Raw genomic sequence first — 111,509 nt, forward strand, 5'->3', positions numbered from 1 at the left:
TGAGGATGTTCATCGCCAGGCGCCCGACCATCGCCGAGTGACGCGCCATCAGCGCGTGGAAGGCGCGGTGGTCGCCGGCGCGGAGGCGCTCGCAGAGGACCTCGTCGCTCTCCGCCCCCGTCACAATTCCTACGGGAACGCAGCAAGCGTCAGCTTTCGTTGCAAGTTTGACCGCCTTGAATCCATGTCGGTCACAATTCATTTCACGTCTGTTTGCTTCAGACTCGCCGCCGCCCTGTAATGATGTGTTGTCATTGTCGATTTCACACATCATGATCACCCTCGATATTTGACCTTCGAGGGAAATCAGTGCAGGAATTGTGCCAACTATACTTGTCGCGCCGGTCGACGCCCGGGCGAGCACTGCCCCGGCGGCGCGACTAGAGGGCTGCGCGCATTTTCCGGCAGAACCGGGCCAGCAGCTCGGCGATTCGCTCGAATTCCGCAGCCACGTCGTTGCGCCGGCCAGCCCGGCGCACACGCTCGTAGAGATGGCCGTAGAAACCGGCGAGCATCGCGCTCCCGGCCCCGTCCCCCGCCCCCCCGTCTCCCGCCCCAAGGATATCGGTCTGCAGGGCGAGCAGCACCTGCATGCAGCGGGTCTGGCGTCGGCACATCTGGTCCAGCCGTCCCTCCGCGTAGGCACGTCTTGCCGCCAGCAGTTCGCCGCACAACGTCTCGTGCAGCGTCAGGCTGGCCTCGCGCGGCGACAGGGTGGCGCGGGCGATGGCGGCGTAGGCGCGAAGCCCCTGCGCCACGGCCGGGGCAAGGGCGTCAGTTGCTCTTTGCATTCAGCACCGCCTGGATTTCCTGCTGCACGATCTGGGCGGCGGAGATCTCCGTCTCCATCTTCGCGTACTTGTTGATGAGCTGGGTCTGATAGGCGTCGGCGTCGCTGCGGATGCTCGAGGACCGCGCCGACAGGGTGCTGTCGGTGGCCGTCAGGCCGGAGATCTGTGTCTGGATCAGTCCGCCCGAGGTGTCGCCGAACTGCCGGGCGAGGTTCACCAGGCTGTCGGCCAGGCCCTGGTTCAGGGTCACGCTGATCGACGTATCGGCGCTGGCGTTGATCGCCAGGGTCAGGCCGGCGTAGGGCGTGCCCGCCGCCCCGATCAGCTCGTTGCCCGACACCGTGAACAGGCCCGACTGGCCGTTCACCGTGGCGCCGGTGACGCCGTTGGCATCGGCGGTGATGTCCAGGGTGAAGCTGAGCGAACCCGTCCCCGAATTGCCGATCAGGCGCAGCGCGCTGTTGCTGGTGGTGTAGCTGGACTGGAAGAAGCCCTGCACCGCGGCGGCGTTCGACGAGAGGGCGTCGGCGAGGGCCGCGGGGTCGCTGAGCTGCAGGTCGTTTGAACCGTCGAAGGTGACGCCCAGCTGGCTGAGATGGCCGATCGTTGCGCCAGATGCGCCGCTGCCCCCGGTGAGCAGGCCGCCGAGCGCGGTGTTCAGCGCGCGCAGGGTGCTGTCGGCGAACAGATAGGCGGTGGAGGCCACCGCGCCGTCCGATCCCACGCTCTCCTGGGCGGCCATGTAGTCATGCAGGTTGTTGTAGGCGCTGATGAAGGCCTGCACCGCGCTGGTCACCGCCGAGGTGTCCTGGCCGATGGTCATGGTCAGGGTGTCCGAGCCGGTGGTGACGCCCGACAGGTTCAGGGTCACGCCGGGCAGGACGTTGGCCACCGTGTTGCTGGCGCTGGAGATGCTGGTTCCATCCAGGGTGAACACCGCGTCCTGGGCCGGCTGCAGCACGGTGGCGAACGCGCCGTCCGCGCCGGTCAGGCCGAGCCCGCCCAGCACGTCGCCGCCGGACGCCGCGGCGGCGGATATCGCCTGGCCGGTGTCGGCGCCCGAAAGCACCAGGCGGTAGCTGCCGCTGGACACCTGCACCAGCGTCGCGTCGACCCCGGTGGTCGCCGACTGGGCGTTGATGGCGCCGGCGACGTCCGACAGGCTCATGCCCGCTGTGACCTGGATGGTCGCGGCGGTCCCGTCGGCGGCGGACAGGGTGAAGCTTCCCGCCAGGTTCAGGGCGCTGTCCTGGGCCATGGCCGCGCCGGCGACCTTCATGCTCTTGGCCAGCTGAGAGACGGTGATGTCGTAGCTGCCGGCCGCGGCCGCGCCGGTGGTGTCGACGCTGGGGATGTTGCCGGCGGTCACCGCGCCGTCCGAGGCGGTGACGCTGGCGGTGGTTCCCGCCCAGGCGCTGGTGGTCCCGCTGGACAGGTTGGCGGCCGAGGCCAGGGCGTCGACCGAGGACGACAGGGCGTTCAGCAGGGTCTGGACGTCGGCATAGGCCGAGATCCGGTTCTTGTTGGCGGTGACCTGGGCGTCGATGCTGTCGGCGACCTTGGTCTTGGTGGCCACGGCGGCCGACACCAGGGAGGCGGTGTCCAGGCCCGAGGCAGACGAGGCGATATAGGTCGTCGACCCTGAGGTGACGACGGCGCCGCTGCTGGTGGTCGCCGATGTGCTGGTCATCGCCCTCGCCCCTCTTGCGCGCCCGCGGGACGCCCCATGTTCGGGAACGCCCCGCTTCGCGCGGACCTGCCGCTATTGCAGGACCTTGAGCAGTTCCCCCTGCATCGCGTTCGCCTCGGTCAGGGCGCTGACCGCGGCGCTCGTGAGCGTCTGCTCGTTGGTGTAGGTCGTCTGCTCGGCGGACAGGTCCACGTCGCTGATCGCCGAGCTGGCGGACTGCAGGTTGGTGATCGACGTCGAGATCGTGTCGCCGGTGTACTGCAGCTGCTCCAGCTGGGCGCCCACGGACGCCCGGTCGGTGGAGATCGACTGGATGTCGGTGGTCAGCGTGCTCATGGCCGTGGTGGCGCCGGTCCCCGTGGTCACATCCAGGCCCTTCAGCGCCGTGATCATCGAGGTCAGGTCGCTCAGCTTCACCGAGATGGTGTCGCTGGAACTCGTCCCGGTCAGGAAGGTGGCCCCCAGGGTCGAGGTGAAGGCGCTGGTGGTTCCGTCGGCGTTGGTGGTCGACAGCAGGGCCTGACCGTTGAAGGTGGTCTGGGTGGCGATGTTGGAGATTTCCGTCGCCAGGGCCGAGAACTCCGTCTGGATGTCCGACAGGCTGCTGGCGTCCGACGAACCCGACTGCGCCTGGGCGGCCAGGGCCTTCATCCGGGTCAGCACGTCGGAGATGTTCGACAGCGCGCCGTCGGCGGTGTTGAGCACCGACTCGCCGTTGGTGGTGTTGGTGGCGGCCTGCTGCAGCACGGCCAGGTCGGACTTCATGTTGGTGCTGATCGCCAGGCCTGCGGCGTCGTTGGCCGCCGAGGTGAGGTTCGAGCCGCTGGAGATCTTGGCCAGGGCGGCGCTCTCCGCGGCCGAGTTCTGGTTGAGGTAAGCCAGCGCGGTGTTCGCCGCGATGTTGGTGCTGATGGTAGGCATCGGGCCCCCTTCGTCGTTCAGGTTCCGGCGCCGGTGATCCGCCGCCGGGAAGCGCCCGCCTGGTTCTCCAGCGACACGCCATCTGGCCCTTGGACGTTGGGACCCCGCGACTTGGGGCGCGAAAACGTCGCCTGAGGCGCGAAATTATTTCCGCCCCATTTGCCGCCCCCCGCCCGTCGAACCGCGAAACGGCCCTCGCGCCGTCTCCTGATCAACGGGGATAGACATGACTTCCGCTGTCACTTCGACCGGCGCCTCGGCCACCGGCGCCTCTTCCGTCAGCTCGACGTCGGCGAGCTCGGCCAGCGCCACGGAAAACCAGTTCCTCAGCATCCTGACCACGGAGCTGACCAACCAGGATCCGACCAACGCGATGGATCCGACGACCTTCGCCAGCCAGCTGGTGAGCTACGCGGGCCTGGAACAGCAGATCACCACCAACAGCAAGCTCGACGGCATCACCACCCTGCTGACGTCGTTGCTCGCCAGCCAGGACAGCGGCTCCAGCGCCGCCGCCTCCGGCGCGACGTCGAGCTGAGGCGGCCGCACCCATGAGCCTCAACTCCGCCCTCAACTCCGCCGTCTCCGGCCTGCGCGCGCAGAGCAGCGCCCTGTCGGCGATCTCCAGCAACATCGCGAACGCCTCGACCACCGGCTACAAGGTCGAGGGGGTCACCTTCGACTCCCTGGTGTCCGCCAGCGCGGCGACCAGCACCAGTCTGTCGTCGTCGGACGCCAGCACCGGCGACGGGGTGTCGACCTCGACCTATCGGGACATGACCAGCCACGGCGAGGTCACCTCGACCACCGACTCGACCAACATGGCCATCGACGGCACCGGCTTCTTCGTGGTGTCGGGCTCGACCACCGACGTGGCGCCGGCGACCGACCTCTATACCCGCGACGGCAGCTTCGACACCGACGGCAACGGCTATCTGGTGAACTCCAGCGGCGACTTTCTGCTGGGCTACGCCACCGACGCCAGCGGCGCGCCGACCAACGCCAGCGCGGGGACCCTGTCGGGTCTGCAGCCGGTGCAGATCCCAACCACCACCACGGTGGCGGCGACCACCACGGCCTCGATGGCGGCCAATCTGCCGGCGGGCCTGGCGGTGGGGTCCAGCGTCACCTCGTCGATGGAGGTGGTGGACTCCCTGGGCGTCACCCAGACCATCGGCCAGACCTGGACCAAGACGGCGGCCAACACCTGGACGCTGACCCTGGCCAATCCCTATTCCACCGACCCGTCGACCTCGACCGGCACGATCAGCCCCAGCTCGATCACCGTCAATTTCGACGGCAACGGGGTGCTGACCTCCACCAACCCGGACCCGGTGAGCCTGACCCTGAGCGGCATGACCTCCGGGGCGGCCGACAGCACCTTCTCGCTGAACCTCGGCACGGCGGGCAAGACCGACGGCCTGACGCAGTACGCCTCCAGCGACTCCACCAACGAGATCTCGATCACCAGCAACACCCATGACGGGTCGACGGCCGGCTCGCTGTCTTCGGTGTCGGTGGGCGACGACGGCCTGATCACCGCCAAGTACTCGAACAACACCAGCATCATCGTCGCCAAGGTGCCGGTGGCCACCTTCGTCAACCAGCAGGGCCTGTCGCAGCTGTCCGGCTCGACCTTCATGGCCAGCAACAACTCCGGCAGCGCCGTGCTGTCGTCGGCCGGCGCCGACGGGGCCGGCTCGATCGTCGGCAGCGCCCTGGAGGCCTCGGCCACCGACACGGCCACCGAGTTCAACAAGATGATCGTCGCCCAGCAGGCCTATTCGGCCGCCGCCCAGGTGGTGACCTCAGTGGAAAAGATGTTCCAGACCCTCATCCAGACGATGGGCTAGGCCATGGCGAGCCTGGACGCCTATCTGCGTCGCGCCGCCGCCTCGCAGCGCGCCGACTTCACCCTGCCGGTGATCGACACCGCCGAGGAGGCCATCGCCGTGGTGCGCGAGGTGGCCGAGCGGCTGCGCACGCTGGAGCCCGACCAGCAGCTGTGCCTCGCCAGCGACCTGAAGCGCCTCTCGCAAGCCATGGCCCAGCGGGTCCAGCGCCTGCGTCGGGACCAGGGGACCTTGCGCCAGCGCATCCTGCAGGCCCGCACCGCCCGCAGCCGCCACGACGCCTACGCCGCAGCGGGCCGCCCGCCCGGCAAGCCGCCCGTCTGACGTCATGTCGCTGAACTCGATCCTGCTGACGGCCGGCGTCGCGCTGCAGAACACGCAGTACCAGATCGCCACGGCCACAGAGAACGTCGCCAACGCCTCGCAGACCGGGGCGACACAGAAGACCTGGGAAAACACCTCCCCGGCCAGCGATTGGGTGGCCCTCAGCCAGGGCCAGGTGGTCCGCGCGGCCGACGCCTACCTCAGCCGGACCGTCAACAGCTCGGCCGCCGCCAGCGGCGCCTCGAGCGCCATCGCCAGCGCGCTGCAGAACTACGACAGCGCCCTGGGCAGCGTGGCCAACGGCGACGACGTCTCCAGCCTGCTGACAAGCTTCCAGACGGCCCTGAGCACCCTGGCCTCCTCGCCCTCCAGCGCCGCCGACAAGGCCTCGGTGGTCACCGCCGCCGCCAACCTGGCTTCCGGGATCGGCGGCCTGTCCTCGTCCATCCAGACCCTGCGCACCCAGGCCAGCAGCGACATCGGCACGACGGTGACGGCGATCAACAGCGATCTGAAGACGCTGCAGGGCCTCAACGCCCAGATCGCCGCCGCGGGCGCCACCGGCGCGGACACCTCCAGCCTGCTCGACCAGCGCGACAGCGCGCTTTCCGACCTGTCCTCGAAGATGGGCGTGCAGTCCTACGTCAACGGCGCCGGGCAGCTGGTGGTCTACGACCAGGGCGGCGACCAGCTGCTGGGCGACCAGGCGGCCACCCTCAGCTATGCCGACAACGGCCAGCTCGGCGCCGGGACGAGCTATCCCGGCGCGATCGGCGGCATCATGGTGGGAGGCAAGGATATCACCGGGACGGTGACCACCGGGGCCCTCGGCGGCCTGATCCAACTCCGCGACAGCCTCCTGCCGGCCCAGCAGGACCAGCTGGATCAGATGGCCTCCAGCCTCATCGCCACCGCCAACACCGCCGCCAACGCCGGCACGGCCTTTCCGGCGCCGTCCAGCCTCGCCAGCAACGCGACGGTCTCGGGCTCGGACGCCTTTTCCGCCACGGGCGTGGTGCGGATCGCGGTCACGTCGTCCAGCGGCGCCGTCATCTCGTCCACCGACCTCGACCTGTCCGCCTACAGCAGCGTCTCGGACCTTCTGACGGGCCTGAACGGCATCAGCGGCGTCAGCGCCTCGATCGACGGGTCGGGCAAGCTGACCCTCCAGGCGACCGGCGCCGGCGCAGGGATCGCCCTCGGCGGCATGACCAGCAGCGTCGGGGCGTCGGGCCAGTCGTTCTCCGACTATTTCGGCTTCAACGACCTCTTCACCGGCGACAGCGCCGCCACCATCGCCGTGTCGCCGACGCTCGCCGCCGATCCTTCGGACCTGCCCACCGGAACACTGAGCAGCGCCTCGGTGCTGGCGGCCGGGGCCAGCGGCGTCACCGCCAGCGACGCCAGCGCCATCACCGGCCTGTCCGGCGCCCTGACCACCGCCAGATCCGTCGCCGCCGACGGGACGGCCAAGGCGACGACGTCGACCCTGACGGACCTGGCCACGAACTTCGTCGCCAACGCCGCCTCGGTGATCTCCGCGGCCTCCAGCCGGTCCGACAGCGACGCATCCGTCCTGTCGGCGGCGCAGAACGCGCTTTCCAACGCCACCGGGATCAACGTCGACCAGCAGACCGCCCTGCTGACCCAGTACCAGAACCAGTACGAGGCCACCGCCCAGCTGATGGCCTCGGCCAAGGCGATGTACGCCACCCTGATCTCGATGATGCAGGCCTGAACGCCATGATCGGACGCGTCGCCAGCTTCTCGGAAGTCACCTACCTGATGAGCCTGAACCAGCGGACCCAGGCGAAGATGTCCGACGCCCAGGTCCAGGAGGCTTCGGGCTACAAGGCCCAGACCTGGGGTGGGCTGGGCGGCGGGGACGCGGCCCAGGTGCTGCGGATCGACAACCAGATCGCCCGGCTGAACGCCGACAGCGACTCGGCCACCACCGCCCTCTCCAGCCTGCAGGAGACCTATTCGGTGATGGGCAGCGTCACCAGCCTGGGCTCGACCATCCTCTCGAACCTCTCCAGCTTCATGAGCGCCACGGGGACCGACAGCACCACCCTGTCCGGCGACGCCCAGTCGTGGATGAACCAGCTGACCACCCTGCTGAACACCCAGTACGCCGGCGGCTATCTGTTCTCGGGCACGGCCAGCGACACGGCGCCGGTTAACGTCGGCACCGCCAGCTATGCGCCGACGGCCGACCCGACGTCGGCGGACACCGGCTACTATCAGGGCGCCGCCGGCGGCTCGACCTTCTACGGGGCCGACGGCTTCAGCGTGAAGACCTCGGTGCAGGCCAGCGACCCGGGGTTCGAGAAGATGCTGCGCGGGCTGTCGATGCTGATCGCCGACCCCGGCTCGTCCAGCAACATCAGCGCCGCCTACGACCTGATCCAGCAGGGCTCGGCCGCCGTCGGCGAGAGCCAGGCCACGGTTTCGTCCAACACCACGGCGCTGACCAACTACCAGCAGGACTCGACCAGCAAGATCACCACCCTGACCACCCTGCAGACCAGCCTGCAGGGCGCCGACCTGTCCGCCGCCACGGTGCTGCTGACCAACTATCAGACGCAGCTGGAGGCGAGCTATTCCACCATCAGCAAGCTGATGGGCGACAGCCTGTCGAAATATCTCACCTGAGCGCCCCATCCGGCCGGCCTGCGCCGTCAAAACGGTCAACAGCCCGCAGTTCCGCGTCCGGAGGCCGCCCATGTCCGACATCCCCTCGCCCCGCCTCGCCCCCGCCGCCGACACCGGCGCCCCCGCCTCGGGGCCGGCCGCGCGGCCGCAGGAGCTCGGACACATCCTCGACACCGCGGCGATCGCCGAGGCCGCCAGCCGCGCGGCCTATGTGGTGCTGGCCGACACCAAGGGCCGCCTGCGCCGCACCGAGGCGGCCCTGGCCCTGGTGATGACCGCCTTCATGGCCCTCGACGACGAGCGCTGCGACTTCGTCCGCTTCCGCCTGGCGCAGGAACTGCGCCGCATGGCCGCCATTCCCGCCGCCGCGGCGGAGATCGCCGGCTGCGAGCACGACGACGTCGACCCGAGCCTGCTGACGGCCCTGGCCTCGCACGTGTTCGGCGAGGCGTCCGGCGACGCCTGGGCGCCCATCCCGCCTTCGGCGAGCGCCATGCAATAGGCGGCGGCCGGCCACCGCGCCGTCAGGCCACGGCCGGACCGGGCTTGGGCTCCAGGCTCCAGCGGCGGATCTGGTCCAGTTCGGCGGCGGTCAGCACACCGGCCCTGTGCAGGGCCAGGAACTCCTCGGAGACCCCGACCCCGAACACCAGGGCGTCGTCGCTGTTCACCGTCACCCGCACCCCGGCGTCGTACAGCACGCGGATCGGATGATGCTCCATGCGGCCCACCACGCCCAGCATCACGTTCGACGTCGGGCAGACGTTCAGCGGGATCTGATGGTCGGCCAGGAACCGCATCACCGCCGGCGAGGCGGCGGCGGCCACCCCATGCTGGACCTCGTCCAGCTCCAGAACCTCCACGGCGCGCCAGACGTCGTCGGCGCTGCCCCATTCGCCCACGTGCGCCTTCAGCCGCAGGCCCTGCTCGCGGCAGGCGCGGTAGAGCGGCTGGAACACCTCGATCGGCTGGGCGTCCTCCTGGCCCGACAGGTCCAGCGCCCGCCAGCCGCCGGCCTCCAGGAACGGCGTCAGCCAGGCCCACAGCCAGGCCGGCTTGCAGTGGCGCGAAAAGCCCAGCTGGGGCGTCCATTCGATGTCCGGACAGATCTCGTCCCGGGCCGCGGCGATGCGGTCGAACAGCGCCGGCGCGTCGCCGGCGCCCTGGGTGATGTACCAGACGTCGTTGCCGAACTCGACGCGGCTGAGGCCGTCGCGGCACGCCCGCACGAACGCGCCCCGCCAGCCCAGTTCCTGGCCGGCCTCGCCCTTGAACAGGTCGGCGACGTTGGCCGCGGTCCAGGCGTCCATCTGCGCCAGCGCGGTCAGGGGCTGGCGCAGCGGGACGATGTCGCGGCCGGTCTGTTCGGCCAGCCAGGCGCGATCGCCGCCGAACGGGCCATGCGTGTGCGCCTCCCCTTTCGGGACCTGCCGCACGCCGGCCAGATCGCCGGCCTCCAGCGCGGCGACGAAGGCTTCGGACTGCGCGCGGTCGTCAGGGGTCACCGCGCCGTCTTATCCCAGGCCCAGGATGTCCTCCACCCGGATCGGCAGGCGGCGGATGCGCCGGCCGGTGGCCTGGAAGATGGCCTCGGCGATGGCGGCGGCCGTGCCGACATGGCCCAGCATGCCGATGCCCTTCACCCCCTCCGGCACGTGGGGGTCGTGCTCGGGGACCATGACGATGTCGAAGGCCGGCATGTCGGCGTTCACCGGGATCGCGTAGTCGGTGAAGCTGTCGCCGACGATCCGCCCGGTCCGCGCATCGCTGACGGTCTCCTCCTGCAACGCCATGCCCAGGCCGCCGATCAGGCCGCTGATGTACTGGTTGCGCGCCAGCGTCGGGTTGAGGATGCGGCCGGCGGCGTAGGCGGCGGTCAGCCGGCGCACCCGCGCCTCGCCGAGCCACGGATCGACGGCCACCTCGGCGAACACCGCGCCGAAGCCCATGGCCGTGGGACCGGGCTCGGCCGGCATCCCGGGCGCCTCGCCCATCGCCTCCAGCCCCTCCGGCGCCAAGTGGCGAACCAGCTCGCGCCACGGCGCGGCCACATTGGTCCCGCGCCGGCGCACCGCGCCGTCGACGAACTCCAGGTCCTCGGGCGCGAGGTCCTCGCCGAACGGCGAGGCCGGATCGGCGGCCAGGCCCTCGGCGAGCCGCGCGCGCAGGGCGGCGATGGCGCCGGCCATGGCGGGGGCGAAGCTCTGGGTCACCTGGGACCCGGCCGAGCGCGGTCCTTCCGGCAGTTCGGTGTCGCCAAGCTCGACGGCCACCTGCTCCACGGCCAGCCCCAGACCTTCGGCCGCCGCGCGGGCCAAGGCGGTATAGGTGCCCGAGCCCATGTCCTGGGTGCCGCACTGGACCAGCGCGGTTCCGTCCGCCTCGACCCGCAGGCGAAGCGAACAGGGCTGGCGCCGCGCGGGGTACGAGGCCACCGCCATGCCCCAGCCGACGCGCAGATCCCCCTCCGACCAGCCGCGGACCGCCCGCTGGCTCCAGCCGAAGCGCTCGGCGCCCTGGCGCAGGCAGTCGGCCAGGCCGTTGCTCGACCAGGGCAGGCCGCTCTCCTGGTCGTGCGGCGCGATGTTGCGCAGCCGCAGCGCCACCGGGTCGATGTCCAGCTGATCGGCCAGTTCGTTCAGCGCGGTTTCCAGGGCGAAACTGCCGGGCGCCTCGCCAGGCCCGCGCATCGGCACCGGCTGCGGTTCGTTGGTGCGCACCAGCCGGTGGCCGGTGACCACGTTGGCGCAAGCGTAGGTCAGCCGCGAGACCGCCGCCACGGGGTCGGCGTAGCCGGGGGCGTGGGTGGAGGTCTGGGCCAGCACCTGGTGATCGATGCCCAGCAGCCGGCCGTCGGCGTCCGCGCCCACCGCCAGGTCTTGAATGCTCGTCGAGCGGCGGCCGGCCAGGGTGAACAGCTGCCCGCGGCTCAGCTCCAGCCGCACGGGCCGCCCAGTGCGCCGGGCCGCCAGGATCGCCAGCATCATCCACGGCCACCACAGCTGGCCCTTGCAGCCGAAGCCGCCCCCCAGGAAGGTCGAGACCACCCGCACCGCCTCGGGCTCCAGCCCCAGGGCGTGGGCGATCACCGACCGCGTGCCGAACACCGCCTGTGTGCAGGTGTGCACCTCCAGCTGCACGCCCGTCCGCGCCCCCGTCCAGGCGCAGACCACCGCGTGCGGCTCCATCGGGTGATGGTTGTTGACCGCGGTGACGTAGCGGGCGCGCGACACCGCCGCGGCGCCCGCCAGGGCGGCGGCCGGATCGCCGCGCAGGCTGGCCGCCTTGGCCCGGCCCCCGGCCATGTCGGGGGCGTAGGCGTCGGCAAGGCCGGCCTCCAGGCTGGGGACCGGCGCCGCCTCGCGCCAGCGCACCCGCACGGCGGCGGCCCCGTCGCGCGCCTGAACCGCCGTCTCCGCGACCACCAGGGCGACCGGCTGGTCGGCGAAGTGGATCTGCGGCTGCAGGATCAGGTTCAGCACCCCGGCGCGGCGCAGCATGGCGACCGCCTCCGACTGGCCGACCACGTCCAGCACGCCCGGCAGGGCCAGGGCGGCGTCGGTCTCCACCGCCAGCACCTCGCCGCAGGTGATCGGAACCTGCACCAGGGCGGCGTGCAGCAGGCCGGGCATCGGCGTCTCGGCGGCGAACACCGCCGTGCCGCTGACCTTCAGCGGCCCCTCGATACGGCCCTTGAAGCCGGGATCCTCGATCGTCTGGCTCATCGCGCGCCCTCCCCGTTCCGCGTCACGCCGTCGTGGGTCGGGCTGTCCCCCGCCAGGCCGGCGCCTGTCACCAGCTCGGTGAGCGTCCGTTCGATCAGACGCTGCGCCAGTTCGATCTTGAAGCCGTTGTCGCGCAGCGCCCTGGCCGGCGCCAACTCGGCCGCCGCCGCCTGGCGGAACAGCTCCGCGCTCGCCGGCCGGCCGGTCAGCACGGCCTCGGCCGCGTGCGCCCGCCACGGCCGGGCCGCGACGCCGCCCAGCGCCAGCCGCGCCTCCGCGATCACCCCATCCCGCAGCCACAGCCCCGCCGCCAGCGACACCAGGGCGAAGGCGAAGGACGCGCGGTCGCGCAGCTTGCGATAGGTCGAGCCCCCCGCCAGCCCGCTCGGCGGCAGGGTGACCGCGACGATCAACTCGCCAGGCCGCAGCACGGTCTCGACCTGCGGCGTGTCACCCGGCAGCCGGTGCAGGTCGAGCAGCGCGATCTCGCGCGCGCCGTCCGGACCCTGCACCTGCACCCCGGCGTCCAGCGCGGCGAGCGCCACGGCCATGTCCGAGGGGTGGGTGGCGACGCAGGCGGACGAGGCGCCCAGCACCGCGTGGTTGCGGTTCAGGCCCTCCAGCGCATCGCAGCCCGCACCCGGCGCGCGCTTGTTGCAGCGCGAGGCCACGTCGTAGAAATAGCCGCAGCGGGTGCGCTGCAGCAGGTTGCCGCCCACGGTGGCCATGTTGCGCACCTGGCCCGAGGCGCCCGACAGGATCGCCTGCGCCAGCATCGGATAGGTCTCGCGCACCCGCCGGTCGGCGGCCACCGCGGCATTGGTCTCTCCCGCGCCGATCCGCAGGCCGCCGTCGGCCGTCGGCGCGATGCCGCGGGACAGGCCGGTGACGTCCACCAGCCGGCCCGGATGCTCGATGTTCTCGCGCATCAGGTCGACCAGGTTGGTGCCGCCGCCCAGATAGCGCGCGCCCGGCTGCGCGCCCATCCCCACGGCGCCCGCCACGTCGTCGGCGCGCTGGAAGTCGAAGGGGCTCATCGGGCGGCCTCGCCATAGGTCTCCAGGATGGCCTCGACGACGCCGGCGTAGGCCCCGCAGCGGCAGAGGTTGCCGCTCATCCGTTCGCGCGCCTCGGCCGGCGTGAGGTCGATCGTCTGCGCGGCCAGGTCGGCGGTGACGAAGCTGGGCGCGCCGCGCGCGATCTCCGCGGCCATGCCCACCGCCGAGCAGATCTGGCCGGGCGTGCAGTAGCCGCACTGGAAGCCGTCGTGCGCCAGGAAGGCCTGCTGCAGCGGGTGCAGCGCGCCGGGCGCGCCCAGGCCCTCGATGGTGGTGATCTCACGGCCCTGATACTGCGCCGCGAGCGCCAGGCAGCTGACGATGCGCTCGCCGTCGGCCAGCACCGTGCAGGCGCCGCAGGCGCCCTGGTTGCAGCCCTTCTTGGTCCCCGTGAGGCCCAGATGCTCGCGCAGCAGGTCGAGCAGCGAGGTGCGCAGGTCGACCTCGGTCTCGACCGCGCGGTCGTTGATGATGAAGCGCATGGGCGTCCTCCTGTTCGGTCCACAGCCTGGAACGCTTCCGGCCGTCTCGACCGCGCGATGCGGGCCGCCGGGTCGCCGGCGCGGGGGGGGCCAGGGCTGTGGGCCAGGGCTGTTGGGATGGTGATTCGAGGCACCCTATCGCCGGTTTCGCATCCTATTCAGGCCTGGTATTATCCTGGGATTGAGAGGCCCAGGCTGGGGATGCGCCAATGCCGGAAATTGCGGGAGCCGAGCGCAAGCGGCGTGAACTGGGAGACTTCCTGCGCGCCCGGCGGGGGCGGCTGACGCCCGAGAGCGTCGGCCTGTCGCGCCAGCGGCGACGGCGCACGCCGGGCCTGCGCCGTGAGGAAGTGGCCGAACTCGCCGGCATCGGCGTCGACTGGTACATCCGCCTGGAACAGGGCCGGCCCGTGACCCCCTCGGTTAGCACGGTGGACGCCCTGGCCCGGGCGCTGCGGCTTTCCGAGGCGGAGCACCAGCATCTGCGGGCCCTGGCCGGCGGCGGCGGGCGGCGCGCCTTCCAGCCGGAGACGGCGCCCCCCGCCCTGCTGCGGCTGCTGCACAGCCTGCCGCAACCGGCCTACGTCACCGGCCGGCGCCGCGACCTGGTGGCCTGGAACGCCGCCGCCGCCGACCTGCTGGGGTTCGACACCCTGGCCGAGGACGAGCGCAACGTGCTGGTGTCGATGCTGACCAAGCCGGTCAGCCGGCGCCTGTTCGGCGACGGCTGGGCCGAAGAAGCCCAGCGCATGGTCGCCACCTTCCGCGCCACCCACGATCTGTGGGCCGACGATCCGGCCTTCGTCGCCCTGCTGCGTCGCCTGCGCGAGGGCTGTCCGGAGTTCGACGGCTGGTGGGAGCGGCACGACATCCGGCGCGCCACCTCGGGGGTCAAGGTGCTGCACCACGCCAGCCACGGCGTGAGCGCCTTCGAGCATTCCAGCTTCCAGGTCACCGACGACCCGGGGCTGAAGCTGGTGATCTACACCCCGCTCGCCCCGGACACCCCGGCCTGAACTGAGGGGTGGCCACCGCCGCCACGCCGCGCGCCAAACGTACAAACCGGACCTTGAGGCGATTTCGATAGGTAGCTACCTATCTTCAATGCCTGACCGCCCCGCCCCAGCCGCCGAAGACGGCCGCGTCCTTGCCCTGCGTCGCTATACGGCAGGGCTGCTGAAGCTGGCGCGGACCTACCGGCGGGCGGTCAACCGCCGGCTGGAGGAGCATGGCATCTCCGATGCCCGCGCCCTGCCGGTGCTGCAGGTGGCGCGCGCCGGGGGCGGCATGCGCCAGGGGGCCCTGGCCGAGGAACTGGGCATCGAGGGCCCGTCGCTGGTGCGCCTTCTGGATCAGATCTGCGCCGCCGGCCTGATCGAGCGGCGCGAGGATCCCAGCGACCGCCGCGCCAAGACCCTGCACCCGACGCCGGCCGGCCTGGTGCTGGCCGCCACGCTGGAAGAGCTGCTGAACGGCCTGCGCGCCCAGTTGATGGCGGGCGTGAGCGACGACGATCTGGCGGCCGCCCTGCGGGTGTTCGACGCCCTGGACATGGCCGTCGAGGCCCGGCTGGCGGACGGCGGCTGAGCCCATGTCCCGCCTGACCCTGCCCCGCCCGCCCCGGTTCGCGCCGGGGGCCCTGCTGTTTTCCCTGAACACCTTCACGGCCGCCATGCTGGCCCTGGGGATCGGCTTCGCCCTCGGCATGCCGCGGCCGTACTGGGCGATGACCACCGCCTATATCGTCAGCCAGCCGCTGTCGGGGGCGGTGCGCTCCAAGGCGCTGTACCGGGTGCTGGGGACGATCCTGGGCGCGGCGGCCGCCGTGGCGCTCGTGCCCAACCTGGCCAACGCGCCGGTGCTGCTGAGCCTCGCCTTGGCGCTGTGGGTCGGCGGCTGCCTGACCATCTCGCTGCTGGACCGGACCCCGCGCAGCTACCTGCTGATGCTGGCCGGCTACACCGCAGCGATCATCGGCTTTCCCAGCGTCGGCCAGCCGGGCGCCATCTTCGACGTGGCGATCTCGCGGGTCACCGAAATCGGCCTCGGCATCCTCTGCGCCACCGTCGTGCACAGCCTGGTGTTCCCCAGGCCGGTGGGCGAGGCCCTGCGCCTTCGACTGGCCGACTGGCTGGCCCAGGCCGATCGCTGGGCGCTGGACATCCTGGACGCCCGTGATCCGGCCACGGTCGCCGGCGACCGCTGGCGTCTGGCCGGGGCGGCGGCGGAGATCCAGCTGCTGGCCACCCACCTGCCGTTCGACACCTCCCGCCTGCGCGAGACCACCGCCGCCGTGCGCGCGCTGCAGGACCAGATGCTGCTGCTGATCCCGCTGCTGTCGGGGACCTACGACCGCCTGACCGCCCTGGCCCACACCACCGACCCACAGGTCCGCGCGGCGATCGACGCCGTCGCCGCCTGGATCCGCGCCGGCGCCCCGCCGCAGGCCGCCGCCGCCCTGTCCGAGCGGCTGCAGGCGCTGGCCGAGGCGCGCGCCGCCTGCGACTGGGACCGGCTGCTGACCGAGAGCCTGCTGGCGCGCCTGGCCGACGTGGTCGCCGCCCTGGCCGCCGCGCACGCGCTGCTGGCGCACCTGGACCAGCCGGACGCCGCCCTGGCGCCGCAGGCCGAGGCCGCCATCGCCCAGGCCCGGCGCCGGCCGTCGCCCGCCGACCTGCCGCTGGCCACCCTCTCCGGCGCGGCCGCCACCCTGGCGATTCTGGTCTCCTGCGCCGCCTGGATCCTGGGCGGCTGGGGCGACGGCGCGGCCGCCGCGGTGATGACGGCGGTGTTCTGCTGCTTCTTCGCCGCCCTCGACGACCCGATCCCCGGGATCGTCAACTTCGGCCTGTTCTCGCTGCTCTCGCTGCCGCTGGCGGCGCTCTACATGTTCGCCATCCTGCCGGCGATCGACGGCTATCCGATGCTGGTGCTGGCCCTGGCCCCGGCGCTGATCCCGATCGGCCTGTTCGCCGCCGATCCGCGCCACGCCGGCGGGGCGATGGCCACCATTATGGGGTTCTGCAACGCCCTGGCGCTGCAGGACGACTTCACCGCCGACTTCGCCGGCTTCCTGAACGGCAACCTCGGCCAGTTCGTCGGCCTGTTCGTGGCCATCTTCGTCACCGCGGCCCTGCGCTCGATGGGAACCGAGGCCGCCGCGCAGCGTCTGCTGAGCCGCACCTGGAAGTCGATCGCCCGCCTGGCCCGCGACCGCGGCGCGCCGGAGCCGGCCGACTTCGCCTCGCGCCTGGTCACCAGCCTGGGCCTGCTGGCCCCGCGGCTGGCCGCCTTCGGGGCCGAGGCCGGCGACGCCACCGCCGTCGAGGCGCTGCGCGACCTGCGGGTCGGCATGAACCTCGCCGCCGCCCAGCAGCTGCGTCAGCGACTGAACGGGGCCCCGCGTGCGGCGATGGACACGGTGCTGGCCGGCGTCGCCGACCACTTCGCCGCCCGCTCGGCCGGCCGCGAGCCGCACGACGACGGGCGCCTGCTGGCCGACCTCGACCAGGCGCTGGACCTCGCCGCCCGCCACCGCGCGGTCGCCGGACCGGGCGGGGTCACCGGCCTGGTCGGCCTGCGCCGCAACCTGTTCCCCACCGCGCCGGCGTTCGCGCCGCGGCTTGAAACCAGCGAGGCCCCGTCATGATCGGTGAATTCGACGTCGGCGGCGTGCTGCTGTCCTCGGTGTTCGTCACCGGGGTGATCGCCCTGGCCTGCGCCTTCGTGCTGCGCCGGCTGCTGACCTGGGCGGGCGCCTATCGCCTCGTCTGGCATCCGGCCCTGTTCGACCTGGCCCTGTTCGTCATCCTCTGGGCCGCTATCGCCGCCCTGCCGTTTCCCGCGCCTCTCGCCCGCTGAACCCAAGAAAAAACAACGCCATGTCCCGCCTGCGTCCCCTCCTGACAACCCTTGCCCGCATGGGCCTGACCCTGGCCGTCGTCGCCGTCGCCGGCGTCGCCGCCTGGCGGCTGTGGACCCACTACCAGGTCGATCCCTGGACCCGGGACGGGCGGGTGCGCGCCGACGTGGTGCAGGTGGCGCCCGACGTCGCCGGCCTGGTCACCGACGTGGCCGTGACCAACGACCAGCCGGTCAGGCGCGGCCAGCTGCTGTTCGTCATCGACCGCGACCGCTACGCCCTGGCCCTGCGCCAGGCGGACGCCGCCGTCGCCGCCCAGCGCGCCGCCCTGGACGAGGCCCGGCGCGAGGCCGCCCGCAACGCCCAGCTGGGCGACCTGGTCGCCGCCGAACAGGCCGAGCAGGCCCGCGCCAAGGTCGAGCAGGACGCCGCCGCCCTGGGCCAAGCCCTGGCCGCCCGCGACGTCGCCGCCCTGAACCTGAAGCGCACCGCCGTGCTGGCCCCGGTCGACGGCACCCTGTCGGACAGCGCCCTGCGGGTGGGCGACTACGTCAGCCCCGGCAAGCCGGTGCTGGGCCTGATCGACGCCAGCTCGTACCGCATCGAGGGCTATTTCGAGGAGACCAAGCTCGGCGGGGTCAAGGTCGGCGATGCGGTCACCGTGCGGCTGATGGGCGATGGCCGCGCCCTGGCCGGGCACGTGGTCTCGATCGCCGCCGGCATCGAGGACCGCGACCGCGCCGCCGGGTCCAGCATGCTGCCCAACGTCAACCCCACCTTCAGCTGGGTGCGTCTGGCCCAGCGCGTGCCGGTCCGGGTCGTCCTGGACCATCCCCCCGCCGACCTGCGCCTGATCGCCGGCCGCACCGCCTCCGTCTCGGTGCGCGCCCCCCAGGCCAGGCCCGTCAGCCTCAAGGTCGCCCAGCAATGAGCCCGTCCCGTCTCGTCTCCGCCCTCGCCGCCGCGGCGTTGGTCGCCCTGCTGGCCGGCTGCGCCACCGTCGGCCCGGACTATGCCGCGCCCAAGGCCGCGAAGGCCAATCTGCCGACTGCCACAGGGCCGTTCGTCGGCGCCGCCGAAGCCCCGGTCGCCCAGGCGCCGCTGCCCGACGACTGGTGGACCCTGTACGACGACCCGGCGCTGAACGACCTGGTGCGCCAGGCGTTGGTCGCCAACACCGACCTGCGGGTCGCCGCCGCCAACCTGGCCCGCGCCCGGGCGGTGCAGACCGAGGCCGACGACGAGGGCAGCCCGAAGTTCGCCGCCCACGGCGCGGCCGAGCGCACCGTGGTGTCCGGCGAATCCTACCTGCTGACCGAGCCGGTTCCGGCGATGACCGTCGGCGACGTGGGGCTGAACGTGGCCTACGAGATCGATCTGGTGGGCCGCCTGCGCCGCCTGTCGGAAGCCGCCCGGGCCGACACCGAGGCCAGCCGGGCCGCCCTCGACCTGGCGCGGGTCAGCGTCGCCGCCGACGTCACCCGCGCCTATATCGACGCCTGCAGCGCCGGACACGAACTGGCGGTGGCCGACCAGAGCGTCGCCCTGCAGCAGAAGAGCCTGGAGGTGACCCGCCGTCTGGTCGCCGCCGGCCGGGGCAACGCCATCGACCTGACCCGGGCGCAGGCCCTGCTGGAGACCTCGCGCGCCGCCGCGCCGACCTTCGAGGCCCGCCGCCGCGCCGCCGTCTATCGGCTGGCCGTGCTCACCGGCCGCCCGCCGGCCGAGTATTCGCGCACCCTCGACGCCTGCGAGGCGGCGCCGAAGCTCGCCCAGGACATCCCGGTGGGCGACGGCGCGGCGCTGATCGCCCGGCGGCCGGACGTGCGCCAGGCCGAGCGCGGCCTCGCCGGCGCCACAGCGCGGATCGGCATCGCCACCGCCGCCCTCTACCCGACCGTGACCCTGGGCGCAGGGCTGGGCTCGTCGGGCCTGCTGTCGGATCTCGGCCAGCCGGCGGCCAACCACTGGAACTTCGGCTCGCTGATCAGCTGGAGCCTGCCGGACGCGGGGACCCACGCCCGCATCCGCGCGGCGGACGCCAACGCCGACGCCGCCCTGGCCCGCTTCGACGGCGCGGTGCTGGGCGCCCTGCGCGAGACCGAGACCAGCCTGACGATGTACGGCCACGACCTTCAGCGCAACGCCGCCCTGCGCGCCGCCCGCGACCAGGCCCGGCTGGCCGACCAGCAGGCCGACACCCTGTACCGCGCCGGCCGCGCCCCCTACCTGACCGGCCTCGACGCGCGGCGCACCCTGACCCAGGCCGAGGCGGCGCTGGCCGCCTCCGACAGCCAGGTCGCCGACGACCAGGTGGCCCTGTTCCTCGCCCTCGGCGGCGGCTGGAAGGACGCCCCGCCGGTGCAGACGGTCAAGGCGACGGAGGCGAAGGCGAAGGGGCGCTGAGGGGCTTCCGCCAGGTAGCAACTCACCCCGCCACGCGGCCTGGCGTTGTTTCTCTTCCCCCTCTGGGGGAAGTACCGCCGAAGGCGGGGATGGGGGCTGCCACGCGCCGGCGGATCGGCAAAGTTGGGCGCTCCGCTGGAACCCCCTACCCCCGCTTCGCGGGTACTTCCCCCAGAGGGGGAAGAGAATTCTAGCCGCCGTAGACGAACACCTCGTCGTCCAGGTCGATCTTCGGGAACTCGTCCTTGTCGCCCCAGAAGTCCTGGGTGTGGCGCCACTCGCGGGTCGGACCGGCCTTTGGCAGCTTGTGCATCTCGCGCATCAGATAGCCCGGGTTGAAGTTGTCCGGCTCAACCCAGCCGCCCAGGGGCATGTCCCGCTCCGAGGCGCGCAGGGCGACGTCGACCCGCCTGGCCTGCTTGGCGTCCATGTGGTTCAGCAGCCGGCAGACGAAGTTCGCCACCAGTTCGGTGCGCAGGGTCCAGCTGGCGCGGAAATAGCCGAACACCCAGACCATGTTGGGCACGCCGGTGAACATCATGCCGCGGTAGGTGACCGTCTCGGCGAAGTCCAGCGGCGCACCGTCGATCTCGAAGGCGATGTCGCCGAGGACGTTCAGGTTGAAGCCCGTCGCGGTGGCGATGATGTCGGCCTCGATCTCCTGGCCCGATTTCGTGCGGATGCCGGTCTCGGTGAAGGTCTCGATCTCGTCGGTGACCACGTCGGCCTTGCCGCTCTTGATCGCCTCGAACAGGTCGCCGTTGGGCATGAAGGCGATGCGCTGCTGCCAGGGGCGGTAGCTGGGGGTGAAGTGCTTCTCCACCAGCTCCTCGGGCAGATGCTGGCGCACGCCGGCCAGCAGCTCGTTGCGCATCTCCTCCGGCTGCTCGAACGAGCGCTTGGTGATCACCCCGCCCAGCGACAGCAGCTGGCGGCGGACGATCTCGTGGATCCAGTCCTCGTTGATCTCCAGCTGGCGCAGGGTGTCGGCCAGGGGGTTGGCGTTGCGACCGGCCACGAAATAGGTCGGCGTCCGCTGCAGCATGGTGACGTGCGCCACGTCGGCGGCGATCGACGGCACCAGGGTGGCGGCGGTCGCCCCCGAGCCGATCACGATCACCCGCTTGTCCTTGTAGTCCAGATCCTGGGGCCAGGTCTGCGGATGGACGATCTGGCCCTTGAAGTCGGCCATGCCCGGCCACTCGGGCGTGTAGCCCTCGGATTGGCGGAAGTAGCCCTGGGCCATCCACAGGAAGCCGCAGGTGAAGCGCACCGTCTCGCCGGTGGCCAGCTTGGTGGCCTCCACGCGCCAGAGGTTGTCCTCGCTGGACCAGGCCGCCCGGGTGATGGTGTGGCCATAGCGGATATGGCGCGCCAGATCGTGCTCGGCGATCACCTCGCCCATGTATTTCAGGATCTCGTCGCCGGCGGCGATCGGCGCGCCGGTCCAGGCCTTGAAGCTGTAGCCGAAGGTGAACAGGTCGCTGTCCGAGCGCACGCCCGGATAGCGGTGCGTGTGCCAGGAGCCGCCGAAGCTGTCCTTCGTCTCCAATACCACGAAGGTCTTGTCCGGCGTCTGCATCTGCATGTGCGCGGCCGCCCCGACCCCGGAGATCCCCGCACCCACCACCAGCACGTCGAAGTGCTCGGCCGGCGGCGCGGCCGCGGCATGAGGTTGCGCGCCCGCGCGGCTGGCGACGGACGGTTCCAGATCAGCGATATCGGTCATGATTTCCCCTTGTCGCCTCGCGCTCTTGGCGGCGCTTCCCCGGCGTAACTGATCGTCGATCACACGTTTTGGGTTTTGCGGCAAGAGGGGGTGATAGGGGGTGACCACCCCACCCTCTTCACCGTCATCCTCGGGCGTCAGTCCCGAGGATCCATGAACACGGGGGGCGCATTCGCGAGCGGCAGCGGAGCGTCGCAAGGGCGGCAACCGACCCGTCGTGGCGCGCCCTTCGAAGCGCGCCAATCCTTCTCACGCGCGCGTGGACCCTCGGGACTGACGCCCGAGGGTGACGGAAGGGGGTGGGTAAATTGGGCGGCCGCCTAAACCCGCCGCGGGATCTCGACCATCATCTGCTCGTAGCCCTTCACGAAGGTCGAGAGGGTGCGGCGGGGTTCTTCGACGACGCGGATCTCGGGGAAGCGCTTGAGGATCTCTTCCCAGACGATCTTCAGCTGCAGTTCGGCGACGCGATTGCCGACGCAGCGGTGGATGCCGAAGCCGAACGACAGGTGCTGGCGCACGCGCGGGCGGTCGATGACGTAGGCGTTCGGATTCTCGATCACGCTGTCGTCGCGGTTGCCTGACACGTACCACATGGCGACGATGTCGCCCTTGCGGATGGTCTTGCCGTTCAGCTCGTAGTCGGCCAGCGCCGTGCGCTTCATGTGCGCCAGCGGCGTCTGCCAGCGGATGGTCTCGGACACCATCGACGGGATCAGCTCCGGATTGGCCTTCAGCTTGGCGTACTGGTCGGGGAACTTGTTCAGCGCATAGACGCTGCCGGTGATGGTGTTGCGGGTGGTGTCGTTGCCGCCGATGGTCAGCAGGATCACGTTGCCCAGGTATTCGAACTGGCTCATCGAACGCGTGGATTCGCCGTGCGCCAGCATCGAGATCATGTCGCCGGTGGGCTCGGAATTGACCCGCTGGTTCCACATGTTGATGAAGTAGCCGGCGTACTCGAACATCTCGGCGCGCTTCTGTTCCCAGGTGTCGACGATGCCGTGGCCAGGCTGGGCCATGACGATGTCGGACCAGCGGGTCAGCTTGCGGCGGTCCTCCTGCGGCATGCCGAACAGGGTGGCGAGCGTCATCGCCGTCAGTTCCATCGACACCTTGTCGACCCAGTCGAACGCCTCGCCGATCGGCAGGCTGTCGAGGATGACGCCGGCGCGCTCCCGGATCATCGGCTCCAGGATCGCCAGGTTGTGCGGCGACACCGCCGGGCTGACGGTCTTGCGCTGCACGTCGTGCTTGGGCGGGTCCATGGCGATGAACATCGGCGGGCCGGCCTGGCCGGGACCACCGCCGAACGGGGTTTCCATCTTCTCGCCGTTGCGCTCGGCCAACAACCGGTCAATCGCCGCCTGGCTGGGCGGCAGGGTGATGCCGCCCTCCGACGAGAACACCTGGTGGTTGGTGTCGACGGCGACGATGTCCTGGTAGCGGGTGATGTCCCAGTGCGCGGCGATGTCGCTGTCGGGCGCGAAGTGCACCGGGTCCTCGGCGCGCAGGCGCTCGAAGTACGGCCACATAGCGTCGTCGCGGAACAGCTTGGGATCGGCCGGGTTCAACGTCTCCAGCGGCTGCGAATAGGCGGCCTCACGGGCTGCTTCCGCCGCGGAATGAAGGGTGCTCGCCGAATCGCTCATGAAGGGTCCCTGCCGTCTGGGTGGCGCGAAGCTGTCATCCATTGATGTTCGAACCCTGTTCGACAACAGGTTACCGGCGATCAGGTTCGCCCTGCGGCTCCGGGTCGCTGTCAGGCGTCCCGCGGCGACCCGGCCAGCAGGAACTCGGTGGACAGCAGCACCGCAAAGCCGGCGACGATCTTCTGGCCCAGCGCCCGCATCGCCTCGGTGTCCGAAGCGCCCTGGCTGAGCAGCATGGAGGCGATGCCGCGGCCGAAGGCGGAATAGGCCAGCGCCGCCTCCTCGATGCGGTCGGCCGGAACCCGTTCGTCGTGGCGCAGGGCCTCCTGCAGCCGCCGCAGGATCTGCTCCTCGGCCTCGCGCACTGCCTCGTTGCCGGCCAGGATCCGCTCGGAATACATCAGGGCGTAGAGCTGCAGGTTGCCGGTCATGAACCGCAGGTAGCCCGCCGAGGCGCCATCGATCTGCCGCACGAACTCGCCGTCGGCGACCACCCGGGCCATGGCGGCGCTGAGCTCCTGGAAGCCCTCCACGGCCAGCGCGCCCAGCAGGGCGTCCTTGCCGGTGAAGTGGTGGTAGAGCGAAGCGGCCCCGGCGCCGATCTCGGCGGCGATGGCGCGCAGGTGCAACGCCTCCTCGCCGCCGCTTTCCAGCAGCCGGCGCGCCGCGTCGAGCGCGCGCCGGCGCAGCGATTGCGCCACCGCCGGCCCCTGCCGCTCGAAGCCCGTCGTCATCGCCTTCCGCTCCGCCGTCCCCAGCGCTCCCTAGCAGCGGTGCGCCCGGCGCGCCACGCCTGCAAGGGGGGGCGGAGGCGCTCAGCGTCGCGGCGTGGTCCGGCGGCCGAAGCCGGCCATGCTCTGGAACACGCCGTCACGGAAGATCAGCGCATGCATCAGCGCCGCCGAGACGTGAGCCAGCAGGGTGGCGAACAGCAGCAGGGCCAGGACCGTGTGCGTCGCGCGCAAGGTTGCGTACAGGGCGACGTCGTGCGGCGCGATCGGCGGCAGGCGCAGCGGACCGAAAAGGACGATCGGATAGGCCGCCGCCGACAGCATGGCCCAGCCGACCAGCGGCAGGGCGATCATCAGGGCGTACAGCAGCCAGTGCGACAGCTGGGCCGGCAGCTTCAGCAGCGCCGGCATGGCGGCGGGCAGCGGCGGCGGCCGGCGACGGAAGCGGTTGGCCAGGCGCAGCAGCGCCAGGATCAGGATCAGGGCCCCCAGCGGCCGGTGGATGGCGACCAGGCGGTGATAGTCGGCCAGGGAGGCGACCATGGCGATGCCGATGAACAGCATGGCCAGGATCAGCACGGCCATGGTCCAGTGCAGCACGCGCGACGACAGGGCGAAGGGCTTGGCCATGGGTCAGCGCGCCTCCTGGGCCGGCCGGGCGGACAGCTGCACGGCGCTGGGCGATTTCGGCTCGCCCGCCCGCCGGGTGAACGACACCGAATAGGCCGCCGAGCGCGCCGAGAGCAGCGGATCGGCGGAGGGGGCGATGCCCTGGGGCAGCACCAGCGGATCGTAGTTGATGTCGCGGCAGTTGCCGGCCGTCTCGGGCTCGACCGAGGTCACGGTCAGCAGGCCCGCGTCGACCTTGGGCCGGTCGGGAGGCCAGGTCTGGCTGGCGTCGCTGGTCGGATCGCCGGGTTCGCCAAGCGTCAGCTCCAGGCGCCACTGCGCCGGTCCCCGGCGCAGGCGCGCGGCCAGGGCCTCGAACAGGTAGTTGTCGCCCGCCGGCGCCGTGACCGGCTCCGGCGCGAAGGGGTCCACGGGAACCATCGACCAGCGCACCGGCGTGCGCCGCCCGCCCGGGCCCACCAGGAAGAAGGCGTTGAGGGCGTTGTAGCGGGCGTCGGCGAAGCCGGACGAGAACGTCTGGGCCTTGATCATGCCGATGGCCTTGATCGCCTCGGGATGCGCGGTGACGAAGGCCTTCAAGGCGGCGGGGTCGGGCTGGCCGGTGGCCGGCAGCGGCCGGGTGGCCACCAGCTGGTCGCGAAAGCCCTGCGGGTCCTTCACCGGGAAGACCGGGATGTCGACCATGCCCGTGCGCCAGTGCTCGCCGTCGGCCAGGGCGAAGTCCAGCGCCAGGCTGCGCACCGCGCCGGGGCTGTCCGGAACCCGGGGCATGCCGCCGGCCAGGGCGAAGCGGCCGGTCACCGGCGTGCGTCCGCGAGCGAACACCGACGCGCGGGAATAGGCGCTGGCCGCGCCGCTGCCGTCGAACCAGCCGGTCATGCAAAGGCCCTTGGCGTGGTTGCGGCGAAAGCCCGGATGCGGACCATCGCCCGCCTCGAAGGTGTCGATGATCACCGACTGGGTCAGCCGGCCGGGCGACAACAGCCCGCCCGCCCAGGCGAAGGCCCCGGCGCCGGCGACGGCCACCGCGCCGATCAGCGCCAGGCGCGCCAGCGCCGGCGGACGCAGCAGCGCGGCAAGGGAATAGCGGTCGCTGGGCGAAGCTTCCGGGTCTGACATCAATGGCCTCCTGTCCCCTTCCCTACCGCCATTCGCGTGGCGGTCTTGAAGGTTACAGCCCGGCCGTCGGCTAACCCGCCCTGCGGTCGGTGGACGCCATGCGCTCGTCGTCCCCGGCGGTCGCCCAGCGGGCCACCGCGCCCAGCAGCTCGGCCGGCACGATCGGCTTGCCGATATGATCGTTCATGCCGGCCTCGGCGCTGGCGGTGACGTGCTCGGCCAGGACGTTGGCGCTGAGCGCCACGATCGGCGTGGCGGCGGCGTCGGAGCCCAGGGCGCGGATGGCGCGGGCGGCGGCGAAGCCGTCCATGCCGGGCATCTGCAGGTCCATGAAGATCAGGTCGTAGGGCGGCAGATCCTCGACGCGACGCACCGCCTCGGCCCCGCCGGAGGCTTCATCCACCCGGTGGCCGGCGGCCGTCAGCAGGGCCCGCAACAGGTGTCGGTTGGCTTCCAGGTCGTCGACCACCAGGATCCGCGCGCTGGCGGCGGCGGCCGGGGCGTCGTTGGCGGCGCCGCGGGCCGGAGTAGGCGCTGCCGCGGACGCCGGCGGCGCATCGATCCAGAAGCTGAAGGTCGAGCCCTGGCCTTCGACGGAGGAAACCGCCATGTCGCCGCCCATCAGCCCGACCAGGGTCTTGCAGATCGACAGGCCCAGGCCCGTGCCCCCGTGCCGGCGGCTGACCGAGCCGTCCACCTGATAGAACCGCTGGAACAGGCCCTCCAGCCGGTCCGCCGGGATGCCGACGCCGGTGTCGCTCACCGCCACCGAGAGGCGGCTCAGAACCGGATCGTAGCCGGCCGACACGCGGACATCGCCGGCGTCGGTGAACTTGATGGCGTTGGTCAGCAGGTTCAGCATTACCTGGCGCAGGCGGCCGCTGTCGGCGGTCAGACGGGCCGGCACGGCGTCGTCCAGGTGCAGCGCCAGCTCCAGGCCCTTGGCCTGCGCCTGGGTGGACACCAGCGCCAGGCTGTCGCCCAGGAACGCAGCCGTGTCGAACGGCTGCGGATCCAGCTCAACCTGGCCCGCCTCCAGCTTGGAAAAGTCGAGGATGTCGTTGACCACCGCCAGCAGGGTCCGCCCGCTGGTGGTGATGCGCTCGACATAGTCCCGGGCCGGGCCCGGCAGGCCCTGCATCTGGCCCAGCAGGTCCGAGAAGCCGATGATCCCGGTCAGCGGGGTGCGGATCTCGTGGCTCATGTTGGCCAGGAACTCGGCCTTGGCCACGGCGGCGGCCTCGGCCTGCTCGCCCTTGCGGCGCAGCTCCGCCTCCATCGCCCGCCGCGCGGTGGTGTCGCGCAGGGCGGTGACCACGCCGACCACGTCGCCGGTCTCCTCGTCGCGCAGCGGCGCCGGGCTGCCCTGGAACCACACCCAGGTTCCGTCGGCGCAGCGGGCGCGGAACTCGTGCTGCTGCAGCGCCGTGACGTTCTCTTCGCGCAGCGCCGCGCCGCGCACCTCGACGATGGCGCTCAGGTCCTCCGGATGGATGAAGTCGGCCATGCTGCGCCCGACCAGGTCCGCCGGGACGTAGCCGAACTGGCGCACCGCGGGCGAGGCGTATTCGATGACGCCGGCGTTGTCGTAGCGGATGATCACGTCCGTCGCCCGGTCGGCCAGCAGCCGGTAGCGCCGTTCGCTTTCGCTGAGCGCCGCCTCGCGCTGGCGCGCCTCGGTGACGTCGAGCACCGAGCCGAAGATCGCCGTGACCCGGCCGTCGGCGTCGCGCTCGGCCGAGGCGTTGGCGTAGATGCGCCGCACCTCGCCGTCCGGCCTGCGGATCGACGCCTCGAACGCCGAGGACACCCCATGCTCGATCAGGGCGGCGTTGTTGGCGGCCACCAGGTCCCGATCCTCGGGGATGTACAGCGCCATCATGCTGTCGAAGTCCGGCTCGCCGGCCGCCGGGTCCAGGCCATAAACCCGGAATACCGCCGGCGACCAGGCGCCGCCGCCGGTGACCAGGTCGCGCCGCCAGTGGCCGACCCCGGCCAGCTCCTCGGCCAGCAGGGCGAAGCGGTGCGCCTCCTCGGCGCGACGGGCGGAGGCCGCCGCCGCGGCCGCCGCCTCGCGCAGGCGCCGGCGGTTGCCGGTGAGGTCGCCGTACAGGGACCGCAGCGCGCCGGTGACGATCAGCGGGGTGGCGAACAGGGTGATCAGGTCCAGCGGCCGGCCCTGGTAGAGGCGCAGCGCCGCGGCGGCCAGCTGCACCAGCGCCACGCAGGTCAGCACCGGCGCCAGGCTGATCCACAGCCGGCGCGGCTGGGCGTAGTCGCGCACCAGGATCTGGAAGATCAGCACGCCGAACATGGTGACGCCGAAGGTCTGCGCCGCGCCGGTGTAGAACAGCACCATGTCGGAGGCGATCAGGGCGTAGAGGGCGGTGCGCAGCCAGCCGTAGATCGCCCCGCCGCGGCGGCCACGCCCGAAGCCCAGCCAGCCCTGCTGACCCGCGATCAGCAGCAGAACGGCGGCCAGCCAGCCGCCAGCCATCGCCGGCCCCACCGCCGGCGCGCTGGCCGCGGCCACCACAAAAGCCGGGCCCACACGCGGCGCCACGGCCTGGGCCAGGCCTTCGTCGGGCAGGCCGGCGGCGGCCGCATCGCGCCTCGCCACGCCGGGCGCGGTCTGCGGTGCGGGCGTGTCGCCCCCGGCGAGAGACATGTCGCGAACTCCGTGAATTTGCACAAACTTGGCTGTGAGACCTGAAGAATAGATTGAGTTTTCGCACCTCGCCGCGTTTGACGCCGCCGGACGGCGCCGCTAGCGTCCGCGCCGGCCAACAGCTGTTTGAACAGACGGCTGGACCAGACCGGGCGGCGCGTATCCGCCCGGCGCCGGGCGCGATTCCCAAGCGCCGCGGGCGGCCCCTCGGACAGGAAACCGCGCGACCGTCTCTGCGGCGCGCCCCAGGTATTGGAGCTTCAAGCATGGCCGTCGCCCGTCAGATCCACCTCGTTCGCCGGCCCAAGGGCAAGCCCGTCGCCGAGGACTTCGCCGTGGTCGAGGCGCCGATCGCCGAACCGCAGGACGGCCAGCTGCTGGCCGAGGCGGTGATCATGTCGGTGGACCCCTACATGCGCCCGCGCCTCGACGCCGACCAGGCGCTGGACGCCCCGCTGCTGGGCGGCGGCATCGCCCGGGTGCTCACCTCGCGCCATCCGAAGTTCAAGGCCGGCGACCTGGTGCGCCACGGCGCGGGGATGCAGGAGCGCTTCATCTCCGACGGCGCCGGCCTGGCGCCCGTCGTCCCGCAGGCCGGCCTGCCCCTGACCGTCTACATGCACGCCCTCGGCGGCACCGGCCTGACCGCCTACGGCGGCCTGCTGGAGACCGGCGCGCTGAAGGACGGCGAGCAGGTGTTCGTCTCCACCGCCGCCGGGGCGGTGGGTTCGGTCGCCGCCCAGATCGCCAAGATCAAGGGCTGCTACGTGATCGGCTCGACCGGCTCGGCCGACAAGGCCGCCTGGCTGCGCGACACGGCCAGGCTGGACGCGGTGATCAACTACCACGACGCTCCGCTGGCCCAGTCGCTGGCCGCCGCCGCGCCCAAGGGCATCGACGTCTATTTCGAGAACGTCGGCGGCGAGCACCTGGACGCCGCCCTGCCGCTGATGAACGTGCGCGGGCGCATTCCGGTGTGCGGCATGATCTCGACCTACAACGGCGACCGCCAGGGCGTGAAGAACCTGCCGCTGATGATCTACAAGCGCGTGCGCATGGAGGGCTTCGTCGCCAGCGACTTCAACCACCTCTACGCCCAGTTCCAGGCCGACATGGCCGGCTGGCTGGCCTCGGGCCAGATGCAGTACCAGGAGACGGTGCTGGACGGCTTCCAGCGCGCGCCGGAGGGGCTGATCGGCCTGTTCGAGGGCCGCAACGCCGGCAAGATGCTGATCCGCGTCAGCGAATGATCCCCGGCGGCGGCGGCCCGCGATAGCGGAGTTCGCCGCCCCGGCCGTTCTTTCCATATCAGGGGACGGACAGCGTCGGGCGGAGCGAGTGACCAGGGTGCGTAACGACCACGAGGGCCGCCGGCTCGTCTCGATCATCGGCGGTTCGGCCGGCAACCTGGTCGAATGGTACGACTGGTACGTCTATTCCGCCTTCACCCTGTATTTCGCGCCGGTGTTCTTCCCGTCGGACGACTCCACGGCGCAGCTGCTGAGCGCGGCGGCGGTGTTCGCCGTCGGCTTCGTGATGCGCCCGATCGGCGCCTGGATCATGGGGGTCTACGCCGACCGGCACGGGCGCAAGGCGGGGCTGACGGTGTCGGTGACGCTGATGTGCGCCGGCTCGCTGATGATCGCCGTCACCCCCGGCTACGACCGCATCGGCGTGTTCGCCCCGGCGATCCTGCTGCTGGCGCGGCTGATGCAGGGCCTGTCCGTCGGCGGCGAGTACGGCGCCAGCGCCACCTACCTGTCGGAGATGGCCCGCCGCGACAGCCGCGGCTTCTATTCCAGCTTCCAGTACGTGACGCTGATCAGCGGCCAGCTGATCGCGCTGTGCGTGCTGCTGGTGCTGCAGGCGCAACTGCCGGTGAAGGCGCTCGAGCAGTGGGGCTGGCGCATTCCGTTCGCCGTGGGCGGGGTGCTGGCGGTGGCCGTCTACCTGATCCGCCGGCGGCTGGCCGAGACCGAGAGCTTCACCCAGGCCAAGGCCGACGACATGCTGGCCTCCAGCGTCTGGCTGCTGTTCCGCCGGCACCCGAAGCAGGCGCTGATGGTGATGGCGCTGACCGCCGGCGGCACCTTGGCCTTCTACGCCTACTCGACCTACATGCAGAAGTTCCTGGTCAACACCTCGGGCTTCAGCCGCGAGACGGCCACCGAGATCACCACCGCGGCCCTGTTCATCTACATGCTGCTGCAGCCGGCGGCCGGGGCCCTGTCCGACCGGATCGGGCGCAAGCCGCTGATGGTGGCGTTCGGCGTGCTGGGCGCGGCCCTGACCTGGCCGATCTTCCACGCCCTGGAGAGCGCCTCCAGCGCCTTCGAGGCCTTCCTGCTGGTGCTGGGCGCCCTGGTGATCGTCACCGGCTATACGGCGATCAACGCCGTGGTGAAGGCCGAGCTGTTCCCCACCCACATCCGCGCCCTGGGCGTCGCCCTGCCCTACGCCCTGGCCAACACCCTGTTCGGCGGCACCGCCGAATACGTCGCCCTGTGGTTCAAGCAGGCGAAGATCGAGAGCGCCTTCTACTGGTACGTGACCGCGATGATCGCCCTGTCGCTGATCGTCTACCTGCGCATGCCCGAGACCAAGCGCACCAGCCAGATCGAGACGGACTGAGGGGCGGGGCAAGGGCCGGCGCGGCCCCTCACCTTCCCGCTCGCTGCGCGATCGGGCCCCTTCCTCTCCCTCGAGGGAGAGGAAAAAGCGACTCCTCTCCCTTCAGGGAGAGGAAGGGGCCCGCGCCCGTCAGGGCGTGGGAGGGTGAGGGGCCGCGCGATCCCTACTGTTTGACGAAGAACTCCTGGTAGGCGTGGGACTTGCCTTCCGGGGACTTGCCGACGCCGCGGCGGATGGCGGTCTTGCCGTCGGCGTTGAAGGTCCAGAACTCGCCGGCGATCACGTCGCCGTCCTTCATCTTCAGGATCTGCAGGTTGTCGGGGTCGGTCTGGGTGACGGAGACCTGGTTGAACCGTTCCTGGTTGGCGAACGGGGTGATCGAACCGTCCAGGGCGGTGACGTGGTCGCTGATGTACGGCTTGTCCGGATTGGTCGTATTCACCGAGTGATAGGTGAGCTTGTTCGGGCTGAAGGTGAAGTTGACCGTCAGCTTGAAGTTGGCCGGCAGCTTGCCGGTGTTGCTCCAGAACGAGCGGGCTGGATCCAGGGTCCAGGCTCCGTCGTGGCTGGCGGCGAAGGCCGCGCTGGCGCTGAACACCATCGCCCCGGCGGCGATCACGCTGATCAGGTTGGTCTTCATGGCTCTTCCTCCGAAAATCACAGCGCGGTGCGCGCTTCCAGGTGCTGCTCGACCTCGGCGCGGGTGGTCCACAGGGTGCGCAGGGTCTTGTCCGACAGGTGCTTCAGCTGGTCGGCGCGGTGCGGCGAGCCGGGCTGGCTGGCATTGCCGTAGCTCATCAGCCCCACCGCCTTGATCGGACTGGAGAACTCCACCAGCGACACCCAGGTCTCGCCGTGCTGCGGCGTGCGCTCGCCGTTCTTCAGCGGCCCCCAGGTGATGGTGCGGAAGATGCCGGTGTTGCCGAAGCCGCCGTTGCCCGGCAGGTTCACGTCGTCGATGTGGAAGCGCGAGACCTCGCCGAACGGGCGGTCGATGGCGCCGTACCTGGCCTTGGTCTCGGCGATGGCGGCCTTCAGCAGCCCCACCGCCTTGGCGGGATCGGCGATGCCGGTGGGCGTGTCGATCGGCGCCTCGGCCGACCACTTCACCTTGTAGTTGGCCTGGCCCAGGAAGTTGCCCGGCGCGAACTTGCCGGCGAAGGTCTCGAACAGCAGCGCCGCGCGGCTGTCGCCGACGGTCTCGCGGTCCCAGGCCTTCAGCAGGGCGGCGGCGGCCTGCACCTCCGGATCGGGATCCGCTTCGGCGGCGGGGATCAGGTCGGGCAGCAGACGGTCGGCCATCAGGGTGTGGGTCGACAGCTTGCGCTTGACGAAGTCGTCGAAGCTCAGCTTGCCGGCGTCGGCCAGCAGGTGCGCTGACTGCTGCGAGCGCAGGGTCTCCGGCCCCGGCGGCGCCACATAGGCCGGATAGTCCTTGTGATGGATCACCTGCGGATAGGTGGCGACCCACGGCGGGTCGTTGGTGTTCTGCACCCAGCCGGTGGGCGGATCGACCACCTTGGGCAGGTCGTCGTAGCCGTGCACGTCGGTCCACAGGGTGGCCGAGGTGTCGCCCGGCACGAAACCGTCCCAGTAGGCCACGTCGCCTGACGGGTGCTTGGGCAGGATGCCGTTGTCCAGGTAGAGGATGTGGCCTTCCTTGTCGGCGTAGACGATGTTGAACTTCGACACCTGCAGCCGCTTCAGGATGGTCTGCAGCTCGTCGAAGCTCTTCGACTTGCCCATGTCCCAGTACTGTTCCAGCCCGCCCGGCCGATCGAGCCCCGCGACCCGCAGGGCGATGGTGCGCCCGTCGGCGCGCGTGAACGTGGGCCCGTGAACAGATGAGCGGATGGTGAGGATCTCGGTCTTCAGCGTGCCGTCGGCCTGTCGGACCTTGTAGCTGCGGGTGGTCACCTTGAACGGCAGCACCTTGCCGTCGAACAGGTAGCCGTCGCCCTGCACCTTGAGCTCGTAGTTGGTGGCGCCCAGCAGGGTGTTGACCGTGTTGGTGAAGCCCATCCGGTCGTTGAAGCAGAACCGCAGCACCGGCAGGCCCACCTGGGTGGCGCCGTACATCTTGATGCCCGGCCCGTTCAGGTCGGCCTCGAAATAGGTGAAGAAGCTGGTCGGCCACGGCAGGTGAGGATTGGCCAGCAACATCGTGTTTCCGCTGGCGGATTTCGACGGCGCCACGGCCCAGGCGTTGGAGCCGGCGTGCGCCGCCGGATCGGTCCCGCCGGTCGTCTTCTCCTCCGGCGCGATGTAGATGTAGTTCATCAGCCGATGGGCGTGGGCCATCACGTCGACGCCGGTCACCGGCAGCACCACCGCCACCTTGGGATCGATCTTGCCCGGATTGGCCTTGGCGAAGGCGTTGATCCCCTCGGCGAAGGCGTCAAGGTTGCGCCGGAACTTCGGGCTGGAGGCGCGATACCAGGCGGCGGCGCGCTCGGGGATGCCGTTGCTCAGCACCCAGCGGTCCGACGCGGCCTGGCTCTCGCCCCAGTATTCCGCCGCCCGGCCGCGCGCCTCGCCGTACAGCCGCACGACGATGTCGCCGTGGTTGTGCGCCTGGGCCCAGCCGAAGCCGTAGAACACCGCCGCCTCGTCCTTGCCGTAGACGTGCGGCACGCCATAGCTGTCCCACAGGATCTCGCCCCGGCCGCCGGCCACGCTCTCGGCCAGGGCGCCGGAGGGCAGGACGTCCGCCGCCAGGGCGCCCAGCCCCGCCGACAGCCCCGCCAGGAAGGTCCGCTTGCGCATCGTGTACCGCTCCCCTCAAGCTCGGCCGTCTTCGCGACCCGTCAGAAGCTCCACATCACCCGGCCGTAATAGGACCCGCCGGTGAAGCCGAACGGCGAGGTGCCCGGATATTGGCCCGAGCCGAGGTTGACGTTGTAGGTTCCCGCGGCGCTCGGATAGACGTTGAACAGGTTGTTGGCGCCCACGGCCACGGTGAAGTTGTTGGGCAGGTGGTAGGCCAGCTCCAGGTCCGTGATCCACTTCGCCCGGAAGGTCTGGTCCGCGACCGCGGGCGTCGCCGGGTTCTGCAGCACGGTGAAGCCGCCGTAGCGCGTCGCCCTCAGGTTCAGCTCGAACTTGCGCCAGCTCCAGTTGCCGCCCAGGGCGATCTTGTCCTTCGGCAGGGCGGTAGTCAGGTAGCCCTGGCTAAGCCGGTCGAACAGCACGAAGCCCGAGCCGAGGGCGGACAGCTGCGAGGGATTGGCGATGATGTGGGTGATGGTGTTCTGGTTGTAGTTGTAGCCGAAGTTCAGCTTCAGCTGCCCCCAGGCGTCCAGGTCCAGCTGGTAGGTGGCCACCACGTCGATGCCGCGCGTGCGGGTGTTGATGGCGTTGGTGTAGTACTGGGCGCTGAGATTGGCCGGCAGGCCGTTGTTGGTCAGGATGGTGTTCACCGCGGCCCCGGTCAGGGTGCTGGTGATGGCGATCCGGTGATCGACGTCGATCTGGTAGGCGTCCACCGTGACGTTGAAGTGCGAGATCGGCGACAGGGTCACGCCCACGCTGTAGTTGCGCGAGGTCTCGGGCTTCAGCGGCTGGGCGCCCAGGGCGATCGCCGCGGGGGAGTTCACCGGCAGGGTCTTGATCTGCAGCAGGGTCAGCACGCCGTTCACCAGCCGGAACTGGCTGGAACTGGCGGCATAGTGCTCCTGGGCCAGGGCCGGGGCGCGGAAGCCGTTGCTCACCGCACCGCGCAGTGACAGCCACGAGGTCAACTCGTAGCGGCCGCTGACCTTGCCGATCACCGTCGAGCCCGAGGAGTCGTCGTAGTCCTCGTAGCGCACCGCGCCGTCCAGGAAGAGCTTCTTGATCGGCGTGTAGCCGAACTCGGCGTAGACCGCGTAGTTGTTGCGCGCCGAGAACGAGGCGTCGGTGGGCTGGAAGCCGGGCGCCGCCTGGGCGCCGGTGGCCAGCAGGGTGCCGGCGAACGGCTGGCCGGCCGGGATCTGGTACGTGCCGGCCGCATAGCTGGCCGGCTCGCCGGCGCTGACCTGGTAAGTCTCGCGCCGATGCTGCGCGCCCAGCGACACCTGCATGTCGCCCCAGGAGTCCGACTTGAAGTCGCGGGTCAGGTCCAGGGAGTTCACCCACTCGGTGGATTCCAGCATGCCGACGTAGAACTGCGTCGGGCTGGCCGGGCCCAGGCTGGCGTTCTCGCTCTGATAGACGTTCTCGCGGGCGCCGTTGTAGCCGTAGGTCGACGACAGGTCCCAGTTCCAGCCGTGGAACACGCCGCGCGCGCCGACCGCGAACTCGTAGTCGTTCTCCTCGATCACCAGGTCGGGACGGAAGCCTTCCGGGTACAGCTGCGGGATGGTGTTGGCGCTGTTCGGCGAGCGGAAGGTGAAGTTCAGGTCCGACCGGCGCCAGCTGTAGGTGCCGAAGGAATAGAACTGCACATTGTCGTTCAGGTCGTAGTGGCCGTTGTACCCCAGGTTTGCCCCGCGCTGCGGCAGCTGGCCGTAGTTCCAGGTGATCAGCCGGTTGACCGAGGCCTCGCGCGGATCCAGCTGGCCGTTGATCTTCGGATAGATCTGCACCGAGGGCGCCACCGGATTGGCCCGGTTGGAGCTCTTCTGGTCCTTGTAGTTGAAGAAGGCCGTGAAGAAGCCCTTGTCGGTGGCCCTGAAGCCGTACTCGCCGCCCAGCTGCACGTACTGGCCGTCGCTGCGGTCGATGTTCTGGCCGGCCGTGGCGGTCAGCAGGCCGCCCGGCTTGTCCTTGAGGATGATGTTGATCACCCCGGCGATGGCGTCGGAGCCGTACTGCGCCGCGGCGCCGTCGCGCAGCACCTCGATGCGGCCGATGCCGGTGGTCGGCAGCATGTCCAGGTCGGCCGGGACCGAGCCGTTGTACAGCGACGAGACGGCGTTGATCAGCGAGGTCTTGTGCCGGCGCTTGCCGTTGACCAGCACCAGGGTCTGGTCGGGATTGAGCCCGCGCAGGCCGCCGGTGGAGATGATCGTCGCCGTGCCGCCGCCGGCGCGGAACGGCTGGTTGAACGAGGGCACCAGGGTCTGCATCGCCTGGAACACGCCCACGCGGCCGGTCTTCTCCAGGTCGCCCTGCCCCAGCACGTCGATCGGCGTGGGGCTGTCCATCACCGTGCGCGGACGGCCGCGCACGCCGGTGACGGTGACCTCGCCGATCTCGGCCGGGGTGTCGGCGGCCGCCTCGGTCTTGCCGGGCGGCGCCGGCGGCGGGGGCGAGCCGGGATCGGTCGCCTGGACCTGGGCCGCCGCGGTGGCGGCCACCGTGGCCACGCTGGCGGCGACCGGCGCGGTGCCGACCTTGGTCACCCCCGGCGAGGCCGGCTTGACCGGTGCGCTGAGGGCGATCAGGCCGTTCTGCACCAGGGAGATGCGCAAGGGGGTGTGGGCGATCAGCCGCTGCAGCGCGGCCCTGGCCGGCATCCGCCCGCTGATGGTTGGCGAGGTCAGCCCGGCGACCTGGTCGTAGGGATACAGCACCCGCACGCCCGACTGGGCCGACAGGGCGTTGATCGCCTTGTCCATCGGCTGGGCGGCGATGTGGAAGTCCACCGCCTGGTCCTGCGCCGCCGCCGGCCCCGCCGCCATCGCCACGGCCGCCACGCCCGCCCCGGCCAGAAGGGCCGTCCGCCAGTCTCGCATCATCTTCGCATCCCCCGCCGATGAAGAACCTTCACCCGGGGAGACGGGCGGGCGTTTGGAAACCGCTATCCGGGATCGGAAGATTTTTCGACGCGCGCGGTCAGCAGCACGCCGCCGTCGTCGGTGCGCCGCACGTCGACCGGAAAGGCCGAGGAGACGGCGGTGAGGAACTTGTCCGCCTCGTTCACCTGGAAGCGGCCGCCGATGCGGATGTCGGCGATGCGCTGGTCGCCGATCACGATGGGGCGCCGCTGATAGCGGTTCAGCTCGTCCACCGCCTGGGTCAGGGTCTCGCCGTTGAACTCCAGCACCCCGCTCTGCCAGGCGGTGCGCTGGCGAAGGGTGTCGTCGGCCAGCGCCGTCGCGGCGATGGCGCCGCCATCGACCACCGCCCCGTGGCCGGCGGCGATGTGCGGCGCGGTCGCCTGGTCGGGCTTGCCGACGGCCGAGACCGCCACCACCCCCTGGGTGACCGTCAGCTCCACCACCTGGCTGCGGATGCGCACGTTGAAGGCGGTGCCCACGGCGCGGAACCTGGCCTGGCCGGCGGTGACCCAGAACGGGCGGGCGGCGTCGTGCGCCACCTCGAACAGGGCTTCGCCCTGCACCAGCCGCACGTCGCGGCGGTGGGCGTGCATCGCCACCTCGATGGTGGACGCGGTGTTCAGCTCCACGCTCGAGCCGTCGTCCAGCCGCACGGTGCGCCGCTCGCCGACGCCGGTGCGATAGAGCCTCTGGTCGCGGGCATGCAGCCAGGCGCCTGTGGCGATCCCGCCGACGGCGCAGGCCGCCGCCAGGGCCCCGATCACCCCGCGCCGGGCGGGCCGGTTCTCAGGCGGCGGAGCGGCGGCCGTCGCCTCCATGGCGGGCGGACTGGCGCGCAGGCGTTCTGACGCCTCCCACGCCGCTTCCATGCGGGCGAACGCCACCGCATGGTGCGGATCGGCGTCGATCCACGCCTCGATCTCGCGGCGCTCGGCCTCGCTGGCGCCGTTCGCCAGCCTAGCGACGTAGGCGCAGGCGGTGTCCTCGAGCGCTGCCAGATCCCGCTTGATTGTCGACGGCTCGCCCGACACGCCCTTCCTCAGATTCTGCCAGCCCCTTGGCCACAAGCCGGATCGCCTTGGCGAGGTGCTTCTCCACCGTAGAAACCGATAGCGCCAGACTCTCCGCTATCTCGCCCGGGGAATAATCGTACACACGTCTCAGGATGAAGACGCGTCTGCATTGCGTTGGCAATTTTTCGATCACCGCGTGCAGCCTGCGCAGCTCGTCGCGCGCCGTCAGGCCGGCTTCCAGGCTGTCGTCCGCGCGCAGCACGTCCAGGTCGGCGACGAAGTCCAGCGAGACGATGGTGTCGCGGCGTGCGCTATCGAGCAGCAGGTTGCGGGCGATGGCGAACAGATAGGCGCGCCCGGCCGTCACCCGGCCGAAATCCTTGGCCGTGTAGGCCCGGGCCAGGCTCTCGGCGACCAGGTTGTCGATGTCGTAGCCCGACGGCGCCACACGCCGCAGGCGCGCGCGCACCTCCCGCTCGTGCGGCAGGATCACGGCCTTGAACCAGTCCAGCCTGGCCTGTCGATCGTCCATCCGACCAACCCCCGCTGCAGCGCAGCCCTCCGAGGCCGGAGTCGCGCGCCGCATCGCCCTTAGGATGACATGTCTATGAACATCGCCCGCCGGCGTCAAAGGCCGCCGCGCCCCGCAGGCCGCGGGCCCGCTCCGAGGTCAATTTCCAGGCGCCGTGCCGCCGCGCACGGCCGCCGGGGGCCGCGTTGACACCCGCGCGAGCCCGCGGCTAGATGATCACAGAGCGCTTGGGGCGCCTCCTGTCCGCGGCAAGGGAGCCTGGCTCCCACCCACTTCGGTCCTACCGACGTCATCGCACCTTCTTCCGGCCTGCGAAGCGGACATCAGGCGACTTTCGGAAGCAGGTCCCATGCCCGACACCACACCCCCCGTCCGTTCGCTCACCGCGAAGTCCAACCTTGACGCCCTTCGCGGCGAAGCCAGGCGTTGGCGCAAGGCGATCACCACCGGCGACGCCAGGGCGTCGGAGCGGTTCCGGCGCGCCATGCCCGGTCACGCCGGCGCGCCAAAGCTGCGCGAGGTGCAGCAGGCGCTGGCCCGAGAACACGGCTTCGCCAGTTGGGCGGCGCTGCGCCAGGAGCTGGAGGATCGCGCCCGCACCGCCGCCGAGCGCGTGCGCCTGTTCCTGGAGAAGGCCGCCAACCGCTACGGAACCTCGCCCGCCACCCGCAAGTGGGGCGACTACGAGGCCGACGGACCCGCGCGCGGCGCGCTGGCCGCCCGGCTGCTGGCCCGGCACCCGGAGCTCGCCCGGCGCGACATCCACACCGCCGTGGCGGCGCACGACCTGGCCGCGGTGCGCGGCTTCCTGCAGCGCGACCCGGACCTTGTGCGCGATCGCAGCGACTTCGACGGCTGGACGCCGCTGCTGCGCCTGGCCTATGCGCGGCTGCCGGCCGAGGGCATGAGCGACGCCCTGAGCATCGCCACCCTGCTGCTGGACGCCGGGGCCGACCCGGACGCCGGCTGGTCGGACGAGACCCCCGAGTTCACGCCCCTGGTCGGGGTGATCGGCGGCGGCGAGGCCGGCCAGTCGGAGCATCCCCAGGCGCAGGCCTTCGCCGACCTGCTGCTGGCGCGTGGCGCCGACCCGATGGCGGCCCAGGCGCTGTACAACACCTCGCTCGGCCCGGACTCCACCGAGTGGCTGCAGCGGCTGTGGTCGGCGTCCGCGGCGCGCGGCGAGACCGGGCGCTGGACCGGCCCGGCGCCCGAGGCCCTGGGCGGCGCGCGGGCCGCCAGCGCCCTGGCCTATCTGCTGGGCAACGCCGTCCCCGACCACATCGAACAGGCGCGCTGGCTGCTGGCGCACGGCGCGGACGCCAACGGCGTGAACTTCTATTCCCGCGAGCCGGTGATCAAGCACGCCCTGCTGACCGGGCGCCTCGACGTGGTCGCGCTGCTGGAGGCGCATGGCGCTGTGCGCCCGGCGCTCTCCGACCAGGAGCGTTTCCTGGCCGCCGCGGCCACCGGCGACCTCGCCGCGCTGCGCCACCTGGCCCAGGCGCATCCGGCGTTCCTGGGCGCGCCCGAGGCCATGTTCGTCGCCATCCGCCGCCAGCGCGCCGAGGTGGCGCTGGCCCTGCTCGACCTCGGCATGTCGCCGGACGTCGCCGACGACAAGGGCCTGACCGCCCTGCACGTCACCACCCATGTCGGCGCGGCGGACATCGCGCGGCTGCTGATCGACCGCGGCGCCGCGATCGACCCGTTCGAGCAGCGCTACGGCGGCGCGCCGCTGACCCATGCGATCTTCAACGGCCAGCCGCAGATGGCTGCGCTGATCGCGCCCTTCAGCCACAACTTCCGCGGCCTGTGCTTCGCCGGCGCGACGGACCGGCTGCGCGCGCTGCTGGCCGAGGCGCCGGACCGGGCCAACCGCCAGGACCGGCCGGGCGAGCCGGCCCTGTTCTGCCTGCCGGACGACGAGGATCGGGCGGTCGAGGTGGCGGAGCTGTTGCTGGCCCACGGCGCCGATCCGGCGTTCCGCAATCCGCTGGGCCTGACCCCGGCGCAGGCGGCGCGCCGGCGGGGCCTGGACGAGGCGGCGGCGGTGATCGAGGATGCGGCCGACGAGCCGGCGGCCCGCCCGCCTGGGTGATCGCGCTTCTGGTGGTCGCGCTTCTGGTGATCGCGCTTCTCTCGCCGCGCGGGGTTCGCTATCGACGGGGCCGGCGCCGGCTGCCGGGGAGCGGGACATGGCCACGACGCAGATCGCCGCGCAGGCCGCGCCCGAACGCGGCTCGCCGCTGGAGGTGCTGGGCGCCTTCCTGCGGCTCGGCCTGACGGCGTTTGGCGGCCCGGTCGCCCACCTCGGCTACTTCCGCGAGGAATTCGTCACCCGCCGCCGCTGGCTGGACGAGGCGACCTATGCCGACCTGGTGGCCCTGTGCCAGTTCCTGCCCGGCCCGGCTTCAAGCCAGGTGGGGTTCGGCCTGGGCCTCCTGCGCGCCGGACCGCTGGGGGCGCTGGCCGCCTGGACCGGCTTCACCCTGCCCTCGGCCTTGCTGATGGTCGCCGCCGCCTATGCGGCCACCGCGATGAGCGGCCCGCTGGCGCAGGGCCTGATCCACGGCCTGAAGCTGGTCGCCGTGGCGGTGGTGGCCCAGGCGGTGTTCGGCATGGCGCGCAGCCTGACCCCCGACGCCCGCCGCGCCGGCATCGCCCTGGCGGCCGTGGCCATCGTCACCTTCGCCTCGGCGGCGATCGGCCAGGTGGCGGCCATCGCCCTGGGGGTGGTCGCGGGCCTAATGCTGTGCCGGGCCGAGGTGCTCGAGACGCCGACGCACAGGTTCCCGATTCCCCGCCGCGTCGGCCTCGCCGCCCTGGCCCTCTACCTCGCCCTGCTGCTGGGCGGCCCCCTGGTCGCCGCCGCCACCGGCGCGCCGCGGCTCGCCTGGTTCGACGCCTTCTACCGCTCGGGCGCCCTGGTGTTCGGCGGCGGCCACGTGGTCCTGCCGCTGCTGAAGGCGGCGGTGGTGGGCCCCGGCTGGGTCAGCCCGGACAGCTTCCTGGCCGGCTATGGCGCGGCTCAGGCGATGCCGGGACCGCTGTTCACCTTCGCCGCCTATCTGGGCGCGGCGATGGGCGGGCCAGCCGGGGCCGCGATCGGCCTCGTCGGCATCTTCCTGCCCGGATTGCTGGCGCTCACCGCCGCCCTGCCCTTCTGGGCGCAGCTGCGCGCCCGCCCGTCAGCCCAGGCGGCGCTCAGAGGCGCCAACGCCGCGGTGGTCGGCATCCTCGGCGCCGCCCTGTACAACCCGGTCTGGACAAGCGCGGTGCTGGGCCCCGCCGACTTCGCCCAAGCTCTGGCCGGCTTCGTGCTGCTGACCGCCTTCCGCGCCCCGCCGATCCTGGTGGTGGCCCTGGGCGCGGCGGCCGGCGTGGCGCGGGCGCTGTGGCTGGGTCCGGCATGAACCGGCTTTACCCGCGGATGAGCCGTCCCCTCGGCGCGCTCGCCGCGACCCTCGCCTTGCTGACGCCGGCCCTCGCGCCGGGCGCGCCGCCCCCGCCGGCGCCGGCGATCCACATCGAGGACGTCGCCGCCTTCTACCGGCTGTACGACGCCGCCGGCGGCCACCCCACGCCCGAAACCCTGCAGCACGACTATCTCGACGCCGGCTCCCCCGGCCTGCGGCGACTGGCGTCGCTGCGCAAGGTGACCGGCCCGGCGATCGCCGAAGCCATCGCCCGGCGCCCGGAGATCTACGCCGGCGCGCGGCGGTGCATGACGGTGCTGCCGGCCGCCCGGCGGCGCGAGACCGCCGCCCTGCGCCGGCTGGCCCAACTCTATCCGCAGGCGCAGTTCCCACCGATCACCATCGCGGTCGGCCGCGGCAAGCCAGTGGGCGTCACCGACGAGACCGGGGTGATGATCGGCCTGGAGGCGCTGTGCGCCGTCACCTGGCTGGAGCCGGACCCGGAGGCCCGCCTGACGCACGTGCTGGCGCACGAATACGCCCACGCGCAGCAGGCCATCGCCGCGCCGGCGTTCTACAACAAGCCGAACCCGACCGTGCTGGAGGCCTCGCTGATCGAGGGCGCCGCGGAGTTCACCGCCGAGCTGATCTCCGGCAGCGTCTCCGAGCGGTGGCTGCAGGCGGCCAACCGCGGCCATGAGTTGGCGATCGAGACCGCCTTCGCCGCCGACGAGGACAGCACCGACCTGTCCCGCTGGCTCTACAACGGCACGCTCAGCCAGCCGGGCGACAACGGCTACTGGGTCGGCTACCGCATCGCCAAGGCCTATTACCGCAACGCCCGCGACAAGCGCCGCGCGCTGGCCGAGATCCTGGGCATGACCGACGCCAAGGCGTTCCTGGCCCGCAGCGGCTGGCGCCCGGGGATCGCGCTGCCGGACTGAGCATGTTAGGCGAAAGTGTACTCGGTTTCGCCGCTCGAACATGCTCTAAACTTTTGAAGATGGAGCCTTTTTATACGGGTCAGATGATTCCATCTGACCCTAAAAGGCTCTAGGACTGCCGATGTGGACGACGTCGACGGCCAACAATCCCTCGTCACCCCGGACCAGGGCGCGGAGCGCCCGCCGATCCGGGGCCGGCCGCCCCGCAACCGAGACGATCTCCAGCCAGGCGCGGGGCGCCAAGCCCGACGCGTCTGAACTGTGGCCCGGCTGGCCCCGGGTCTGCGCTTCGCGCCGCCCGGGGTGACGGTCAGGGGGCGGCGCCTAGCCCCCCGCCGCCCGCTCGAACGCCAGGCCGGCCTCCAGCGCGCGCCGGTCGCGCCCGACGGTGGCCAGGGCGCGCAACTGGCCCTCGTGCTTGAACCTGACCTCGGCGTCGCGCCCTTCCAGCGAACCCTCGACCAACGGCGGGTCAAAGCGCTCGGCGTGGCCGACATAGCGGATCGAGACGTCCTGGTGGGCGCTCCAGAAGAACGGCGTGTCGGCATAGGCGGCGTCGTCGCCGAGGATCTGCCGCGCGACGTGCTGGCCCTGGCGCTCGGCGTGCGCCCAGTGCTCCACCCGCAGCCGCTCGCCCCCCGCCGCGCCCGGATAGCGGGCGATGTCGCCGGCGGCATAGACGCCCGGCGCGGCGCACAGGCGCGCGTCGGTGAGCACGCCGCGATCCACCGCCAGGCCGGCCGCCTCCGCCAGCGCGGTGCGGGGCTTCACGCCGGCGCCCACCACCAGGAAGTCCGCGGCGATCTCGGCCCCGTCCTCCATCAGCAGCCGGCCGTCGCGCCAGGCGCGCACCCCGACGCCCAGGTGGAAGACGATCCCCGCCGCCTCGTGCAGGCCGCGCACCCAGCCGCCCATCGCGTCGCCCAGCACCCGGCCCAGGGGAACGGCTTCCGGCGCCGCCACGTGCACCTCCAGCCCCCGATGGCGCAGGGCGGCGGCGGCCTCCAGGCCGATGAAGCTGGCGCCGACCACGGCCACCCGCCGGGCGCCCTGCGCCGCCCGAGCGATGGCGTCGGCGTCTCGCAGGCTGCGCAGCACGTGCACGCCGCCACGCCCGAAGCCCTCCACCGGCAGGCGCACCGGCTCGGCGCCGGTCGCCAGCAGCAGGGCGTCGAAGCCGTAGCTACGCCCGTCCTGCAGCGCCACGGTGCGCGCGGCCACGTCCAGCGCCACGGCCTCGGCCTTCAGCTGCAGGTCGATGTCGTTGTCGGCGTACCAGCCGTCGCCCCGCAGCGGCATCCACTCGGCCGGCGCCTCGCCCGCCAGATAGTCCTTCGAGCAGTTCGGCCGGTCGTAGGGCGCATCGGCGTCGGCGCTGAGCAGGGTCACCGACCCGTTGAAGCCCTCGCGCCGCAGCAGCTCCGCCGCCGCGAAGCCGGCCGCCCCGCCGCCGACCACCAGCACGCGGCGGGGCCGGTCGACCGCCGGCCGATGGCGGGAAGCCTTCGGCTCGGCGGCGGCGGGCTCATCGGCCGTCACCCGCGCCTGCGCCCCCTCCGTCCGCACGGTCCAGCGGCGCAGCGGATCGATCGCCGGCGCGCCCACCGCCTCGCCGGTGCGCAGGCAGAACCGCGCGTGGTGCCAGGGACAGCGCACCTCGCCGTCCACGATCAGCCCCTCGCCGAGCGGCCCCTGGTAATGGGTGCAGGTCGCGCCGACGGCCAGCAGCTCGCCGTCCACCCGGGCCACCAGCACCGCGTCCTCGCCGACATGACCCACCAGGCAGCCGCCCTCGGCGATGCCCGCGGCCACAAATCCGGCCGTCAGGTCCGGCCCCGCGGGGCCGTCGTTTTCGTGCGCCATGCCATCGTCCTTCATCGCCGCGCCGCCATCGGCGCCCGCAGCCTCAACGCGACTAGGCGCCGCCCGGCGCTGCCCGGTCTTGACGAAAAGCCCGGTGCGCGAACGACGCCGGCGCCCGAGAAGGCGGGCTCAGGGCGCCAGGGCGCCGGCCACGCCGAGCGGCTCGCGGTCCCCGCCGAGGTCGATCACCGCATCCGCATAGGCGGGCATCCGCGCCAGGATGTGCCGGGTCAGGCGCTCGTAGTGCTGGATGAAGCGGTCGATGGCCGCCTCGCTCATCCCCGCGCCCGCCCGCTGCCGGAGCTTGGCCTCCTGCTCGCCGCGCCAGCGGCGCACCACCTCGAAGCCCGGGGCCCTGAGCAGCACCAGGCGGTCGATGAGGGCGAACAGCGGCTGGTAGTCGCCGGCCAGGGCGTCGTTGCACCAGCGCCGCCAGACCCCCTCCGGGTCCGCCTCGCGCTCGAGGGCATTGACCGGCTGGACCAGGTCGTGGGGGTCCTGCGGCCGCGCGCCGACGCACCAGCCCTCGAAGATCAGCACGTCCAGCGGCCCGACAACCGCCCAGTCGGCCGGCGGCGCCGGATCGTCCGCCGCCTTGTCGAACCGCGGCAGCCGCACCGCCCGGCCGTCCAGCACGTCCTGCAGGATGCGCCGCCCCTGCGCCACGTCGTGGGTCCCCGGCGGACCGCGGGTCGCCAGCAGCGGATGCACCCTGCGAGCCAGGTCCTGGCGCGCCGCGTGCGACAGATAGAGGTCATCCAGCGACAGCACCGCGGCGGCCAACCCCTTGGCCTCCAGCAGCCGCGCCAGCACCTTCGCCGTCGTGGACTTGCCGCTGCCCTGCGCGCCGCAAAGCCCGATGATCACCGGCCGCCGCGCCTGCCGCGCCACGTCCGCGATGGCGTCGGCCAGCGGCGCATGCACGGCGGCGATGGTCGCCAGATAGGCGGAGGGAAGGCCCTCTTCCGCGAGCAGCGCTTCGAACATGCAGAGGCCCCTCAGCGGTTTGGCGACTCACCGTCCAGCTCCGGCGGCTGCGGCAAGTCGAGGGCCGAGCGCAGCAAACCTTCGCCGCGGCGGTACAAGGTCGCCCAGGCGACCGGCTCCAGCAAATCGGGCCAGGGCTGGAAGCCATCGACGATCTTGTTGAACGGGATGTCGCCGCACCCCGGCGTCCAGCAGTCGCGATGTCCTTTCGGACAGGCGTTGAACCGGCACAGACGGCCGAGATACCGATCGCTTGCCGGTTCGAACAGGAAGGTGTCCACCAGATTGCCGGGGACGCTGGTTCCCGCCCCTGCCGAAAACGCCTTCTGCAGGGCGGCGCTGAGCGCGCGCCGCAGCGCGCCGAGGTTTTCCAGGTGGTCGACCCACAGCGCCAGGTCGAGGTCGCTGCACTCGTGCCAGACTTCGATACCCGCCCGCCGAAACTCGGCAAAGCGGGGAACCTCCTTCCACAGGGGGCGCGCCACCGAACCGATCACCGCCACGGCGCTCACCTCGGCGAACCCCATCCACGCCTTGGCGGCGACGTCGGCCGCAACGCGAAAGCCGCGCTGCTGCTGGACCAGATAGCGGTTCTGCTGTTCGATCTCCGCGCGTCGCATCGTCAGGCCAGCAGTGTCATGAAGTTGCGCCGGCGCTTGAAGCGCTCCTTCAGCGCCGCGAGGTATTCGGCGTGCTCTGCGGGGCCTTGGAGCGAGGCAAGCCGCGCCACCAGCCGTGCGGCCGCCGTATAGTCGCCGCTCGACGTCTGGGCGCGCCGGTCCACCAGCTCGACATAGAGGGCAATCACTTCGCGGGGATGGCTCGCCTCCGTGGCTTGCGCGAGCGCAAGCCGGCGCTCCTCCGAAGCGCCGTGCGCCCCCACCACCGCCCAGGCCCGGTCGAACAGCCCCTCCTGCGAGAGCAACTCGACCAGCAGGTCCGCCGGATGATTCCACGTCGCCTCCGACCTGCCGGCCAAGCGGTCCTGCAGCCATTGCAGCGCCCGGACGCCGCCGGCGTCCCCCTCCAGCTGCCGCAAGCGGTCGTACAGATCCCGATTGGGGATCTTCCGAAAGGTCTCCCAGAGCAGGGCGCCGGCCTCGCCCGGCCGTCCCATGTGCCCGAGCAAATCCGCCGTGAACCGCACCAGGCGCTCGTTGGGGCGGCGGTCCTCGAACATCCACAGGGCATCACGGGCGTGGCGAAGCGCCTCATCGCGCTGCCCAAGTGACAGGCAGAACTCGGCCAGCCGCAGATAGCGGTCCGGCGAGGACAGGTCCCGGGAGTATAGCGCGCGCTGTAGGTCGACATCGCCATCGCGCCGGGCGAAGGCTTCGAGGATGCCTTCCACCGCGTAGGCGCTCGGCCCCGCCCCGTCGTCCGCCTTGCGGGAGGGCGCCGTCTCCCACGCCTCGAGCGCCAGCCTGCGATACTCCGCCAGGCCGGCCGGTCCCAGGACGTCGGCGTAGGTCATCGCCGCATCGCTGAAGACATCAAAGCCGCTGGTCGTCTCGCGTTCGAACAGGGCCTGTGCGAAGGCGACAGGCTGAGGCGGCTCAGCCCGCGCCGCGGCGAGATGAAGGGCCTCGGTCCTGGCCAGCGCGCCGCCGCACTCGCCGTCGGAATCGTCGACGTTCTCCAGCACGTCCTCGAAGGCATCCAGCATCCGCTCGGTCAGGCGCAGCGCCATCCCGGCCCGCCCGGCCGGCAACAGCGCCTCCAGCGTATCCAGCACCTCGTGAAGCCCCGCCGCGAAATCCGGCGCCGCTTGATAGTCGACGTACTCAGGTCCGTCGTCCATCGCCGCGTCGATGGCCTCGACCAGTCGCGCCTCCAGCGCCTTGTCGTCGGCGCCGGTGATCGCCGAGGCGGTATCGAGCCTGCGAAAGAGGTCGCGATCGCGCTCGGCAAGTCGCACGACCAGCTCAACGAGGGCCTCGACGCCCTGCGCGCGCAGATGCTCACGGATGCGCGGCAACGGACTGTCGCGCCGCGCAGCCGGGTCGCGCTCCGCCTCATCGGCGGACAGCGCCACGGCGACCATGTGCTTGCAGAAGCCACGATCTTCGAAGGCCGGACAGGAGCACTCTCCGGAGATTCTGCCGCCGCGGTCGGTCACGACGGTGCGATAGTCTTGTGTGCCCTCGACCTTGGCCAGCACACGCTCGCCGGTCATCTCCAGGACCTGCACCAAGCCTTGGCGGTGGTACGCCTCGCCGCGCTCGTACGTCGCCTGACCGGCGATGCGCCGCAGGTCGCCTGCGTCGAACCGCATCGCGATCTCCTTCCGCGCTCAGATTAAGGCAGGAGGCCCAGGGTTGCAGCGCCAAAGTCGGCCGATGCGCACAGGCTGAAGATGGTCGCGCCGCGCGCCGTCACTCCCACTCGATGGTATCCGAGGGAGCTAAGAGACGAGAATTGTTGAGGTTTTCGGGTCACGCCAAGTGAAATACCGCGAGTGAGACCGTCGTAATGTCAAGTATTTGATTTTTTTCGGATAATCAAAATTCGATTGGATCCCAGGAGTTGATCATATTTCCGTGAGGCACGGCAGGCAACACCACGCCATTAGTGAGGGCCTCGACCGACGGTGCGAATGTAAATGTTGCGGCTTCGGCGTTTGTATTGGCATCTTCTTACTGACGACGCCTCGTCCTCTCGCGGAGCCTCGTGCGACAGCGTAGTGTCGGACAGAGCCGGCCGGCGTCACGCGGTAAGCCGCGACCGCCGTCGGCTGGCGCCAACGCCTTTCAGATAGCTTGGTTCGCTCTTCCGAGGGCGATAGCGGAGTCGTCAGAGCTGTCTGCGACTAGCGCTCAAGGGGCACCGTAAACGTCGTCGCAGTCCCATCGAGGCAGACCTCGCCGGCTCCGTTGAGGACTTGGGTTTTCAGAGTGCAGATCGGCTTGTCGTCGCGCACCGTCAGGACCTCGACAACCCCGGTGATGGTCTCATCGACTCCCACAGCCTTCACGAATTTCCACTCGCAACCGAGGAACACCGTGCCTGGTCCCGGGAGGTCCTCGGCGACAAGGGCATTCAGGATGCCAGAGGTCACACCACCCTGGACGATCAGCTTCCCGAAGACGGTGCTTTCCGCGAGCTCCCGATCGTAGTGCAGCGGGTTTCGGTCGCCGGTGATTTCCGTGAACGCTTCGATGTCGCGAAGGCTCGTGCTGCGAGACCGCTCGGCGCGCTGTCCTACGGTCGGTTGCCCCGCAACCACGCCCACCCAGCCGCTCGCGATCCCGACTTTGTCACCCATCGTTCTTCTCCAGGGGGGCCGGGCGGCACGCGCGCGCCGGCAAGCCACAAAATTGGTCGAATGAACGATTTTGGTCAATTGACAGGGATTCGTCAAAAACCGTAAGCCGCGCCGAGATGCGGCGTCAGTGGCGAACCCAGCGATCGCCAACCTCCCGCATGACCTGTCAGCCGCCGCAGGGCCGGCGGCGGATGAAGAAAGGGCGGAGAGATGGCTTCAGCAACATCGTCACAGGACAGCCCCAACGGGGCGCCGCTGCTCGCACAGGCGCTTGGCGGCCTGGTCAAGTTCAAGGACATCAAACCGCTTTGGCCGACAGCGGCCGCGACGCCGGAATTCGCTCTGCCCTTCTACAAGTACTGCGACAGCGCCCAACCCAACATCGCCCGCGGCGTGCCACCGGCTGTGTTGAGCCAGGAGCTCAGGCTGATCACGGGGGTCTGCCAGCCAGGCCAAGGCATGCCTCTCCACAACCACACAGGTGAGGAACTGATGTTCGCAGCCAGCGGCACGTGGGTGATCTATTTCGACGAGGCTGAGAGCGCGAAAGTCCACCTCGACCGATGGGACGCTATTGTCGTTCCAGGCGGGGTCACGCGCGGTTGGCGCAATATAGGACGTGACACCGGCTGCCTGCTGAACATCAGCGCAATCACCGATCAGATGACGATGACGCGACCTGCCAAGGGAGAGAAGGCTCCGAGCCCATAGGCAGGAGCCAAGGCGCCGGCGGCCTCCGCCGCCGCTCCCTTGCCTGGGCGGCGCCCTACCCGGCTGCCCGCTTTGGGGCGGCTTCGGGAAGCGCGTTTTCCGCTCGCACGCTGGCGATGAGCTCTGCGTGCTCTTCGTCGGACAGGATCGTGGGCGTCCGCCACTCAGGCTCCAAATCCTCTCTCCGCCATCCATATGCCGCGAGTTGGTCAGGGGTGATCGTGCGGACGAGATCGAGCAGCGCTCGGCACGTCATTGCGCGGTACAGGGGAAGCCCCTTCGACCAGGGCTTGTCGAAGCCGATGAACATCGTCGACCCGGCGATGGACGCCGATATGAATACAGCGAGGGTCTCGCGCTCCTCGTCGACCAAATGCGGGTTGATCTTCGCGATGAGGCTGGCGAACGTCAGCCGCTCGAGGAGGTAGATGCTGTCGACGGCCTTGGCGACGAACGGATCGTGGTTCGCCAACATCCAGAGGTGCGGAAACAGGCGTGTCGTCTTCTTCGTCTGGATGTCCTCCAGGAGCAGGGTGATGAGCTTTACCAGCTTTTCCTCAGGCGACAGCCCCTTCGCGTGGCGTATGGCTTTGAAGTTCTCGCCGTAAGGCGCAAGCACCATGTTCAGGACGTCCTGAAGAAGGTCGCCGCGGCTCTTATAGTAGTAGCTGATGGCTCCGATCTGGACTTTGCATCGGCGGGCAACTTCGCGAAGAGTCAAAGCCTGATAGCCATCCTCGATTAGGATCTCGAGGGCGGTCTCCAGAATTTGGACGACCCGTTCGCGCCCGGTTTGATAGATGCCGGAACCTTGACGGGTGCGCAGATTTGAAGCGCCGATCATGAAAGCTGCATTCCCAGATAGTTGAAGCAAACAAGGTCGCCGTGTGTGGCGATCTCGGTAGTATCACCGCATTCGCTGCGAGCGTCTCGAACTGAAGCTCGCCATTTCCTTCACGTCATTTTCAAACGCCTAGATCTCCCTACGAGACGCTCCGTCCCGAGCTTCAGCGGACGCGATCCAGCTGGCCCCCTTCTAACGACTTCGGCGGCCTGCTCCCGGTGCCCCCGGACAACCATCACACCACAGCGCTCCAAGTCCGGCCCCTCCTCGGCGCCATCGCTCCGAAGCGTCGAGGCGGCGCAAACATTAGACAGTGTGCCTAATTTTAGGCAGTTGACTAAAATCGATCAAGCGATCAAGGTTTGTCCAACCACAAGGAGGAGGACCGCATGGACATGGACGCCAGCCATTCGCCGGCCGCGCGCCGCCCCACCATCGTTGGCCTCGGCGGAACCACGCGCTCGGACTCGACCACGGAGCGCGCGCTTGCGGTTGCGCTACGGGCCGCGGAGGCCGTCGGTGCCTCGACAATGCTGCTGGGCGGCGAGTTTCTGGCCACCCTCCCAATCTTCGACCCGCGCCCCACAGGGCCGACCGCTGAACAAACGCGCCTGGTCGAAGCGATCGCCCAGGCCGACGGGGTGATCATCGCCACCCCGGGCTATCACGGGTCGATTTCCGGCGTGGTCAAGAATGCCTTGGACACCCTTGAACTCGCCCGGACAGAGGCCCGCCCCTATCTGTCCGGAATTGCTGTCGGGACGATCGTCACCGCAGCTGGCCCGCAGGCCGCCGGCACCTGCCTCGTCACGCTTAGGACGATCGTTCACGCCCTTCGGGGGTGGCCCACACCTTTCGGAGCCACGTTGAATTCGGCGACGGCGCTGTTCGATGACGGCGGTAGTTGCCGGGACGACAAAGACGAAAGCCAGCTGAACATCGTGGCCGGACAGGTCGTCGAGTTCGCGCAGATGCGGGCCGCCCTGAGGCGGCAGACTTCCCTCGCGCACTGATTTCAACCGCACTCATCACCAAGGGCCGCGCCCCATGAAAATCACCCAAGTTCGGAATGCGACGCTGCTGCTGGAATACGGCGGCCAGAGATTCCTGATCGACCCGATGCTGGCGGAGCAGGGATCGATGCCGGGCTTTGCCGGCACGGTGAACTCGCACATCCGCAATCCCACGGTTGCGCTCGGCGTTCCTTTAGACGAGGCGATCGACGTAGATGCCGTGATCGTCACGCACGTTCACACCGACCATTGGGATCAGGCAGCGGCGGAGAACATCCCCGCGGACAAGCCGCTTTTCGTGCAGCACGGGGCCGACAAGGCCCTCGTCAAGCAGGCCGGCTATGTGTCGCTGGAGGATGGCCGCGCTCACACCGTCGAGGGCAAGGCGTTCTCCGACGTTCGCGTGCTCACCGGCAATCCCGAGTTCAACGGCGTCAAGCTCCGCAAAGTCCCTGGCCAGCATGGCTCGGACACCGCGCTGCAGTTCGCCTACGACGGGCTTCTGGAAGTGTGCGGCATTGTCTTTACCCACCCCGAGGAGAAGACCCTCTACCTGGCCGGCGACACCGTTTGGAACGAGTACGTCGCCGCCAACATTTCGACCTACCGACCCGACGTGATCATCCTCAACGCCGGGGACGCTCAGATTCCTGGCCTCGGCAACATCATCATGAGCGCCGAGGAAGTGGGCCAGGTATGCGCTGCTGCGCCTGAGGCGATCATCGTCGCCACCCACTTCGAGGCGGTGAACCACGCCGTCGCGACCCGCGAAGATCTCCGCAACTACGTGACCGACCACAAGCTCACGGGCCGCGTCCTGATCCCGGACGATGGCGAAGCCTGTGTGCTGTGACCCCCCAAACGAGGAATTTGAAATGTCGATCGAAGCTAACAAGGCGCTGGTGCGCACCTTCTATGAAGCCATCGACCGCGCCGACTTCGCGGCCCTGGACGACCTCTGCCACAAGGACTTCGTGTTCTACTCCCAGGTCGACACGCCAAAGCCGGGCGTGATGGGGTTCGTCAACTCCGAGAAGGCTGCGTTCGACGCGTTCGAAAGCGTCCGGTTCCCGCTGGAACAGATGGTGGCGGAAGGCGACAAGGTCGGGGCGTACCTTCTGTTCCTCGGCAAGAACCAGATCCGCAACCTGGGCGACCTGAAGCCTCGCGGAAAGGATCTGAGGATTTCGCTGTTCTGCCTCCTGACGATCAAGGATGGCAAGATCATCGAAAAGCGTGCTCACTTCGACAACGCCGATGCGCGGGCACAGCTGACCGCGCCCTGAACGCCGCTACCCAGCAGCAGGAGAGCGGGGATGCCGCACGACCATCACGATCACGATCACGACAACGACCACGACCACGAGCATGGGCAGCACCCGCCCGAGGACGTGGTGCTGCGCGTAAAAGCGTTGGAGTCGCTGCTCGTCGAAAAGGGCGTAGTCGATCCGGCCGCGCTGGACGCCATCGCCGAGCACTATGCCGAACGGGTCGGCCCCAAGAACGGGGCGCGGGTCGTGGCGCGCGCCTGGCGAGACCCCACGTTCCATGCGCGGCTCATGGCGGACGCCACCGAAGCGATCGCCGAACTTGGTTTTCACGGCGTGCAGGGTGAGCACATGGTGGCGGTGCAGAACACCGCGGCCGTGCATAATCTCGTCGTGTGTACGCTCTGCTCCTGTTACCCGTGGCCGGTGCTGGGCCTTCCCCCGACCTGGTACAAGTCGAACGCCTATCGGTCTCGCGCTGTGATCGAGCCCCGTAAAGTGCTCTCGGAGTTTGGGGTTGAGCTCGATCCGGCCGTGGAAATCCAGGTTTGGGATTCCACAGCCGAGGTCAGATACTTGGTGATCCCCGAGCGCCCCGCTGAGGCGGACCAGCTCGATGAGGATGCCCTCGCCGAGCTCGTGACCCGCAACGGCATGATCGGGACGGCGCTCCGTTGAACGGCGTCCACGACATGGGCGGCATGGCGAACCTTGGGCGCCTTGCTCCGACCGACGCAGACCCTGCGTTTTATGCGGACTGGCAGGCCCGCGTACTGGCCATGGTTGTGTCAGGCGCCGCGCGCAGCAACATCGACGCCGGCCGCCATCAGCGGGAGCTGATCCCCGGCCCCGATTACCTCGCGATGACCTACTTCGAACGGTGGTTCGCGGGGCTCTGCGCGGAACTGGTCGAGCGCGGGATAGTCAGCGAGAACGAGTTGGCGAGCGGCAAGGCGGATCCCGCCGCCCCCATGGCGAAGCCAGCGTTGCGGCCTGAATATGTGACGCCTGTGCTCACCGGGCGCGGTTCATACGTCCGGGATCGTGAGGAGCCGGCCCTGTTCGAGGTCGGGCAACGCGTCAGGGCGCGCGTCCTGAACCCGACCGGACACACACGCCTGCCTCGCTACGTTCGCGGCCGAGAGGGTGTCATCGAGCAGCTGCACGGGGCGCATGTGTACCCTGACAGCCACGCCCATGGTCGAGGCGAAGATCCCCAATATCTCTACGGCGTCCGTTTCGAAGCCCACGTCCTCTGGGGCCCGGAAGCCGATATCAATTCAAGTATTCGCGTCGACATTTGGGAGCCCAGCCTTGACCCTGCATGACAGCACCTTGGCGGTCGACGCCACCGCCCGCCCCGAGGTCGCCTTTGAGGTGCCCTGGCAGGCCCAGGCGTTCGCCCTCGTTCTCGCATTGCATGAACAGGGCGCCTTCTCGTGGCCACAGTGGGCGGAAGGCCTTGGGCGCGCATTGCGCCAGCGAACCGACGACAGTGCGGACGGCTACTACGAGGCCTGGCTCGCCGCGCTCGAGACGATAGTCTGCGGACAGGGGCTGTCGAGCCCTTCCGCGTTGGCCGAGCGAAAAGAAGCCTGGGCCGAGGCCTACTTGCGCACGCCGCACGGCAAGCCCGTCGCGCTTTAGCCGCGTCGGGTCCCCCCCTGCCCCTCGCGCAAGGCTTCTAAGCTGGAGTCTGGATCCCGGAGCCGGCAACCAGGGCCTGATAGTCGTCCGCGTCCAGCAGGGTCGGCGGTTTCCAGGTCGAGCGGCGGTCTCTTGGACGCCACCCATAGGACTCAAGCTGCGCGGGCGTGACTGTCTTGACCAGCTCGACGAGCGAACGGCACGCGATCGCGGTGTAGAGGGGAAGTTCGCTCGTCCAGGGCTTTTCGAACCCAACGAAGATTGTCGAGCCGGCCACCGAGGCGACGACGAACATCGCCAGGGTCTCGCGCTCCTGGGGGCCAAGCCTGGGATTGAGTTCACCGATCAACGGGCTCAGTCGCAGGCGCTCGAGGATGTAGATGCTATCGACGGCCTTCGCCACGAAGGGGTCATGGTTCGCCAACGCCCAAAGATGAGGAAAGAGGCCGGTCGTCTGGCGCGTCCGAATGTCCTCCAGGAGCATCCGGATGATGCCTTCCAGCTTCTGCTCCGCCGTCACTCCAGGCGCGGTCTGGATCTTGCTTAGGTTCTCCGCATACGGAACGAGGACCATGTTCAACACGTCCTGCAGCAAGTCGGTGCGGCTGCGGTAGTAGTAGGTCACCGCGCCGATCTGGATCTTACAGCGTCGCGCCACCTCGCGAAGCGTCAGCGCTTGGTAGCCGCTCTCCAGAATGACCTCGAGCGCGACGTCGAGAATCTGCGCCACGCGGTCACGCCCGGTCTGGTAGCGTCCAGCCCCCTCCCGGGTGCTAAGGCGCCAGGCGCCGATCATGGGATTCGCATTCGTCGGCTTGCTGGTCATGGGGCTTCATAGCATGCGTGACGGGCAGCGCCTTGGCGTGGCGTTCGCGCCAACACCGGTCACCTGACAACGACGACGTTGCCGTCGATCCTCGCCGAGCCACCGAGTGTAGCCAGCACCGGCGAGCCCAACAAGGTCTCCTGCCCCAGCTCCTTGAGCCGGCCTTCCGCAGCATATGACTCGACCACGATGACGACGGTGATGTTCCGCAGCCCGGGCGAAGGCTCAGGAAGCCCTACCATTGCTCGCAGATCCGTCTCTGCCGTCGAGGTGACTTCGAGCATGTCGAGCTGAATGCCCTCGAGGGCGCAGCGAATTCGCGTGCCGAGGAGGAGGCAGGAATTAATGACGCCCAGGAGCAGCTCTTGCGGCGAGGGCTCGCTGTCTCCATCGCCTTCCGCATCACCGTAGAGCGCTCGCCCATCGCAACCAGGCTCCCACCTTGTCGATGTCAGCCAGCTCGCGACCTCGGTGGCTTCAGTCGACGAGGCGACGCGGCGCAAGGCGCGAATGGCCTCGACGTCGATGTTGTTGACCCAGGCGGCAGCCGTCGGTCTGGTGAAGGTGTGGGTCATGACCTGCTCCGCGGGCCTGTCTTTTTGACTACCGCGGAGAAACTCAACATCGGCTCACGCCCGGCCGTGAGTTTTGACAACCACGCCCCGGACAAAGACCAACGAGCGGCCAGCCTTCACCGGTAACCATCGCCGACACGGGCCATCCTGCTGAAAACGTCATTTTTGGTCAATTGACGAAAATTGATCACCGTGTATAAAGTTCGCCCCACACAAAGGAGGAAACCCATGGCCCGAGAGATTCAACTCAACGCCTTCGCCATGAACTGCGTGGGGCACCAATCCCAGGGGATGTGGCGCAACCCGCGCGACCACTCGGCGGACTACAAGAACACCAAACACTGGGTGGAGCTGGCCCAGTTGCTCGAGCGCGGCAAGTTCGATGGGCTGTTTCTGGCGGACGTCGTCGGTGTCTACGACGTCTATGGCGGAAGCCCCGACACCGCCCTTCGAGAAGCGGTTCAGGTGCCGACCAACGATCCGCTCCTGATCATCCCTGCAATGGCGCAGGCCACCCAGCACCTGGCCTTCGCGGCGACGGTCAACCTGTCCCACGAGCCGCCGCTCCCTTTCGCTCGGCGCATGTCGACGCTTGATCACATGACGGAGGGCCGCATTGGCTGGAACATTGTGACCGGCTACCTCGACAGCGGGGCCAAGGGCGCCGGCGCGGGCAAGCAGGTCGCCCACGACATCCGCTACGACATCGCCGAAGAGTTTATGAGCATCCAGTACGACTTCTGGGAAGGTAGCTGGGAGGAAGACGCCGTGCGCCGTGATCGCGACGCCGGCGTTTTCACCGATCCTGCCAAGGTCCACCGGGTGGTCCACGATGGCGAATACTTCCGGGTCAACGCCGTGCATCTGTGCGAGCCGTCGCCGCAGCGCACGCCGGTCCTCTATCAGGCGGGATCGTCGTCGAAGGGCACGACCTTCGCTGCCCGCCACGCCGAATGCGTGTTCGTTGGGGGCAACGCGCGTGGGAAGATGGCCGCCGACGTGGCGAAGCTGCGCGCTCTCGCCGTCGAGGCCGGACGCGGGCCGAATGACATCAAGGTCTTCGCCCTCGCCACGGTGATCACCGCTGCGACGGACGAGGAGGCCCAGGCAAAGTACGAGGAGTACAAGGGCTACATCAGCCCCACCGGCGCGCTTGCCCTGATGTCGGGCTGGACCGGGATCGACTTCTCAAAGCCGGAACTGACGGCCGCTAGCGCTGAGTCGAGTAACGCCATCCAAGGTGCGGCCGCGGCGTTCACGCCGGGCGGCCCTGGCCAGCATCGCGACCTGAACAGCATCGCCCAGTCGGTCGGTCTCGGCGGCGGCGGACCTGTTCTCGTTGGCGGCCCAAAGCGTATCGCCGACGAGCTGGAGGCCTGGGCGGCTGAGGCGGATCTCGATGGCTTCAACCTCGCCTATGCAATCATGCCCGAAACGTTCGCCGACATTGTCGACCACGTCATTCCCGAGCTCCAACGCCGGGGCTTGTTCAAGAAGGACTACGCGCAGGGCACCTATCGCGAGAAGCTGTTCGGCCGCGGACCGCGGCTCGAAGAGAACCACCCCGGCGCGGCAAAGCGCCAGGGCCGCAAGGCCGCTTCGGCGGCGAAGGTAAGCGCTTAGACGCGATCAGGGTTGCGAGCTCGGGGATACTACATTGAATCATGATGTCACCGAGCGCGCCCCGCCCGCCGCGCGGTCAGAAATGGCCTCGCCAGACGATCGGGCCTGGCGGGGCGGGCTGCGCGAGAAATGGCCCTCGATCGCCGTCATTCTCCTCGCTCAAGTCGCCGCGATGGCCGTGTGGTTCGCCTCGGCCGCAGCCGCTTCCGCCCTGGCGCGCAGCGCGCCGCTATCCGGCTTTGAATCGGCGCTCCTCACCAGCGCCGTCCAGGCCGGCTTCGTACTTGGCACGCTGGCCAGCGTGCTCGTGGGCATTCCTGACCGCTTCGATCCGCGTCGGATCTTCCTGATCTCCGCGCTCGCCGCAGCCACAGCTTCCGCGACGCTTGTCGTGCTGCCGCCGACTGGACCGGGCATCCTCGCCCTTCGCTTCATCACAGGAATTGCGCTTGCCGGCGTCTACCCTATCGGCATGCGTCTGGCCGCCACGTGGGCATCGGGCGACCTGGGACTGCTGGTTGGTCTACTGGTGGGCGCTTTGACGCTCGGATCGGCCAGTCCGCACGCCCTTGCTGCCCTGGCTCAGCTCGATTGGCGGGTGATCTATCTCGCCGCGGCAGGCCTCGCGGCGTGCGGTGGTCTGGCCATTCTCGCCGCTGGCGTCGGTCCGAACGCGCCTCGCCAGGTTCGACTCGACACAGGTCGAATTTCACAAGCCTGGCTCAAGCCGTCCCTGCGCCTCATCAACCTTGGCTACCTAGGACACATGTGGGAGCTGTACGCGATGTGGACGTGGCTCGCGGTGTTTCTGGCCGAGAGCTTCCGCCGGTCCGGGGTCGTCGATGCGCGGGGGCTCGGCGAGCTTGTCACCTTTGGAGCCATAGCGGCCGGAGCCGTGGGCGCTTGGCTGGGCGGCGTCTGCGCTGACCGCTGGGGACGCACTACGGTGACCATCGCGGCCATGGCGGCCAGCGGCGCTTGTGCGGCCGCCATGGGATGGCTGGAGGGCGCGACGCCGTGGGTCGTCATCGCCGTGGCGGTCGTTTGGGGGATCACCATCATCGCGGACTCCGCGCAATTCTCGGCAGGGATCGCCGAACTCAGCGAGCCAGAGTCCGTGGGCACCATGCTCACATTGCAGACCTGCGCAGGCTTTCTGCTCACCTTGGTCAGCATCCAGCTCGTCGCTCCGGTTTCCAGAACGATGGGGTGGCCAGCCGCCTTCACCATGCTGGCCGTCGGCCCAGTCCTTGGCTGCGTGGCGATGGCGCGCCTGAGGGCTTCTCCAGATGCCGCAAGGCTCGCTGGCGGACGTCGCTAGTGCTGTGAAGAGGTCTGGCCGAGATCCGCAAGGACCTCGGCTTTCCCATCGGCGTTACCCCGCGCCCTTCATCAGCTCCAGAACCTCGCCAGCGGCGCGCTCACCAGCCTGCATAGCGCCCTCAACGTAGCCGCTCCAATGCGTCGCGGTCTCGGTCCCGGCCCAGTGAATCCGCCCGACCGGCGCGCGCAGCGCTTCACCAAAGGACAGCCACGCGCCCGGCGGCATAGTTCCGGCGTAACAGCCGCGGGAGAACTCCTCAGCGACCCACGAATGCTCCACGTACTCCACGACCTGATTGGCCCGAGGTCCAAAGACCTGGGCCAGAGTCGCAACGCTGGCGGCTTCGCGCTCCTGGGGTGTGGCTTGCATCCACTTGCGGGCGGGAATGCCCTCGGTGAAACCGAGCAGGATCCCGCAGGACGCGTCCTCGGGGGAGTTGTCGTAGACCAGTTGCGGAACATCCTGGTCGGTCAGGACCAACCCTGAGAGGCCGTCCCTTCGCCAGAACGGCGTGTCGTAGACGTACATCATCTTCAGCGCCGTCCCCATCGGCATGCGCTGGGTGAGCGAGTCGCGAAGCGGCGGCATGGGCGGGGCGTAGCGAATGCGCCCGGCCAAGGTTGGCGGCAACGCGACGATCGCACGACCCGCCCGGACGGAGAGGTCCGGGCAACGGACGACGACGCCATCCGCATCTTGGGAGATGGCCTCCACGACCTGACCGAGATGGACAGAGCCCTTGAGGCGTTCGGCCAACCCGTTCGCGAGGCTTTGCATACCCGCTGTGAAGCGGCTGTCCTGGCCGCCACCATCAGTCGCGGTGATCACCTCCCGCCCACCAGCGCTCCCGAAGTAGAACGCTGCGTGCAGGACGGAGAGCTCAGACGCATCGACGGAAAAGACCGCCGGGCCTTCGAAGCGGAAAATCCAGCGACCAAGGTCAGTTAGGAGGTTGCGGTCGATCCACTCCGCATAGGTCATAGTGTCGAGCTGCGCCGCTAGCGGATGAGTCCATGGCGCATCCAGTGGGATGGACGCCGACAGCTCGGCCATCTTCTTCGATCCCTGCCTCAGATCGGCGGCAACGTCCGCGTCATCGGTGGGCAGGAGCCCGTCATATCGCTGGACGACGCCATTGCGCAGCGCGAGTGACGCCCCCTGATCGAAGGTCTTGAACAACCTCAATCCAAGCTCTTCAACGAGCTGCAAGACCCTGTGCTGGGTTGGTGCGACCCATTGTCCCCCAAGATCTACGACGGCGCCGTTGGCCAAGACTTTGGAGAACGTCCTGCCTCCAACGCGGTCACGGGCTTCCAGCACGACGACGGTTTGACCAGCCGCTGCAAGTGCTCGCGCGGCCGAGAGCCCCGACATCCCTGCCCCCACAACCACCACGTCGCAGTCCATCTGATTCATGTCGACTCCCATCGTCAGGAGGGCTTCGCAGGGTTCGGCGCCGGCGCTCGGCCATGCCACCAGGTGAATGGCCAGCTCCTGACCGCGCCAGAACATTGCACAGTTGACTAATATTGTTCTGCCGTCCTAATTTCAAGCCGCGATTGGCCCCCCTTCGCGCACTGGGCCCGTTCGCCCCCCGGTCGCAACGCGAGCGGGCCCATTCGCCAAGTGGGAGGACACGCGTTGGAAGCCAGCGCGCAGAGCGCCGACATACTTGGAACAGCCGCGCGGCTTCGTGCGGGCAGCCTCTCCTCGCTGGAGCTCACCCGCCAGTATCTTGCCCGCATTGCTGCGCGCGACAGCGAGTTTGGCAGCTACCTGCATGTCAATGCTGAGCATGCCTTGGGCCGCGCGGCCCTTGCCGACAAAGAACTGGCCAACGGGCTCGACCGCGGACCTCTGCACGGGATTCCTTTGGCGGCAAAAGATCTCTTCGACACCGCGTTCGCACCGACGACGGTTGGAACCGCGGTCTTCGCGGGAAGGCAGCCAGCGACTGACGCCACCGTCATCGCGCGGCTCCTTGAGGCCGGCGCGGTCATCCTGGGAAAGCTCACGATGACGGAAGGCGCGTTTTCGAGCCACCACCCGAGCATCGCGGCGCCGCGCAATCCCCTAGGCCCGGAGCTCTGGGTTGGCCCATCCTCGACGGGCTCAGGTGTAGCGGTCGCCGCCGACCTTTGCCTTGGAGCCCTGGGATCGGATACCGGTGGATCGATCCGCCTCCCTTCCGCCACCTGTGGTCTGACGGGTTTGAAACCGACCTGGGGCCGCGTCAGCCGGCACGGCGCCTTCCCCTTGGCCGACAGCCTCGACCACATCGGGCCCATGGCGCACACGGTCGCAGATTGCGCCGCGCTCCTTCAGGCGATCGCGGGAGCCGACCCGGCAGACCCCACCTCCCTGCACGCCGACGTACCCGACTACCTGGCCGCATGCGGCGCACCGATCTCCGGCCTGACAGTGGGCATCGATCGGCGCTACGCCCTTGCAGGCATAGACAGTGAGGTCGCAAGCGCGCTGGAGGCCGCAGTGGAAACCCTTACTGCGCTCGGTGTCAGGGTCGTCGCGATCGAAGCGCCCGAGAGCGGCGACCTTGCCGCGAATTGGGTCCGCCTGTGCGCGGTCGAGACCGCTGTCATTCACGCGGGGACCTATCCATCGCGAGCATCTGAATACGGACCTGAACTGGCGGGCATGATCGAGTCGGGACTGCGCGCCAAGCCAGCCACGATCACGGCATTGAACAAGCGTCGACGTACGTTCACCGAGGGCATGAGTGCTGTGCTTGCCGGCGTCGACTGCATGCTGATTCCCACCCTGCCCTTCCCGATCCCCACCGCGGCTCGGATGGAAGGGCGAGATGGCCCTGCGCCGGAAACACAGGATCTCCTGCGCTTCACGGCGCCCTTCGACTTCTCGGGCCACCCCACCCTCTGCCTTCCCAATGGGCGGGACCGTCGCGGCCTGCCGTTGAGCATGCAGCTGGTCGGATCGGCGCTCAGCGAAGCGACGCTCATTCGGATGGGCGACGCATTCCAGCGGGCCACGGACTGGCATCGCCTGGCAATCTGAACACACGGCCCTCGCACCTATGGGAGACGACATGGCGCGCACTGGATTTGTTTGGGACGAGAAATTCGCCTGGTTCGAGCTCAGCAACTATGCGGGCACCGCGCCGGCCGGGCCTGACCTCATGCAGCCGGATCGCCACGTCTATGATCCCGAGGTAGTCCGGCGCTTCCGTAACCTCGTCGATGCGAGCGGCCTTCTCCGGCAACTCGTGAATCTCCCGCCCCGGCCGGCGACAGAGGCGGAGATCGGCCGGGTCCATACGGCCGCCCACATAGACCTGATCAAGACCCTTTCAGCCCAACCGACCGGCGGTGACCCGGGCGATAATGCGCCGGTCCCACGGGGCGCTTTCCAAATGGCCGCCCTGGCGGCGGGCGGTGCAATCGTAGCGGCCGACGCCGTCATGTCGGGAGACGCCGACAACGCCTATGCGCTGCTGCGCCCGGCTGGACACCATGCCCGCCCGGACCGGTCCATGGGCTTCTGCATCTTCTCGAACGCCGCCATCGCCGGCCGGCACCTGTTCGAAGCGCACGGCCTGAAGCGGGTCGCCTATGTCGACTGGGACGTCCACCATGGCAATGGGACCCAGGCCGCGTTCTATGACGAGCCCCGCGCACTGACGATTTCGATCCATCAGGACCGCCTCTATCCGGTGGACGACGGCTTCGTAGGCCAGCTCGGCGAGGGCAAGGGCCTGGGGACCAACCTCAACGTTCCCCTGCCCGCCGGTTGCGGTGTCGGGGCCTACGAGGCCGCCTATGACGAAGTGGTCATCCCGGCGCTGCAGGCCTACCGACCGGAAGTTATCATTGTCCCGAGCGGTTTCGACGCCGGGGCGATGGATCCGATGGGTCGGATGATGGTGCACTCCGACGGCTATCGATCCCTAACCCGGAAGCTGATGAAGGCGGCAGACGACTTGTGCGGCGGCCGGCTAGTTTTCATTCAGGAGGGCGGCTATTCGCCCTGGACCGTGCCATTCTTAGGCCTTGCCGTGCTCGAAGAACTCTCAGGCATCAGGACTGGCGTGAAAGATCCGCACCTCGCCTACCACAGGGCGCTTGCCGGACAGGAACTACTCCAGCATCAGCAGGACGCGATCACCGCCGCGGCTCAGAACATCAAGTACATTCCCAGGCCAGACTAGCCAGGCAGGCCAGATCTCAGGTGGGCTAGCGGCGGGTCGAATTCACGGTCCGCGGCTGCCCACAAGCGCGCCGCCTCGGCGTCGCCCCTCGCCGTACGACATCAGACCGAAGGCTCTAACGCCCCGTCGCGCAGGCCATGCCCCGCGCCGTGAGAGGCTGCGCGCACTCCCCATCGGTCTGGTTCAGAAATTCGTCACACGCCTAAGATTGAGCGCTTGACTAAATTTAGACGCCCAACATAAGGTTCGCGAAATTTCGGGCAGGAGTGACCGGTGCTGGTTTGGTGGAACGTGCGCCGAAGCGCGCTGGCAGGCGCTATGATCCTGACGTTTGGGGGCGTGCCCCTTGCGGGCGCGCAGCCCGCGCCGCCGCCCTTGCCCCCTGAGACGGTCCCGGCCAACGCCAGCCTCCCAGACGCGTACCCGCAGAGCTGGGTATTCGTTCACGACCTCAACACGGACTCGATCCTCGACGGCCGCGTTGCAGTGGTCGACGTCGCTAGCGGCGCCGCCAATCTGAAGGGGCAGATCCGCGCCGCGCAGTTCGCAGCAATGGTTCAAAGCAAAAGCCGCGGGGAGCTCTACGTCGCGGAGACGTTCTACTCCCGACTGACCCGCGGTGAGCGAACCGACGCCCTGACGATCTATGATCCAGCGACGCTTCGCGAAAAGGGCGAGGTGGTGTTGCCGCCGAAGCGCTACCAGGTGGTGACGCTGCCGAACACCTTCCGGCTTACGGGCGATGAATCTCGGGCCCTGGTCTTCAACTTCACCCCAGCGGCCTCCGTCACGGTCGTCGACCTCATCGGCCGCAAGGTTCTGGGCGAAGTCGATCTGCCGGGATGCTCGCTAGTCTACCCGATCGGGCAACAGAGCTTCTTCACGCTTTGCGCCAATGGCGGCCTGACCGCGATCAAGCTCGACGCGGGCGCCGGCATCGCGGCGCAAAAGGACGTCGCGCCTTTCAACGACATCGACAAGGATCCGATGTTCATGATCCCGGCGCGGGCCGGGGCGACCTACTACTTCGCGACCTTCAACGGAAATATCAGGCCGATCGTCGGCGACGAAGGGCGGGTCAGCGTTCAGCCGGCGTTCTCACTGCTCAGCGCTGACGAGGACGCGCAGCGATGGCGCCCGGCCGGCTGGCAAGTTGTGACGGCAGATGACGCCGGGCGTCTCTATGTGCTCCTGCGCAAGGGCGCCAAGGAAGGTGACCACAAGTCGGGCGGCTCGCGTGTCCGGATCGTCGACCCGGCCACACACGACCACGTGCTGGACATCGAGCTGCAAACAGACGCCGGGACCATTGAGGTCACCCACGGCCCTCAGCCGCTTCTGATCGCGGCGACGATCACTGGGGACCTCGACGTCTACGACGCTGCGACCGGTAAGCTGGTGCGCACCATCGGCGACCACATCGTCCACAAGGCGATGATCATCCAGGCGGTGCGCTAGATGGAGCTTCTCGCGCAATTGGGCGGCGCGGCCGCCCGCCTGGGCGTTGGATCGCTTGCTGCCCTGGCCGCGATCCACAAGCTGCGGGACCTTGCGCGTGCGCGACGGGCGACCCAGACCCTGACGGGAGCAAGCGGCGCTGCCGCAAACATCGCGCTGGGGGCGGCCATCGCGGTCGAAGCCGGGTCTGGCGCCATGTGCTTGACCGGGTTTGCGGGCAAACTGGGACCGGTTCTCCTGGCGGCATTATGGCTCACCTACGCCGCCGCCCTGGCGAGACGGCAGCGAGCCGATGACTGCGGCTGCGGTTTCGGAAGCCGCAGCCCCAGCCACGCTTTCAGCATCGTGCGCAATCTTTCACTCGCAGCTCTGGCCTTAGCCGCCGGCGTGTTCGCCCCAAGCGCTGGCGCGCTCGCGATGGGCGCGGCCGCGGCGCCCGCCGCCCTGGCCTTCATCCTCCTCTACCTCGCCGCAGACGAGCTCGGCTCGCACCCGCGCCTAACCTGGAGCCGCTCGTGACCCTCCTGATTGCTTCCCAAGCCTTGAGCTGGACGGTCATCGCCGTCCTGGCTGCCGTCTGTCTCGCGCTCGCACGCCAGGTCGGGGTGCTGCACGAGCGGATCGCGCCCGCCGGCGCCCTGTCGATCAAGGCTGGCGTGACCGTCGGCGAGCCCGCGCCCGAATTCTCTGTTCAAACTCTCACCGGCGCCCTAGCCACGGTGGGTGGACAACGAGCCGGCCGCAGCCAGCTGCTGTTCTTCCTCTCCCCCGACTGCCCGGTTTGCAAGACGCTTCTCCCAGCGATCAAATCGTTGAGCCACAGCGAAGCGACTTGGCTGGACCTCATACTGCTCAGCGACGGCCCTGGCGATGCCCACGGCAAGTTCGTGCGCGCCCAGGGCCTGGACGCCTACCCGTATGCCGTCTCGGAGCTAGTGGGCCAAACCTTTGGTGTCTCGAAGCTGCCCTACGCCGTTCTGATTGGCGAAGACGGCCGCGTGGCGGCCAATGGCCTCGTCAATACCCGCGAGCACCTCGACAGCCTCCTCGAAGCCAAGGAGCGCAAGGTCGCCAGCATCCAGGATTTTCTCGCCCAACGTCACGCCCAGCAGGCCTGACTGCGACACGGAGCTCAGCCAGATGTTCAGTTTTGACAAAGGCGTCGAGCGCCTCACGCGGCACATGGCCCAAACCGGCTCGAGGCGCAGTTTGCTACGCCAGCTTGGTGTGTTGATGGCGGGCGGCGCCGCCCTACCCTTGCTGCCCGTCGCGAGGGCCAACGCTGGGCCGTCGCCGTTGGGCAAGGCTTTGCCGCAAGACCCCGGCGACCCGACGTCCTGCGACTACTGGCGCTACTGCGCCATCGACGGATTTCTCTGCGCCTGCTGCGGTGGAAGCCCCAGCCAATGCCCGCCGGGCAGTGAGATGGCCGCGCTAACCTGGATCGGCACCTGTCAGAATCCGGCGGACAAGCGCCACTACATCATCTCCTACAACGACTGCTGCGGGATCTCGAGCTGCGGCCGCTGCGAATGCAATCGCAATGAAGGCGATCGTCCCGTCGTACGCCCGCAGGCTAACAACGACACCAACTGGTGCGTCGGTACAACCTCTACGATCTACACCTGCTCGACCGCAGTCGTTCTGGGGGTGGCGACTTGAGCGCCGCCGGTTGGACAACCGCTGTCGCCGTGGCCTTGAGCCTCGCCCTGGCGTCGGCCCACGCAGGGCCGCCTCAGTCGTTCAGGGCGTGTGCGGCGTGCCACCTCCCCAATGCCCAAGGCGTGCCGGGCGCATTTCCGCCGCTCGCGGGTCGGGTTGGCCCGATTGCCACGACGCTGGCGGGTCGGCGCTACCTGGTAGGAGTCGTCTCATTTGGCCTGAGCGGCGAAATCGTCGTTGGCAAGACGACCTACCGCGGCTTCATGCCCGCCCAATCGACGCTCAGCGCATCCGATGTGGCGACGGTGCTCAACTACCTCGCCACCGAGAGCGGCGACGCCCCGACCCAGTCGAAGTTCAAGCCGTTTACGGCCGCTGAGGTCGAACAGCTGCGAAAGACTAGCGCCCGGCTAACCCCCTCGGATGTCGGAAAGTCTCGCCCCAGCGCCCTGCCGGTCGGTAAGCGCTGATGCTCAAGTTGGTAGCCGCAGGCGTTCTGGCTCTTTCCATCGTGACGGCAGACGCCGCGCTGGGCCAGCCTGTCGACTATAACGACCGAGCGGCTTGGACGAACTGGGCCCTCAACTGCCAAGGGTGTCATCGCCCAAACGGCTTTGGAACGCCGGGCGGAGCCCCGCCCCTGCGCGGAGTCGTTGCGCGGTTCCTGACGGTGGAGGGCGGGCGGGCCTACTTGACGCGTGTGCCCGGCGTCGCCACGGCGCCCTTGGGCGATCAGGATCTTGCTGACGTCCTGAACTTCGTTCTGCGCCACTTCGATGGCGGCCGGCTCCCGCCGGACTTCAAGCCCTACACCGCCGCCGAGATAGCGGCTGGCCGGCAATCGCTGCTGCGCACTGACGCTGCGACGACACGGCAACGGCTCATCGCCCGCATGGCGGGTGCTCACCAATAGCAAAACAAGGGGGGGGATCCCTATGAACTTCAAGACCACTCTGCTGGCCGCGACGGCCATGATTGGCGCCGTGCCGAGCCTGGCCATGGCGCAGACGGCTGGTACGCCGGACAAGTCTCCGGACTCGCAGGTCACCGAAGTTGTCGTAACGGCGCAGAAGCGCTCGGAGCGCCTGAGCGATGTACCCGTTTCCGTGACGGCACTGGGAGAACGCCGGCTGGCGGCGCAACACGTTTCGAACCTCTCGGACCTGACCACGGCCGTGCCGAACCTGCGCTCGATTAGCACGGTGGGCGACGACACGCCGATCTTCGCGCTGCGCGGCGTGTCGATGTCCGACTACAGCCTCAATCAATCCGGCCCGATCGCGACCTACTACGATGAGGCTTACATCGGAAATTTCGCCGAGTACGGCGTCTCCATGTTCGACCTTGAGCGGGTGGAAGTCCTGCGTGGGCCACAAGGCACCCTCTATGGCCGGAACTCGACCGGGGGCGCTGTCAATCTCATCGCCAAGAAGCCCGTGTTCGACAACTCGGGTTACCTCACGCTCGGGTACGGAAACTACAATCGCAAGGAAGCTAGCGGCGCCATCAATACCCACTTTGGCGACGACTTGGCTTTACGCTTCGCCGTTTCGGGAACCGAAGCGGACGGATGGCTGAAGAACCTCATCGGGCCTGATCTAAACGATACACGCGAGATCGGTGGCCGCCTCTCCGTCCTCTACAAGCCCAGCGATAACTTCGAGGCAACGCTGCGGGTGTCCGCAAGCTATGCCGACCCTCGCAACTACGGCATCGTCGCCCAGCCGGGCCCTGATGGCATCGGCGCTGGTGTGTACGACTACTACCATAATCTATACCCTACATCCAATCCCAACACCGATTACTTCCGCACTGGTCTGGGTCGTTATGAAATCGAGTCTGACTATACGCCCCGCCGCAAGAACCGAACTTTTGCCGCCTCGCTGAATTTGAACTGGAAGCTACCGAATGGCTTCGCGATCACGTCGGTGACCTCGGGCAACAAGGCGGCCCTGTTTGTGCCGGAAGACACCGACGGAAGTCCGCTGCAGACGCTGTCCATCACCTACTATGATCGCGTCCAGCAGGTCGCGCAGGACCTCCGTCTGACCTACGATGGCTCTGAACGTTGGCGCGTTCTCGTAGGCGCTTACGCCAGTCGCGAGTGGGTTTTCAACTCGACGCTGCAATCGTTCTATACCGACATCGACGTCAACGGCGACGGCGTCATCAACGGCGACGACTGCCTGGAAGCCTTGCCAGTGGCTTGTCGCGTGCAAAACAGCTTCAATCAAAAAAAGACAAGCCTTGCGCTGTACGCGGACTCAACTTTCAAGATCACACCAGAGCTCAGTCTTCGCTTCGGCCTGCGAGGCACTCACGATCGGGGCGATCTGCGGAATTTCCTGTCTCAAGCCGTCAGTGCGGACGGAGTCGTACTGCTAAATCTGATCCCGGGTTCTTCTACCGACCTGAACGCTACGACCAGCCGCAGCTTCCTGAACAACGATCTTTCTGGAAAGGTTGGCCTTGAGTACCGGCCGACGTCCGGAACACTGCTCTTCGCGAACCTTTCCCGCGGCTACCGCGGAAGCGCATTCGCCGCTCAGGCTTTCTATAGCCCGACGGAACTAACCGTCGCTAAGCCTGAAGTCCTTGAAGCCGTTGAAGCCGGCGCGAAGACTGCGTTCTTTGATCGACGACTTCAGATCTCAGCAACCGCCTTCTACTACGACTACAAAAATCAGCAGTTTATCAACGTCGACAGCACCAACGCGCTGCAGCAGTTGCTGAATCTTCCCAAGTCGCGAGTTTACGGTGCTGAGCTCGAGTTCGCCACCGTCGCGACGTCGAATCTGACCCTCTCTGGAGGCCTTGGACTCCTCTCATCGCGTATCCAGGAGGGCACGGCGAACGGCATCGATGTGCGCGGTCACCAACTTGCAAACGCGCCGAACGTGAACCTCAGCCTGGCGGCAGACTGGAAGGCTGTCGACGCCGCCTGGGGGCGCATCAACGTCCATGTGGACGCCGTCGTGACCAGCAAGCAGTACTTCGACGTGTTCAACAACGAAGCCCAATCCCAATCGAGTTACGCTTTGTTCGGCGGCCGCGTGGCCTATATACCTGCCAACAAGCCCATCGAGCTGGCGGTTTGGGCTAAGAATATTGGCAACAAGTACTACTACACGTCGCGCATCGATGTGTCCGGGGTCGGGTTCAACTATCAACACCTCGGCGAGCCGCGAACGTTCGGCGTCACGGCGACCTATCGGTATTGAACTTCGGGTAGCCAAGTGAACGCCGAAAACGCATCGCTATCGGCCGCGGCCGAGCGCACGGATGTCCTGATCGTCGGCGCCGGCATATCCGGCATCGCGGCTGGAGTTCATCTGCAGCAACTCGATCCGACGCGGGACTTCCTGATTGTCGATGGCGAGACTGATTTTGGTGGGACCTGGCTGACCCATTCCTATCCGGGACTGCGTTCGGACAGCGATCTCTTCACCTTCGGGTTCGGCTTCAAACCTTGGACGGGCAACCCGATTGGGTCGGGAGAAGAGATCCGCCACTACCTCGGCGAGACTGTCGGGGAGCACGGCCTCCTGCCCCGCATGCGTTTGGGCTATCGCGTCACCCAGGCAAGCTGGAATTCCAAATCCTGCCTCTGGATGGTTCGTGCCCTGACCGCGACGGGCGACGAAAAGGCATTCACTGCGCGGTTCCTGTCCATGTGTCAGGGTTACTTCCGACATCGGCAGGGCCACATGCCCCGTTGGTCGGGGGTCGAGGACTTCGCCGGCCAGGTCGTGCATGCCCAGGAGTGGCCGTCAAACCTCAAACTGGATGACAAGCGGGTCCTGGTTATCGGTTCCGGCGCGACGGCGGCGACTCTCGTTCCGGCGCTCGCCGGTCGAACCAGCCACACGACCATGCTCCAACGGTCGCCCACCTATTTCACCTTTGGCGCCAACCGGAATGATCTAGCCGAGCGACTGCGCACCCTCGACGTGCCGTCCACGTGGATCCACGAAATCGTCCGGCGAGACCTTCTGGATAGGCAGGCGACCTTCGCGCGCCGATGCGCTGACGAGCCGGAGACCGTGCGCGAAGAGTTGCTCAGCGCGGTCCGCGCCGTCGTCGGCGCGGACCAGACGGCGGCGCACTTCTCGCCGAGCTATCGGCCGTGGCAACAGCGCATCGCCCACCTTCCCGGCGCCGACCTGCTTCATGCGGTGAAGTCCGGCCGAGCGTCCATCGCGACCGGGGAGATCGAGCGCTTTACAGCCGGCGGCGTCCTGTTGCGATCTGGGGCTCAAATTGAAGCCGATGTTGTGATCGCCGCAACGGGCTTCGACATGAACATCCTTGGCGACATCAATTTTGCGGTCGATGGCCGTCCCTTGGACTTCGCGAAGTCGGTCACCTACCGCGGGATGATGTTCACGGGGCTGCCGAACTTGACCTGGGTGTTCGGCTACATCCGGTCTAGCTGGACACTGCGCTCCGAGCTTGTTGGCGCCTTCACTGCCCGCCTCGTCGGCTATATGGCTGAAAACGGCCTCGGCAAGGTCGAGGTCGTGCTCCCTGGCACTGCCACCAACCTGCCGCGCCGCCCCTGGGTAGATCCGGCAAACTTCAACCCCGGCTACATCAGCCGGGCGTTGAACCGGCTTCCGCGCGGCCTCGACGATCCAGAGTGGAGGCACAGCCTCGACTATGAGGCTGACCGGATCACTTTCCCGACAATCGATTTCAACAGCCCGGCCTTCGCGTTCACACGGCCGAGCCCTGAAGGCGATCGTTGTGGCCCACCCTAGAGAGAGGATCTCCATGCGCGAGTACCTGACCTTTTATATCGATGGGGCCTGGGTGGCCCCGGCAGAGGCGCTGCGCGCGCTCGATGTCATCAACCCCGCGACAGAAGAGGTCTGCGGCAAGATCGCCCTAGGGTCTGCCGCCGATGTCGACCGAGCGGCCCGGGCGGCGCGCAGAGCGTTCGAAAGCTGGTCTCAAACCACCCGGGAAGAACGGCTCGAGATCATGGGCCGAATGCTGACGGAGTACCAGAAGCGGTTCGGCGACCTGGCCACCGCGGTCACAGAAGAGATGGGGGCGCCGGCGTCGCTGGCGCAACGCGCCCAGGTGCCGATTGGCCTTGGCCACCTGGCGACGGCGATCGAGGTGCTGAAGACCTTCGCGTTCGAGGAATTGCGTGGGCCGACGAAGATCGTAAGGGAGCCGATCGGAGTCTGCGGCTTCATCACGCCGTGGAACTGGCCGCTCAATCAGATCATGTGCAAGGTGGCCCCGGCGATCGCCACGGGGTGCACAATGGTGCTGAAGCCGTCGGAGGTGGCTCCCTTCACCGGTCAGATCCTTGCCGAAATCATGCACGCGGCTGGCGTGCCGGCCGGCGTGTTCAATCTCGTTCAGGGGGATGGTCCCGGCGTGGGCGCCGCGATCTCCAGTCACCCTGAGATCGACATGGTCTCGTTCACAGGCTCCACCCGAGCCGGTATCGAGGTGGCCAAGGCGGCCGCCCCGACTGTCAAGCGCGTGTCTCAGGAACTTGGCGGAAAGAGCCCGAACATCGTGGTGAACGACGCCGCCCTCGGCGAAGGCGTGGGCCGCGGCGTGGCGACGATCATGACCAATTCCGGCCAGTCCTGTAACGCGCCGACCCGAATGCTGGTCCCGCAAGGCCGGATGGAGGAGGTGATCGCCGTTGCTAAAGCGTCGGCCGAGAAGATCACCGTCGGCGATCCGAATGGCAACAGCGAGATGGGCCCTGTGGTCAACCAGCTCCAGTTCGACAAGATCCAGAAGCTGATCCAGGCCGGAATCGATGAAGGGGCGACCCTGGTCACTGGTGGCGTGGGTCGGCCGGATGGCTTGGACAAGGGCTACTACGTCAAGCCCACAGTGTTCGCCAACGTAACCAGCGACATGACGATCGCGAAGGAAGAGATTTTCGGCCCCGTGCTGTCGATCCTGGGCTACGAGACCGTCGAGCAGGCGATCGAGATTGGTAACGACACCGAGTACGGCCTAGCTGCGTACGTTCAAGCTGCGGACCTGGATCTGGCTCAGAAAATCGCCTCGAGGCTGCGCGCGGGTCAGGTGTTGATCAACGGCGCCGGCGGCGATCTGACGGCGCCCTTCGGCGGGTACAAGATGAGCGGCAACGGGCGCGAGTGGGGCGACTACGGCTTCCATGAGTTCCTGGAAACCAAGGCGGTCCTTGGCTACGCGCCGCCGCCCGCCAATGGCTAACCTAGTGCCGTCGGGCGCGCTCATGCGGACATGGCGCGCCCGGCAACCTGGCACCTCGGCCCCAAAGGGCCGACGCGGAGTCAATCAGGCGCACGTCCCTCTCGCGCCGCGGGCCTGCGACACCATCCCCGATCAGAGGCGATAAAGCGGGTCAGCATCGGGACGATCAACTTTGCTGGCTCGATCGTCCGACCACTGCTCTCACCTAGGAGCTCGCCATAGCGAACCAGATCGCGGTGAAGCGACGCTGGAAGGTCCAAGACGATCTTGACCGGAGTGTCGTCGGCAACTTCGCTGAGCTTGAGCTTGAGCTTGACCATGGTCAGCTCCGACAGGGTTCGAGGACAAGGTCGCGCGTGAGGATGACGCGAACCGCCGCCCCCGGTCGGATGGTCAGCGTTGGCGGGACCGACAATGCCTTTCCCATGACTTGAACGCCCCAATCACTGGGCAGCGTTCACTCCAGACTTTCACATCACCGGCTGGGCGAAGGAAGAAGTCCGCAATCACGTCACGCTCCTTCATCCCGGAGTCGAGACCCCTTCCGCCGATCTCGGACCCTTGGCGCCGACTTCGGGCTGACGCCCAGTCGGCGAGGTCGACATCAGCGGGCAATCTCCAAGCGCGGCGACCGAGACGTACGGACGCTGCTCTACGAGGCGGCGATGTCGATGGTGATCCGCACCCGGACGCACTCGGCGCTGAAGGTCTGGGGCCTGAAGCTGGCCAAGGCGCGGGAACTGAAGTGCGGCTGCGTGGCGGTCGCGCGGCGGCTGGCCAGCGTCCTGCATCACATCTGGGTGGACGCCTCGACCTTCCGCTTCAGCCAGGAGGCGGCATGATCGCACGCTGAGACCTGTTCGAACGAGCTTGTGAGCTTTACCCGCCTAGCGGTGCGGAGGAGCTGAAGGGGCAAATATTGGCTGTGAGCTCGATATCTTGCATGAGCCGACGGCGGTCCTCAGACCTCGCCGAGCCCGTGCGAACGCATGCGCCGCCGGTCTCTTGAGGGCCGTCGAGCGCGAAGTACTGCATGCACCGAACGCACTGACGCTCCCTCGCAAGCGGTCCGCGAAGCTTGCCGGGGATGGGGAAGGAGCCGACGATGCCGAAGATGAGAAAAGCCAGGTCCGAGAAACTGGAAACTGGAGCAATACGGCAAGATAAAAGGCAACGGCGCCATCGGCGCTCGCTGCCTTGAAAAAGGTTGTCTGCACATGGGTTTAGCGGAGCGCTAACGGCACCGTTCTCTTGTGGGGTGTGGCGCCGTCAGTGGGAGCAACGCCTTAGCCTGTAAGGAATTGGACGGCGCCGGGTAGCAAGGCTGCGTGCGATAGCGAAGGGACGGCGCGGGTGCAGGAGCCGCCGCCGATTGCCCTACGCCTGAGCCACGAGGGGCTAGGATTTCTTGCTGCGCCCCTTCGGCGAGGGCGGGGGTTTGCCGGCGCGTATCTCGATGTCGGCCGATCGGAATGTCCTTGATGTCAGTCCGAAGGGGACGCCCACGCTCCTGGACGTGGCAAACCTCCTGGGCTCATCCACGGCGGCCCGGGAGATGAGAGCTTAGTTTGCAGTCGCTCCCAGCGTGATCCTGATCTCGGTCCGCCGCTCCCGCAGCGTCAAGACAAGCATCCACCCATCAAATCCAAACGACAGATCGCGCGCGAGCCTACCGCCGCCTCGCTGCAGACGGTTGCCACCGAGATCAAGCAGGCCATCCAGAAGGTTAAACGAAGCCGACAGCGCCCTCACCTAACCGCTAAGGTCACATATGGCAGCGGCTTCAACTATTCGCTCAAGCTATTCTGTCATAGAAGGAATACGCACAGCGTCCCCCTCGCTATTCGGTCCGTGGCTTTGAACGCGGCAACCAGGCTGCGCTCGCTACGAACGCCCCGATCACTGGGGCAGCGTTCACTCCAGACTTTCACATTAACGGCTCGGCGAAGGATGAAGTCCGCAATCACGTCACGCGCCTTCATCCCGAAGCTGAGACCACGTTCTGGATCCCCTTCGACCCGCAGATTGGGGAAGTGGCTCTCCAGACGTTGCACGCGGCAAAGCGGCTTTGAACTTGGCGCTGTCGCGCGACGTTGATGGACGACGATCAGATATCATTCGTCGACGAAGGTGGCCTTTTAGTCGGTCGGGGAGGCAATTCCCGACCCGCCGCTAGTCACCTCGTCCACACCAACCATATCCACGCCCAAGCCCGGCCTTCACTCCTTTGCCGCCCCCGTCCTGGCCGGGCGCGCCATGCGCAAGAAGCCGCCAGGCCCCGGGACGCGCTCCGACGTTCTGTCCGAGGAAGCGGCTTTGCGCGCCTCGAGCCAAGCCTCGACTTCCGCCAGGTCCCAAGCTACGCAGCGCTGCGTGAGCGCAAAGCGCCGCGGAAACTCCCCACATCGCTCCATCTCGTAGATCGTCGTATTCGACAGCGGCACCAGCTTACGCAGTTCGTCCCGCCGGATCGTCCGGTGCCCATCGCTGGATGCAGGAACCGGGCGGCTGCCAAAGGTCTGAGCGTGCGCGAAACTACGTGCGCGGGTGCGGGACGTGTTCATGATGATCTCTCGGAGGCTCTCGCGGACGATCCAAACCGATCGGTGGGGCGCCCGGAAGCGCCCCGCCGGCAAGGTCGCGCAATCGGCTACAACATCGCGCAGATCGGCCGGGTCATTGCCAACGCCCTGGTCAGGCGGCCGGATCCAGGGTGACGCCGTGGGTGATCGACGGGCGCAGCACCGGCGCGCGCTTCTCCCCGGCCGCCCAGGCATCGATCATATCGGCCCACTCCTGGAGCATGTGGATGCGCCCCTCTGCGTATTGGGCGACGTTGTAGGTCCGCCGGGATTGGCGCTTGTCGACGTGGGCCAGGCTCTTCTCCACCCAATCCGGATTGAAACCCATCTCGTTCAAAAGGGTTGAACCGGTCCGGCGCAGATCGTGGACTGTGAACGGGTCCAGCGGCAGGTCCTGCTTCTTCGCCAGGTCCGCAACGCACCAGGTGATTCGGTTGAAGGTCGCTCGCGACGTCGGCTGGTCAGCCTCGTAGCGGGACGGGAGGATGTAGGGTGAATTGCCGGCGCAAGTCTTCAGCGCCACCAGAATGTCGAGGGCTTGGCGAGACAGATAGACGTTGTGCGGGAGCCCCGACTTCATCCGCTCGCCGGGGATCTGCCAGATGGCCTCGACGAAATCGACTTCGTCCCACTTCCCCTCCTGAAGCTCGGTCTTCCGCACCATGGTCAGGAGGATAAACTTCAGACCCAGACGCAGGGTTGGCAGCGTCGCGACCTGTTCGAGCAGCTGATAGAGCACCCGGATCTCGCGGGGCTTAAGGTACCGATCGCGGGGCACGAACGTCCAGATCGAGCCCTGGCTAACCTCCGCCGCGGGGTTGTCGACCTTCTCACCGTGAAGGCGGGCGAATGAGAAGACCGCGTGGACCACGTCCCGCACGTGCACCGCGGTTGCCGGAGCGCCTCGATCCTTCACCCTCTGGCAGAGCACCCGGACATCGGTCGCCTCGATCTCGGTCAGCAGTCGGTTCTGGAAGGTCTGGGCGACCTCCCGGGCATAGATCGCCTGGCGCATGGCGCGGGTGCTGTCCGCCATGCGCCCTTCCTCCAGCCACTTGAGGGCGAAATCCCCGAAGGTCTTCGCGGCTTTGATCCTGGCCTTGTCGCGCTGCTTCTCAACAGCTGGTGAGCGCCCTTCCCGCACCTCCCTGCGCGCTGCCATTGCGAGTTCGCGCGCCTTCAGAAGGGATATCCCATCGGCCCCATAACGGCCCAGGGTCAGGGTCTCGCGCCGGTTATTGATCCGGTAGTCCAGCCGGAAGCTGATAGACCCCTTGGGGGACACCAGCGCGTAAATACCGTCACGGTCGGTGACCTTGTACGGTTTCTTCTTCGGTTTCAGCGCCTTGAGCGCGGCATCGGTGAGCACAACGGCCTCCTTCAGGCCCCGAAAATCCGCCGAGATCTCGCGCCAATACCGTCACCCGAAATTCGGGCGCTCACAGCGGGAAATCTCGATGCTTTTCAGAGACTTGGTGTTGAAGAAAATACCGTCAGGCCGGACGTGCTGACGGTATCGGCCGTAAAGTGAATTGGAGCAAGGGTCCGGGAACGCCGTCGGCCAGTCCGAAAAATCAACCGGATGCCCCCGACGATCAGCGACCGTCAGCGAAGATATTCACTTTTATGTTCAGTGACTTAGGCGCACTTCCGGATACCCTGGAGTGGTCCCGGATAGGATCCCCGTCACTCCCACTCGATCGTGCCCGGCGGCTTGGACGTCACGTCGTAGACCACGCGGTTGACGCCGCGCACCTCGTTGACGATGCGGGTGGCGGCGCGGGTGAGGACGTCCCAGGGGAATTCGAAGACGTCGGCGGTCATGCCGTCGGTGGAGGTGACGGCGCGCAGGGCCAGGACGTCCTCGTAGGTGCGCGCATCGCCCATCACGCCGACGGTCTTGACCGGCAGCAGCACGGCAAACGCCTGCCAGATACTGTCGTAGAGGCCGGCCTTGCGGATCTCGTCGAGGTAGATGGCGTCGGCCTTCTGCAGCACGGCGACCTTTTCCGGGGAGATCTCGCCGGGGATGCGGATGGCCAGGCCCGGGCCGGGGAACGGATGGCGGCCGACGAAGGCCGGCGGCAGGCCCAGCTCGACGCCCAGGGCGCGCACCTCGTCCTTGAACAGCTCGCGCAGCGGCTCGACCAGCTTCAGCTTCATGTAGTCCGGCAGGCCGCCGACGTTGTGGTGGCTCTTGATCACCGCCGAGGGGCCGCCACGCGCCGAGACGCTCTCGATCACGTCCGGATAGAGGGTGCCCTGGGCCAGGAAGGCCGCGCCCTCGATCTTGGCGCTTTCCTTGTCGAACACGTCGATGAACAGCCGGCCGATGGTCTTGCGCTTGGTCTCCGGATCGCTGACCCCGGCCAGCTCGCCGAGGAAAAGCCCAGACGCATCAACGTGCACCAGCGGGATGTTGTAGTGATCACGGAACATGGTGACGACCTGCTCGGCCTCGTTGAGGCGCAGGAGGCCGGTGTCGACGAACACGCACGTCAGCTGCTCGCCGATCGCCTCGTGGATCAGCACTGCGGCCACCGAGGAATCGACGCCGCCCGAGAGGCCGCAGATCACCTTCTGGTCGCCCACCTGTTCGCGGATGCGCGCCACCGACTCGGCGCGGAAGCTGGCCATGGTCCAGTCGCCCGAGAGGCCGGCGATGCGGTGGGTGAAGTTGCGCAGCAGCAGGGCGCCGCGCGGGGTATGCGCCACCTCGGGGTGGAACTGCACGCCGTACATCCGCCGGCCCTCGTCGGCGATCACCGCGAAGGGACTGCCCTCGGAGGTGGCGGCCACCTCGAAGCCCGGCGGGATGGCGGTGATCTTGTCGCCGTGGCTCATCCACACGGTCTCTTCGTCGCCGATGTCGCCCAGGCCCTCGAGCAGCGGGGTCTCGCGGGCGATGCGGATCTCGGCGCGGCCGAACTCGCGGGCGTGGCCGCCTTCCACCGCCCCGCCCAGCTGGGCGCACATGGTCATCTCGCCGTAGCAGATGCCCAGCACCGGCACGCCCAGCTCGAAGATCGCCTGCGGCGCCTGCGGGCTCTCGGCCTCGTGAGCGCTGGCCGGACCGCCGGAGAGGATCACCGCCCGGGGGGCGAAGGCCTCCAGCATGTCGGCCACCTTGTCGTAGGGGTGGATCTCGCAATAGACGCCGCTCTCGCGCACCCGGCGGGCGATGAGCTGGGTCACCTGAGAGCCGAAATCGACGATCAGGACGCGGTCGTGATGGGGGGTGTCTGGCATGGCGGGCCTTTAAGGCAGAATCGTCGAAAGGTCACGGGGGCGCTTGCCCTCCCCTTCATGGGGAGGGACAGGCGGCGAAGCCGCCAGGGTGGGGCACGCTTGCCGGTGCACAGAATGATCGCGACTGGCCGGTACACCGGCGGGAGTCCCCCACCCTGATCGCTGCGCGATCTGTCCCTCCCCACAAGGGGGAGGGCGGGGCGCGTTCACGCCCGCCGCAACACCGCGACGAAGAAGCCATCGGTCCCGGCCGTGCGGGGCGATAGGCGCAGGAACCCCTCGGCCGTCATGTACGCATCGGCCACGCCCTCCGCGCGCTGCGCCTGGAACCCCGGCGTCCGCGCCAGGAAGGCCGCCACGCGGTCCTCGTTCTCCTCGGCGAACAGCGAGCAGGTCACGTAGACCAGCCGGCCGCCGGGCTTCACGAAGCCGGCCGCGCCGTCCAGCACGGCGTCCTGCTCGGCCATGCGGCGCTCCAGCTGGGCCGGGGTCAGCCGCCACTTGGTGTCGGGGTGGCGCCGCCAGGTGCCCGAGCCGGTGCAGGGGGCGTCGACGAACACCAGGTCCATGCGGCCTTCCAGCCCCTTCAGCGGGGCCTTCTCGATCGGCGAGCGGACCTGCAGATTGCGCACGCCGGCCCGCTGCGCCCGCCGCACGGTGTCGGTCAGGCGCCGTGCGTCGGCGTCGTAGGCGTAGAGCTGTCCGGTGTTGGCCATGGCCGCCGCCAGGGCCAGGGTCTTGCCGCCGCCGCCGGCGCAATAGTCCAGCACCTGGCGGCCCTTGATCTCGCCCGCGGCCGAGGCGGCCAGCTGGGAGCCGATGTCCTGAACCTCGAACCAGCCCTTCTCGAAGGCCGGCGAGGCCTCGACCGGGGCGGCGCGCTCGCTGGCGGCCGGGGCCGGGATGCGCACGGCGTGCGGCGCCAGGCCGGCCGTCTCGGGGCCGAAGGTCTCCAGCGCCTTCAGCACGTGACCGACGTCGCTCTTCAGCGTGTTGACCCGCAGGTCCACCGGCGCGCGCTGCGACAGGGCCGCCAGCTCCGTGTCGGCGTCCGCGCCGAACACGCGGCCCAGGGACGCCTCGGCCCAGTCGGGGTAGTCGCCCCGCACCGGCGCCGGCGCGTCCTGCGGCGATCGAGGGGCGGCCAGGGCGGCGCGCTCGTCGTCGCTCAACGCGCCCGGACCGTGATCCTCGGCCGCCGCCGCGGCCACGCGGTCCGCCGGCCAGGCCCAGGCCAGCGCCAGCGCCCCGAGCACCCGGGCGCGGTTGCTGTCCTCGCCCATCGCCCAGGCCAGCGATCGGCGGCGGCGCAGGGCGTCCAGCACCAGGCCGGAGACGAAGGCCCGGTCCTTGGCCCCCGCGTAGCGGGCGCCGTCCCCCCACGCCTTCAACGCCAGGCGCGCCGGCTTGTGGCGCTGGTCCATGTCGTCCAGCACCGCGATCGCCGCGGCAATGCGGCCGCCGTCACGCATGGCTCAAGAACCCGTTCATCCCGGCGGAGGCCGGGACCCAGGAAAAAGCTTCAATCCGCTCCGCAGAGGCAAGGTTCGCCATCCAGCAGCCTGCCGACGGCGACTCTTGCCTGGGTCCCGGCTTTCGCCGGGATGAGCGGAACATCAAGGGTTCAGACCTGGCTCGGGTGGTAGTTCGGGGCCTCGCGGGTGATCATCACGTCGTGCACGTGGCTTTCGCGCAGGCCGGCGCCCGTGATGCGGATGAACTGCGCCGTCCTCTGGAAGGTCTCGATGTCCGGCGCGCCCACATAGCCCATGGCGGCGCGCAGGCCGCCGACCAGCTGGTGGATCACCGGATGGATCGGCCCCTTGAAGGCGGTCTGGCCCTCGATGCCCTCGGGCACCAGCTTCAGCGCGTCGCTGACCTCCTTCTGGAAGTAGCGGTCGGCCGAGCCCTGGGCCATGGCGCCCACGGACCCCATGCCGCGGTAGGCCTTGTAGGTGCGGCCCTGGTAGAGGAACACCTCGCCGGGCGCCTCCTCGGTGCCGGCGAACATCGAGCCCATCATCGCGGTCGAGGCCCCGGCGGCGATCGCCTTGGCCAGGTCGCCGGAGTACTTGATGCCGCCGTCGGCGATCACCGGCACGCCGGAGTCGCGGGCCGCGCGCACGGCGTCGGAGATGGCGGTCAGCTGCGGCACGCCCACGCCGGCGACGATCCGCGTGGTGCAGATCGAGCCCGGGCCGATGCCCACCTTCACCGCATCCGCCCCGGCGTCGATCAGGGCGCGCGCGGCGTCGTAGGTGGCGACATTGCCGGCGACGATCTGCACCCGGTTGGTCTCGCGGGCCAGGCGGGAGACGGCGTCGCCCACCTGCCTGGAGTGGCCGTGGGCGGTGTCGATCACCACCACGTCGACCCCCGCCTCCATCAGCGCCAGGGAGCGCTCGAAGCCGGCGTCGCCCACCGTGGAGGCCGCGCCGACCAGCAGGCGCCCCTGGGCGTCCTTGGCGGCGTTGGGATAGGCCTGGGCCTTCTCCATGTCCTTGACGGTGATCAGGCCGACGGCGCGATAGGCCTCGTCGACCACGATCAGCCGCTCGATCTTGTGCCGGCGCAGCAGGGCGCGAGCCTCGTCCTGGCTGACCCCCTCGCGCACGGTGATCAGGGTCTCGTGGGTCATCAGCTCCGAGGCCGGCACGTCGTCCGAGCCCTCGAAGCGCATGTCACGGTTGGTGAGGATGCCCACCAGGCGGCCGGAGCCGCGCTCCACCACCGGGAAGCCGGAGATGTGCCGCCGGGCCTTGATCTCCTTGATCTCGCGCAGCGGCGTGTCGGGGTGAATGGTCAGCGGGTTGATCACCATCCCGCTCTCGAACCGCTTCACCTCGCGCACCTGATCGGCCTGTTCCTCGACCGACAAATTGCGGTGCAGGATGCCCAGCCCGCCGGCCTGGGCCATGGCGATGGCCAGCCGGCTCTCGGTGACGGTGTCCATAGCCGCGGACACCAGGGGGATATTCAGCGCGATCTGCCGCGTGAAGCGCGTGGCGGTGGTGACCTGGGTCGGCATGACCTCGGACGCGCCCGGCTGCAGCAAAACATCGTCGAAGGTGAGCCCTTCGCGAATCTCCATGAGACTCTCCGTTTTGCGGGGCGCGTATAGGCCCCCGGAGGGGACGAGGGCAAGCCCCCGCGGCCGCCTCTGCGTCAGGTGGCCGCCGCGGGGTGGAAAAACAAGACGGCGGCCCCGGATGTCCGGAGCCCCGCCGCTATCCCTGAAACCCTGTCCAGCCGCCGCCCAGCGCCCGCACCAGATCGACGCTGGCCTGCAGGCGGCGGGTGTCGACGGCCAGGGCCGCGCGCTCGGCGTCAAGGGCCGCCGTCTGGGCGGTGACGACGTCGAGATAGGTGACGGCGCCCTGCTGGTAGCGGATCAGGGAGAGGTCCTCGGTCCGGCGAGCAGCGTCCACGGCCTGGCGCTGCTGGTCGGATTCGCCGGCCAGGCGATTGCACAGGGCGAGGTTGTCCTCGACCTGCTGGAAGGCGGACAGGACCGTGGCGCGGTAGTTGGCGCTGGCCTCGGCGAACTCGGCCTGCGCCTGCTGCACCTGGGCGCGGGTGCGGCCGGCGGTGAACAGGGGCATGGTCACCTGCGGCCCCAGGGTCCAGGCGGCGTTGGCGGTCTGCAGCAGGTTCATGCCGCCCCCGGCGTTCTCGAAGCCGCCGTCGGCGATCAGGCTGATGGTCGGGAAATAGGCCGCCCGGGCGACGCCGATGCGGGCGTTGGCGGCGAAGGCGCGGCGCTCGGCGGCGGCGATGTCCGGGCGGCGCTGCAGCAGCAGCGAGGGCGCGGCCGTGGGCACTGTCGGCTGGCCCGGCAGGGCGGTGACCGGGGCGATGGAGAAGCTGGAGGCCGGCTGGCCCACGAGCGCGGCGATGGCGTGCTCCAGCAACGCGCGGGAGGCCTGGACGTCGGCGCGCTGGGCGCGGGCGCTGGCCAGCTGGGTCTGGGCGCGGCCCACGTCGAGGCCGGAGACCACCCCGCCCTCATGCCGCTTCTGGGTCAGGTCGAGCGCCTTGGAATAGGCGGCGTCGGCGTCGGCCAGCACCCGGTCCTGGGCGTCCAGCCCGCGCAGCGCCAGATAGGCGTCGGCCAGTTGCGCATGCAGGCTGAGGCGCGCCGAGGCGAGGTCGCCCGCGCTGGCCTGGGCCTCGGCGTGTCCGGCCGCCACCAGGTTGCGCACCCGGCCCCAGAGGTCGAGTTCGTAGCTGGCCACGCCGCCCCCATAGTCGTCGTTGTAGTAGGTCGGCGTCGTCCCGCGGCGGGGCGCGTTGTCCGACTGGCGGGTGCGCGTGGCGTGGCCAGCGACGTCCAGTTCCGGGAACAGGCCGGCGCGGGCCTGGCGATACAGGGCGCTGGACTGGTCGTAGCGCGCCAGGGCGGCGGCCAGGGTGGGGTTGGCCGCGTCGAGGCGACCTTCCAGGTCGCTGAGCGTGGCGTCGCCATACACCGTCCACCAGTCGCCGCGCGGGGCGTCGTCGGACGGCGAGGCCGGCGTCCAGGGGCCGGTCTCCTTGAAGGCCGCCGGCGTCGGCGCGCCGAGGTCGGGCTTCTGGTAGTCCGGCGCCAGGGAGCAGGCGGCGAGGCTGGCCGCCGCCGCCAGGCCGAGGACGGCGCCCGGCAGGGCGCGATACGCGCGCAGGCTAGCCATTGTGCTGCGCTCCCGCCGCCTGGGCGCGGGCGTGCGCCTCGGCCGAGGCGCCCGAGACGCGCACCAGATCGCCAGTCTGCAGGGTGTCGGCGGGGTTGTCGACCACCCGGTCGTTCAGGGTCAAGCCCGACGACAGCAGCACGCTGGCGCCCAGGTCGCGCCCCACGGTGACGGTGCGGATCGTCACCCGCCCGTCGGCGCCGATCACCGCCACGGACATGCCGGCGTGGCGGATCAGCAGGGCGCTGGCGGGGACCAGCACGCCGCCGGCCTGGGCCGGCAGGTGGAAGGTCACCTGGGCGTACTCGCCCGGCTTCAGCGCATGGTCGGCGTTGTCGATCTGCAGCTCCACCAGCAGGGTGCCGGTCTGGCCGGCGATCGCCTGGGCGGTGCTGGTGACCTGGGCCTGGAAGGTGCGGCCGGGGTACTCCGGCACGGTCAGATCGGCGGTCAGGCCGGGAGCGAGGCCGGCGATCGCGTTCTGCGGCACGTGGACGTAGATGCGCAGGCGGTGCTCGTCGGAGACCACGAACAGCGGCGGATCGGCGGGCGTCCCGGCGGCGATCAACTGGCCGATGTCGGCGGTGCGGGCGGTGACCACCCCGTCGAACGGGGCGACGATGGTCTTGAACCCGGACAGCGCCTGCAGCCGCTGCACGTTGGCGCCCGCGGCGTTGACCAGGGCGGACTTGGCGGCGAGGTCGCCGGTCTTCTCGTCGGCTTCCTGGTGCGAGACGGCGTCCTGGGCCAGCAGGCCCGTCCAGCGTTTGGCGGTGGTGGCCGAGAGGCTGCGGTTGGCCTGGGCGGTGGCCAGGTCCGCCCTGCCCTGCGCCAGCTGCTGGTCGAGGTCGGGGCTGTCGATCACCGCCAGCACCTGGCCGCGCCGCACCGGCGCGCCGATGTCCACCAGCCAGGTCTTCAGATAGCCGGAGACCCGCGCGTGGATCGGCGCCGAGTTGAACGCCTGCACGTCGCCCGGCAGCACCAGGTCGTTCTGCGCCGCGCCGCCCTTCAGCGTGGCCAGGGTGACGGTGGGGATCGACTGCTCGTGCGTCCAGCTGGCCTGCGACTGGTCGGCCAGGGTGCGCCCCACCAGGCCCACGGCCACCACGGCGACGGCGACGCCGCCGGCCAGCAGGCCCGCCAGCCGCAACCGCCGGGCGGAGGGGCGCGGGGGGTCGCTGGGGCCATGGGTGTCGTCGTGCAGGCTGGGCGCGGCGGCCTCGGGGGTCTCTTCGGGCGGTGCGGTATAGGGCATGGCGGACTTCCCGGTGGGGAGGGAGGATGCGGGATCGGGCGCGAAGGCGTCAGGCATAGGCTTCGCCGGCGGCGGCGGGGGGCTGCGGGGTGGGCGCGGTGGGCGTCGGCGCGGGCGCCGCGCGCGCGGCCCTGCGGCCGTGCGCCAGGCTGAACACCACCGGCACGAACATCAGGGTGGCGATGGTGGCGAACACCAGGCCGCCGATCACCGCCCGGCCGAGCGGGGCGTTCTGCTCGCCGCCCTCGCCCAGGCCCAGCGCCATGGGCGCCATGCCGATGATCATCGCCAGCGCGGTCATCAACACCGGGCGGAAGCGGGTGAAGCCGGCCTCCTTGGCGGCCAGCATGGCGTCGCCGTGCGCGGCCAGCCGCTCGCGGGCGAACGACACCACCAGGATCGAGTTGGCGGTGGCCACGCCCATGCACATGATCGCGCCGGTCAGGGCCGGCACCGACAGGGTGGTGCTTGTGGCGAACAGCATCCAGACGATCCCGGCCAGCGCCGCCGGCAGGGCGGTGATGATCACGAACGGGTCCAGCCACGACTGGAAGTTCACCACGATCAGCAGGTAGATCAGCACGATCGCGCCCAGCAGGCCCAGGAACAGGCCGGAGAAGGCGGCGTTCATGGTGGTCACCTGGCCACGCACGATCACCGTCGCGCCCTTGGGCAGGTCCTTGCGGGTGTCCTTGATCAGGCGGTTGATGTCGTGGGCCACGCCGCCCAGATCGCGGTCCTGGGTGGTGGCGTAGAGGTCGACCACAGGCTGGATGTTGTAGTGGGTGACCACCGCCGGCGAGACCTTGCGCGTGACCGTGCCGAGGCCGCCCAGCACCTGCAGCTGGCCGCTGGCGCCGGTGATCGGGATGTTCTGCAGGTTCGACAGGCTGGAGACCTGGTATTCCGGCGTCTGGGCGACGATCGGGTAGGACACGCCGTTCTTGGGGTTCAGCCAATAGGTGGGCGCGACCTGCGAGGTGCCGGCCAGGGTGGCCACCACGCTGTTGGTCACGTCGCGGGCGGTCAGGCCCAGCTGGGCCATGCGCGAGCGGTCCATGTCCACGTTCAGCTGCGGCTCGGCGTTGGACTGCTGCATGCGCGCGTCGGCCACCCCGCGGATGCCCTTCATCCGGCGCAGCAGCTCGGCGGCATAGGCCTGGTTGGCGTTCATGTCCGGGCCGGTGACCTGCACGTCCAGCGGCGCCGGGGCGCCGAAGTTCAGAATCTGGCTGATGATGTCGGCCGGCAGGAACGAGAAGGTCGTGCCGGGATAAAGCCGCGCCAGCCGCGCGCGCAGGGTCTTCACATAGCCAGCCGTGGGCCGGTGATGCTCCTTGAGCGTCACATAGATGTCGCCGTCCTGGTAACCGATCAGGCCGGAGTTGTTGTAGACCGTGTTGATGGCGCTGGTCGGCAGGCCGATGTTGTCGATCATCGAGCCCAGTTCGTCCGGCGGGATGGTGTCGCGGATGGTCTGCTCGACCCGCCCGAACACCGCCGAGGCGTCCTCGATCCGCGTGCCGACCGGCGGGCGCACGTGCAGGCTGATCTGGCCGGAATCCACCGACGGGAAGAAGTTCGAACCCAGGAACGGCGCCAGGCCGAACGAGGCGACGACCACCGCCAGGAAGCCGACCAGGAACAGCTTGCGGCTGTCCATCGCCACCGCCAGCAGGCCGGCGTAGCGCTCGCGAAAGCCGGCGAAGCGCGCCTCGAAGCCGCGCTGGAAGCGGGCCAGCGGATTGCGCGAGCGCGGCGCGGCCTCATGCCCCTCATGCGCGGCCTGGTGCGGCTTCAGCAGGAACAGCGCCAGGGTCGGCACCAGCGTCCGCGACAGGATGAACGAGGCGATCATGGCGAACACCACCGACATCGCCATCGGCACGAACAGGAAGCCCGCCACGCCCTTGAGCAGGAACATCGGCACGAACACGATGCAGATGCACAAGAGCGAGACGAAGGCCGGGGTGACGATCTGCGCGGCGCCGTCGAGGATGGCGGTGCGCACGTCCTTGCCGTGCTCCAGGTGCCAGTTGATGTTCTCGATGGTCACCGTGGCGTCGTCCACCAGGATGCCCACGGCCAGCGCCAGCCCGCCCAGGGTCATGATGTTCAGGCTCTGGCCGGTGACCGAGAGGGCGGCGATGGCCGCCAGGATAGCCAGCGGGATCGAGGTGGCGATGATCACCGTCGAGCGCCAGGACCCCAGGAACAGCAGGATCATCAGGCTGGTCAGCGCCGCGGCGATCACCCCTTCCTTGACCACGCCCGAGACCGCCGCCTTCACGAACAGCGACTGGTCGTTCAGCGGCACGATCTTGAAGTCCGGCGGCAGGATCTGCTGCAGCTTGGGGAACTGGTCCTTCACCCCCTGGACGATGGCCAGGGTCGAGGCCGAGCCGGCCTTGAGGATGGTCGTCAGCACCGCGCGCGAGCCGTCGACGTGGACGATCGACTGCTGCGGCGGGTTGCCGTCGCGCACGTGGCCGACGTCGCGGATATAGACCGTCGCGCCGTTCACCGTCTTCACCGGCAGGTCGTTCAGCGCCTCGATGGAGTCGACCGCATCGTTGAGCTTCACCGTGTATTGGAAGGTCCCGATCTTCACCGTGCCGACGGGGATGATCTGGTTCTGGGCGGCGATGGCGTTGGCCACGTCCTGGGCCGACAGCCCCTTGGCCTGCAGCGCCTGGGGATCGAGGTCCACCTGCACCTGGCGCACCTTGCCGCCGTAGGAATAGGGGATCGCCGCGCCGGGCACGGTGGAGAGCTGCGGGCGGATGGTGTTCTGCGTCTGGTCCAGCACCGCCTGTTCGGACTGGCTCTTGGACGAGGTGGCGATCTGCAGGATCGGCACGGTGGAGGCGTTGTAGTTCAGGATCAGCGGCGGGGTGACCCCGGGCGGCATCTGCTTCAGGGCCGTCTGGCTGATCGATGTGACCTGGGCCGTGGCGGTGCGGATGTCGACGCCGGGCTGGAAATAGATCTTCACGATGCCGATGCCGGGCATCGAGGTGCTCTCGATGTGCTCGACGTCGTTGACGGTGGTGGGGATCACCCGCTCGAACGGGGTGATGATCCGGCCCGACATCTCGTCCGGCTGCAGGCCGGCGTACTGCCAGGCCACGCCGATCACCGGCACCTTGATGTTGGGGAAGATGTCGGTGGGCGTCTTCAGCGCCGCCAGCGGCCCGATGATCAGGATCAGGATCGCCATCACCACGAAGGTGTACGGCCGGTTCAGGGCGATGCGGACGATGCCGATCATTGAGACGCTCCCGCAGCAGCTCGGGCGAAACAGGCGCGACCGCCCCCGACGCCTGGCCGGGGGGAGACTGGGAGCCATGGCGAAGGTTGCGGTCGCAGGGCCGGCTATGCGCCGGCTCGCCTAAATCGGCGGGACCGCGCGGATGAAGATTTCTTCACAAGCAAAGGTCAGGGGCGGGTCTTGTCTTCCCGCCAGGCGTAGCCATGGCCGCGCACCACCTTGACCAGGGGATCGCCGACGCTCTCCTGCAGATGCCGGCGCAGGCGGCGGACCGCCCGCGCCAGGGCGTGCGGCTGGGTGTCGGTCTCCTCGCCCCACACGTGGCGCAGCAGCGCCTCGGCCCCGACCACCTGGCCCGGCCGCTGGGCCAGATAGACCATGATCTGGAACTCGCGCTGCGACAGCGCCGCCTCGCGGCCGTTCAGCCGCACGCTGCGCCCGTCGCGCAGCAGCTCCAGGTTCGAACGGTCGCCCGGCGCGATCCGCCGCCGCTCGCCCAGGTTGGCCAGCGCCCGCAGGCGCGCATGGAACTCGCGGATGTCCACCGGGCGCGGGAAGCACAGATCGGCGCCGGCCCGCAGGGTCTGCGCCCGCACCCTCGCGCTCTCGGCGGCGGGGATCACCGCCACCAGGAAGCCCCGCCCGGGCGCCAGGGCGCCCGCCGCCAGCCGCATCCGCCGGGCCGGATCACGCCAGAGGTCGGCCAGCACCAGGTCGTGGCTGCCTTCCGCCGGGGCGATCTCGTCCAGCGGCTCGCGCGCCACGTCCACCACGTGGCCGATCTCGCGCAGCGCCTTGACCAGCAGGGCGTCGACGGCGCGGTCATGCAGGTAGAGGACATGCATCAGGCGGATGTAGCGGCAAAGCTGCGGCGGACAAGCCGGCAGGCGCTGGGGTGTGCGCTGTCAAACGCGAACTGTGAGTCCGCGGGGCCTGTGGGCAGCGTGCGAGGCTGCGTCGGCCCTTAGACCCCGGCCCCTTCCCGCTCCGGAACCTGCGCGCCCTGCGGCGGGACCGCCTCGGCGACGAGTTCCAGCGAGCGCACCCGCGCGGCGTGGTCATAGATCTGCGAGGTGAGGATCAGTTCGTCCGGCTGGTGACGGGCGATGAAGGCGTCGAGGCCGGCCTTGACCGCCTGCGGGCCACCGACCACCGAGCGCGACAGGGTCTCGGCCAGCAGGAAGTGCGCCGCCGGGTCGATCACGGCGTCGATGTCGTCCACGGGCGGCGGCAAGGGCGCCGCGCGGCCGGAGCGCAGGTTGACGAACGCCTGCTGCAGCGAGGTGAACAGCCGCGCGGCCTGCGCGTCGGTGTCCGCCGCGACGACGGTCAGGCCCAGCATCAGATAGGGCTTGGCCAGGTGCTCGGACGGCCGGAAGCGGCTGCGGTAGATCTGCACCGCCGCGTCCAGGTCGGCCGGGGCGAAGTGCGAGGCGAAGGCGTAGGGCAGGCCCAGCATCGCCGCCAGCTGGGCGCCGTAGGTGCTGGAGCCCAGGATCCACACCGGCACGTTCAGCCCCTCGCCCGGCACCGCGCGCACCGCCTGGTTGGGCTGGGCGGGCTGGAAATAGTGCATCAGCTCGACGACGTCGTTGGGGAAGGCGTCGACATTGCCCGCCAGGGTCCGGCGCAGGGCCTGGGCGGTGCGCTGGTCGGTGCCGGGCGCGCGGCCGACGCCCAGGTCGATGCGGCCCGGATAGAGGGCGGCCAGGGTGCCGAACTGCTCGGCCACCTGCAGCGGCGCGTGATTGGGCAGCATGATGCCGCCGGCGCCGATGCGGATCGAGCTGGTGCCCTCGGCGACGTAGCCCAGGGCCACCGCCGTCGCGGCGCTGGCGACGCCCGGCATGTTGTGGTGCTCGGCCATCCAGAACCGCTGGTAGCCCAGTCGCTCGGCGTGGCGCGCGAGATCGCGGCTGTTGTGCAAGGCCTGGGCGGCGTCGCCCCCCTGGACGATCGGCGACAGGTCGAGGACGGAGAGCTTGGTCATGCGCCGGATATAGGGGCTGCGCGCGGAAATGGCGCCCCCTGGGCCGGCGCTCGAGGCAGGCGGCGCACGTGCAAGCCGGACCGCGCCCCGCGGGCTAGAGATTCAAGGCCCTGGGTGACGCAGGAGACTGGCATGGCGGACGATCGGCAGGCGCTCATCCGTGCGACCCTGGACCGGCACTGGGCCGCCTCGGACGCCGGCGACCTGGAGACCGAGCACGAGATCTATCGCGAGGACGCCGTGCTCGACTATCCGCAGTCGGGCGAGCGTATCCGCGGGCGGCGCCACATCCAGCTGTCGCGCGCCGCGCAGCCCAACCGCAAGCGCTTCGAGGTGCGGCGGGTCGTGGGCGACGGCGCGCTGTGGGTCACCGAATTCGTCCTGACCTATGACGGCCGCCCGTCCTTCACCGTCAGCATCATGCAATTCGTCGATGGCCAGGTCGCGCATGAGACCCAGTACTTCGCCGACGCGTTCGCGCCCGGACCGTCGCGCGCGCAATGGGTTGAGCGTCCAGGCTGAGCCGCCCGGCGGCGTTCTCGCGAAAGCTGCAGTCGCCGCCATTTCGCCGCAGGCGCTTTGTGCGCCAGATCAAATCGCGCGCACGGCAGCGCCTGATACCGATGTTCACATAGCGTCGATCGGCATACGGACCAACCCGGGCCCTCCACGATCGCCGCCGCTCGGGGGGGCGCATGAAGCACGTCAGGTCCATCGCGGTCGCCGCGCCGAAGGTGCTGATCGCCGACGACCATCCGGCGCACCGGCTGATGGCCGCCGCGCAGTTCGAGGCGCTGGGATTCGACGTGCAACTGGCGGCCGATGGCCTGGAGGCCGCCCTGGCCGCCTATCACCAGCGGTTCGAGATCGTGCTGATGGACCGGCACATGCCGCGCTGGGACGGCGATCATGCCGCCCAGGTGATCCGCGATCCCGCCAGCGCCTCGCGCCAGGCGATCGTGGTGTGCCACTCGTCGGCGCCGCCGGCCAACTGCACGGGCACGGCCTTTGACGTGATCGTGCCCAAGCCGCTTTCGCCCGGAAGCCTGCAGTCGCTGGTGGAGAGGCGCATCGCCGCCTGTGTCGAGCTCAGCCGCCGCGGACTGGCGCCCTGCGAGACCTGTTCCTTCGACGCCCTGACGCCTCCGTCCGTGCGCGCGCTGCGACCGAGGGTCGGGCCGCGACGGCCAGATCGCGCCTTTCCCCGGCCCTTCGACGCGCTGCGCACCCGCGACCTGGAGGTGGTCTGCTGCTTGGCGTGCGGCGACGACACGGGCCGCATCGCCCGCTTCCTGGGGGCTTCCCCAGGGGCGGTGCGCGACGCCCTGCGCCGGGCCGTCCGGCAGCTCGAGCTCGACAGCGTCGCCTCCCTGCGCCGGCTGGCCGAGGGCCTCCTGGCGCCCGGTCGCCCGATCGTCTCGCAGGCCAAGGCGGTTCGCTGAGGGCGCGCTATCGCCTCCCGACAAGCCTCAGCGGGATGACCCAGCCGTGGCCGGAGCGGCGTTGAGGAAGGCGTCGATCGCCGCCACGGTGGCGGCGGGCTGTTCTTCCATCAGCCAGTGTCCGGAGTTGGCGATCACCTGTCCGCGCACGTTGGCCGCGCCGGCGCGGGCCACCACCGCCATCGTCTCGCCGAACGACTTGTCGCCGCCGATCGCCAGCACCGGCATCGGCAGCTTGCCATGCGCGGCCAGCCAGGCGCGGTTGTCGATGGCGTCCTGGTCGAAGGCGGCGAACTGGCTGAACCCGGCGTGCATGCGTCCCGGCGCGGCGTAGAGCTCGGCGTAGTGCACGCGCGAGGCCTCCGGGAAGCGCCCCGGACCGGCGGCGAACTCGTTCCAGAACCGGTCGAGGTAGATGCGCTCGCGACCGGCCACCAGCCGCTCCATGTCCGGCCCGCCGAAATGGAAATGCCACAGCAGCGGCGTCTTCAGGATCTCGTCCCAGGGTCCGATGCCGGGCACCGGCGCGTCCATCAGCACCAGCCGGGTCACCCGGTCCGCGTGCCGCGCCGCCAGGGCATAGGCGACCATGTTGCCGATGTCGTGCGCCACCACGTCGGCGCGCGGCGCATGCAGGGCGTCCATCACGCCGATGATGTCCTCCGCCTCGTTGGCCTTGGTGAAGCCGCTGTCGGCGCGCGCGGAAAGGCCGAGCCCCCGCAGGTCTGGGACGATCACGGTGTGGTTGCGCGCCAGATCGGCCGCCAGCGGCGCCCACATGTCGCCGGTGTCCCCATAGCCGTGCAGCAGCACCACCGCCGGCCCCGTCCCGCCCACCCGCACGTGCAGGGTCGTGCCGTTGGTCGCCACCTCCTGGGTATGAAATCCCGCCGGGAAGTCGAAGTCGGCCGCCGCGCAGACGGCGGGGGCGCCCCCGAGGCTCGCCACCAGAGCGCCGGCCAGCGCCAGCCCGCGAAGCCATCTCGGACGGGTATTCGAAACAGTCATTGGGGGACGATCTCCGGTCAGCGCTTTCAGCCGGCAAAGGCTAGGGGAAGACTCGCGCCCCAAATTGTACATTGCAGATGTGTCGTGTCCTGACGCTCATCGCCGACCGGGCCCGTTGGCGGGACCCCGCGGCGCTGATATTCACAAGACAAGGGACGGGGGCAGCTGGATGATCAACGCGACTTTGTGCCAGGCGGATTTCTACAATCCGAAGATCATCTCCAAGTCCGGCCAGAACGGGTTCAAGAAGTTCCGGGTGGTCACCGTGCCCGCCGGCACCCTGCTGTTCAAGATGACCAAGGGCGTGGCGGCCGCGGGACAGTACGGCGTCAGTCCGTGGTGGTCGGCGGTCAAGCCGTTCCTGGACGACAAGGAAGGCGCCCTGGGCCGCCTGAACCAGGCCAAGGCCAACCAGATCAGCATGACGGCCATGGTGCGGTTCATGTCCTGCGTCTGCCTGGACTGGAACGACCTCGACAACTACGTGCAGATCAAGCTGCTGGACGACGCCAAGGTGTTCTGGGGCACGTTCAACCCGATGCCGAAGTTCAGCCAGGAACTGTGGAAGCCGGACTGGGCGAACCCCAACGAGGAAGGCTCCGGCGCCAAGGCGCTCGCCCGCGTGAAGCTGATGCAGATGAAGGAAAAGCAGGCCGGCTTCGCCGTCCCCGACGTGCTCGGCGGCCCCGAGGCCTGGCAGATGTACATCCCCAATCTGAAGGAGGAGCACATCGCCCGCGAGTCGGTGATCTCGGGCCACGACATGGCCGCGCTGAGCATGGCGCTGGGGTTCTGAGCGCGAAGGTGGGCGGCTAGACCCCCACCCCGATCGGCCAGCAGTCGAGGATCACCCGCAGGCCGGGGTTCGCGTCGGCGAGGGTCAGGCGGTAGTCGTGCAGGCGGGCGATCGCGGCGACGATCGACAGGCCAAGGCCCGACCCCGCCGGACCGGCGTCGCCGGTCCGCACCCGGTGAAAGCGCTGCAGCACCGCCTCGCGGTCCTCCGGCGCGACGCCGGGGCCGGTGTCCAGGATCTCCAGGCGCGGGCCGTGCGGCTGTCGCGAGAGCACCAGGCGCACCTTGCCCCCGGCGGGGGTGAACTTGATAGCGTTGCCGACCAGATTGGTCAGCGCCTCGAACAGCAGCTCGCGGTCGGCGGAGATCTCGCCCACCGCCGCGAGATCGGCCGCGAAGGTCAGGCCGGCGTCCTCGGCCAGCGGCGCGAACAGGTCGATCAGGTCAGCGCAGAAGACGTCCAGGCGCACCGGGCCGAAGCCGGCGCGGCGCTTGAGCCGGTCGATCTGGGCGATGCGCTGCAGGGCGCGGAAGCGGGTCAGCAGGGCGTCGGTCTCGCCCAGGGCCTCGCGCACCGTGGCCTTGCCCGGGTCATCGTCGGCGATCCCCTCGCACAGCCGGTGCAGGCGCGCGCGCAAGCGGGTCAGCGGGGTGCGCAGGTCGTGGGCGACGTTGTCGCCGACGCTCTTCACCTCGGCCAGAAGCCGCTCGGTCTCGGTGACCATGCCGTTGACCGTGGCGGCCAGCATGTCGACCTCGTCGCGGCGGCGCGAGACCGGCAGGCGCGAGGCGAAGTCGCCGTCGATCACCCGCCGGCAGGCGGCCTGCACCTCGGCGATGCGGCGCAGCGGGCCGAGGCTCAGCAGCGCCCCCAGCCCCAGGCCCGCCAGGATGATGATCCCGGCGCTCCAGATCAGCGAGGTCAGCAGGATGTTGCGCAGGCCCGTCAGCACCTTGGCGTTGAAGCCGACGAACAGCACCTCGCCCCACGGCAGGCGCTCGGCCAGTCCCCGGGCGCCCGGCTCCAGGCCCTTGACCTTCAGCTCGCGCGGCCGGCCGTCCACCGGCAGCCGCGGCGGCAGGGCGCGGACGTTGCCGGTGATCCACACCCCGTCGCTGGAGAACAGGCCGTAATAGTTCACCTGGCGGGCGTCCTGCGATTCCGCCGCGGCGATGCGGGCCGGCAGGTCCTGGGCGCTGGCCTCGGAGAGCCCTCGCGCCTGGCCCAGCACGATGGCGTCCATCTGGCCGGTGAGGTAGCCGGCGGCGCTGAGGTAGATCAGGGTGACCAGGGCGATCACCCCGGCGGTGAACAGGGCGCCGTAGACCACCGTCAGGCGGAAGGTGGTGGTGCGCGCCAGGTCGCGCCAGGCGGGCCAGGCCGCCAGGCCCTCGCCCCGCCGCCTAGTCGCCGCGAAGCGCATAGCCGGCCCCCCGCACCGTCTGGATCAGCGCCCGTTCGCCCGGCGGATCCACCTTGCGCCGCAGCCGGCCCAGGTGCACGTCGATCAGGTTGGTGCCGGGATCGAAGTGATAGCCCCACACGGCCTCGAAGATCATCGTCCGGGTGAGCACCTGGGCGGGGTGCTTCATCAGCAGTTCCAGCAGCTTGAACTCGGTGGGCAGCAGCTTCAGCTCGCGACCGGCGCGCTGCACCTGGCGGCTGATCAGGTCCATCTGCAGGTCCTCGAAGCGCAGCACCCCCTCGCGCGCCGCCGCCGCGTTCTGCCGGCGCAGCAGCACCTCCAGGCGGGCCGACATCTCTTCCGAGGCGAACGGCTTGGTCAGGTAGTCGTCGCCGCCGGCGCGCAGGCCGCGCACCCGCTCGTCGACGTCCGACAGGGCGCTGATCATCAGCACCGGCGTGTCGACGCTGGCCGCGCGCATCGCGGTGACGATGGCCAGGCCGTCGACATTGGGCAGCATGCGGTCGAGGGTGATCGCGTCCCAGGGTTCGGACAGCGCCTTGACCAGGCCTTCGCGCCCGTCGGCGACCCAGTCGACGGAAAACCCCGCCTGGGTCAGCTCGCTGGCGATCTCGCGGGCGGTGACCTCGTCGTCCTCGATGCAGAGTACCCGGCGCATGTCCCTGTCCGACCTCCGACGACGGCGGTTGTCAACTGCGCGGCGACGGCGCCAGATCGGCCCATGCCGGTCCAGACAAGCGCCGCCCTGTTGGTCCATCGCCGCCGCGACGGCGTCGTGCAATTCCTGCTGGGCCACATGGGCGGGCCGTTCTGGGCGCACAAGGACGCCGGCGCCTGGTCGATCCCCAAGGGCCTGGTCGAACCCGGCGAGGCGCTGGAGGCCGCCGCGCGGCGCGAGTTCGCCGAGGAGCTGGGGCTGGCCCCACCCCCAGACCTGGCGCCGCTGTCACCGGTGACGCTGAAGGGCGGCAAGACCATCCACGCCTTCCTGGGCGAGGCCGACCTCGACCTGTCGGCGGCGCGGTTCGGAACCTTCGTGATGGAATGGCCGCCGCGTTCGGGGCGGACGGCCGAGTTTCCCGAGGTGGACCGGGCAGCCTACCTGCCACTGGACGAAGCCCTGGCCAAGGTCAGCCCAGGCCAGCGTCCGATCCTGCAGGCGGCGGCCGGCCGGCTGGGCGCCTAGGCGACCGCGCGGCGCGGCAGCTTCCAGTTCGGCCGCGGGAAGTGGCAGGTGTAGCCGTTGGGGATGCGCTCCAGGTAGTCCTGGTGCTCCGGCTCGGCCTCCCAGAACGGACCCACCGGGGTGACCGTGGTCACCACCTTGCCCGGCCACAGGCCCGAGGCGTCCACGTCGGCGATGGTGTCCTCGGCGATCTTCTTCTGCGTGTCGTTCTCGTAGAAGATCGCCGAGCGGTAGCTGAGGCCCAGGTCGTTGCCCTGACGGTTCAGGGTCGACGGGTCGTGGATCTGGAAGAAGAACTCCAGGATGTCGCGATAGCTGGTCTTGGCCGGATCGAAGATGATCTCGATCGCCTCGGCGTGCGTGCCGTGGTTGCGGTAGGTGGCGTTGGGCACGTCGCCGCCGGAATAGCCCACCCGCGTGGAGATCACGCCGGGCAGCTTGCGGATCAGGTCCTGCATCCCCCAGAAGCAGCCCCCGGCCAGAACGGCGCGTTCGGTGGCGGTGGTCATGGTGTCACTCCCTGGTTGGCGCTCGGCGCCAAGATAGGAAGCCGCGGCGAGAGAGCCAAGTCTTGTGCGATACGGGCGGCGACGGCGCGACGCTCTGGACGACGGGCCCGCCCTTCGCCGTCACCCTCGGCCCTGTGCCGAGGGTCCAGGAACACGTGAAACCGATTGGCGCGCTTCGAAGGGCGCGCCACACGCACGCGGCCGCCGTCCACGCGACGCGCTGCTGCCGCTCGCGACTTCATCTCACGCGCTCATGGATCCTCGGGCCTGGCGGCTGAGGATGACGGGGGAGAGGGCGGCAAAAGTCAGTCGGGCGCCCCATCCCGATGTTTTTCGAAGCTTGAGTATGATCCCGGACTGACCGACCGCCGATATCTGCTAGTAAGAGTGAACACTGTTAAGACAGGGACTGCGTGGATGGGGCTGGAGGTGAGGGTCGACGAGGCGGCGGCGGCATGCGAGCCGCCCACGGAACGGCCGCTGCGCATCGCCTTCCTGTCCTACCGCTCGGACCCCAAGGTGGGCGGCCAGGGGGTGTATCTGCGCGAGGCGGCCGGGGCCCTGGCGCGGCGCGGGCATGCGGTGGAGGTGATCTCCGGACCGCCCTACCCCGACCTGCCGGCCGGCGTGAGCCTGGTCAAGCTGCCCTCGCTGGACCTCTACGCCCAGCCGCACAACGGCCACCGCGCCCTGCGCTGGCGCCACCTGACAAGCTGGACCGACACCGCCGAGTACTTCGGCCATCTGTCGGGCAAGTTCATGGAGCCGTGGAGCTTCGCCCGCCGGGCGGCGCGCTACATGGCCGCCAACCGCGGCCGCTACGACGTGGTGCTGGACAACCAGACCCTGGGCTATGGCCTGCTGGAGATCATGCGCCTGGGCCTGCCGCTGGTGGAGGTGATCCACCACCCCATTCGCCGCGACCTGGAGCTGGCGCTGGCCAGCGAGCCGGACAAGGGCAAGCGCTGGCTGATGCGCCGCTGGTACGACTTCCTGAAGATGCAGGAGGCGGTGGCGCCGCGGATGACCGACGTGCTGGTGGTCTCCGAGAGCAGCCGGCGCGACGTGGCCGAGTGCCTGAAGGTCCCGCTGGAGGCGATGACCGCCGCGCCGCTCGGCATCGATCTGGACGCCTTCCGCCCGCTTCCCGAGGTCGTGCGGCGCGGCAATCGGCTGCTGACCACGGCCAGCGCCGACGTGCCGCTGAAGGGGCTGAAATACCTGATCGAGGCCTACGCCGCCTTGCTGCCCGGCCGCCCGGACCTGGAGCTGGTGGTGATCGGCAAGCTGCGCGAGGGACCGACCGCGACGCTGATCGACACCCTGGGCCTGGCCGGCAAGGTGCGGTTCATCAGCGACCTGACCCGCCAGGAGGTGGCCGAGGCCTATGCGGCGGCGACGATCTGCGTGACGCCGTCGCTGTACGAGGGTTTCGGCCTGCCCGCCGCCGAGGCGATGAGTTGCGGCGCCCCGGTGGTGGTGACCGATGGCGGCGCCCTGCCGGAGGTGGTCGGCAGCGCCGGCGTGGTCGTGCCCCGCGGCGACGCAGGCGCGCTGGCCGAGGCCCTCGGGGCGCTGCTCGACGATCCGGACCGGCGCGAGGCGATGGGGCGCGCGGGCCTCGCCCGGGCGCGCGAGCGCTTCCGCTGGGCGCGCACGGCGCAGGCCTACGAGACGGTGCTCTATCGGGCGGTGGACCGCCGATGCTGACGGTGCGGCTGGAGCGGCTGGGCCTGACCCCCGGCCAGTGGGTGCTGGACCTCGGCTGCGGCGAGGGGCGCCACGTGCACGGGGTGCAGATGCTGGGCGGGGTCAACGTGGTCGGTCTCGACCTGGACCTGCCGTCGCTGGCCAAGGCGCGCGAGGGCGCGGCCATGTTGGCGGGCGATGCGCCGGCGGCGGCGCCGGCCGCGGTGACCGCCGTGCTGCGCGGCGACGCTTATCGCCTGCCCTTCGCCGACGCCGCCTTCGACGTGGTGATCTGCTCGGAGGTGCTGGAGCACCTGCACGACTACGAGCACGTCCTGGCCGAGATCCGCCGGGTGCTGAAGCCGGACGGGCTGTTCTGCCCGACGGTGCCGCGCGCCTGGCCGGAACGGATCTGCTGGGCCCTGGCCCCCGGCCCCGGCGGCTATGCCGACCAGCCGGGCGGACACGTGCGCATCTTCGAGGAAAGCGCCCTGAAATCGCGCATTTCCGCGCTCGGCTTCACCTATCTTGGCAAGCACCACGCGCACGCCCTGCATTCCCCCTACTGGTGGCTGAAATGCGCGTTCTGGCCCCGGCGGGACGACCACCCGCTGGTCCGGGCCTATCACCGCCTGCTGGTCTGGGACCTGATGCAGCGACCCTGGCTCACCCGCGCCCTGGAAGCGCTCCTGCAGCCGCTGATGGGCAAGAGCACGGCCCTGTACTTCCGCGGCGCGGCCTGATGGCGGGGCTGCTGAGGGCGCCGCCGCGGCGCCCCTTCGTCGACCTGACCGGCCCGGTGGCGGCGATCCTGGCGGCGCAGCGGCCGGACGGGGCGATTCCGTGGTTCGAAGGCGGCCCCTGGGACCCGTGGAATCACGCGGAATGCGTGATGGCGCTGGATGCGATGGGGGAGTTCGAGGCCGCCGACGCGGGCTTCGACCACCTGCAGGCCAGCCAGCTGCCGGACGGCGCCTGGCTCGGCGAATACGGCAACGCCCTGCCGATGGCGGGGCGGCTGAAGATCGCCCGCCAGCCCGCGCCGGCGGTGCGCGACGCCAACTTCACGGCCTATCCGGCGGTGGCGGTGTGGCGGCGCTATCTGGCCACGCGCGACCTGGGCTGGGCGCGGCGGCGCTGGCCTATGGTGCGCGCGGCGATCGGCTATGTGCTGTCGCTGCAGCACCCGCACGGCGACGTCTCCTGGTGCGGCGAGGCGCACGGCGGCGCGCTGGACGACGCCCTGGTGGCCGGCAACGCCTCGATCTACGCCGCTCTCGGCTGCGCCATCCGCCTGGCCGGCGTGCTGGGCGAGCCGGCGGAGGCCTGGACCCTGGCCCGCGCGCGGCTGCGCCGGGCGATCCTCTGCGCGCCGGAGCGCTACGGCCGGCGGGGCGGCGTTGCGGGGCCCGGCGGCGCCTTCGCCATGGACTGGTACTATCCGATCCTCGCCGGGGTGATGACCCCCGCCGCCGCCTTCGCGCGACTGGAGGCCGGCGCCGCGCGGTTCATGCGCCGCGGCCTGGGCTGCCGCTGCGTGTCCGGCGAGCCGTGGGTGACGGTGGCCGAGAGCTGCGAGTTCGCCCTGGCCCTGATCCGGCTGGGCAACCTGGCCCAGGCCGAGGCCGTGCTCAGCTGGCAGGACGCCCAGCGGGACGCGGACGGCGCCTACTGGATGGGCTGGCAGTTCGAGGAACAGATCTTCTGGCCGCAGGAGAAACCCAGCTGGACCCAGGCGGCGGCCATCCTGGCGCACGACGCCCTGGCGGGGGAGAGCGCGGCGTCGGCGGTGCTGGTGACCGGCTAGAGCCGCTTGAGGATCCGCAGGCTCTTCACGCCCAGAACCTCCTCGAACAGATCCGAGGCCAGCGCCCGGGTGTAGACCTCGAACGGCGGGCGGCCGCCGTCGGCGGGGTCGGGGAACACGTCGTGAATCGCCAGGGTCCCCCCGCGGATCACATGCGGCGCCCAGGCCCGGTAGTCCTCCAGCGCCGCCTCCAACGTATGGCCGCCGTCGATGAACAGCATCGCCAGCGGCGTGGTCCAGAACCGCGCCACCGCCGCCGATCGCCCGACGATCGGGATCACCGTCTCCTCCAGCCCGGCCCGGCGCAGTGTGGCGCGCAGGAACGGCAGGGTGTCCATCGCCCCGGCGGCGTGATCCCAGAGCTCCGCGTCGTGGTACTCCCACCCGGGCTGGTTCTCCTCGGAGCCGCGATGGTGGTCGACGCTGTACAGCACCGAGCCGGCCGTCCGGCAGGCCGTCCCCAGGTACACCGCCGACTTGCCGCAATAGGCGCCGATCTCCAGCACCGGTCCCCGGACGGCGGCGGCCAGCGCGGCGTCGTGCAGGGCGCGCCCCTCGGCAGGGTCGAGGAAGCCTTTGACGCTGTCGATGTCGAGGGGGAGGTGCATGGTTTGGCCCTGGGGTCTTACCGCATCACCGCAGCTTATCCAGCCTGAGCCGCTGGCGGGCGTCGGAAAGCTGGTGCGCGGCGAGGGCGGCGACCACCAGGCCGGTCAGGCCGCTGGCCCCGGCCAGCAGGAACATCAGCAGGATCTGGTACTTCACCGCCTCGATCGGATCCTCGCCGGCGATGATCTGGCCGGTCATGATTCCCGGCAGGGTGATCAGCCCGGCGGCGGACATCTGGTTGACGATCGGCAGCAGGCCCCTGCGCACGGAATTGCGCAGCAGGGGGGCTATGGCGGCGGCGTAGGTGACGCCGAGCGCCAGCTGCGCCTCGATGGCGCTCTTCTCGCGCCGGGCGTCGCCAAGCAGGGTGTCGAGGGTCAGGCTGCCCGCGTTCAGCACCGAGCCCAGCACGATGCCGGCCAGCGGGATGGCGTAGCGGGCGTCGTACCAGGGCTGCGGACGGATCGCCGTGGTCAGCGCCAGGCCGACGGTGACGATGGTGGCCAGGGCCACGCCGACGCCGCTGATCGCCAGGCCGACGAAGCCCTTGAACTTGCGCTCAGGCCGGGCGGCGATCTCGCGCGCGGCGATGGCCGACATCACCACCACCACCAGCACGGTCAGCGCCGGGTGGTGCATGGCGAACACCCAGCGCAGGATGTAGCCCACCGCCACCAGCTGCACGACCATGCGCAGCGCCGCCCAGATCAGTTGCCGGTGCAGGTTCAGCCGCAGCAGCAGCGACAGGATGGCGTCGAAGACGATCAGCGCCGAGGCGACCGTCAGGTCCATCGGCGTCAGGGAGATGGTGTTCATGCGGAAGCCGCCTCCACGGGGGCGTCGCCGACCAGGCTGAGCTTGCGGTCGGCCATCCGGTAGTGGGTCGCGCCCAGGCGACCGGGCTGGCTGGGGTCGTGCGAGACCATCAGCACCGCCGCACCGCCGGCCAGCATCCTGCGGATATGCGCCTCGACGGCCCGGGTGCTGTCGGGATCGAGCGGGCCGGTGGGCTCGTCCAGCAGAATGGCGAGCGGCTGCATGACGAAGCCGCGCACCAGGGCCAGGCGCTGGCGCTCGCCGGTGGAGAGGCGCTGCACCGGCATGTCCAGCTGCGCGGTGCCGACGCCGAGCTCGGCGGCCAGGGCCTGGGCGGCGGCGCGGCGATCGGGGGCGAAGTGATCGATGGCCCGGTCCAGCCACCAGCCGGACTCGGCGGCCACGTAGGGGATGCGCCGCCGCCATTCCGGCGCCGCCAGGGTCGAGCGCTCCACCCCGTCCAGGCGCACCGTCCCCTGGTTGGGGTCGAGGTCGGCGATCATCCGCAGGAACAGGCTCTTGCCGGAGCCCGAGGCGCCGGAGATCGCCGCGCATTCGCCGGCCGCCAGGGTGAAGTCGAACGGCCCGGCCAGGTCGCTGCGCAGACCGCTCACCGCCAGCCGCGGCGTGGCCGCGCCCTCCCCGTCCGCCAAATCAACCTCCGTCACGCTCGCGCCGATAGGACGGCGCCCCGGCCACGGCTTCAAGCCTCGAGGGCCGGCTGTCTTGGACGTTCCGGTCCGCCCGCGCGAGAGCCCCCATCCCGGCCTTCGGCCGTACTTCCCCCAGTGGGGGCGGAAGCCCCCATCCCGGCCTTCGGCCGTACTTCCCCCAATGGGGGAAGAGAACCGTTCTCCTCCCCCCTGGGGGAGGGGGACCCCGAAGGGGTGGAGGGGGCCGCCGCTCCGCCGGGCGTACCCTGTGGTACACACCGCGCATGACCGACCCGGCCGATCCCCGCGCGCGCCTGCTGGACGCCACCATGGCCTATGCGGCCGCGCACGGCCTGGCCGACCTCAGCCTGCGCCAGCTGGCGCAGGCGATCGGCGCCAGCCACCGGATGCTGATCTACCACTTCGGCTCCAAGGAAGGCCTGCTGACCGAGGTGGTGCGCGAGGTGGAGCGGCGCCAGCGCGTGCTCGCGGCGGCCATCGACGACGACGCGGGGCTGTCGCCCGGCGACCAGGTGCGCGCCGCCTGGAAGCGGTTCGCCGATCCGGCGATGTGGCCGCAGGAGCGGCTGTTTTTCGACGTCTACGCCCAGGCGCTGCAGGGCCATCCGCACGCGGCGCCGCTACTGGCCGACGTGGTGGAGGCCTGGGTCGCGCCGATCGCCGCCCGCGCCATCCGCCACGGAACTCCGGCGGCGACCGCGGCGGCCGAGGCGCGGCTGATGGTGGCGGTGACCCGCGGCCTGCTGCTCGACCTGCTGGCCGGCGGCGATCCGGCGGCGGTGGACGCGGCCATGGCGCTGCACGTCGCCGCGTACGAGCGGCGACTGGCCGACGCCCGCTGACGGCGACGGCTTGCGAAGCCGTGTACCAATTGGTACATGGCCGCCGTGATCCCCCTGATCGGACCCCACCCATGCAGCCCGTGCGCACCGAGGTCACCGTCCACGCCAAGGCCCGGCCCGAGACGGTCTATGCCGTCGCCAAGGACTCCTCGCTCTATCCGGTGTGGTCGCGCATCGGCGCGTTCGAGCACGTGCGCGACGGCGAGGGCGAGCGATACGGCGTCGGCTCGGTGCGCATCTTCCGCACCTGGCCGCTGACCCTGGTCGAGGAGGTGGTGGAGCTGATCCCCGGGCGGCGGGTCAGCTACATCGTGCACAGCGGCCTGCCGTTCCGCGACTACCGCGCCGACATCGACATCACCCCGGCGGCCGACGGCGGCAGCGAGATCCGCTGGAGCAACCGCTTCTGGCCGACCTTCCCAGGCGGCGCCGCGCTGATGGGCGCCTTCATGCGCTCCGTGTTCCGCCAGATGACGCCGCAGCTGGCGGCGGAGGCGGAGCGGCTGGAGCGGCAGGGCATGTCCGCGGCGGCGTGACGCCTCAGTGGGCGCCGGGCGCCGCCGCGACAGGCGGGGCGGCGACAGGTGGGGCGGGGATGAAGGTGGCGCCGGCGTCGGTGTCGGTGTCGCCCTTGACCAGCACGATCGCTCCGCCCGGCACGGCGACCACCGCCCCGCCGCTGGGGCCGATCAGCACCTCGCGGCTGGAGACCGACACCGGCCCCTCGCCCCAGTCCACCTGCAGGCCGATCTCGGCGGTCTCCTTGCGCCAGCCCTTGAACACATAGGTGAAGGTCAGCGGCGGCAGGTCCTGGGGCGTCTCCTTGACCTGCGGCGGCGAGACGTACTCCGGATACTGCGGCATCAGCAGGCCGGACGGCATCAGCGCCGGCCGCGCCTCGACCGCCACGGTGCCATGGCCGTCGCTGGGCAGGCAGATCGCCTTGTCCAGCCGCCCGTCGGCCCCCTTGTGCGGGGCGCACCAGACCAGCTCGGCCTTGCCCTCGGCGTCCACCCGCCGGCCGAACACCACCTGGCCGGCCGGCAACAGCGCCTGGCCCGGGAGGGTGGTGAACAGCGGACCGCGCCGCGTGCCGCGCCAGACGTCGGCGGTCAGCACGCCGGTGACGCCCAGGTGGCCGCGATGGCTCATCAGCACGTCGCCCTTGCTGAGCGCGCCCGCCGCGACCTTTCCGGGATCGCTGTCGTAGACGATCGCCTCGCGCAGGCCGGCCGCCGCCGCGGCGGCCTGGGCGTCGGCCTCGGCCTGGGTCTGGATCGGCCCGCCGGGCGTCAGCCGCGCGATCGGGCCCGCCGGGGCGCGGCCCTCGGCCTTGTACGTCAGGGCCTTGCCGGTGGCGGGCGCGGTCAGGGTCAGGCGGATGCGGTCGACCACCACCGCGGCATGATCGTCGCTCCAGGCGCCGAACACGCACTGGTGGTGCGCCGATTCCTCCCACGGGCCGCCCTGGAAGCTGGCCGCCACCTCGAACTTCGGCGGCGCGTCCGGCGCGCCGCCGCCGCACCACTCGTAGCCGATCCGGCCCGTCGGCCGTTCCTCGGGGCGCGCCGGGCGGGCGGCGACCGGGGTCTCGAACCGCTGGCGAAAGCGCGGCTGCTCGTCGCCGCTGACCCCCAGCATGTTGTCGTCGGTCTCCACCGTGTACAGGGCATAGAGGCTGGAGCCATCCGGCGCGCCGCCCAGGCAGTCAAACTTCACCGCCAGAATGCCGCCGGCGTCCGGCCGCAGGTCGCACCAGGCGGTGCTTGTGGTTGCCGACTGGCGGATACGCACCTGCGACAGCACCGTGCCGGCCGGCATCTCGCGCCGGCCGCCGACGAAGGGCGCCTGCAGCACCACCGCGTTGCGCGCCCGCACCTCGTGCTGCGCCACCACGCCGTGCGGCGCGAGGCTTCCCTCCATGGCGGACGGCGGCGCGTCGGTGATCTCCAGCGGCAGCTCGACGTTGGGCGGTGCCTGATAGGGGGTCTGCACCTGGCGATAGGTGTAGATCGGCACATAGACGTAATGCACGCCCGCCACCGCAGGGGCCGGTGACAGCGCCGCCCCGCCCAGGACCGCGGCCGCCGCGCCCATGAGGCGCAATGCGCCCCTCCCCCACTTCGCCATCACTTCCCCCAAAGACAACCGGCGACACAACCTTGCATAGGCCAAGCTTGCATAGGCCGCGCGGCAAGGCTTGGAAAGCCGCCTCAGATCGGCAGCTCCGAGGTGGCCTTGACCTCCTCCAGCACCGCGTAGGTGCGGGTCTCGCGCACGCCGGGCATGGTCACCAGCACGTCGCCCAGGAAGGCGCGGTAGGCGGCCATGTCGCGCACCCGGGCCTTGAGCAGATAGTCGAAGCCGCCGGCCACCATGTGGCATTCCAGCACCTCCGGCGCGCGGCGGATAGCGGCGGCGAAGGTCTCGAACACGTCGCCGGTGGTGCGGTCGAGCAGCACCTCGACGAAGATGGTCAGCGCCAGGTCCACCTTGGCCGGGTCGAGGATCGCGGCATAGCCGGTGATCACGCCGCGCTCGCGCAGCCGTCGCACGCGCTCGAAGGTGGCCGCCGGCGACAGGTTGCAGCGCTTGGCCAGCTCGGCGTTGGTGATGCGCCCGTCGGTCTGCAGCACGCGCAGCAGGCGGCGGTCGGTCTCATCCAGAGCGGACATGCGATTTCCCCATCACGATCGAATGATCATCGCCCATGAGGCCTCACAAACAAAGCACCTTCGTCATATCCTTTGATATTCCGAAGACATGCCATACGACACCCAAACCCTCCGCACGAGGCCCGCCATGGACTGGGACACCCTGGACGCCGGCAAGTATCGCGACGAGGCGCAGGCCATCGCCGCCCTGCTGGCCGCCCGCCCCTTCACCCGCGAGGCGGGGGCGCGCATCCAGCGCCAGGCCGAGGACCTGGTGGTGGGAACCCGCGCCGTCGGTCGCCGCCAGGGGGTGGTGCAGAGCTTCCTCAAGCAGTTCAGCCTGGGCACGCGCGAGGGGCTGGCGCTGATGTGCCTGGCCGAGGCGCTGCTGCGCACGCCCGACCCCGCCACCCGCGACGCCCTGATCGCCGAGAAGATCGGCTCGGCCGACTGGGCCGCGCACCTCGGCCGCTCCGACAGCCTGTTCGTCAACGCCTCCACCTGGGGCTTGATGCTGACCGGCAAGCTCGTGGACGTGGAGGATGAGGCGAAGAACGACCTCGGCGGCTACCTCCGGCGCCTGGCCGGGCGGGTCGGCGAGCCGGTGATCCGCCAGGCGGTGGCCCAGGCGATCCGCATCATGGGCGAACAGTTCGTGCTGGGCCGCACCATCGAGGCGGCGCTGAAGCGGGCGGCGTCCGAGCGGCTGCTGTGCTCGTTCGACATGCTGGGCGAGGGCGCGCGCACCGAGGCCGACGCGGAGCGCTACGAGGCCTCGTATGCGGCGGCGATCGCCGCGGTGGGCGAAGCCTCGGCGCACCACGGGCCGGAGGCCGGGCACGGCATCTCGGTGAAGCTGTCGGCCCTGTCGCCGCGCTACGAGGCGGCGCAGCCCGGCCACGTCTGGGACGAGCTGTATCCCCGCGTGAAACGCTTGGCGCTGCTGGCGGCGCAGCACGACCTCAACTTCACCCTCGACGCCGAGGAGGCCGACCGGCTGGTGATCTCCCTGCAGATCCTCGACCGGCTGGCGCACGAGGCGGACCTGGGACCGTGGACCGGCCTGGGTCTGGCGGTTCAGGCCTATCAGAAGCGCGGCCCGGCGGTGATCGCCGCGGTGGCCGATCTCGCCCGCCGCTCCGGCCGGCGGCTGATGGTGCGGCTGGTCAAGGGCGCCTACTGGGATTCGGAGATCAAGCGCGCCCAGGTGGCCGGCCGGCCAGACTATCCGGTGTACACCACCAAGGCTGCGACCGACCTGTCGTACCTGGTCTGCGCCCGGGCGCTGATCGACGCCGCCCCCCACCTCTACGCCCAGTTCGCCACCCACAACGCCCACACCCTGGCGGCCGTGGCGCAGATGGCCGGCGAAAGGGCGGTGACCATCGAACACCAGAGGCTGCACGGCATGGGCGAGGAGCTGTACGAGGCGGCCGTCGCCGCCTTCGGGCCGCGCCGCCTGCGGGTCTACGCGCCGGTCGGCGCGCACGAGGACCTGCTGCCCTACCTGGTGCGCCGCCTGCTGGAGAACGGGGCCAACACCTCGTTCGTGCACGCCCTGCTGGACGACGCCGTGCCGCCCAAGGATCTGGTGCGCGACCCGGTGGCGGCGGTCGAGGCGCAGCCCGGCCCCCACCCCAAGATCCCCCGGCCCGTGGACCTCTATGGCGCGGCCAGGATCAACTCGCAGGGACCGGACCTGTCGATCCGCGCGGTGCGCGAGCGGCTGCAGGCCGCGGTGGTCGCCGCGCGCGGCGCCGACCTGACCGGCCATCCGATCGTCGCCGGCCGCGAGATCGCCGGCGCCTCGATCCAGCCCCTGGCCAGCCCCGCCGACCGCGGCCGCGTCCTCGGCCACAGGTCCGAGGCGAGCGCCGCCGACATCGACGCCGCCGCGGCCGCCGCGCGCCGGGCCCAGCCGGCGTGGGACGCCGCCGGCGGCGAGGCCCGCGCCCAGGTGCTGGACGCCATGGCAGCCGCCCTGGAGACCAACCTCGACCGCCTGGTGGGGATCCTGGCGAACGAAGCCGGAAAGACCCTGGCCGACGGCATCGCCGAGGTGCGCGAGGCGGCCGACTTCTGCCGCTACTACGCCCATCTGGCGCGCCGGCAGCTCGCCCGGCCGCAGGTGCTGACCGGTCCGACCGGCGAGGCCAACACCCTGCAGCTGCGCGGCCGCGGCGTGTTCGCCTGCATCAGCCCTTGGAACTTCCCCCTGGCCATCTTCACCGGCCAGATCGCGGCGGCCCTGGCCGCCGGCAACGCGGTGCTGGCCAAGCCGGCCGAGCAGACTCCGCTGGTCGCCGCCGAGGCGGTGCGCCTCTATCACGCCGCGGGTCTGGGCCCCGCCCTGCTCTCGCTGCTGCCGGGCCGTGGCGAGAGCGTCGGCGCCGCGCTGATCGCCCATCCGGGCATCGACGGCGTGGCCTTCACCGGCGGCACCGAGACCGCCTGGGCGATCAACCGCACCCTGGCCGCGCGGGCCGGACCGATCGTCCCGTTCATCGCCGAGACCGGCGGGCTCAACGGCCTGTTCTGCGACACCACCGCCATGCGCGAACAGGTGATCGACGATGCTGTGCTGAGCGCCTTCGGCTCGGCCGGCCAGCGCTGTTCGGCGCTGCGCATCCTGTTCGTTCCGGGCCAGATCGCCGACGACCTGATCGCCCGGCTGAAGGGGGCGATGGATGTGCTGAGCCTCGGCGACCCGGGCCTGGCCGCCACCGACATCGGCCCCGTGATAGACGAGGACGCCCGCGCCGCGCTGAAGGCGCACCTGCAGCGCCTGGAGCGCGAAGCCACGGTGCTGCACCGCCTGCCGGCCCCCGAGGGCGGGACCTTCTTCGGCCCGGTGCTGGCCGAGATCCCGTCCGCCGGGTTCCTGGAGCGGGAGGTGTTCGGCCCGATCCTGCACGTGGTGCGCTACGATCCCGCCGACCTGGCCGAGGTCGCCGGACAACTGGCGGCGCGCCGCTACGGCCTGACCCTGGGCGTGCACAGCCGCATCGACGCCTTCGCCGCCGAGGTGGCCGAGCTGGTCCCGGCCGGCAACGTCTACGTCAACCGCTCGATCATCGGCGCGGTGGTCGGGGTGCAGCCATTCGGCGGCGAGGGCCTGTCCGGCACCGGCCCCAAGGCCGGCGGCCCGCATGCCCTGCTGCGCTATGCGGTCGAGCGCGCGGTCAGCGTCAACACCGCCGCCCAGGGCGGCGACCCGGCGCTGCTGTCGCTGTAGAAGGCGGCGCGGGTTGCGCGCCCCCTCCACCATTCGCCCTTCGGCCGAATGGTCCCCCTCCCCCGCTTCGCTACGCTACGCATGGGAGGAGAAGAGGCGGCGCCGCTTCCACTCCTCCCCCGCCAACGAGCGGGGGAGGGGGACCGGCGCGCTACCAGCGCGACGGTGGTGGGGGCGCAAAGCCGGGAGCGCTGACGACACTTCCCTGGGCAGCCAAAACCGCATTGCCCCGCCCTCCCCGGCCTTCTAGCGTCGCTGCACGGCCACGGGGGAGATTCAGCGTGCGGATCATCGGCGTTCTGCTGGGCCTCGCCCTCGCCCTTCCCGCCCTCGCCCGGCCGGCGCTCGCGCGGGCCGAGACCGAGCCGGCGCGGTGGGCGCGGGAGGCGGCGGCGGTGACCATCGTGCGCGACGACTGGGGCATCGCCCACGTGCACGGCCACACCGACGCGCAGGCGGTGTTCGGCATGGTCTACGCCCAGGCCGAGGACGACTTCTCGCGCATCGAGGCCAACTACCTGACCAATCTCGGGCGCACCGCCCTGGCCGACGGCGAGGGCGCGATCTGGGGCGACCTGCGCCAGCGGCTGTACGTCAGCGACGACGACCTGAAGGCCCGCTACGCCGCCAGCCCCGCCTGGCTGAAGGCGCTGATGGGCGCCTGGGCCGACGGGCTGAACTACTACCTGGCGACCCATCCGGGAACGCGGCCGCGCGCCCTGTCGCGATTCGAGCCGTGGATGGCGCTCAGCTTCACCGAGGGCAGCATAGGCGGCGACATCGAGCGCATCGACCTGAAGGACCTCGAGGCCTTCTACGGCAAGCGCGCCGTGGCCCGCACGGCGCCGGACAACAGCTTCCACGAACCCACCGGCTCGAACGGCATTGCCGTCGCGCCCGCGCGCACCGCGGACGGACACGCCCTGCTGCTGATCAACCCGCACACCTCGTTCTATTTCCGCTCCGAACTGCAGGTGACCAGCGACGAGGGGCTGAACGCCTATGGCGCGGCCACCTGGGGCCAGCCGTTCATCTACCAGGGGTTCAACGCCCACGCCGGCTGGATGCACACCTCCACGGGCGCCGATGCGGTGGACGAGTTCGCCGAGACCATCGTCATGCGCGCGGGCCGGCCGTTCTACCGCTACGGGACGGCGCTTCGCCCGGTGCAGGCGCAGGCGGTGCGCGTGCCGTACAAGGCCGCCGACGGATCGGTGAAGAGCCGCACCTTCACGGTCTATCGCACCCATCACGGACCGATCGTGCGCGAGGCGGGCGGCCGTTGGGTGGCCTTCGCCATGATGTACAAGCCGGTCCCGGCGCTGGAGCAGTCGTTCCTGCGCACCAAGGCGCACGACTACGCGGGCTTCGTGAAGGTCTCCGGCCTGCAGGCCAATTCCTCGAACAACACCATCTTCGCCGACGACGCCGGCGAGATCGCCTATCTGCACCCGCAGTTCATGCCGCGCCGCGACGACCGCTTCGACTATCGCGAGAGCGTGGACGGGGCCGACCCGGCGACCGACTGGCGCGGCCTGCACGCCCTGTCCGAGCTGCCGCGGGTGCTCAACCCCTCCACCGGCTGGATCGCCAACACCAACAATTGGCCCTATTCCGCCGCCGGCGCCGCCAGCCCCAAGGCGGCCGACTTTCCGAAGTACATGGACACCGCCGGCGAGAACCCGCGGGGGATCCACGCCGCCCTGCTGCTGGACAAGGCGCACGGCCTGACCCTGGACGGGCTGATCAAGCTGGACTTCGACCCCTATCTGCCGGCCTTCGCCCGCCTGGTCCCGGCGCTGGTCCGCGCCTGGGAGGCGACGCCCGACAGCGACCCGATGAAGGCGAAGCTGGCCGACCAGGTCGCCCTGCTGAAGGGCTGGGACGACCGCTGGGCCGCCGACAGCGTGGCCACGTCCCTGGCCGTCGGCTGGGGCGAGGCGCTGTGGAACGCCACGGCGCCGCCGAAGACCGATCCGGAGTTCGGCACGGCCTACGACGCCATGGAGCACGCCAGCCCCGCCCAGCAGCTGGCGGCCCTGGCCCTGGCCTGCGACCGGCTGACCGCCGACTACGGGACCTGGCGCATCCCCTGGGGCGAGCTGAACCGCTTCCAGCGGATCGACGACGCCATCACCCCGACCTTCCACGACGATGCGCCGTCGATCGCCGTGCCGTTCACCTCCGGCCAGTGGGGCTCGCTCGCCTCGTTCGGCGCCCGGCGCTACCCGGGCACGAAGCGGTACTACGGATCGAAGGGCAACAGCTTCGTGGCGGTGGTGGAGTTCGGGCCGCGGGTGCGGGCGCGGGCGGTCACCGCCGGCGGCGAAAGCGGCGATCCGGCCTCGCGCCACTTCAACGACGAAGCAGGCCGCTACGCTTCCGGCGACTTCCGCGAGGTGTACTTCTATCCCGACCAGCTGGTGGGCCACACGGAACGCACCTACCACCCGGGGCCGTGAGGCCGCAGGCCCCCATCCCGGCCTTCGGCCGTACTTCCCCCAGAGGGGGAAGAGAACGGTCGCTGGTCCCTGACGCTGGCTCTCTTCCCCCGTTGGGGGAAGTCCCCGCGGAGCGGGGGATGGGGGCTCCAGCGGAGAACCGTCTAGGCCGCCCGGGTGTGCAGCATCACCCAGTTGGTCTCCCAGTCGCCACGGCGGGGGTCCCAGAACGCCTGTTCCCAGCGGCAATGGGTGGGGTCGAGATCCTGCCACAGGAAGCGGACCTTGACCGGGCGGCCGTCCAGGGTGTCGTCGCCGTAGAACAGGCCGTGCCTGCCGTCGAAGCCGCCGACCATCGGCGAGTCCAGCTTCGGGTCGCGGCTGTCCAGCCAGTAGATCGACCAGGTGCGCTGCGCTGGATCGAAGAAGCGGATGGTCGTGCCCCAATAGGTCCCGGCCGGCAGGTGCAGCACGCCGTCGTCCATGTTGCCCTGGCCGCCCTGGATCTTCTGCGCCGTCAGCCGGCCGTCGAAGTCCTGCCAGGTGGTGGAGCCCACCAGCCGTCCCACCAGGCGGTGATGGCGGGTGGTCCACGCCCCCATGAAGAAGTCGAAGTCGCCGAGGCCGGCCGGCGGCGCGGGCGGCTGGCCCGGCGGTCCGGCGACCGGCGCCCCGGCCCGGGCCAGGCCCGGCGCGGACAGGCCGACCGCCGCGGTGGCCAGCATGGCGCCGGCCAGGACGGCGCGGCGGCTTTCTGAAATCGGTTGCATGTGGTGTCTCCCTTCGCTGGCGCGAGGGAAGGCCCGGGGCGTGTCAGGGGCTGGCAGGATAGCCGGCGATGCTCTGGGTCAGCCGCCAGCGGATGTCAGCAGCCACGCCAGCCGCGGGGCGGTTCAGCCAGCTGACGCATCCTGACGCTGTGGGATGTCATAGGGGTTCGACGACCCGTCGCGGCGGGTCATCCGGAATTTCGGCGGCGGTGTCGGAAAACGTCCGGCCGCCTCTGTCAGCGGCCCGCTAGGGAACGAAATGCAGGACCCACTGGATGGCCACGGCGGCCAGCATCAGGAGCCCGGCGGCGAGGCCGAAGCAGGCCCCGTGTTCGACCACGCTCTTGGTGTAGCGCTTGGCGGCGACGCCAAGATGGGGGCCGTGGTGCGGACCGTTGTGCACGCTATGCAGCGACATCGTTTTCCTCCGACGCCCGATCACTCTCGAGGGTAACCGGTTCGTCGAGAAGAGGATGCGTCGGATTTGCCGGCTTGGCCAGAAAATTTGCCGTTATTGCGGGCGGGAAATTTGCAGCAGGGCTTACAATGCGGGCGACCCGCTCCCCGCCCCGGCCACCGCCGC

Annotated in this window: 100 protein-coding genes and 2 pseudogenes (2 of these 102 running past the window's edge); 51 read left to right on the plus strand and 51 right to left on the minus strand. The window is 69.7% G+C overall.

The features are described from left to right. From ACO2Q3_RS10910 to ACO2Q3_RS10925, 4 genes are all read right to left on the minus strand, one after another. Window positions 1-274 carry the start of an RNA polymerase sigma factor gene (locus tag ACO2Q3_RS10910; RefSeq protein WP_423306603.1) on the minus strand. Its footprint begins 509 nt before the window's first position, so only the first 274 of its 783 coding nucleotides appear in the window; its start codon is at window positions 272-274; its stop codon lies beyond the left edge, outside the window. A gap of 106 nt (window positions 275-380) precedes the next feature. After that, the gene (locus ACO2Q3_RS10915) at window positions 381-791 is read right to left on the minus strand and encodes a hypothetical protein (RefSeq protein WP_423306604.1); all 411 of its coding nucleotides are present in this window, start codon (window positions 789-791) and stop codon (window positions 381-383) included. Beyond that, window positions 775-2,481 (minus strand): flagellar filament capping protein FliD, encoded by a 1,707-nt coding sequence (gene fliD / locus ACO2Q3_RS10920; RefSeq protein ID WP_423306605.1) that lies wholly within the window; start codon window positions 2,479-2,481, stop codon window positions 775-777. The genes ACO2Q3_RS10915 and fliD overlap by 17 nt, the downstream gene beginning before the upstream one ends. 72 nt (window positions 2,482-2,553) lie before the next feature. Next, complete coding sequence (locus tag ACO2Q3_RS10925) at window positions 2,554-3,402, minus strand: flagellin (protein ID WP_423306606.1); 849 nt, start codon at window positions 3,400-3,402, stop codon at window positions 2,554-2,556. Window positions 3,403-3,628: 226 nt separating this feature from the next. On the opposite strand from ACO2Q3_RS10925, the gene ACO2Q3_RS10930 reads away from it, so the two are divergent. From ACO2Q3_RS10930 to ACO2Q3_RS10955, 6 genes are all read left to right on the plus strand, one after another. Next, window positions 3,629-3,940 carry a flagellar hook capping FlgD N-terminal domain-containing protein gene (locus ACO2Q3_RS10930; protein ID WP_423306607.1) on the plus strand — a complete coding sequence of 104 codons (312 nt, stop codon included), beginning with the start codon at window positions 3,629-3,631 and terminating at the stop codon, window positions 3,938-3,940. A gap of 13 nt (window positions 3,941-3,953) precedes the next feature. Continuing rightward, window positions 3,954-5,255 carry a flagellar hook protein FlgE gene (flgE, locus tag ACO2Q3_RS10935; RefSeq protein WP_423306608.1) on the plus strand — a complete coding sequence of 434 codons (1,302 nt, stop codon included), beginning with the start codon at window positions 3,954-3,956 and terminating at the stop codon, window positions 5,253-5,255. Between the two features lie 3 nt (window positions 5,256-5,258). Next, window positions 5,259-5,579: a hypothetical protein gene (locus ACO2Q3_RS10940; protein ID WP_423306609.1), complete on the plus strand. Its 321-nt coding sequence runs from the start codon at window positions 5,259-5,261 to the stop codon at window positions 5,577-5,579. A 4-nt stretch (window positions 5,580-5,583) separates the two neighbouring features. Further along, entirely contained in the window at window positions 5,584-7,317 is a 1,734-nt protein-coding gene (gene flgK, locus ACO2Q3_RS10945) for a flagellar hook-associated protein FlgK (RefSeq protein ID WP_423306610.1), read from the plus strand. 5 nt (window positions 7,318-7,322) lie between these two features. After that, a complete protein-coding gene (locus tag ACO2Q3_RS10950) occupies window positions 7,323-8,234 on the plus strand; it encodes a flagellin (protein WP_423306611.1) in 912 nt (303 codons plus the stop codon). A gap of 70 nt (window positions 8,235-8,304) precedes the next feature. Continuing rightward, window positions 8,305-8,736: a hypothetical protein gene (locus ACO2Q3_RS10955; RefSeq protein ID WP_423306612.1), complete on the plus strand. Its 432-nt coding sequence runs from the start codon at window positions 8,305-8,307 to the stop codon at window positions 8,734-8,736. A gap of 22 nt (window positions 8,737-8,758) precedes the next feature. Here the strand turns inward: ACO2Q3_RS10955 and ACO2Q3_RS10960 are convergent, their stop codons facing one another. From ACO2Q3_RS10960 to ACO2Q3_RS10975, 4 genes are read right to left on the minus strand one after another with little or no spacing between them, the layout of a single operon-like run. Beyond that, window positions 8,759-9,739: a hypothetical protein gene (locus tag ACO2Q3_RS10960; RefSeq protein ID WP_423306613.1), complete on the minus strand. Its 981-nt coding sequence runs from the start codon at window positions 9,737-9,739 to the stop codon at window positions 8,759-8,761. 9 nt (window positions 9,740-9,748) lie between these two features. Continuing rightward, the gene (locus tag ACO2Q3_RS10965; protein ID WP_423306614.1) at window positions 9,749-11,959 is read right to left on the minus strand and encodes a xanthine dehydrogenase family protein molybdopterin-binding subunit; all 2,211 of its coding nucleotides are present in this window, start codon (window positions 11,957-11,959) and stop codon (window positions 9,749-9,751) included. Then, window positions 11,956-12,996 (minus strand): FAD binding domain-containing protein, encoded by a 1,041-nt coding sequence (locus ACO2Q3_RS10970; RefSeq protein ID WP_423306615.1) that lies wholly within the window; start codon window positions 12,994-12,996, stop codon window positions 11,956-11,958. The genes ACO2Q3_RS10965 and ACO2Q3_RS10970 overlap by 4 nt, the downstream gene beginning before the upstream one ends. Then, window positions 12,993-13,499, minus strand: a complete 507-nt coding sequence (locus ACO2Q3_RS10975) for a 2Fe-2S iron-sulfur cluster-binding protein (protein WP_423306616.1) — start codon at window positions 13,497-13,499, stop codon at window positions 12,993-12,995. Before ACO2Q3_RS10975 ends, ACO2Q3_RS10970 begins: the two co-directional genes overlap by 4 nt. 209 nt (window positions 13,500-13,708) lie before the next feature. On the opposite strand from ACO2Q3_RS10975, the gene ACO2Q3_RS10980 reads away from it, so the two are divergent. From ACO2Q3_RS10980 to ACO2Q3_RS11005, 6 genes are all read left to right on the plus strand, one after another. Then, complete coding sequence (locus tag ACO2Q3_RS10980; RefSeq protein ID WP_423306617.1) at window positions 13,709-14,515, plus strand: helix-turn-helix transcriptional regulator; 807 nt, start codon at window positions 13,709-13,711, stop codon at window positions 14,513-14,515. An 88-nt stretch (window positions 14,516-14,603) separates the two neighbouring features. Then, window positions 14,604-15,086 (plus strand): MarR family winged helix-turn-helix transcriptional regulator, encoded by a 483-nt coding sequence (locus ACO2Q3_RS10985; RefSeq protein ID WP_423306618.1) that lies wholly within the window; start codon window positions 14,604-14,606, stop codon window positions 15,084-15,086. A 4-nt stretch (window positions 15,087-15,090) separates the two neighbouring features. Further along, entirely contained in the window at window positions 15,091-17,148 is a 2,058-nt protein-coding gene (locus ACO2Q3_RS10990) for an FUSC family protein (RefSeq protein ID WP_423306620.1), read from the plus strand. Then, on the plus strand, window positions 17,145-17,360 hold the full coding sequence (locus tag ACO2Q3_RS10995; protein ID WP_423306621.1) for a DUF1656 domain-containing protein: 216 nt from the start codon (window positions 17,145-17,147) through the stop codon (window positions 17,358-17,360). Before ACO2Q3_RS10990 ends, ACO2Q3_RS10995 begins: the two co-directional genes overlap by 4 nt. 20 nt (window positions 17,361-17,380) lie before the next feature. Further along, window positions 17,381-18,292 carry an efflux RND transporter periplasmic adaptor subunit gene (locus tag ACO2Q3_RS11000; RefSeq protein WP_423306622.1) on the plus strand — a complete coding sequence of 304 codons (912 nt, stop codon included), beginning with the start codon at window positions 17,381-17,383 and terminating at the stop codon, window positions 18,290-18,292. Continuing rightward, on the plus strand, window positions 18,289-19,767 hold the full coding sequence (locus ACO2Q3_RS11005) for an efflux transporter outer membrane subunit (RefSeq protein ID WP_423306623.1): 1,479 nt from the start codon (window positions 18,289-18,291) through the stop codon (window positions 19,765-19,767). Before ACO2Q3_RS11000 ends, ACO2Q3_RS11005 begins: the two co-directional genes overlap by 4 nt. 190 nt (window positions 19,768-19,957) lie before the next feature. Here the strand turns inward: ACO2Q3_RS11005 and ACO2Q3_RS11010 are convergent, their stop codons facing one another. From ACO2Q3_RS11010 to ACO2Q3_RS11035, 6 genes are all read right to left on the minus strand, one after another. Continuing rightward, entirely contained in the window at window positions 19,958-21,496 is a 1,539-nt protein-coding gene (locus tag ACO2Q3_RS11010) for a flavin-containing monooxygenase (protein ID WP_423306624.1), read from the minus strand. 320 nt (window positions 21,497-21,816) lie between these two features. Then, window positions 21,817-23,148 carry a cytochrome P450 gene (locus tag ACO2Q3_RS11015; protein WP_423306626.1) on the minus strand — a complete coding sequence of 444 codons (1,332 nt, stop codon included), beginning with the start codon at window positions 23,146-23,148 and terminating at the stop codon, window positions 21,817-21,819. Between the two features lie 110 nt (window positions 23,149-23,258). Next, window positions 23,259-23,882 (minus strand): TetR/AcrR family transcriptional regulator, encoded by a 624-nt coding sequence (locus ACO2Q3_RS11020; protein ID WP_423306627.1) that lies wholly within the window; start codon window positions 23,880-23,882, stop codon window positions 23,259-23,261. A gap of 81 nt (window positions 23,883-23,963) precedes the next feature. Further along, window positions 23,964-24,509 (minus strand): cytochrome b, encoded by a 546-nt coding sequence (locus tag ACO2Q3_RS11025; RefSeq protein ID WP_423306629.1) that lies wholly within the window; start codon window positions 24,507-24,509, stop codon window positions 23,964-23,966. 3 nt (window positions 24,510-24,512) lie between these two features. After that, complete coding sequence (locus tag ACO2Q3_RS11030; protein WP_423306630.1) at window positions 24,513-25,628, minus strand: catalase family peroxidase; 1,116 nt, start codon at window positions 25,626-25,628, stop codon at window positions 24,513-24,515. A 70-nt stretch (window positions 25,629-25,698) separates the two neighbouring features. Continuing rightward, complete coding sequence (locus ACO2Q3_RS11035) at window positions 25,699-28,296, minus strand: ATP-binding protein (RefSeq protein ID WP_423306631.1); 2,598 nt, start codon at window positions 28,294-28,296, stop codon at window positions 25,699-25,701. 266 nt (window positions 28,297-28,562) lie between these two features. Here ACO2Q3_RS11035 and ACO2Q3_RS11040 point away from each other — a divergent pair, with 266 nt between their 5' ends. Beyond that, window positions 28,563-29,546, plus strand: coding sequence for an NADP-dependent oxidoreductase (locus tag ACO2Q3_RS11040; protein ID WP_423306632.1), 984 nt, complete (start codon window positions 28,563-28,565; stop codon window positions 29,544-29,546). Between the two features lie 88 nt (window positions 29,547-29,634). Continuing rightward, on the plus strand, window positions 29,635-30,927 hold the full coding sequence (locus ACO2Q3_RS11045; protein ID WP_423306633.1) for an MFS transporter: 1,293 nt from the start codon (window positions 29,635-29,637) through the stop codon (window positions 30,925-30,927). Window positions 30,928-31,090: 163 nt separating this feature from the next. Here ACO2Q3_RS11045 and ACO2Q3_RS11050 read toward each other — a convergent pair whose 3' ends face one another. The 5 genes from ACO2Q3_RS11050 to ACO2Q3_RS11070 form a co-directional block, all read right to left on the minus strand. Then, window positions 31,091-31,567: a hypothetical protein gene (locus ACO2Q3_RS11050; RefSeq protein WP_423306634.1), complete on the minus strand. Its 477-nt coding sequence runs from the start codon at window positions 31,565-31,567 to the stop codon at window positions 31,091-31,093. Window positions 31,568-31,584: 17 nt separating this feature from the next. Then, the gene (locus tag ACO2Q3_RS11055; RefSeq protein WP_423306635.1) at window positions 31,585-33,693 is read right to left on the minus strand and encodes a penicillin acylase family protein; all 2,109 of its coding nucleotides are present in this window, start codon (window positions 33,691-33,693) and stop codon (window positions 31,585-31,587) included. Window positions 33,694-33,734: 41 nt separating this feature from the next. Further along, window positions 33,735-36,587 carry a TonB-dependent receptor domain-containing protein gene (locus tag ACO2Q3_RS11060; RefSeq protein ID WP_423306636.1) on the minus strand — a complete coding sequence of 951 codons (2,853 nt, stop codon included), beginning with the start codon at window positions 36,585-36,587 and terminating at the stop codon, window positions 33,735-33,737. Window positions 36,588-36,649: 62 nt separating this feature from the next. After that, window positions 36,650-37,660, minus strand: a complete 1,011-nt coding sequence (locus tag ACO2Q3_RS11065; protein ID WP_423306637.1) for a FecR family protein — start codon at window positions 37,658-37,660, stop codon at window positions 36,650-36,652. After that, window positions 37,587-38,174, minus strand: coding sequence for a sigma-70 family RNA polymerase sigma factor (locus tag ACO2Q3_RS11070; protein ID WP_423306638.1), 588 nt, complete (start codon window positions 38,172-38,174; stop codon window positions 37,587-37,589). Before ACO2Q3_RS11070 ends, ACO2Q3_RS11065 begins: the two co-directional genes overlap by 74 nt. 349 nt (window positions 38,175-38,523) lie before the next feature. Between ACO2Q3_RS11070 and ACO2Q3_RS11075 the strand changes: the two genes are divergently transcribed. The 3 genes from ACO2Q3_RS11075 to ACO2Q3_RS11085 all read left to right on the plus strand — a co-directional run bounded on the left by ACO2Q3_RS11075 (window position 38,524) and on the right by ACO2Q3_RS11085 (window position 42,537). Beyond that, window positions 38,524-40,275 (plus strand): ankyrin repeat domain-containing protein, encoded by a 1,752-nt coding sequence (locus ACO2Q3_RS11075; RefSeq protein WP_423306640.1) that lies wholly within the window; start codon window positions 38,524-38,526, stop codon window positions 40,273-40,275. A gap of 97 nt (window positions 40,276-40,372) precedes the next feature. Beyond that, complete coding sequence (gene chrA / locus ACO2Q3_RS11080; RefSeq protein ID WP_423306641.1) at window positions 40,373-41,590, plus strand: chromate efflux transporter; 1,218 nt, start codon at window positions 40,373-40,375, stop codon at window positions 41,588-41,590. A gap of 17 nt (window positions 41,591-41,607) precedes the next feature. Beyond that, a complete protein-coding gene (locus tag ACO2Q3_RS11085) occupies window positions 41,608-42,537 on the plus strand; it encodes a DUF2268 domain-containing putative Zn-dependent protease (RefSeq protein ID WP_423306642.1) in 930 nt (309 codons plus the stop codon). A 324-nt stretch (window positions 42,538-42,861) separates the two neighbouring features. Here ACO2Q3_RS11085 and ACO2Q3_RS11090 read toward each other — a convergent pair whose 3' ends face one another. From ACO2Q3_RS11090 to ACO2Q3_RS11110, 5 genes are all read right to left on the minus strand, one after another. Next, complete coding sequence (locus ACO2Q3_RS11090; RefSeq protein WP_423306643.1) at window positions 42,862-44,400, minus strand: FAD-dependent oxidoreductase; 1,539 nt, start codon at window positions 44,398-44,400, stop codon at window positions 42,862-42,864. A gap of 129 nt (window positions 44,401-44,529) precedes the next feature. Beyond that, window positions 44,530-45,387, minus strand: coding sequence for a kinase (locus ACO2Q3_RS11095; RefSeq protein WP_423306644.1), 858 nt, complete (start codon window positions 45,385-45,387; stop codon window positions 44,530-44,532). An 11-nt stretch (window positions 45,388-45,398) separates the two neighbouring features. Further along, window positions 45,399-46,007, minus strand: a complete 609-nt coding sequence (locus ACO2Q3_RS11100) for a hypothetical protein (protein ID WP_423306645.1) — start codon at window positions 46,005-46,007, stop codon at window positions 45,399-45,401. Between the two features lie 2 nt (window positions 46,008-46,009). Next, window positions 46,010-47,662 carry an SWIM zinc finger family protein gene (locus ACO2Q3_RS11105; RefSeq protein ID WP_423306646.1) on the minus strand — a complete coding sequence of 551 codons (1,653 nt, stop codon included), beginning with the start codon at window positions 47,660-47,662 and terminating at the stop codon, window positions 46,010-46,012. Between the two features lie 534 nt (window positions 47,663-48,196). After that, complete coding sequence (locus tag ACO2Q3_RS11110; protein WP_423306648.1) at window positions 48,197-48,652, minus strand: MaoC family dehydratase; 456 nt, start codon at window positions 48,650-48,652, stop codon at window positions 48,197-48,199. Between the two features lie 210 nt (window positions 48,653-48,862). Between ACO2Q3_RS11110 and ACO2Q3_RS11115 the strand changes: the two genes are divergently transcribed. Further along, window positions 48,863-49,363, plus strand: coding sequence for a cupin domain-containing protein (locus tag ACO2Q3_RS11115; RefSeq protein WP_423306649.1), 501 nt, complete (start codon window positions 48,863-48,865; stop codon window positions 49,361-49,363). A 55-nt stretch (window positions 49,364-49,418) separates the two neighbouring features. Here the strand turns inward: ACO2Q3_RS11115 and ACO2Q3_RS11120 are convergent, their stop codons facing one another. Then, entirely contained in the window at window positions 49,419-50,207 is a 789-nt protein-coding gene (locus ACO2Q3_RS11120) for a TetR/AcrR family transcriptional regulator (protein ID WP_423306650.1), read from the minus strand. Between the two features lie 389 nt (window positions 50,208-50,596). On the opposite strand from ACO2Q3_RS11120, the gene ACO2Q3_RS11125 reads away from it, so the two are divergent. The 6 genes from ACO2Q3_RS11125 to ACO2Q3_RS11150 are packed head-to-tail and all read left to right on the plus strand — an operon-like array spanning window position 50,597 to window position 54,135. Further along, window positions 50,597-51,220, plus strand: coding sequence for an NADPH-dependent FMN reductase (locus tag ACO2Q3_RS11125; RefSeq protein WP_423306651.1), 624 nt, complete (start codon window positions 50,597-50,599; stop codon window positions 51,218-51,220). Window positions 51,221-51,254: 34 nt separating this feature from the next. After that, window positions 51,255-52,073, plus strand: coding sequence for an MBL fold metallo-hydrolase (locus ACO2Q3_RS11130; RefSeq protein ID WP_423306652.1), 819 nt, complete (start codon window positions 51,255-51,257; stop codon window positions 52,071-52,073). Further along, window positions 52,051-52,506: an ester cyclase gene (locus ACO2Q3_RS11135; protein WP_423306653.1), complete on the plus strand. Its 456-nt coding sequence runs from the start codon at window positions 52,051-52,053 to the stop codon at window positions 52,504-52,506. Before ACO2Q3_RS11130 ends, ACO2Q3_RS11135 begins: the two co-directional genes overlap by 23 nt. A 30-nt stretch (window positions 52,507-52,536) precedes the next feature. Next, window positions 52,537-53,166, plus strand: coding sequence for a nitrile hydratase subunit alpha (gene nthA, locus ACO2Q3_RS11140; RefSeq protein WP_423306654.1), 630 nt, complete (start codon window positions 52,537-52,539; stop codon window positions 53,164-53,166). Further along, window positions 53,163-53,816, plus strand: a complete 654-nt coding sequence (gene nthB / locus ACO2Q3_RS11145) for a nitrile hydratase subunit beta (RefSeq protein ID WP_423306655.1) — start codon at window positions 53,163-53,165, stop codon at window positions 53,814-53,816. Before nthA ends, nthB begins: the two co-directional genes overlap by 4 nt. After that, on the plus strand, window positions 53,803-54,135 hold the full coding sequence (locus tag ACO2Q3_RS11150) for a nitrile hydratase accessory protein (RefSeq protein WP_423306656.1): 333 nt from the start codon (window positions 53,803-53,805) through the stop codon (window positions 54,133-54,135). Before nthB ends, ACO2Q3_RS11150 begins: the two co-directional genes overlap by 14 nt. A gap of 37 nt (window positions 54,136-54,172) precedes the next feature. Here ACO2Q3_RS11150 and ACO2Q3_RS11155 read toward each other — a convergent pair whose 3' ends face one another. Together ACO2Q3_RS11155 and ACO2Q3_RS11160 are read right to left on the minus strand one after the other, a co-directional pair. Continuing rightward, window positions 54,173-54,961: a TetR/AcrR family transcriptional regulator gene (locus ACO2Q3_RS11155; protein WP_423306657.1), complete on the minus strand. Its 789-nt coding sequence runs from the start codon at window positions 54,959-54,961 to the stop codon at window positions 54,173-54,175. Between the two features lie 59 nt (window positions 54,962-55,020). Continuing rightward, window positions 55,021-55,536, minus strand: coding sequence for an OsmC family protein (locus ACO2Q3_RS11160; RefSeq protein ID WP_423306658.1), 516 nt, complete (start codon window positions 55,534-55,536; stop codon window positions 55,021-55,023). 228 nt (window positions 55,537-55,764) lie between these two features. On the opposite strand from ACO2Q3_RS11160, the gene ACO2Q3_RS11165 reads away from it, so the two are divergent. Together ACO2Q3_RS11165 and ACO2Q3_RS11170 are read left to right on the plus strand one after the other, a co-directional pair. Further along, on the plus strand, window positions 55,765-57,159 hold the full coding sequence (locus ACO2Q3_RS11165; RefSeq protein ID WP_423306659.1) for an LLM class flavin-dependent oxidoreductase: 1,395 nt from the start codon (window positions 55,765-55,767) through the stop codon (window positions 57,157-57,159). Window positions 57,160-57,193: 34 nt separating this feature from the next. Next, on the plus strand, window positions 57,194-58,480 hold the full coding sequence (locus ACO2Q3_RS11170; protein WP_423306660.1) for an MFS transporter: 1,287 nt from the start codon (window positions 57,194-57,196) through the stop codon (window positions 58,478-58,480). 54 nt (window positions 58,481-58,534) lie between these two features. Here the strand turns inward: ACO2Q3_RS11170 and ACO2Q3_RS11175 are convergent, their stop codons facing one another. Further along, the gene (locus tag ACO2Q3_RS11175) at window positions 58,535-59,995 is read right to left on the minus strand and encodes a flavin monoamine oxidase family protein (protein WP_423306661.1); all 1,461 of its coding nucleotides are present in this window, start codon (window positions 59,993-59,995) and stop codon (window positions 58,535-58,537) included. A 129-nt stretch (window positions 59,996-60,124) separates the two neighbouring features. Between ACO2Q3_RS11175 and ACO2Q3_RS11180 the strand changes: the two genes are divergently transcribed. From ACO2Q3_RS11180 to ACO2Q3_RS11240, 13 genes and pseudogenes are all read left to right on the plus strand, one after another. Beyond that, window positions 60,125-61,516 (plus strand): amidase, encoded by a 1,392-nt coding sequence (locus ACO2Q3_RS11180; protein WP_423306663.1) that lies wholly within the window; start codon window positions 60,125-60,127, stop codon window positions 61,514-61,516. A gap of 31 nt (window positions 61,517-61,547) precedes the next feature. Beyond that, the gene (locus ACO2Q3_RS11185; protein ID WP_423306665.1) at window positions 61,548-62,666 is read left to right on the plus strand and encodes a class II histone deacetylase; all 1,119 of its coding nucleotides are present in this window, start codon (window positions 61,548-61,550) and stop codon (window positions 62,664-62,666) included. A gap of 318 nt (window positions 62,667-62,984) precedes the next feature. Further along, window positions 62,985-64,124 (plus strand): amine dehydrogenase large subunit, encoded by a 1,140-nt coding sequence (locus tag ACO2Q3_RS11190; protein WP_423306667.1) that lies wholly within the window; start codon window positions 62,985-62,987, stop codon window positions 64,122-64,124. After that, window positions 64,125-64,643: a MauE/DoxX family redox-associated membrane protein gene (locus tag ACO2Q3_RS11195; RefSeq protein WP_423306668.1), complete on the plus strand. Its 519-nt coding sequence runs from the start codon at window positions 64,125-64,127 to the stop codon at window positions 64,641-64,643. It begins immediately after the preceding gene. After that, window positions 64,640-65,242: a redoxin domain-containing protein gene (locus tag ACO2Q3_RS11200; RefSeq protein WP_423306669.1), complete on the plus strand. Its 603-nt coding sequence runs from the start codon at window positions 64,640-64,642 to the stop codon at window positions 65,240-65,242. Before ACO2Q3_RS11195 ends, ACO2Q3_RS11200 begins: the two co-directional genes overlap by 4 nt. Before the next feature lie 22 nt (window positions 65,243-65,264). Continuing rightward, on the plus strand, window positions 65,265-65,786 hold the full coding sequence (locus ACO2Q3_RS11205; protein WP_423306670.1) for a methylamine dehydrogenase light chain: 522 nt from the start codon (window positions 65,265-65,267) through the stop codon (window positions 65,784-65,786). Further along, a complete protein-coding gene (locus ACO2Q3_RS11210; RefSeq protein WP_423306671.1) occupies window positions 65,783-66,256 on the plus strand; it encodes a c-type cytochrome in 474 nt (157 codons plus the stop codon). Before ACO2Q3_RS11205 ends, ACO2Q3_RS11210 begins: the two co-directional genes overlap by 4 nt. Continuing rightward, complete coding sequence (locus tag ACO2Q3_RS11215; protein WP_423306672.1) at window positions 66,256-66,699, plus strand: c-type cytochrome; 444 nt, start codon at window positions 66,256-66,258, stop codon at window positions 66,697-66,699. Before ACO2Q3_RS11210 ends, ACO2Q3_RS11215 begins: the two co-directional genes overlap by 1 nt. Window positions 66,700-66,784: 85 nt before the next feature. Continuing rightward, window positions 66,785-67,138 (plus strand): annotated as a pseudogene (locus tag ACO2Q3_RS11220) (TonB-dependent receptor plug domain-containing protein); the annotation flags it as partial. Beyond that, window positions 67,127-67,202: pseudogene (locus ACO2Q3_RS11225) on the plus strand (TonB-dependent receptor plug domain-containing protein); the annotation flags it as partial. The pseudogenes ACO2Q3_RS11220 and ACO2Q3_RS11225, both read left to right, overlap by 12 nt. A 335-nt stretch (window positions 67,203-67,537) precedes the next feature. After that, on the plus strand, window positions 67,538-69,007 hold the full coding sequence (locus tag ACO2Q3_RS11230) for a TonB-dependent receptor (protein WP_423306939.1): 1,470 nt from the start codon (window positions 67,538-67,540) through the stop codon (window positions 69,005-69,007). Between the two features lie 15 nt (window positions 69,008-69,022). Beyond that, the gene (locus ACO2Q3_RS11235; RefSeq protein WP_423306673.1) at window positions 69,023-70,546 is read left to right on the plus strand and encodes a flavin-containing monooxygenase; all 1,524 of its coding nucleotides are present in this window, start codon (window positions 69,023-69,025) and stop codon (window positions 70,544-70,546) included. Between the two features lie 13 nt (window positions 70,547-70,559). Continuing rightward, a complete protein-coding gene (locus ACO2Q3_RS11240; protein WP_423306674.1) occupies window positions 70,560-72,002 on the plus strand; it encodes an aldehyde dehydrogenase family protein in 1,443 nt (480 codons plus the stop codon). Between the two features lie 80 nt (window positions 72,003-72,082). Here the strand turns inward: ACO2Q3_RS11240 and ACO2Q3_RS11245 are convergent, their stop codons facing one another. Then, entirely contained in the window at window positions 72,083-72,322 is a 240-nt protein-coding gene (locus ACO2Q3_RS11245) for a DUF2274 domain-containing protein (protein ID WP_423306675.1), read from the minus strand. 162 nt (window positions 72,323-72,484) lie between these two features. Between ACO2Q3_RS11245 and ACO2Q3_RS11250 the strand changes: the two genes are divergently transcribed. Next, on the plus strand, window positions 72,485-72,844 hold the full coding sequence (locus ACO2Q3_RS11250; RefSeq protein WP_423306940.1) for a transposase: 360 nt from the start codon (window positions 72,485-72,487) through the stop codon (window positions 72,842-72,844). Between the two features lie 1,377 nt (window positions 72,845-74,221). Here the strand turns inward: ACO2Q3_RS11250 and ACO2Q3_RS11255 are convergent. The 10 genes from ACO2Q3_RS11255 to ACO2Q3_RS11300 all read right to left on the minus strand — a co-directional run bounded on the left by ACO2Q3_RS11255 (window position 74,222) and on the right by ACO2Q3_RS11300 (window position 89,022). Then, window positions 74,222-74,566, minus strand: coding sequence for a helix-turn-helix transcriptional regulator (locus ACO2Q3_RS11255; RefSeq protein WP_423306676.1), 345 nt, complete (start codon window positions 74,564-74,566; stop codon window positions 74,222-74,224). Window positions 74,567-74,696: 130 nt separating this feature from the next. Continuing rightward, window positions 74,697-75,953 (minus strand): tyrosine-type recombinase/integrase, encoded by a 1,257-nt coding sequence (locus ACO2Q3_RS11260; protein WP_423306677.1) that lies wholly within the window; start codon window positions 75,951-75,953, stop codon window positions 74,697-74,699. A gap of 317 nt (window positions 75,954-76,270) precedes the next feature. Next, on the minus strand, window positions 76,271-77,833 hold the full coding sequence (guaA, locus tag ACO2Q3_RS11265; protein ID WP_423306678.1) for a glutamine-hydrolyzing GMP synthase: 1,563 nt from the start codon (window positions 77,831-77,833) through the stop codon (window positions 76,271-76,273). Window positions 77,834-78,039: 206 nt separating this feature from the next. Beyond that, window positions 78,040-79,305: an RsmB/NOP family class I SAM-dependent RNA methyltransferase gene (locus ACO2Q3_RS11270; protein ID WP_423306679.1), complete on the minus strand. Its 1,266-nt coding sequence runs from the start codon at window positions 79,303-79,305 to the stop codon at window positions 78,040-78,042. Window positions 79,306-79,457: 152 nt separating this feature from the next. After that, the gene (gene guaB / locus ACO2Q3_RS11275; RefSeq protein ID WP_423306680.1) at window positions 79,458-80,924 is read right to left on the minus strand and encodes an IMP dehydrogenase; all 1,467 of its coding nucleotides are present in this window, start codon (window positions 80,922-80,924) and stop codon (window positions 79,458-79,460) included. A gap of 136 nt (window positions 80,925-81,060) precedes the next feature. Beyond that, a complete protein-coding gene (locus ACO2Q3_RS11280) occupies window positions 81,061-82,503 on the minus strand; it encodes an efflux transporter outer membrane subunit (RefSeq protein ID WP_423306681.1) in 1,443 nt (480 codons plus the stop codon). Next, window positions 82,496-83,761, minus strand: coding sequence for an efflux RND transporter periplasmic adaptor subunit (locus tag ACO2Q3_RS11285; RefSeq protein WP_423306682.1), 1,266 nt, complete (start codon window positions 83,759-83,761; stop codon window positions 82,496-82,498). The genes ACO2Q3_RS11280 and ACO2Q3_RS11285 overlap by 8 nt, the downstream gene beginning before the upstream one ends. Window positions 83,762-83,810: 49 nt before the next feature. After that, window positions 83,811-87,032 carry an efflux RND transporter permease subunit gene (locus ACO2Q3_RS11290; protein WP_423306683.1) on the minus strand — a complete coding sequence of 1,074 codons (3,222 nt, stop codon included), beginning with the start codon at window positions 87,030-87,032 and terminating at the stop codon, window positions 83,811-83,813. 167 nt (window positions 87,033-87,199) lie between these two features. Continuing rightward, on the minus strand, window positions 87,200-87,877 hold the full coding sequence (locus tag ACO2Q3_RS11295) for a response regulator transcription factor (RefSeq protein ID WP_423306684.1): 678 nt from the start codon (window positions 87,875-87,877) through the stop codon (window positions 87,200-87,202). Window positions 87,878-87,996: 119 nt separating this feature from the next. Then, complete coding sequence (locus ACO2Q3_RS11300; protein WP_423306685.1) at window positions 87,997-89,022, minus strand: LLM class flavin-dependent oxidoreductase; 1,026 nt, start codon at window positions 89,020-89,022, stop codon at window positions 87,997-87,999. 132 nt (window positions 89,023-89,154) lie between these two features. On the opposite strand from ACO2Q3_RS11300, the gene ACO2Q3_RS11305 reads away from it, so the two are divergent. Both ACO2Q3_RS11305 and ACO2Q3_RS11310 read left to right on the plus strand, forming a co-directional pair. Beyond that, window positions 89,155-89,544 carry a nuclear transport factor 2 family protein gene (locus ACO2Q3_RS11305; protein WP_423306686.1) on the plus strand — a complete coding sequence of 130 codons (390 nt, stop codon included), beginning with the start codon at window positions 89,155-89,157 and terminating at the stop codon, window positions 89,542-89,544. Window positions 89,545-89,717: 173 nt separating this feature from the next. Then, entirely contained in the window at window positions 89,718-90,464 is a 747-nt protein-coding gene (locus tag ACO2Q3_RS11310; protein WP_423306687.1) for a response regulator, read from the plus strand. Between the two features lie 27 nt (window positions 90,465-90,491). Here ACO2Q3_RS11310 and ACO2Q3_RS11315 read toward each other — a convergent pair whose 3' ends face one another. Next, the gene (locus ACO2Q3_RS11315) at window positions 90,492-91,472 is read right to left on the minus strand and encodes an alpha/beta fold hydrolase (protein WP_423306688.1); all 981 of its coding nucleotides are present in this window, start codon (window positions 91,470-91,472) and stop codon (window positions 90,492-90,494) included. A gap of 169 nt (window positions 91,473-91,641) precedes the next feature. Here ACO2Q3_RS11315 and ACO2Q3_RS11320 point away from each other — a divergent pair, with 169 nt between their 5' ends. Next, window positions 91,642-92,268 carry a hypothetical protein gene (locus tag ACO2Q3_RS11320; RefSeq protein WP_423306689.1) on the plus strand — a complete coding sequence of 209 codons (627 nt, stop codon included), beginning with the start codon at window positions 91,642-91,644 and terminating at the stop codon, window positions 92,266-92,268. A gap of 16 nt (window positions 92,269-92,284) precedes the next feature. Here ACO2Q3_RS11320 and ACO2Q3_RS11325 read toward each other — a convergent pair whose 3' ends face one another. Further along, a complete protein-coding gene (locus ACO2Q3_RS11325; RefSeq protein ID WP_423306690.1) occupies window positions 92,285-93,691 on the minus strand; it encodes a sensor histidine kinase in 1,407 nt (468 codons plus the stop codon). Then, window positions 93,672-94,352 carry a response regulator transcription factor gene (locus ACO2Q3_RS11330; protein ID WP_423306691.1) on the minus strand — a complete coding sequence of 227 codons (681 nt, stop codon included), beginning with the start codon at window positions 94,350-94,352 and terminating at the stop codon, window positions 93,672-93,674. Before ACO2Q3_RS11330 ends, ACO2Q3_RS11325 begins: the two co-directional genes overlap by 20 nt. A 63-nt stretch (window positions 94,353-94,415) precedes the next feature. Here ACO2Q3_RS11330 and ACO2Q3_RS11335 point away from each other — a divergent pair, with 63 nt between their 5' ends. After that, complete coding sequence (locus ACO2Q3_RS11335; protein ID WP_423306692.1) at window positions 94,416-94,880, plus strand: NUDIX domain-containing protein; 465 nt, start codon at window positions 94,416-94,418, stop codon at window positions 94,878-94,880. Here the strand turns inward: ACO2Q3_RS11335 and msrA are convergent. After that, on the minus strand, window positions 94,877-95,389 hold the full coding sequence (msrA, locus tag ACO2Q3_RS11340; RefSeq protein WP_423306693.1) for a peptide-methionine (S)-S-oxide reductase MsrA: 513 nt from the start codon (window positions 95,387-95,389) through the stop codon (window positions 94,877-94,879). The genes ACO2Q3_RS11335 and msrA overlap by 4 nt on opposite strands. Before the next feature lie 417 nt (window positions 95,390-95,806). Here msrA and ACO2Q3_RS11345 point away from each other — a divergent pair, with 417 nt between their 5' ends. From ACO2Q3_RS11345 to ACO2Q3_RS11355, 3 genes are read left to right on the plus strand one after another with little or no spacing between them, the layout of a single operon-like run. Beyond that, the gene (locus ACO2Q3_RS11345; protein WP_423306694.1) at window positions 95,807-97,099 is read left to right on the plus strand and encodes a glycosyltransferase family 4 protein; all 1,293 of its coding nucleotides are present in this window, start codon (window positions 95,807-95,809) and stop codon (window positions 97,097-97,099) included. Beyond that, window positions 97,093-97,821, plus strand: a complete 729-nt coding sequence (locus ACO2Q3_RS11350) for a class I SAM-dependent methyltransferase (RefSeq protein WP_423306695.1) — start codon at window positions 97,093-97,095, stop codon at window positions 97,819-97,821. The genes ACO2Q3_RS11345 and ACO2Q3_RS11350 overlap by 7 nt, the downstream gene beginning before the upstream one ends. Beyond that, window positions 97,821-98,885: a hypothetical protein gene (locus ACO2Q3_RS11355; protein ID WP_423306696.1), complete on the plus strand. Its 1,065-nt coding sequence runs from the start codon at window positions 97,821-97,823 to the stop codon at window positions 98,883-98,885. Before ACO2Q3_RS11350 ends, ACO2Q3_RS11355 begins: the two co-directional genes overlap by 1 nt. On the opposite strand, the gene ACO2Q3_RS11360 is transcribed toward ACO2Q3_RS11355, so the two are convergent. The 3 genes from ACO2Q3_RS11360 to ACO2Q3_RS11370 are packed head-to-tail and all read right to left on the minus strand — an operon-like array spanning window position 98,882 to window position 100,963. Beyond that, window positions 98,882-99,493, minus strand: a complete 612-nt coding sequence (locus ACO2Q3_RS11360; protein ID WP_423306697.1) for a class I SAM-dependent methyltransferase — start codon at window positions 99,491-99,493, stop codon at window positions 98,882-98,884. The two genes, ACO2Q3_RS11355 and ACO2Q3_RS11360, sit on opposite strands and share 4 nt — an antisense overlap. Before the next feature lie 25 nt (window positions 99,494-99,518). Then, on the minus strand, window positions 99,519-100,310 hold the full coding sequence (locus ACO2Q3_RS11365; protein ID WP_423306698.1) for an ABC transporter permease: 792 nt from the start codon (window positions 100,308-100,310) through the stop codon (window positions 99,519-99,521). Next, window positions 100,307-100,963: an ABC transporter ATP-binding protein gene (locus ACO2Q3_RS11370; protein ID WP_423306699.1), complete on the minus strand. Its 657-nt coding sequence runs from the start codon at window positions 100,961-100,963 to the stop codon at window positions 100,307-100,309. Before ACO2Q3_RS11370 ends, ACO2Q3_RS11365 begins: the two co-directional genes overlap by 4 nt. 284 nt (window positions 100,964-101,247) lie before the next feature. Here ACO2Q3_RS11370 and ACO2Q3_RS11375 point away from each other — a divergent pair, with 284 nt between their 5' ends. Together ACO2Q3_RS11375 and ACO2Q3_RS11380 are read left to right on the plus strand one after the other, a co-directional pair. After that, a complete protein-coding gene (locus ACO2Q3_RS11375) occupies window positions 101,248-101,826 on the plus strand; it encodes a TetR/AcrR family transcriptional regulator (protein ID WP_423306700.1) in 579 nt (192 codons plus the stop codon). 71 nt (window positions 101,827-101,897) lie between these two features. Beyond that, complete coding sequence (locus ACO2Q3_RS11380; RefSeq protein ID WP_423306701.1) at window positions 101,898-102,362, plus strand: SRPBCC family protein; 465 nt, start codon at window positions 101,898-101,900, stop codon at window positions 102,360-102,362. A gap of 4 nt (window positions 102,363-102,366) precedes the next feature. Here ACO2Q3_RS11380 and ACO2Q3_RS11385 read toward each other — a convergent pair whose 3' ends face one another. Further along, entirely contained in the window at window positions 102,367-103,932 is a 1,566-nt protein-coding gene (locus ACO2Q3_RS11385) for a hypothetical protein (protein WP_423306702.1), read from the minus strand. Window positions 103,933-104,039: 107 nt separating this feature from the next. Next, window positions 104,040-104,501 carry an Lrp/AsnC ligand binding domain-containing protein gene (locus tag ACO2Q3_RS11390; protein ID WP_423306703.1) on the minus strand — a complete coding sequence of 154 codons (462 nt, stop codon included), beginning with the start codon at window positions 104,499-104,501 and terminating at the stop codon, window positions 104,040-104,042. Window positions 104,502-104,628: 127 nt separating this feature from the next. Here ACO2Q3_RS11390 and putA point away from each other — a divergent pair, with 127 nt between their 5' ends. Together putA and ACO2Q3_RS11400 are read left to right on the plus strand one after the other, a co-directional pair. Continuing rightward, a complete protein-coding gene (gene putA / locus ACO2Q3_RS11395; RefSeq protein WP_423306704.1) occupies window positions 104,629-107,715 on the plus strand; it encodes a bifunctional proline dehydrogenase/L-glutamate gamma-semialdehyde dehydrogenase PutA in 3,087 nt (1,028 codons plus the stop codon). A gap of 281 nt (window positions 107,716-107,996) precedes the next feature. After that, on the plus strand, window positions 107,997-110,177 hold the full coding sequence (locus ACO2Q3_RS11400) for a penicillin acylase family protein (protein WP_423306705.1): 2,181 nt from the start codon (window positions 107,997-107,999) through the stop codon (window positions 110,175-110,177). 143 nt (window positions 110,178-110,320) lie between these two features. Here ACO2Q3_RS11400 and ACO2Q3_RS11405 read toward each other — a convergent pair whose 3' ends face one another. The 3 genes from ACO2Q3_RS11405 to ACO2Q3_RS11415 form a co-directional block, all read right to left on the minus strand. Beyond that, window positions 110,321-110,926, minus strand: a complete 606-nt coding sequence (locus tag ACO2Q3_RS11405; RefSeq protein WP_423306706.1) for a DUF1579 domain-containing protein — start codon at window positions 110,924-110,926, stop codon at window positions 110,321-110,323. A gap of 247 nt (window positions 110,927-111,173) precedes the next feature. Beyond that, window positions 111,174-111,344 (minus strand): hypothetical protein, encoded by a 171-nt coding sequence (locus ACO2Q3_RS11410; protein ID WP_423306707.1) that lies wholly within the window; start codon window positions 111,342-111,344, stop codon window positions 111,174-111,176. A gap of 123 nt (window positions 111,345-111,467) precedes the next feature. Next, window positions 111,468-111,509, minus strand: the 3' portion of a protein-coding gene (locus tag ACO2Q3_RS11415) for a TetR/AcrR family transcriptional regulator (protein ID WP_423306708.1). The gene runs 621 nt beyond the window's last position; the window shows 42 of its 663 coding nt (coding positions 622-663); its start codon lies off the right edge, out of view; the stop codon is at window positions 111,468-111,470.

It is taken from the genome of Caulobacter sp. KR2-114 (genome assembly GCF_049446115.1).
Lineage (GTDB): Bacteria > Pseudomonadota > Alphaproteobacteria > Caulobacterales > Caulobacteraceae > Acaudatibacter.

What these genes read in the sequence shown, in the direction of transcription:
- ACO2Q3_RS10915 (WP_423306604.1), bottom strand. Translation starts at nt 791, where the DNA reads ATGCAAAGAGCAACTGACGCCCTTGCCCCGGCCGTGGCGCAGGGGCTT.
- fliD (WP_423306605.1), bottom strand. Translation starts at nt 2,481, where the DNA reads ATGACCAGCACATCGGCGACCACCAGCAGCGGCGCCGTCGTCACCTCA.
- ACO2Q3_RS10925 (WP_423306606.1), bottom strand. Translation starts at nt 3,402, where the DNA reads ATGCCTACCATCAGCACCAACATCGCGGCGAACACCGCGCTGGCTTAC.
- ACO2Q3_RS10930 (WP_423306607.1), top strand. Translation starts at nt 3,629, where the DNA reads ATGACTTCCGCTGTCACTTCGACCGGCGCCTCGGCCACCGGCGCCTCT.
- flgE (WP_423306608.1), top strand. Translation starts at nt 3,954, where the DNA reads ATGAGCCTCAACTCCGCCCTCAACTCCGCCGTCTCCGGCCTGCGCGCG.
- ACO2Q3_RS10940 (WP_423306609.1), top strand. Translation starts at nt 5,259, where the DNA reads ATGGCGAGCCTGGACGCCTATCTGCGTCGCGCCGCCGCCTCGCAGCGC.
- flgK (WP_423306610.1), top strand. Translation starts at nt 5,584, where the DNA reads ATGTCGCTGAACTCGATCCTGCTGACGGCCGGCGTCGCGCTGCAGAAC.
- ACO2Q3_RS10950 (WP_423306611.1), top strand. Translation starts at nt 7,323, where the DNA reads ATGATCGGACGCGTCGCCAGCTTCTCGGAAGTCACCTACCTGATGAGC.
- ACO2Q3_RS10955 (WP_423306612.1), top strand. Translation starts at nt 8,305, where the DNA reads ATGTCCGACATCCCCTCGCCCCGCCTCGCCCCCGCCGCCGACACCGGC.
- ACO2Q3_RS10965 (WP_423306614.1), bottom strand. Translation starts at nt 11,959, where the DNA reads ATGAGCCAGACGATCGAGGATCCCGGCTTCAAGGGCCGTATCGAGGGG.
- ACO2Q3_RS10970 (WP_423306615.1), bottom strand. Translation starts at nt 12,996, where the DNA reads ATGAGCCCCTTCGACTTCCAGCGCGCCGACGACGTGGCGGGCGCCGTG.
- ACO2Q3_RS10975 (WP_423306616.1), bottom strand. Translation starts at nt 13,499, where the DNA reads ATGCGCTTCATCATCAACGACCGCGCGGTCGAGACCGAGGTCGACCTG.
- ACO2Q3_RS10980 (WP_423306617.1), top strand. Translation starts at nt 13,709, where the DNA reads ATGCCGGAAATTGCGGGAGCCGAGCGCAAGCGGCGTGAACTGGGAGAC.
- ACO2Q3_RS10985 (WP_423306618.1), top strand. Translation starts at nt 14,604, where the DNA reads ATGCCTGACCGCCCCGCCCCAGCCGCCGAAGACGGCCGCGTCCTTGCC.
- ACO2Q3_RS10990 (WP_423306620.1), top strand. Translation starts at nt 15,091, where the DNA reads ATGTCCCGCCTGACCCTGCCCCGCCCGCCCCGGTTCGCGCCGGGGGCC.
- ACO2Q3_RS10995 (WP_423306621.1), top strand. Translation starts at nt 17,145, where the DNA reads ATGATCGGTGAATTCGACGTCGGCGGCGTGCTGCTGTCCTCGGTGTTC.
- ACO2Q3_RS11000 (WP_423306622.1), top strand. Translation starts at nt 17,381, where the DNA reads ATGTCCCGCCTGCGTCCCCTCCTGACAACCCTTGCCCGCATGGGCCTG.
- ACO2Q3_RS11005 (WP_423306623.1), top strand. Translation starts at nt 18,289, where the DNA reads ATGAGCCCGTCCCGTCTCGTCTCCGCCCTCGCCGCCGCGGCGTTGGTC.
- ACO2Q3_RS11010 (WP_423306624.1), bottom strand. Translation starts at nt 21,496, where the DNA reads ATGACCGATATCGCTGATCTGGAACCGTCCGTCGCCAGCCGCGCGGGC.
- ACO2Q3_RS11015 (WP_423306626.1), bottom strand. Translation starts at nt 23,148, where the DNA reads ATGAGCGATTCGGCGAGCACCCTTCATTCCGCGGCGGAAGCAGCCCGT.
- ACO2Q3_RS11020 (WP_423306627.1), bottom strand. Translation starts at nt 23,882, where the DNA reads ATGACGACGGGCTTCGAGCGGCAGGGGCCGGCGGTGGCGCAATCGCTG.
- ACO2Q3_RS11025 (WP_423306629.1), bottom strand. Translation starts at nt 24,509, where the DNA reads ATGGCCAAGCCCTTCGCCCTGTCGTCGCGCGTGCTGCACTGGACCATG.
- ACO2Q3_RS11030 (WP_423306630.1), bottom strand. Translation starts at nt 25,628, where the DNA reads ATGTCAGACCCGGAAGCTTCGCCCAGCGACCGCTATTCCCTTGCCGCG.
- ACO2Q3_RS11035 (WP_423306631.1), bottom strand. Translation starts at nt 28,296, where the DNA reads ATGTCTCTCGCCGGGGGCGACACGCCCGCACCGCAGACCGCGCCCGGC.
- ACO2Q3_RS11040 (WP_423306632.1), top strand. Translation starts at nt 28,563, where the DNA reads ATGGCCGTCGCCCGTCAGATCCACCTCGTTCGCCGGCCCAAGGGCAAG.
- ACO2Q3_RS11050 (WP_423306634.1), bottom strand. Translation starts at nt 31,567, where the DNA reads ATGAAGACCAACCTGATCAGCGTGATCGCCGCCGGGGCGATGGTGTTC.
- ACO2Q3_RS11055 (WP_423306635.1), bottom strand. Translation starts at nt 33,693, where the DNA reads ATGCGCAAGCGGACCTTCCTGGCGGGGCTGTCGGCGGGGCTGGGCGCC.
- ACO2Q3_RS11060 (WP_423306636.1), bottom strand. Translation starts at nt 36,587, where the DNA reads ATGATGCGAGACTGGCGGACGGCCCTTCTGGCCGGGGCGGGCGTGGCG.
- ACO2Q3_RS11070 (WP_423306638.1), bottom strand. Translation starts at nt 38,174, where the DNA reads ATGGACGATCGACAGGCCAGGCTGGACTGGTTCAAGGCCGTGATCCTG.
- ACO2Q3_RS11075 (WP_423306640.1), top strand. Translation starts at nt 38,524, where the DNA reads ATGCCCGACACCACACCCCCCGTCCGTTCGCTCACCGCGAAGTCCAAC.
- chrA (WP_423306641.1), top strand. Translation starts at nt 40,373, where the DNA reads ATGGCCACGACGCAGATCGCCGCGCAGGCCGCGCCCGAACGCGGCTCG.
- ACO2Q3_RS11085 (WP_423306642.1), top strand. Translation starts at nt 41,608, where the DNA reads ATGAGCCGTCCCCTCGGCGCGCTCGCCGCGACCCTCGCCTTGCTGACG.
- ACO2Q3_RS11090 (WP_423306643.1), bottom strand. Translation starts at nt 44,400, where the DNA reads ATGGCGCACGAAAACGACGGCCCCGCGGGGCCGGACCTGACGGCCGGA.
- ACO2Q3_RS11095 (WP_423306644.1), bottom strand. Translation starts at nt 45,387, where the DNA reads ATGTTCGAAGCGCTGCTCGCGGAAGAGGGCCTTCCCTCCGCCTATCTG.
- ACO2Q3_RS11100 (WP_423306645.1), bottom strand. Translation starts at nt 46,007, where the DNA reads ATGCGACGCGCGGAGATCGAACAGCAGAACCGCTATCTGGTCCAGCAG.
- ACO2Q3_RS11105 (WP_423306646.1), bottom strand. Translation starts at nt 47,662, where the DNA reads ATGCGGTTCGACGCAGGCGACCTGCGGCGCATCGCCGGTCAGGCGACG.
- ACO2Q3_RS11110 (WP_423306648.1), bottom strand. Translation starts at nt 48,652, where the DNA reads ATGGGTGACAAAGTCGGGATCGCGAGCGGCTGGGTGGGCGTGGTTGCG.
- ACO2Q3_RS11115 (WP_423306649.1), top strand. Translation starts at nt 48,863, where the DNA reads ATGGCTTCAGCAACATCGTCACAGGACAGCCCCAACGGGGCGCCGCTG.
- ACO2Q3_RS11120 (WP_423306650.1), bottom strand. Translation starts at nt 50,207, where the DNA reads ATGATCGGCGCTTCAAATCTGCGCACCCGTCAAGGTTCCGGCATCTAT.
- ACO2Q3_RS11125 (WP_423306651.1), top strand. Translation starts at nt 50,597, where the DNA reads ATGGACATGGACGCCAGCCATTCGCCGGCCGCGCGCCGCCCCACCATC.
- ACO2Q3_RS11130 (WP_423306652.1), top strand. Translation starts at nt 51,255, where the DNA reads ATGAAAATCACCCAAGTTCGGAATGCGACGCTGCTGCTGGAATACGGC.
- ACO2Q3_RS11135 (WP_423306653.1), top strand. Translation starts at nt 52,051, where the DNA reads ATGGCGAAGCCTGTGTGCTGTGACCCCCCAAACGAGGAATTTGAAATG.
- nthA (WP_423306654.1), top strand. Translation starts at nt 52,537, where the DNA reads ATGCCGCACGACCATCACGATCACGATCACGACAACGACCACGACCAC.
- ACO2Q3_RS11155 (WP_423306657.1), bottom strand. Translation starts at nt 54,961, where the DNA reads ATGACCAGCAAGCCGACGAATGCGAATCCCATGATCGGCGCCTGGCGC.
- ACO2Q3_RS11160 (WP_423306658.1), bottom strand. Translation starts at nt 55,536, where the DNA reads ATGACCCACACCTTCACCAGACCGACGGCTGCCGCCTGGGTCAACAAC.
- ACO2Q3_RS11165 (WP_423306659.1), top strand. Translation starts at nt 55,765, where the DNA reads ATGGCCCGAGAGATTCAACTCAACGCCTTCGCCATGAACTGCGTGGGG.
- ACO2Q3_RS11175 (WP_423306661.1), bottom strand. Translation starts at nt 59,995, where the DNA reads ATGTTCTGGCGCGGTCAGGAGCTGGCCATTCACCTGGTGGCATGGCCG.
- ACO2Q3_RS11185 (WP_423306665.1), top strand. Translation starts at nt 61,548, where the DNA reads ATGGCGCGCACTGGATTTGTTTGGGACGAGAAATTCGCCTGGTTCGAG.
- ACO2Q3_RS11190 (WP_423306667.1), top strand. Translation starts at nt 62,985, where the DNA reads ATGATCCTGACGTTTGGGGGCGTGCCCCTTGCGGGCGCGCAGCCCGCG.
- ACO2Q3_RS11195 (WP_423306668.1), top strand. Translation starts at nt 64,125, where the DNA reads ATGGAGCTTCTCGCGCAATTGGGCGGCGCGGCCGCCCGCCTGGGCGTT.
- ACO2Q3_RS11205 (WP_423306670.1), top strand. Translation starts at nt 65,265, where the DNA reads ATGTTCAGTTTTGACAAAGGCGTCGAGCGCCTCACGCGGCACATGGCC.
- ACO2Q3_RS11215 (WP_423306672.1), top strand. Translation starts at nt 66,256, where the DNA reads ATGCTCAAGTTGGTAGCCGCAGGCGTTCTGGCTCTTTCCATCGTGACG.
- ACO2Q3_RS11240 (WP_423306674.1), top strand. Translation starts at nt 70,560, where the DNA reads ATGCGCGAGTACCTGACCTTTTATATCGATGGGGCCTGGGTGGCCCCG.
- ACO2Q3_RS11245 (WP_423306675.1), bottom strand. Translation starts at nt 72,322, where the DNA reads ATGGTCAAGCTCAAGCTCAAGCTCAGCGAAGTTGCCGACGACACTCCG.
- ACO2Q3_RS11255 (WP_423306676.1), bottom strand. Translation starts at nt 74,566, where the DNA reads ATGAACACGTCCCGCACCCGCGCACGTAGTTTCGCGCACGCTCAGACC.
- guaA (WP_423306678.1), bottom strand. Translation starts at nt 77,833, where the DNA reads ATGCCAGACACCCCCCATCACGACCGCGTCCTGATCGTCGATTTCGGC.
- ACO2Q3_RS11270 (WP_423306679.1), bottom strand. Translation starts at nt 79,305, where the DNA reads ATGCGTGACGGCGGCCGCATTGCCGCGGCGATCGCGGTGCTGGACGAC.
- guaB (WP_423306680.1), bottom strand. Translation starts at nt 80,924, where the DNA reads ATGGAGATTCGCGAAGGGCTCACCTTCGACGATGTTTTGCTGCAGCCG.
- ACO2Q3_RS11280 (WP_423306681.1), bottom strand. Translation starts at nt 82,503, where the DNA reads ATGGCTAGCCTGCGCGCGTATCGCGCCCTGCCGGGCGCCGTCCTCGGC.
- ACO2Q3_RS11285 (WP_423306682.1), bottom strand. Translation starts at nt 83,761, where the DNA reads ATGCCCTATACCGCACCGCCCGAAGAGACCCCCGAGGCCGCCGCGCCC.
- ACO2Q3_RS11290 (WP_423306683.1), bottom strand. Translation starts at nt 87,032, where the DNA reads ATGATCGGCATCGTCCGCATCGCCCTGAACCGGCCGTACACCTTCGTG.
- ACO2Q3_RS11295 (WP_423306684.1), bottom strand. Translation starts at nt 87,877, where the DNA reads ATGCATGTCCTCTACCTGCATGACCGCGCCGTCGACGCCCTGCTGGTC.
- ACO2Q3_RS11300 (WP_423306685.1), bottom strand. Translation starts at nt 89,022, where the DNA reads ATGACCAAGCTCTCCGTCCTCGACCTGTCGCCGATCGTCCAGGGGGGC.
- ACO2Q3_RS11305 (WP_423306686.1), top strand. Translation starts at nt 89,155, where the DNA reads ATGGCGGACGATCGGCAGGCGCTCATCCGTGCGACCCTGGACCGGCAC.
- ACO2Q3_RS11310 (WP_423306687.1), top strand. Translation starts at nt 89,718, where the DNA reads ATGAAGCACGTCAGGTCCATCGCGGTCGCCGCGCCGAAGGTGCTGATC.
- ACO2Q3_RS11315 (WP_423306688.1), bottom strand. Translation starts at nt 91,472, where the DNA reads ATGACTGTTTCGAATACCCGTCCGAGATGGCTTCGCGGGCTGGCGCTG.
- ACO2Q3_RS11320 (WP_423306689.1), top strand. Translation starts at nt 91,642, where the DNA reads ATGATCAACGCGACTTTGTGCCAGGCGGATTTCTACAATCCGAAGATC.
- ACO2Q3_RS11325 (WP_423306690.1), bottom strand. Translation starts at nt 93,691, where the DNA reads ATGCGCTTCGCGGCGACTAGGCGGCGGGGCGAGGGCCTGGCGGCCTGG.
- ACO2Q3_RS11330 (WP_423306691.1), bottom strand. Translation starts at nt 94,352, where the DNA reads ATGCGCCGGGTACTCTGCATCGAGGACGACGAGGTCACCGCCCGCGAG.
- ACO2Q3_RS11335 (WP_423306692.1), top strand. Translation starts at nt 94,416, where the DNA reads ATGCCGGTCCAGACAAGCGCCGCCCTGTTGGTCCATCGCCGCCGCGAC.
- msrA (WP_423306693.1), bottom strand. Translation starts at nt 95,389, where the DNA reads ATGACCACCGCCACCGAACGCGCCGTTCTGGCCGGGGGCTGCTTCTGG.
- ACO2Q3_RS11345 (WP_423306694.1), top strand. Translation starts at nt 95,807, where the DNA reads ATGGGGCTGGAGGTGAGGGTCGACGAGGCGGCGGCGGCATGCGAGCCG.
- ACO2Q3_RS11350 (WP_423306695.1), top strand. Translation starts at nt 97,093, where the DNA reads ATGCTGACGGTGCGGCTGGAGCGGCTGGGCCTGACCCCCGGCCAGTGG.
- ACO2Q3_RS11355 (WP_423306696.1), top strand. Translation starts at nt 97,821, where the DNA reads ATGGCGGGGCTGCTGAGGGCGCCGCCGCGGCGCCCCTTCGTCGACCTG.
- ACO2Q3_RS11360 (WP_423306697.1), bottom strand. Translation starts at nt 99,493, where the DNA reads ATGCACCTCCCCCTCGACATCGACAGCGTCAAAGGCTTCCTCGACCCT.
- ACO2Q3_RS11365 (WP_423306698.1), bottom strand. Translation starts at nt 100,310, where the DNA reads ATGAACACCATCTCCCTGACGCCGATGGACCTGACGGTCGCCTCGGCG.
- ACO2Q3_RS11375 (WP_423306700.1), top strand. Translation starts at nt 101,248, where the DNA reads ATGACCGACCCGGCCGATCCCCGCGCGCGCCTGCTGGACGCCACCATG.
- ACO2Q3_RS11380 (WP_423306701.1), top strand. Translation starts at nt 101,898, where the DNA reads ATGCAGCCCGTGCGCACCGAGGTCACCGTCCACGCCAAGGCCCGGCCC.
- ACO2Q3_RS11390 (WP_423306703.1), bottom strand. Translation starts at nt 104,501, where the DNA reads ATGTCCGCTCTGGATGAGACCGACCGCCGCCTGCTGCGCGTGCTGCAG.
- putA (WP_423306704.1), top strand. Translation starts at nt 104,629, where the DNA reads ATGGACTGGGACACCCTGGACGCCGGCAAGTATCGCGACGAGGCGCAG.
- ACO2Q3_RS11405 (WP_423306706.1), bottom strand. Translation starts at nt 110,926, where the DNA reads ATGCAACCGATTTCAGAAAGCCGCCGCGCCGTCCTGGCCGGCGCCATG.
- ACO2Q3_RS11410 (WP_423306707.1), bottom strand. Translation starts at nt 111,344, where the DNA reads ATGTCGCTGCATAGCGTGCACAACGGTCCGCACCACGGCCCCCATCTT.